The 115,343-nt window shown below is 73.5% G+C and carries 81 protein-coding genes, 4 pseudogenes and 1 riboswitch (2 of these 86 running past the window's edge); of the genes and pseudogenes, 43 read left to right on the plus strand and 42 right to left on the minus strand.

Going from position 1 to position 115,343, the window contains the following annotated elements; genetic code table 11:
* The 13 genes from ABD981_RS00875 to ABD981_RS00935 form a co-directional block, all read left to right on the plus strand.
* Nucleotides 1–648, plus strand: the 3' portion of a protein-coding gene (locus ABD981_RS00875; RefSeq protein ID WP_240495104.1) for an ATP-binding protein. 1,416 nt of this gene lie to the left of the window's left edge; 648 of the gene's 2,064 nt are visible here — the last part of the coding sequence; its start codon lies off the left edge, out of view; the stop codon is at nucleotides 646–648.
* 303 nt (nucleotides 649–951) lie between these two features.
* Nucleotides 952–1,269, plus strand: a complete 318-nt coding sequence (locus tag ABD981_RS00880) for a hydroxyisourate hydrolase (RefSeq protein WP_131723817.1) — start codon at nucleotides 952–954, stop codon at nucleotides 1,267–1,269.
* Nucleotides 1,270–1,615: 346 nt separating this feature from the next.
* A complete protein-coding gene (locus ABD981_RS00885; RefSeq protein ID WP_046906006.1) occupies nucleotides 1,616–1,978 on the plus strand; it encodes a hydroxyisourate hydrolase in 363 nt (120 codons plus the stop codon).
* Nucleotides 1,979–2,072: 94 nt separating this feature from the next.
* Nucleotides 2,073–3,071, plus strand: coding sequence for a helix-turn-helix domain-containing protein (locus tag ABD981_RS00890; protein WP_205628110.1), 999 nt, complete (start codon nucleotides 2,073–2,075; stop codon nucleotides 3,069–3,071).
* Between the two features lie 304 nt (nucleotides 3,072–3,375).
* Entirely contained in the window at nucleotides 3,376–4,158 is a 783-nt protein-coding gene (locus ABD981_RS00895) for a 2-keto-4-pentenoate hydratase (RefSeq protein ID WP_240495098.1), read from the plus strand.
* Nucleotides 4,159–4,210: 52 nt separating this feature from the next.
* Nucleotides 4,211–5,104: an acetaldehyde dehydrogenase (acetylating) gene (locus ABD981_RS00900; RefSeq protein WP_046906008.1), complete on the plus strand. Its 894-nt coding sequence runs from the start codon at nucleotides 4,211–4,213 to the stop codon at nucleotides 5,102–5,104.
* Nucleotides 5,101–6,138 carry a 4-hydroxy-2-oxovalerate aldolase gene (gene dmpG, locus ABD981_RS00905; protein ID WP_046906009.1) on the plus strand — a complete coding sequence of 346 codons (1,038 nt, stop codon included), beginning with the start codon at nucleotides 5,101–5,103 and terminating at the stop codon, nucleotides 6,136–6,138. The genes ABD981_RS00900 and dmpG overlap by 4 nt, the downstream gene beginning before the upstream one ends.
* Before the next feature lie 55 nt (nucleotides 6,139–6,193).
* The gene (locus ABD981_RS00910) at nucleotides 6,194–6,424 is read left to right on the plus strand and encodes an acyl carrier protein (protein WP_046906010.1); all 231 of its coding nucleotides are present in this window, start codon (nucleotides 6,194–6,196) and stop codon (nucleotides 6,422–6,424) included.
* 68 nt (nucleotides 6,425–6,492) lie between these two features.
* On the plus strand, nucleotides 6,493–7,578 hold the full coding sequence (locus ABD981_RS00915; protein WP_046906011.1) for a histidinol-phosphate transaminase: 1,086 nt from the start codon (nucleotides 6,493–6,495) through the stop codon (nucleotides 7,576–7,578).
* Nucleotides 7,575–8,543, plus strand: a complete 969-nt coding sequence (locus tag ABD981_RS00920) for a biosynthesis cluster domain-containing protein (RefSeq protein WP_046906012.1) — start codon at nucleotides 7,575–7,577, stop codon at nucleotides 8,541–8,543. The genes ABD981_RS00915 and ABD981_RS00920 overlap by 4 nt, the downstream gene beginning before the upstream one ends.
* On the plus strand, nucleotides 8,540–9,085 hold the full coding sequence (cysC, locus tag ABD981_RS00925) for an adenylyl-sulfate kinase (RefSeq protein ID WP_046906013.1): 546 nt from the start codon (nucleotides 8,540–8,542) through the stop codon (nucleotides 9,083–9,085). Before ABD981_RS00920 ends, cysC begins: the two co-directional genes overlap by 4 nt.
* Complete coding sequence (gene cysD / locus ABD981_RS00930) at nucleotides 9,082–10,062, plus strand: sulfate adenylyltransferase subunit CysD (RefSeq protein ID WP_046906014.1); 981 nt, start codon at nucleotides 9,082–9,084, stop codon at nucleotides 10,060–10,062. Before cysC ends, cysD begins: the two co-directional genes overlap by 4 nt.
* Before the next feature lie 2 nt (nucleotides 10,063–10,064).
* Nucleotides 10,065–11,402, plus strand: a complete 1,338-nt coding sequence (locus tag ABD981_RS00935) for a sulfate adenylyltransferase subunit 1 (protein ID WP_046906015.1) — start codon at nucleotides 10,065–10,067, stop codon at nucleotides 11,400–11,402.
* A gap of 49 nt (nucleotides 11,403–11,451) precedes the next feature.
* On the opposite strand, the gene ABD981_RS00940 is transcribed toward ABD981_RS00935, so the two are convergent.
* From ABD981_RS00940 to ABD981_RS38735, 6 genes and pseudogenes are all read right to left on the minus strand, one after another.
* Nucleotides 11,452–15,360 (minus strand): non-ribosomal peptide synthetase, encoded by a 3,909-nt coding sequence (locus ABD981_RS00940; RefSeq protein ID WP_131723818.1) that lies wholly within the window; start codon nucleotides 15,358–15,360, stop codon nucleotides 11,452–11,454.
* Nucleotides 15,357–23,201, minus strand: coding sequence for a non-ribosomal peptide synthetase (locus ABD981_RS00945; protein ID WP_165590894.1), 7,845 nt, complete (start codon nucleotides 23,199–23,201; stop codon nucleotides 15,357–15,359). The genes ABD981_RS00940 and ABD981_RS00945 overlap by 4 nt, the downstream gene beginning before the upstream one ends.
* A 38-nt stretch (nucleotides 23,202–23,239) precedes the next feature.
* Nucleotides 23,240–24,289 (minus strand): MupA/Atu3671 family FMN-dependent luciferase-like monooxygenase, encoded by a 1,050-nt coding sequence (locus tag ABD981_RS00950; protein WP_046906016.1) that lies wholly within the window; start codon nucleotides 24,287–24,289, stop codon nucleotides 23,240–23,242.
* A 171-nt stretch (nucleotides 24,290–24,460) separates the two neighbouring features.
* Nucleotides 24,461–24,856: pseudogene (locus ABD981_RS38725) on the minus strand (phosphopantetheine-binding protein); the annotation flags it as partial.
* A gap of 793 nt (nucleotides 24,857–25,649) precedes the next feature.
* Nucleotides 25,650–27,515, minus strand: a pseudogene (locus tag ABD981_RS38730) (amino acid adenylation domain-containing protein); the annotation flags it as partial.
* 318 nt (nucleotides 27,516–27,833) lie between these two features.
* Nucleotides 27,834–28,175, minus strand: a pseudogene (locus tag ABD981_RS38735) (AMP-binding protein); the annotation flags it as partial.
* Between the two features lie 262 nt (nucleotides 28,176–28,437).
* Here ABD981_RS38735 and ABD981_RS00965 point away from each other — a divergent pair.
* The 4 genes from ABD981_RS00965 (at nucleotide 28,438) to ABD981_RS00980 (ending at nucleotide 34,124) form a co-directional block, all read left to right on the plus strand.
* Nucleotides 28,438–29,712, plus strand: a complete 1,275-nt coding sequence (locus ABD981_RS00965; protein ID WP_046906082.1) for an MFS transporter — start codon at nucleotides 28,438–28,440, stop codon at nucleotides 29,710–29,712.
* Between the two features lie 154 nt (nucleotides 29,713–29,866).
* Nucleotides 29,867–30,100, plus strand: a complete 234-nt coding sequence (locus tag ABD981_RS00970) for a hypothetical protein (RefSeq protein WP_131723819.1) — start codon at nucleotides 29,867–29,869, stop codon at nucleotides 30,098–30,100.
* A gap of 615 nt (nucleotides 30,101–30,715) precedes the next feature.
* Nucleotides 30,716–33,004 carry a M9 family metallopeptidase gene (locus ABD981_RS00975; protein WP_240495099.1) on the plus strand — a complete coding sequence of 763 codons (2,289 nt, stop codon included), beginning with the start codon at nucleotides 30,716–30,718 and terminating at the stop codon, nucleotides 33,002–33,004.
* 457 nt (nucleotides 33,005–33,461) lie between these two features.
* A complete protein-coding gene (locus ABD981_RS00980; protein ID WP_046906019.1) occupies nucleotides 33,462–34,124 on the plus strand; it encodes a deoxynucleoside kinase in 663 nt (220 codons plus the stop codon).
* Nucleotides 34,125–34,152: 28 nt separating this feature from the next.
* On the opposite strand, the gene ABD981_RS00985 is transcribed toward ABD981_RS00980, so the two are convergent.
* The 8 genes from ABD981_RS00985 to ABD981_RS01020 all read right to left on the minus strand — a co-directional run bounded on the left by ABD981_RS00985 (nucleotide 34,153) and on the right by ABD981_RS01020 (nucleotide 46,076).
* The gene (locus tag ABD981_RS00985) at nucleotides 34,153–35,556 is read right to left on the minus strand and encodes a GH1 family beta-glucosidase (RefSeq protein ID WP_046906020.1); all 1,404 of its coding nucleotides are present in this window, start codon (nucleotides 35,554–35,556) and stop codon (nucleotides 34,153–34,155) included.
* Between the two features lie 84 nt (nucleotides 35,557–35,640).
* On the minus strand, nucleotides 35,641–36,720 hold the full coding sequence (locus ABD981_RS00990; protein WP_046906021.1) for a DUF1996 domain-containing protein: 1,080 nt from the start codon (nucleotides 36,718–36,720) through the stop codon (nucleotides 35,641–35,643).
* A 20-nt stretch (nucleotides 36,721–36,740) separates the two neighbouring features.
* Entirely contained in the window at nucleotides 36,741–38,927 is a 2,187-nt protein-coding gene (locus ABD981_RS00995) for a discoidin domain-containing protein (protein ID WP_046906022.1), read from the minus strand.
* Nucleotides 38,928–39,003: 76 nt separating this feature from the next.
* Nucleotides 39,004–41,190 carry a discoidin domain-containing protein gene (locus ABD981_RS01000; protein ID WP_046906023.1) on the minus strand — a complete coding sequence of 729 codons (2,187 nt, stop codon included), beginning with the start codon at nucleotides 41,188–41,190 and terminating at the stop codon, nucleotides 39,004–39,006.
* 255 nt (nucleotides 41,191–41,445) lie between these two features.
* On the minus strand, nucleotides 41,446–42,816 hold the full coding sequence (locus tag ABD981_RS01005; protein ID WP_046906024.1) for a GH1 family beta-glucosidase: 1,371 nt from the start codon (nucleotides 42,814–42,816) through the stop codon (nucleotides 41,446–41,448).
* A gap of 71 nt (nucleotides 42,817–42,887) precedes the next feature.
* Entirely contained in the window at nucleotides 42,888–43,727 is an 840-nt protein-coding gene (locus ABD981_RS01010; RefSeq protein WP_046906083.1) for a carbohydrate ABC transporter permease, read from the minus strand.
* 25 nt (nucleotides 43,728–43,752) lie between these two features.
* On the minus strand, nucleotides 43,753–44,745 hold the full coding sequence (locus ABD981_RS01015) for a carbohydrate ABC transporter permease (RefSeq protein WP_046906025.1): 993 nt from the start codon (nucleotides 44,743–44,745) through the stop codon (nucleotides 43,753–43,755).
* Between the two features lie 11 nt (nucleotides 44,746–44,756).
* The gene (locus ABD981_RS01020; RefSeq protein WP_046906026.1) at nucleotides 44,757–46,076 is read right to left on the minus strand and encodes an ABC transporter substrate-binding protein; all 1,320 of its coding nucleotides are present in this window, start codon (nucleotides 46,074–46,076) and stop codon (nucleotides 44,757–44,759) included.
* 133 nt (nucleotides 46,077–46,209) lie between these two features.
* Here ABD981_RS01020 and ABD981_RS01025 point away from each other — a divergent pair, with 133 nt between their 5' ends.
* Nucleotides 46,210–47,556, plus strand: a complete 1,347-nt coding sequence (locus tag ABD981_RS01025; protein ID WP_046906027.1) for an ROK family transcriptional regulator — start codon at nucleotides 46,210–46,212, stop codon at nucleotides 47,554–47,556.
* Between the two features lie 78 nt (nucleotides 47,557–47,634).
* Here the strand turns inward: ABD981_RS01025 and ABD981_RS01030 are convergent, their stop codons facing one another.
* The 4 genes from ABD981_RS01030 to lanKC all read right to left on the minus strand — a co-directional run bounded on the left by ABD981_RS01030 (nucleotide 47,635) and on the right by lanKC (nucleotide 53,274).
* Nucleotides 47,635–48,057, minus strand: coding sequence for a universal stress protein (locus tag ABD981_RS01030; RefSeq protein WP_046906028.1), 423 nt, complete (start codon nucleotides 48,055–48,057; stop codon nucleotides 47,635–47,637).
* Between the two features lies 1 nt (nucleotide 48,058).
* Nucleotides 48,059–49,567 (minus strand): APC family permease, encoded by a 1,509-nt coding sequence (locus ABD981_RS01035; RefSeq protein WP_046906029.1) that lies wholly within the window; start codon nucleotides 49,565–49,567, stop codon nucleotides 48,059–48,061.
* 142 nt (nucleotides 49,568–49,709) lie between these two features.
* Nucleotides 49,710–50,234, minus strand: a complete 525-nt coding sequence (locus ABD981_RS01040; RefSeq protein WP_131723820.1) for a hypothetical protein — start codon at nucleotides 50,232–50,234, stop codon at nucleotides 49,710–49,712.
* A gap of 403 nt (nucleotides 50,235–50,637) precedes the next feature.
* Entirely contained in the window at nucleotides 50,638–53,274 is a 2,637-nt protein-coding gene (gene lanKC, locus ABD981_RS01045) for a class III lanthionine synthetase LanKC (protein ID WP_046906031.1), read from the minus strand.
* A 372-nt stretch (nucleotides 53,275–53,646) separates the two neighbouring features.
* On the opposite strand from lanKC, the gene ABD981_RS01050 reads away from it, so the two are divergent.
* Entirely contained in the window at nucleotides 53,647–55,548 is a 1,902-nt protein-coding gene (locus ABD981_RS01050; RefSeq protein WP_123954178.1) for an AfsR/SARP family transcriptional regulator, read from the plus strand.
* Between the two features lie 48 nt (nucleotides 55,549–55,596).
* On the opposite strand, the gene ABD981_RS01055 is transcribed toward ABD981_RS01050, so the two are convergent.
* On the minus strand, nucleotides 55,597–56,271 hold the full coding sequence (locus ABD981_RS01055) for a hypothetical protein (RefSeq protein WP_046906032.1): 675 nt from the start codon (nucleotides 56,269–56,271) through the stop codon (nucleotides 55,597–55,599).
* A 66-nt stretch (nucleotides 56,272–56,337) separates the two neighbouring features.
* Here ABD981_RS01055 and ABD981_RS01060 point away from each other — a divergent pair, with 66 nt between their 5' ends.
* The 3 genes from ABD981_RS01060 (at nucleotide 56,338) to ABD981_RS01070 (ending at nucleotide 59,995) form a co-directional block, all read left to right on the plus strand.
* Complete coding sequence (locus ABD981_RS01060; protein WP_123954179.1) at nucleotides 56,338–57,390, plus strand: 5'-methylthioadenosine/S-adenosylhomocysteine nucleosidase; 1,053 nt, start codon at nucleotides 56,338–56,340, stop codon at nucleotides 57,388–57,390.
* Complete coding sequence (locus tag ABD981_RS01065; protein WP_046906033.1) at nucleotides 57,387–58,835, plus strand: hypothetical protein; 1,449 nt, start codon at nucleotides 57,387–57,389, stop codon at nucleotides 58,833–58,835. Before ABD981_RS01060 ends, ABD981_RS01065 begins: the two co-directional genes overlap by 4 nt.
* 218 nt (nucleotides 58,836–59,053) lie before the next feature.
* Nucleotides 59,054–59,995 (plus strand): DMT family protein, encoded by a 942-nt coding sequence (locus ABD981_RS01070; RefSeq protein ID WP_046906034.1) that lies wholly within the window; start codon nucleotides 59,054–59,056, stop codon nucleotides 59,993–59,995.
* A 78-nt stretch (nucleotides 59,996–60,073) separates the two neighbouring features.
* Here the strand turns inward: ABD981_RS01070 and ABD981_RS01075 are convergent, their stop codons facing one another.
* A complete protein-coding gene (locus ABD981_RS01075) occupies nucleotides 60,074–60,760 on the minus strand; it encodes a DUF1345 domain-containing protein (protein WP_123954180.1) in 687 nt (228 codons plus the stop codon).
* A gap of 224 nt (nucleotides 60,761–60,984) precedes the next feature.
* Nucleotides 60,985–61,710: a YhjD/YihY/BrkB family envelope integrity protein gene (locus ABD981_RS01080; protein WP_338058624.1), complete on the minus strand. Its 726-nt coding sequence runs from the start codon at nucleotides 61,708–61,710 to the stop codon at nucleotides 60,985–60,987.
* A 421-nt stretch (nucleotides 61,711–62,131) separates the two neighbouring features.
* Here ABD981_RS01080 and ABD981_RS01085 point away from each other — a divergent pair, with 421 nt between their 5' ends.
* Complete coding sequence (locus ABD981_RS01085; protein WP_046906036.1) at nucleotides 62,132–62,314, plus strand: CsbD family protein; 183 nt, start codon at nucleotides 62,132–62,134, stop codon at nucleotides 62,312–62,314.
* Nucleotides 62,315–62,424: 110 nt separating this feature from the next.
* A complete protein-coding gene (locus ABD981_RS01090) occupies nucleotides 62,425–64,839 on the plus strand; it encodes a PP2C family protein-serine/threonine phosphatase (RefSeq protein ID WP_046906087.1) in 2,415 nt (804 codons plus the stop codon).
* A gap of 166 nt (nucleotides 64,840–65,005) precedes the next feature.
* Here the strand turns inward: ABD981_RS01090 and ABD981_RS01095 are convergent, their stop codons facing one another.
* Nucleotides 65,006–65,596 (minus strand): SRPBCC family protein, encoded by a 591-nt coding sequence (locus tag ABD981_RS01095; RefSeq protein ID WP_046906088.1) that lies wholly within the window; start codon nucleotides 65,594–65,596, stop codon nucleotides 65,006–65,008.
* A gap of 115 nt (nucleotides 65,597–65,711) precedes the next feature.
* The gene (locus ABD981_RS01100) at nucleotides 65,712–66,146 is read right to left on the minus strand and encodes a hypothetical protein (RefSeq protein WP_123954182.1); all 435 of its coding nucleotides are present in this window, start codon (nucleotides 66,144–66,146) and stop codon (nucleotides 65,712–65,714) included.
* 212 nt (nucleotides 66,147–66,358) lie between these two features.
* On the opposite strand from ABD981_RS01100, the gene ABD981_RS01105 reads away from it, so the two are divergent.
* The gene (locus tag ABD981_RS01105) at nucleotides 66,359–66,514 is read left to right on the plus strand and encodes a hypothetical protein (RefSeq protein ID WP_046906037.1); all 156 of its coding nucleotides are present in this window, start codon (nucleotides 66,359–66,361) and stop codon (nucleotides 66,512–66,514) included.
* A gap of 78 nt (nucleotides 66,515–66,592) precedes the next feature.
* On the opposite strand, the gene ABD981_RS01110 is transcribed toward ABD981_RS01105, so the two are convergent.
* The 5 genes from ABD981_RS01110 to ABD981_RS01130 all read right to left on the minus strand — a co-directional run bounded on the left by ABD981_RS01110 (nucleotide 66,593) and on the right by ABD981_RS01130 (nucleotide 73,171).
* Nucleotides 66,593–66,916: a hypothetical protein gene (locus ABD981_RS01110; protein ID WP_046906038.1), complete on the minus strand. Its 324-nt coding sequence runs from the start codon at nucleotides 66,914–66,916 to the stop codon at nucleotides 66,593–66,595.
* 97 nt (nucleotides 66,917–67,013) lie between these two features.
* Complete coding sequence (locus ABD981_RS01115; RefSeq protein WP_046906039.1) at nucleotides 67,014–67,457, minus strand: ATP-binding protein; 444 nt, start codon at nucleotides 67,455–67,457, stop codon at nucleotides 67,014–67,016.
* Between the two features lie 3,620 nt (nucleotides 67,458–71,077).
* A complete protein-coding gene (locus ABD981_RS01120; protein WP_345527421.1) occupies nucleotides 71,078–71,473 on the minus strand; it encodes a hypothetical protein in 396 nt (131 codons plus the stop codon).
* Nucleotides 71,470–72,699 carry a 2-isopropylmalate synthase gene (locus tag ABD981_RS01125; RefSeq protein WP_046906044.1) on the minus strand — a complete coding sequence of 410 codons (1,230 nt, stop codon included), beginning with the start codon at nucleotides 72,697–72,699 and terminating at the stop codon, nucleotides 71,470–71,472. The genes ABD981_RS01120 and ABD981_RS01125 overlap by 4 nt, the downstream gene beginning before the upstream one ends.
* 322 nt (nucleotides 72,700–73,021) lie before the next feature.
* Nucleotides 73,022–73,171 (minus strand): hypothetical protein, encoded by a 150-nt coding sequence (locus tag ABD981_RS01130; protein ID WP_165590895.1) that lies wholly within the window; start codon nucleotides 73,169–73,171, stop codon nucleotides 73,022–73,024.
* Between ABD981_RS01130 and ABD981_RS01135 the strand changes: the two genes are divergently transcribed.
* From ABD981_RS01135 to ABD981_RS01160, 6 genes are all read left to right on the plus strand, one after another.
* On the plus strand, nucleotides 73,170–73,952 hold the full coding sequence (locus tag ABD981_RS01135) for a DUF4389 domain-containing protein (RefSeq protein ID WP_046906090.1): 783 nt from the start codon (nucleotides 73,170–73,172) through the stop codon (nucleotides 73,950–73,952). The genes ABD981_RS01130 and ABD981_RS01135 overlap by 2 nt on opposite strands.
* Nucleotides 73,953–74,257: 305 nt before the next feature.
* Nucleotides 74,258–75,565: a YhgE/Pip domain-containing protein gene (locus tag ABD981_RS01140; protein WP_046906045.1), complete on the plus strand. Its 1,308-nt coding sequence runs from the start codon at nucleotides 74,258–74,260 to the stop codon at nucleotides 75,563–75,565.
* A 391-nt stretch (nucleotides 75,566–75,956) separates the two neighbouring features.
* Complete coding sequence (locus ABD981_RS01145) at nucleotides 75,957–77,945, plus strand: RICIN domain-containing protein (protein ID WP_240495100.1); 1,989 nt, start codon at nucleotides 75,957–75,959, stop codon at nucleotides 77,943–77,945.
* A gap of 126 nt (nucleotides 77,946–78,071) precedes the next feature.
* Entirely contained in the window at nucleotides 78,072–78,701 is a 630-nt protein-coding gene (locus ABD981_RS01150) for a hypothetical protein (protein ID WP_046906046.1), read from the plus strand.
* Nucleotides 78,702–78,798: 97 nt separating this feature from the next.
* On the plus strand, nucleotides 78,799–80,022 hold the full coding sequence (locus tag ABD981_RS01155) for a glycosyltransferase (RefSeq protein ID WP_240495101.1): 1,224 nt from the start codon (nucleotides 78,799–78,801) through the stop codon (nucleotides 80,020–80,022).
* Between the two features lie 109 nt (nucleotides 80,023–80,131).
* A complete protein-coding gene (locus ABD981_RS01160; protein WP_046906047.1) occupies nucleotides 80,132–81,190 on the plus strand; it encodes a hypothetical protein in 1,059 nt (352 codons plus the stop codon).
* A gap of 104 nt (nucleotides 81,191–81,294) precedes the next feature.
* Here the strand turns inward: ABD981_RS01160 and ABD981_RS01165 are convergent, their stop codons facing one another.
* The 4 genes from ABD981_RS01165 to ABD981_RS01180 are packed head-to-tail and all read right to left on the minus strand — an operon-like array spanning nucleotide 81,295 to nucleotide 86,739.
* Nucleotides 81,295–82,974, minus strand: a complete 1,680-nt coding sequence (locus tag ABD981_RS01165) for a dipeptide ABC transporter ATP-binding protein (protein WP_046906048.1) — start codon at nucleotides 82,972–82,974, stop codon at nucleotides 81,295–81,297.
* The gene (locus ABD981_RS01170) at nucleotides 82,971–83,963 is read right to left on the minus strand and encodes an ABC transporter permease (RefSeq protein WP_046906049.1); all 993 of its coding nucleotides are present in this window, start codon (nucleotides 83,961–83,963) and stop codon (nucleotides 82,971–82,973) included. The genes ABD981_RS01165 and ABD981_RS01170 overlap by 4 nt, the downstream gene beginning before the upstream one ends.
* A 12-nt stretch (nucleotides 83,964–83,975) precedes the next feature.
* Entirely contained in the window at nucleotides 83,976–85,754 is a 1,779-nt protein-coding gene (locus ABD981_RS01175) for an ABC transporter substrate-binding protein (protein ID WP_123954184.1), read from the minus strand.
* 58 nt (nucleotides 85,755–85,812) lie between these two features.
* Nucleotides 85,813–86,739, minus strand: coding sequence for an ABC transporter permease (locus ABD981_RS01180; protein ID WP_046906050.1), 927 nt, complete (start codon nucleotides 86,737–86,739; stop codon nucleotides 85,813–85,815).
* 374 nt (nucleotides 86,740–87,113) lie between these two features.
* Here ABD981_RS01180 and ABD981_RS01185 point away from each other — a divergent pair, with 374 nt between their 5' ends.
* Entirely contained in the window at nucleotides 87,114–89,534 is a 2,421-nt protein-coding gene (locus ABD981_RS01185) for a SpoIIE family protein phosphatase (RefSeq protein ID WP_046906051.1), read from the plus strand.
* A 58-nt stretch (nucleotides 89,535–89,592) separates the two neighbouring features.
* Here the strand turns inward: ABD981_RS01185 and ABD981_RS01190 are convergent, their stop codons facing one another.
* Nucleotides 89,593–90,684, minus strand: a complete 1,092-nt coding sequence (locus ABD981_RS01190) for a PP2C family protein-serine/threonine phosphatase (protein WP_046906052.1) — start codon at nucleotides 90,682–90,684, stop codon at nucleotides 89,593–89,595.
* 222 nt (nucleotides 90,685–90,906) lie between these two features.
* Nucleotides 90,907–92,247, minus strand: coding sequence for a helix-turn-helix domain-containing protein (locus ABD981_RS01195; protein ID WP_046906094.1), 1,341 nt, complete (start codon nucleotides 92,245–92,247; stop codon nucleotides 90,907–90,909).
* Between the two features lie 162 nt (nucleotides 92,248–92,409).
* Between ABD981_RS01195 and ABD981_RS01200 the strand changes: the two genes are divergently transcribed.
* On the plus strand, nucleotides 92,410–93,765 hold the full coding sequence (locus ABD981_RS01200) for a M64 family metallopeptidase (protein WP_240495102.1): 1,356 nt from the start codon (nucleotides 92,410–92,412) through the stop codon (nucleotides 93,763–93,765).
* Nucleotides 93,766–93,879: 114 nt separating this feature from the next.
* On the opposite strand, the gene ABD981_RS01205 is transcribed toward ABD981_RS01200, so the two are convergent.
* The gene (locus ABD981_RS01205) at nucleotides 93,880–94,485 is read right to left on the minus strand and encodes a dihydrofolate reductase family protein (RefSeq protein ID WP_046906053.1); all 606 of its coding nucleotides are present in this window, start codon (nucleotides 94,483–94,485) and stop codon (nucleotides 93,880–93,882) included.
* Nucleotides 94,486–94,762: 277 nt separating this feature from the next.
* Here ABD981_RS01205 and ABD981_RS01210 point away from each other — a divergent pair, with 277 nt between their 5' ends.
* Nucleotides 94,763–95,488, plus strand: coding sequence for a peptidylprolyl isomerase (locus ABD981_RS01210; protein WP_046906054.1), 726 nt, complete (start codon nucleotides 94,763–94,765; stop codon nucleotides 95,486–95,488).
* A gap of 154 nt (nucleotides 95,489–95,642) precedes the next feature.
* On the opposite strand, the gene ABD981_RS01215 is transcribed toward ABD981_RS01210, so the two are convergent.
* Both ABD981_RS01215 and ABD981_RS01220 read right to left on the minus strand, forming a co-directional pair.
* Entirely contained in the window at nucleotides 95,643–96,608 is a 966-nt protein-coding gene (locus tag ABD981_RS01215) for an MASE1 domain-containing protein (RefSeq protein ID WP_046906055.1), read from the minus strand.
* A gap of 290 nt (nucleotides 96,609–96,898) precedes the next feature.
* The gene (locus ABD981_RS01220) at nucleotides 96,899–97,741 is read right to left on the minus strand and encodes a PP2C family protein-serine/threonine phosphatase (protein ID WP_046906056.1); all 843 of its coding nucleotides are present in this window, start codon (nucleotides 97,739–97,741) and stop codon (nucleotides 96,899–96,901) included.
* Nucleotides 97,742–98,073: 332 nt separating this feature from the next.
* On the opposite strand from ABD981_RS01220, the gene ABD981_RS01225 reads away from it, so the two are divergent.
* Nucleotides 98,074–98,997 carry a YihY/virulence factor BrkB family protein gene (locus ABD981_RS01225; RefSeq protein WP_240495103.1) on the plus strand — a complete coding sequence of 308 codons (924 nt, stop codon included), beginning with the start codon at nucleotides 98,074–98,076 and terminating at the stop codon, nucleotides 98,995–98,997.
* Here the strand turns inward: ABD981_RS01225 and ABD981_RS01230 are convergent.
* Entirely contained in the window at nucleotides 98,988–100,205 is a 1,218-nt protein-coding gene (locus ABD981_RS01230; protein WP_046906057.1) for a phospholipase D-like domain-containing protein, read from the minus strand. The two genes, ABD981_RS01225 and ABD981_RS01230, sit on opposite strands and share 10 nt — an antisense overlap.
* Nucleotides 100,206–100,520: 315 nt before the next feature.
* Between ABD981_RS01230 and ABD981_RS01235 the strand changes: the two genes are divergently transcribed.
* The 3 genes and pseudogenes from ABD981_RS01235 to ABD981_RS01245 all read left to right on the plus strand — a co-directional run.
* The gene (locus tag ABD981_RS01235) at nucleotides 100,521–100,835 is read left to right on the plus strand and encodes a TraR/DksA family transcriptional regulator (RefSeq protein ID WP_046906097.1); all 315 of its coding nucleotides are present in this window, start codon (nucleotides 100,521–100,523) and stop codon (nucleotides 100,833–100,835) included.
* Between the two features lie 168 nt (nucleotides 100,836–101,003).
* Complete coding sequence (locus tag ABD981_RS01240) at nucleotides 101,004–102,146, plus strand: mechanosensitive ion channel family protein (RefSeq protein WP_046906058.1); 1,143 nt, start codon at nucleotides 101,004–101,006, stop codon at nucleotides 102,144–102,146.
* Nucleotides 102,147–102,372: 226 nt separating this feature from the next.
* Nucleotides 102,373–102,600, plus strand: a pseudogene (locus tag ABD981_RS01245) (hemerythrin domain-containing protein); the annotation flags it as partial.
* 205 nt (nucleotides 102,601–102,805) lie between these two features.
* Here ABD981_RS01245 and exaC read toward each other — a convergent pair.
* Together exaC and ABD981_RS01255 are read right to left on the minus strand one after the other, a co-directional pair.
* Nucleotides 102,806–104,329, minus strand: coding sequence for an acetaldehyde dehydrogenase ExaC (exaC, locus tag ABD981_RS01250; protein WP_046906059.1), 1,524 nt, complete (start codon nucleotides 104,327–104,329; stop codon nucleotides 102,806–102,808).
* A 47-nt stretch (nucleotides 104,330–104,376) separates the two neighbouring features.
* Nucleotides 104,377–105,615: a GAF domain-containing protein gene (locus ABD981_RS01255; protein ID WP_046906099.1), complete on the minus strand. Its 1,239-nt coding sequence runs from the start codon at nucleotides 105,613–105,615 to the stop codon at nucleotides 104,377–104,379.
* 314 nt (nucleotides 105,616–105,929) lie between these two features.
* Nucleotides 105,930–106,032: riboswitch (ZMP/ZTP riboswitch) on the plus strand.
* 28 nt (nucleotides 106,033–106,060) lie between these two features.
* Between ABD981_RS01255 and ABD981_RS01260 the strand changes: the two genes are divergently transcribed.
* Both ABD981_RS01260 and ABD981_RS01265 read left to right on the plus strand, forming a co-directional pair.
* Nucleotides 106,061–106,915, plus strand: coding sequence for a bifunctional 5,10-methylenetetrahydrofolate dehydrogenase/5,10-methenyltetrahydrofolate cyclohydrolase (locus tag ABD981_RS01260; RefSeq protein ID WP_046906060.1), 855 nt, complete (start codon nucleotides 106,061–106,063; stop codon nucleotides 106,913–106,915).
* A 187-nt stretch (nucleotides 106,916–107,102) separates the two neighbouring features.
* Entirely contained in the window at nucleotides 107,103–107,888 is a 786-nt protein-coding gene (locus tag ABD981_RS01265) for a hypothetical protein (RefSeq protein ID WP_123954188.1), read from the plus strand.
* Here the strand turns inward: ABD981_RS01265 and ABD981_RS01270 are convergent.
* Together ABD981_RS01270 and ABD981_RS01275 are read right to left on the minus strand one after the other, a co-directional pair.
* Complete coding sequence (locus ABD981_RS01270; RefSeq protein ID WP_425586391.1) at nucleotides 107,869–109,251, minus strand: SWIM zinc finger family protein; 1,383 nt, start codon at nucleotides 109,249–109,251, stop codon at nucleotides 107,869–107,871. The two genes, ABD981_RS01265 and ABD981_RS01270, sit on opposite strands and share 20 nt — an antisense overlap.
* Complete coding sequence (locus tag ABD981_RS01275; RefSeq protein ID WP_382748152.1) at nucleotides 109,248–112,391, minus strand: DEAD/DEAH box helicase; 3,144 nt, start codon at nucleotides 112,389–112,391, stop codon at nucleotides 109,248–109,250. Before ABD981_RS01275 ends, ABD981_RS01270 begins: the two co-directional genes overlap by 4 nt.
* Nucleotides 112,392–112,649: 258 nt before the next feature.
* Here ABD981_RS01275 and ABD981_RS01280 point away from each other — a divergent pair, with 258 nt between their 5' ends.
* The 3 genes from ABD981_RS01280 to ABD981_RS01290 form a co-directional block, all read left to right on the plus strand.
* A complete protein-coding gene (locus ABD981_RS01280) occupies nucleotides 112,650–113,756 on the plus strand; it encodes a fatty acid desaturase family protein (protein ID WP_345527438.1) in 1,107 nt (368 codons plus the stop codon).
* Between the two features lie 41 nt (nucleotides 113,757–113,797).
* Complete coding sequence (locus ABD981_RS01285; RefSeq protein WP_345527440.1) at nucleotides 113,798–114,454, plus strand: MOSC domain-containing protein; 657 nt, start codon at nucleotides 113,798–113,800, stop codon at nucleotides 114,452–114,454.
* Between the two features lie 268 nt (nucleotides 114,455–114,722).
* A protein-coding gene (locus ABD981_RS01290) for a phospholipase D-like domain-containing protein (protein ID WP_345527442.1) crosses the window boundary here: on the plus strand, nucleotides 114,723–115,343 show its 5' end (the start). 972 nt of this gene lie beyond the right edge of the window; 621 of the gene's 1,593 nt are visible here — the first part of the coding sequence; it begins with the start codon at nucleotides 114,723–114,725; the stop codon falls past the right edge of the window.

Here is a 115,343-nt window from a genome sequence, read left to right on the forward strand (position 1 = left end):
GTCGACCGGATCCAGGGCCGCCTCGACGAGGCGATGGCCGGGTACGAGAAGGCCCTGGTCATGCTCTCCCAGGTGAACGACTCGACCGCCGAGGCGCACGTCCTCAGCAACATGGCGCAGATCCACCTGGACCGCGGGCTGATCGCGGAGGGCAAGGAGACCATGGCGGCCGGTCTGGCGGCCGTGGAACGCTCGGGCAACCGGCGGGTCCGCGCGCAGATCCTGTGCCGCCTCGGCGAGGCGCATCTGCAGATCGACGAGGTGACCGAGGCCGAGTACGTGTTCACCCAGGCGCTGGAGACCGTCCGCTCGGTCGGCGACCCGGTGGGCGAGTGCTACGCGCTGCGCGGCCTCGCCATGGTCCGGTCCCGCCAGGGGAGTCACGACGCGGCGTACGAGATGCTGGAGGAGGCCGTCGGGATCGCCTCCCAGGCCCGCGAGTACCTCGCCATCGGCCGTATCCAGCTCTCGCTCGGCGAGGTGGCCGCGGACAAGGGCAGCTACGAACGCGCCAAGGAACACATCGACGCGGCCCTGGACGTCTTCGGGCGGATGCAGGCGACCCGCTGGCAGAAACAGGCCTCGCGCCTCATGAGCGAGGTCTGCGCGGCCTCCGACGCCGCCTACGCCCCGGCGAGCACGGGCTGACGCCGGGCCCCCGGAGCCGGCGGCCGGGGACGGCGCCTCCGCCGTCCCGGTACCCGGCCGAAGGGCCCGGGGGCCCGGCACCGGAACCGGCCAGCGAGGTGCGAAAACTCCCCCGTCCGCCGCGCCCGCGTGGCAGGATGCCCGCCTCGGCGGCAAGCCCCGTCCCGGCGGCGGACGGCGGACGGTGGGAGGAAGGAAGGACGCCGCGGCGGCGGCGGGGCTGACGTTCGCAGACGGGGCGCATCCGGTGTCCCGTCCCACAAAGGATGCAATCGATGAGGCCGGTGTCACGTGAAGCTCGGAGTGAGTGTCTCTGATGGAACCAATGGGCGGCCCGTCGACGGGCTGATGATCCGCATCGAACGACCCAGCCCGGACGAATGGCGGACCGTGTGGCACGGGCTGACCGGGCAGGACGGGCGGCTGGACCGTCCCTCCCTGCCGGAGGACGAGCCCGGGCCGTTCCGGCTGGTCCTGGAGACCGACCGGTATTTCACGACGCTCGGGATGCGGCCGTTCTACAGTCACATCGCGGTCGCGTTCGCGGAGTGGGAGGCGGACCAGGAGATCCCGATCGTGATCGCCCCCCATGGATACGCGGTGTGCGCCGTCGGCCAGTAGCCGCGGCCCACGGAAGACGCCCGGCGGCAGCGTGGAAGACGCACGTCCGAGGCGCTGAGGACGGACGGACACAGGCGACCCCACCCCGGTCGCCCCCTGCGGTGGCGCGGCCGCGGGCGAAGGCGATCCCTTCCCCGGGCACCCCGCCGAGGGCGCTTAGCGAGGACTTAGCGTTCCAGTAGGAGGACGAAAACGGAGCTCACTTAACTGGAGGCATCCACCCGGGCCTCCGGGTCACGAGTTTCCGTAGGGGAGATCGACATGCTGGCACTGCTCAACACCCTGGCCGGTTTCGGATTCGCGGGCTTCTTCACCACGGACGACACGATCTGGGGCTGACGCGGACATGAGCATCTCGGTTCGGGTCATCGACTCCACCAACGGCTGCCCGGTCGCCGACCTGGCCGTCGCCCTGCACACCAGGGACCACGGCGCATGGCCCGTGGTGGCCAGGTCGAGGACCGACAGCGCCGGCAACGCCGGCTCGTGGAACGGCCAGGCCCTCCCGCTCGGCTCCTACCGACTGGTCCTGGAGACCGGCGACTACTTCGCCGACCGGGCCGTCGACAGCATGTACGCCGAGGTCATCGTCTCGCTCCACTACCAGGGCGACCCGAGCGACCTGCACATCCAGGTGCTGTTGAGCCCCTTCTCGTACACCACCTACCGGGGGCACGTCCCCTGGACGGTGCCGGCCGAGAAGGTCTGAGGCGGGGCGGGCGGCGCGCGGGCACGGCGCAGGGGCACCGCAAGCGGAAGGGGTGGAACAGTTGTTGGACACATCGGAGTCGCCGATTCACACCGTGCCGGTCGAATCCCTGCTGCCGGCGGACTCGCCGCGGCTGGAGGGCCTGAACGAGGACCACGCGCGGGCCCTGGCGGAGAGCGGGACGGAGTTCGAACCGATCCTCGTGCACCGGGACACGGGCCGGGTGATCGACGGCATGCACCGGCTGCGGGCCGTGGTCCTGCGCGGGGAACACCGCATCGCCGTCCGGCACGTCGACGGGGCCTCGGCCGATCTCTTCATCCGGTCGGTGCAGGCCAACATCCGGCACGGCCTCCCGCTGACGCTGGGGGACCGCAAGGCGGCGGTCCTGCGCATCCTCACGACCCACCCGCACTGGTCGGACCGGGCCATCGCCGCCGTCACAGGGGTGTCGCCCAAGACGGTAGGGGTCGTACGGGGCAAACGTTCGACTGAGGAATCTCCTCAGTCGAACCCCTCGCTCCCGCGCGTCGGCAGGGACGGCCGGGCCCGCCCGGCGGACATGCCGGAGCGGCGGGAGAAGGCCCGCTCCCTGCTCACGGAGCGGCCCCGCGCGACCCTGCGCGAGGTGGCCCAGGAAGCCGGGGTCTCCGTCAGCACGGCCCACCGCCTGCGGCAGGAACTGCGCTCCGGCGCCCCGGACCCCGACGAGCGGGCACCGGGGGCGCGCGGGGACTCCCCGTACCTCGCCGCACTCGTGGCGGCGCCCCCGCGCTACACGGGCCTGGCCGCCCTGCCGTCCCCGGCGGACCGCTCCCCGCGCGGGGTCCCGGGCATCCGGGTGCGGGCCCTGGACGTCCTGTCCAACGACCCCTCGATCCGCTTCACGGACAGCGGCCGGGCCCTGCTGCGCTGGCTCAACGGCCAAGCGCAGGGGCTGGCGGCCGGCGAGCAGCTGCTGGCCGCCGTCCCCCCGCACTGCGCCCGCGCCCTCACCGAGGTGATGAGCCACTACGCCCGGGAATGGGAACGGCTGGCCGCCGGGATGCAGCGCACCGACCCCGTGAACGGGGCCTGGCGGGCCGTCCGTTGAGACCGCCGCCGACCGGGCCCCGCGCCGTTCCACGGACCGGCGGCGGGCCCGGGGAAAACCTTCTGCGCGGCTCACTTCGTCGTTACGGTGAGACGCGAAACGAGGGGGCGGGCATCGGGCCCGCGGGCTCTCCGGCCGCCCTCCCCTCGCCCGGATCCGTTCTGCCGATCCGAGTGATCCGGTCCGCACGGCACGCCCCGGACCGCGCCGACGCGTCGGCGCGCGAGACCGTCCGCGTACAGGAGACCGGCGGGACCGTGCGGCAGGCGCGATGTGTTCTGACAGGAGCAGAGTGAACATCTCGGTGGACGACGCCAGAGTCAAGGCCAAGGCACTGTACGAGGCCCGTGCGACGGGCCGCCCCATCCCTCCCTTCACCGACGAGCAGCCCGCGCTGGACATGCACGACGGGTACGCCATCCAGCGCGAACTGGTCGCCCTGCTGACCGCGGCCGGCGACACCGTCGTCGGCTACAAGGCGGGGCTCACCTCCGTCCCGATGCAGCAGATGCTCGGCGTCGGCACCCCGGACTACGGACCGGTGCTGGCCTCGACCGTGTACGAGAACGGGGCCACCACGCCGGGCGGGGCGTTCATCGCGCCCAAGGTCGAGGCGGAGATCGTGTTCCGGCTCGGCACGCCCCTGCGGGGCCCCGGCGTCACCGTGGCCGCGGCCCGCGAGGCGATCTCCGAGGTGATGGCCGGACTGGAGATCGTCGACTCGCGGATCGAGGACTGGCGGATCCGGCTCGCGGACACGGTCGCCGACCTCGCCTCGAACGGCGCGGTGGTGCTCGGCCCCCCGGTCGAGCTGCCCGACGACTGCGACGTACGCCTGATCGGGATGGCCTTCTCCCGCAACGGCGAGCTCGTGGCGACCGGAGCCGGTGCGGCCGCCCTCGGGGATCCGGCCGCGGTGGTCGCCTGGCTGGCGAACGTGCTCGGCGAACACGGCGTGACCCTCGAAGCCGGCCAGCTGATCATGACGGGCGCCCTCCACGCGGCCGTCCCGATGACCCCCGGCGACACCTTCGTGGCCGAGTTCGACCGGCTGGGCACCGTCACGCTCCACATGGGCGACTCGTAGACCACCGTCGCGCCCCCAGGCGCACCTCTAGACAGGGAAGGGCGAAGCAGCCATGAAGCGAAACGGGCGCCTGCCCGTGGCCGTCCTCGGCGCCGGGCTCATCGGCGTCGATCTGGCCGAGAAGATCATGCGTTCGGAGTTCCTCGAGTGCGGCATGGTCGTGGGACGCGACGAGAGGACACCGGGCCTGCGGCAGGCGGCCGACCTCGGTCTTCCCATCGGCACGCGCGGCATCGAGTCCCTCCTGGAGGCACCGGAGCCGTTCGGCATCGTGTTCGACGCGACCAACGCCATGGCGCACGCCGAGCACGCGGACCGCCTGCGGCGGACCGGCGCGCGGCTCGTGGACCTGACGCCCAGCAAGGTCGGCCGGATGGTGATCCCCAGCGTGAACGGGGAGGAGGTCCTGCACTGCGACGACATCAACATGATCAGCTGTGGCGGCCAGGCCTCGATCCCGATCCTGCACGCGATCACCCAGGCGCACCGGGTCGAGTACGTCGAGGTCGTCACGACCGCCGCCAGCCCGAGCGTCGGCCGCTCCACCCGGCTCAACCTCGACGAGTACATCGAGACCACCCAGGACGCCGTACGCGACTTCACCGGCGTCAAGGACGTCAAGGCCATCCTCAACATCAGCCCGGCCAGACCGCCGGCCACCTTCCGGGTCGCCATGTCGGTCCTCGGCGAGGGCTTCGGCACGGCCTCGGTGAACGCCGCCGTGACGACCGCGGCCGAGCAGGTCCGCTCCTTCGTCAAGGGCTACCGGATCACCGCCCGCGTCGTGGACGAGAACAAGGTGTTCGTCGCCGCGGAGGTCACCTCCAGCGGCGGACGCATCCCCCGGTACGCCGGCAACCTCGACATCATCAACTCCGCAGCGGTTCACGTCGCCGAACGAAGTGCGGCGGCCGGCCTGGCGGGCATCGGTACGGAGACGTCATGAGCGCAGCACCCCCTCCCGGCGGAGCCGGCAAGCAGGTCCTCATCCACGACGCGTCCCTGCGCGACGGCCACCACGCCGTCCGCCACCAGCTGGGCCGCGACCAACTGCGGGCCTACGCGCGGGCGGCGGACACCGCCGGCGTCCCGGTGGTCGAGGTGGGGCACGGCAACGGCCTCGGCGCCTCCTCCCTCCAGGTCGGGCAGGCCCGGCTCGACGACGACGAGATGCTGTCGATCGTGCGGGAGGCCCTGCAGAACAGCACGATGGCCGTCTTCATGCTGCCGGGCTGGGGCACCACCGCCGACCTGGAACGGGCCATCGCCCACCAGGTGGACGTGGTCCGGATCGGCACCCACTGCACCGAGGGGGACCTCGCCGAACGGCACCTGGGCTTCCTCCGCGAGCAGGGTGTCCAGGCCCAGGCCGTCCTGCTGATGAGCCACATGGCGAGCCCCGACCGGCTGGCCCGGGAATGCGCCCGGCTGGTCGAGTTCGGCGCCACCGCCGTCGGCATCATGGACTCCTCCGGCCACTACCTTCCGGCCGACGTCACCGAACGCGTCGGCGCCATGCGCGAAGCCGTCGACGTGCCGGTCATGTTCCACGCCCACAACAACCTCGGGATGGCGGTCGCGAACTCGGTCGCCGCCGTGGAGGCCGGGGCGGACATCCTGGACGCCTGCGCCCGGGGCTTCGGCGCCGGAGCCGGGAACACCCAGCTCGAAGTCCTGGTGCCGGTGCTGGAACGGATGGGCTTCCCGACCGGGATCGACCTCTACGGTCTGCTGGACGCGGCCGACCTCGCCGAGCGCGAGCTCATGCCGGCCCCGCCCACCATCGACTCGGTGAGCGTCGTCAGCGGCCTGGCCGGAGTGTTCTCCGGATTCAAGACCCGGGTCCTGGACGTCTCCCGGCGCGAGGGCGTCGATCCGCGCGACGTCTTCTTCGAACTGGGCAGGAGACAGGCCGTGGCGGGCCAGGAGGACCTCATCATCGAGGTGGCCCTCGCCCTGAAGGCGGCCCGTGGTGCGTGAACGCCGCAATCCCGCGGCTTCCGTTCGGGCGAGGACAACGAGGGAAGAGCCGGCCGTGTACGAGGTACTCAAGGACATCCTGGTCAGCGAACTGCAGGTGCGCGAGGAGGACGTCCTGCCCACGGCCACCCGCGAAGAGGTCGGGCTGGACTCCCTGGCGGTGCTGGAACTCGCCACCGCGCTCCACGAGCGGCTCGGCATCGAGGTCCAGGACTACGAACTGCTCGACGCCGGCACCCTCGCCGACGTGGCCCGCCTGATCGCGGAACGGCAGCCGGGAGGCTGAGCCCCACAGTCGATCCGGGCGCCGCCCGCACGACCGGGCGCGGCGGCGCCCTCTCCACCGGGAGTCCCATGTCTTACCCACGCCTGCGCGCGGTCCTGGAGACCGTCGCCGCCTACAAGCCGTCCGACGGCCTCCACGGCCCGGCCGAGCGCCCCCGCCCGCTGTCGGCGAACGAGTCGCCGCACACCCCCCTCCCCGGCATCGTCGAGGCGATCGCCCGGGCCGGCGCCACGGTGAACCGCTACCCGGACCCCGGCTGCGGAGCGCTGGTCCGGGCCATCGCCCGGGCCCACGGGATCGCCGAGGACCGGGTCGCCGTCGGCGCCGGCTCCGTGGCCCTCCTGCAGACCCTGTTCCAGTCCGTCGCCGACCCCGGCGCCGAAGCCGTCTACGCCTGGCCGTCGTTCGAGGTCTACCCCACGCTCGCCGCCCTGGCCGGTGTGACCGCCGTGCCGGTGCCGCTGGCCGACGAGGCCCACGACCTGCCGGCCATGGCCGAGCGGATCACCCCGCGGACCCGGCTCGTGATCGTCTGCGACCCGAACAACCCGACCGGCACGGTCGTCGACCCGGACGAGCTCCGGAAGTTCGTCGCGTCCGTGCCCCCGACCTGCCTGGTCGCCGTGGACGAGGCCTACCACGAGTACGTCCGCGGCCCGGCGGCCCCCGGTGCCCTGGCGCTGTGCGCCGACCACCCCAACCTGGTCGTGCTGCGCACCTTCTCCAAGGCCTACGGACTGGCCGGCCTGCGCACCGGATACCTGGTGGGCCACCCCCACGTCGTCGAACGGCTCCGCAAGGCGAGCCCGCCTTACGCCGTGAGCACCGTGGCCCAGGAGGCGGCCGTCGCGGCCCTCGGACTCGAGGAGCGGCTGCTGCGCCGCGTCGACGAGACGGTCGCGGAACGCACCCGGGTACGGGACGCCCTGGTGGGGGCCGGCTGGGAGGTCCCGGAGAGCCAGGCCAACTTCGTCTGGCTGCGGCTGGGCCCGGACGCCGCCGAGTTCGGCGCGTGGTGCGCCGAGAGGGGCGTCGCGGTACGGGCGTTCGCCGGCGTGGGCGTGCGCGTGTCGATCGGCTCCGCCGAGGACGACGACCGGTTCCTCGCCGTGGCGGACGCCTGGCGCACCTCGAGAAAGGCGGCGGAGGCATGACCACGTTCCACCCGGCCCCCGAGGCCCTGCTGCCGGCCGCGGCCGCCGGGGTCTCCCGGCACGTCGTCGTCGCGCCGGGCATGTGCAGCGGCGGCTCCCTGGTGTTCGGCCGCATCGGCGACTGGACCTGGGAGGTGGTCGCCGAGTCGTGCCGGATCAACGTGCACGCGGCCAGGACCGCCGCGGGGGACCCCGCCTACCTGTCCTTCTACTACTTCCACGTGCGCGGCGGCGACGTCGTCCACCCGCACGGGCTCACCTTCGGCGACGAACTCCGGGTCGATTCCCGGTCCTTCCGCTTCGGCAGCCAGTCGGTCATCACCCTGCACCGGCTGGCCCCGGCCGGCCTGGAGCTGCCGGCCGGACCGCTGGACCCGGCGGAGGTGTACGAGAACCCGCACCCGCACTGCCTCTACGCCGAGAACTTCAACCGCTGGATCGCCCGCACCACCGCGGGCAGCAACCGGGACCTCGCCCAGGTGACCCCGCCGGACTTCGCGTACCAGGAGCTGGCACCGCTGCCGAACGCCTACTCCCCGCGCTCCCTCGTGGGCAGGGCCCGGGCCACCGGAAGCTTCCACCCCGAGGGCCCGCCCGGATTCCACGAGGCGGGGCAGCCCGTCACCTTCCCGTACACCCTGGACGTCGTGCGCGACCTCAACGGCGCCGGACTCATGTACTTCGCCTCGTACTTCGCCGTCTTCGACACGATGCTGCTGCGGCTGTGGCGCTCGCTGGGGCGCACGGACGAGCAGTTCCTGCGGCGCAAGGTGACCGACCAGAAGATCGGCTACTTCGGCAACGCCGACCCCGGCACGGGCTTCACGGTCACGGTCCGCAGGTGGCGGAGCACCGCGTCCCCGGACGTCGAGGTGGCCGACATGGCCCTGCGCGACAGCGCGACCGGCCGGCTGATCGCCGTCACCGCCATCGAGACCGAGACCGAGGCGGCGGGTGCGTCATGAGCGGGGACACCACCGGCGCGACGGTATGGCTGACCGGCCTGCCCAGCGCCGGCAAGACCACGATCGCGCGCAGCGCGGCCGGCGCCCTGCGGTCCGCCGGACGCCGGGCGCACATCCTGGACGGCGACGAGCTGCGCGCCCACCTGACCGCCGACCTCGGCTTCTCCCGCGAGGACCGGGACGCGAACGTGCGACGCGTCGGCTACGTCGCGGAGCTGCTCGCCTCCCACGGCGTCACCGTGCTGGTCCCGGTCATCGCCCCGTACGCGGACGCCCGCGCCGCGGTGCGCGCGCGGCACGAGGCCGCCGGCCTCCGGTACGTCGAAGTGCACGTGGCGACCCCGGTCGAGGTGTGCGCCGGGCGGGACGTGAAGGGCCTCTACGCCCGCCAGGCGAGGGGCGAGCTGACCGGACTGACCGGGGTGGACGACCCGTACGAGCCGCCGGCCGCACCGGACCTGAGGATCCCGGCGCACGAGCAGAGCCGGGCGGAGTCGGCGGAGGCGCTGGTCGCACTGCTGCGGGAGAAGGGGCTGGCATGACGACTGCGACGACTGCGACGACGGCGACCGCTCCGCCGACCGCGACGCCGACGACGGCCGAGACCGGGAGCACCGACGACCCGGGCGCGCGGACCCACGCGGACGTGCTGGAGGCGGAGGCGGTGCACATCATCCGCGAGGTGGCGGGCGAGTTCGAGCGGCCGGTGATCCTGTTCTCCGGCGGCAAGGACTCCGTCGTCCTGCTGCACCTCGCGCTGAAGGCCTTCGCGCCCGCCCCCGTGCCCTTCGCCCTGCTCCACGTGGACACCGGACACAACTTCCCGGAGGTCCTGGCGTACCGGGACCGTGTGGTGGCGGCACACGGGCTGCGCCTCCACGTGGCCTCCGTACAGGACTACCTCGACCGCGGTGTGCTCAAGGAACGCGCCGACGGGACCCGCAACCCGCTGCAGACGCTGCCCCTGACGGACCGGATCCGCTCGGAGGGCTTCGACGCCGTCTTCGGCGGCGCCCGGCGCGACGAGGAGAAGGCCCGGGCCAAGGAACGGGTGTTCAGCCTCCGGGACCGGTTCTCGCAGTGGGACCCGCGCCGCCAGCGCCCTGAGCTCTGGCAGCTCTACAACGGCCGGCACGCACCCGGCGAGCACGTACGGGTCTTCCCGCTGTCCGACTGGACCGAGCTCGACGTGTGGGAGTACGTCGCCCGCGAGGGCATCGAACTCCCGGAGATCTACTTCGCCCACGAGCGCGAGGTCTTCCGGCGCTCCGGGATGTGGCTCCCGGTCGGCGACTGGGGCGGCCCCGAGGAGGGCGAGCGGGTCGAGAAGCGGCGCGTCCGCTACCGCACCGTCGGGGACATGTCCTGCACCGGCGCCGTCGACTCCGAGGCGGTGACCCTGGACCAGGTGATCGCGGAGATCTCCGCGTCCCGGCTGTCCGAGCGGGGCGCGACCCGCGCCGACGACAAGCTCTCCGAGGCCTCCATGGAGGACCGCAAACGCGAGGGGTACTTCTGAGCATGACCAGGACCACGGAACTCCCCACCGGCGGCCTGCTGCGGTTCGCCACCGCCGGCTCCGTCGACGACGGCAAGTCCACCCTGGTGGGCCGGCTCCTGCACGACTCCAAGTCGGTCCTGGCCGACCAGCTGGAGGCCGTGGAGCGCGCCTCGGCCGGCCGCGGCCAGGAGGCGCCCGACCTCGCCCTGCTCACCGACGGCCTGCGCGCCGAACGGGAACAGGGCATCACGATCGACGTCGCCTACCGCTACTTCGCCACCCCGAGGCGGCGGTTCATCCTGGCCGACACCCCCGGGCACGTGCAGTACACCCGCAACATGGTCACCGGTGCCTCCACCGCCGACCTGACGGTGATCCTCGTCGACGCCCGCCACGGCGTCGTCGAGCAGACCCGTCGGCACGCCGCCATCGCCGCCCTCCTGCGCGTCCCGCAGGTCGTGCTCGCGGTCAACAAGATGGACCTGGTCGGCTACCGCGAGCCGGTCTTCGCCACGATCGTCGCCGAGTTCACCGCGTACGCGGCCGAGCTCGGCATCCCCGCGGTCACCGCGATCCCCATTTCGGCCCTCGCCGGGGACAACGTGGTGGAGCCCTCGGCGGTCATGGACTGGTACGGCGGCTCGACCGTCCTGGAACACCTGGAGACCGTCCCGGTCGGCCAGGGCCCCGCGCACCGCCGGGCCCGGCTGCCCGTCCAGTACGTCATCCGCCCCCGGACCGCCGCGCACCCCGACTACCGCGGCTACGCCGGCCAGGTCGCGGCCGGCGCCTTCCGCGTGGGCGAGCCGGTCACGGTCCTGCCGTCCGGCCGGACGACCAGGATCTCCGCCATCGACCTGCTCGGCCGCCGGGTCGCCGTCGCCGGGGCCGGGCAGTCGGTGACGGTCCTGCTGGAGGACGACATCGACGTCTCCCGGGGCGACCTCATCGTGCCGACGGCCGACGCCCCGCCGACCACCCAGGAGATCGAGGCCACCGTCTGCCACGTCGCCGACGAGGCCCTGACCGTCGGCCACCGGGTGCTGCTCAAGCACGGCACCCGCACGGTCAAGGCCATCGTCGAGGACATCCCCTCCCGGCTCACCCTCGACGACCTGACCCTGCACCCGCACTCCGGCCGGCTGGTGGCCAACGACATCGGCCGCGTCAGGATCCGCACCGCCGAACCGCTGCCCGTCGACTCCTACGCCGACTCGCGCCGCACCGGCTCGTTCATCCTGATCGACCCCGGCGACGGCACCACCCTGACCGCGGGCATGGTCGGCGCGTCCTTCGCCGACCCCGGACCGGCCGACGGCGCCGCCGACCCCGCCGAGGACGCGGGCTGGGACTTCTGACGGACCCGGCGCCCGGCGGGGCCGGGTACCGCCCGGCCCCGCGCCCCGCTCAGCTCCCGGCACGCCCTTCCGCCGCCCGCTCGGACAGCACCGCCCCGATCCGGGCGAGCGGAACGGGATCCAGCATCTCGTAGTGGCCGCAGGCGAGGTCGACGGCGGTGAGGCGCCCGCCGCCGTACGCCCGCCAGGCCTCCGGATCCGCGACCGGAACGCCGGCCCCCTCGGTACCCTCCGCGGCGGCCCGGAAGTGCAGCACGTCGACCCCGCGCGTCCGCACCGGTGCGGTCCGCAGGGCGTCCACCGCCGACCGCACCGCGAGCCGCGCCCCCGCCACCGCCCGCTCCCCGAGCAGCGCGATCTGCTCCGGCGGCGTCCCGTCGGCGGCGAACCCGGCCGACCCGGCCACGTGCCGGTGCGTCTCCTCCCAGCCCGGCAGACCCTCCTCGGGAGCCGGATACGAGTCGAGCAGGGCCACGAACTCCACGGCGTGCCCCGACTCCACCAGCTCCGCGGCCACCCCGTAGGCGAGGGTGCCGCCGACCGACCAGCCGAGCAGCCGGTACGGCCCCTCCGGCCGCAGCTCCCGGATCCGCCGCGCGTACTCCCGCACCAGCTCCTCCGGCTTGCGCGCACCGCCCTCCGGATCGGCGAGGCTCGGCGCCTGCAGCCCGTACAGCGGCACGTCCGGGTCCAGGTGCGGCAGCAGCCGGGCGTACGGCCAGGCGAGACCGCTCGCCGCGTGCACCGCGAACAGCGGCCGCAGCCGCCCGCCGGTCCGCAGCGGCAGCAGCACGTCCAGGCCGGAACCGCCGCCCTCGCCGTCCAGCCGCCGGGCCAGGGCCGCCGGGGTCGGCGCCTCGAACAGGGCCCGCACCGACAGCTCGGTGCCCAGGACCGCCCGCACCCGGCTCACCAGCTGGGTCGCCAGCAGCGAATGCCCGCCCAGGTCGAAGAAGCCGTCGTCCGGACCGACCCGGTCCACCCCGAGCACCTCGGCGAACAGCGCGCACAGCGGCTCCTCGTGGGCGCGGGCCGCCCCGCGCCGGGCGGCGGTGCGGTACGTGGGGGCCGGCAGCGCCGACCGGTCCAGCTTGCCGTTCGGCATCAGCGGCAGCCGCTCCAGCGACACCACCGCCGACGGCACCATGTGGTCCGGCAGCACGTCACGGGCGAAGCGCCGCAGCTCCGCACCGTCGAGCGGCGTCCCGGACGCACCCGGCACGGCGTACGCGACCAGCCGGCGGTCGCCCGGCCGGTCCTCCCGCACCACCGCCACGGCCTGCGCCACGTCCTCGTGCCGCAGCAGGGCGGCCGCCACGTCACCGAGCTCGATCCGGAAACCGCGCACCTTCACCTGGCCGTCCAGCCGGCCCAGGTACTCCAGCTGCCCGTCGGCCCGCCACCGCACCCGGTCGCCCGTGCGGTACATGCGGCCGCCGGGCTCGCCGAACGGGCAGGCCACGAAGCGCTCCGAGGTGAGCGCCGGCCGGTTCAGATAGCCGCGGGTGACACCCGCCCCGGCGATGTACAGCTCTCCCGGCCGCCCCACCGGGACCGGCCGCAGCCACGGATCCAGCACGTACACCCGGGCGTTGGGCACCGGCCGGCCGATCGGCGGATCGCCGTCGGCGTCCTCGGGCCCGCCGCGCCACCAGGTCGAGTAGGTGGTCGCCTCGGTGGGCCCGTAGATGTTGGTCACGGCGCAGCCCGGCACCCGCTCCCGCAGCTCCCGCAGCAGGCCGTGCGGCACCGCCTCCCCGCCGAGCACCACGTGCGGTGCCGACACCGCGAAGGCCCCGCCGGCCAGCAGGCTCGCCACCGCCGAGGGGACGCCGCTGACCAGGCTCCCCTCCCAGCCGTCCCGGTCGAGCAGCGCGAACAGGTCGTCGACCAGTTCCAGACGCCCGCCGAGGGCCAGCGTCGCGACGATCTCGAAGACCGACACGTCGAAGCTGAGCGAGGTGGACGCCAGCACCCGCGCCATGCCCTCGGCGCCGAAGTGGTCCTCCACGGTCGCCACGAAGTTGACGGCGTTCGCGTGCTCGACGACCACGCCCTTGGGCACGCCGGTGGTGCCCGAGGTGTAGATCACGTACGCCGGGTGCCGGGGGAGCAGCGGCTCCGGCCGGTCCGCGTCCACGAGGTCCGCGTCCCCCTGCTCCACGACGCGCCGCACCACGGCCGGATCGTCCAGGACGAGCGCGGCCGTCCCCTCCGGCAGCACGTCCCGGGTCGCCCCGGTGACCACCGCCAGCCGCGGCCGGGCGTCGCCGAGCATCCGCGCCACCCGGTCGGCCGGGTAGCGCACGTCGACCGGCACGTAGGCGGCCCCGGCCTTGAGCACGGCCAGCAGGGCGACCACCAGGTCCGCCGTCCTCGGCAGCGCCAGGGCCACCAGGGTGCCCGGCCCCGCGCCCTCGGCGAGCAGCACGCGCGCCAGCCGGTTGGCCCGGCGGCCGAGCTCCCCGTAGCCGAGCTCCCGCCCCCGGTGGGAGACGGCGGGCCGGTCCGGGATCCCGGCGGACCGCGCCTCGATCAGGGCGGGCAGGGTGACCGGCGCCACCGGGCGGGCGGTGGCGTTCCACTCCTCCAGGACCCGCCGGCGCTCGTCGTCCGAGAGGGCCGGCAGGCCGGCGACGGGCTGGTGCGGGTCGTCGGCGATCGCCTCCAGGATCCGGACCAGCCGCTCGGCGATCCCCTCCACCGTCGCCCGCCCGAGCAGATCGGGCCGGAAGTCGAGCCGAACGCCCAGTTCCTCGGCCGGGGTGCAGATCAGGGAGAGCGGATAGTGGGTGGCGTCGAACCCCGTGACGTCGACCAGCAGGGCCGCGCCGAGCCGGCGCCGGCCCGAGCCCATCGGGTAGTTGTCGAACACGGCCGTGGTGTCGAACAGGGCCCCGAAGCCCGCCTGCTGCTGGATCTCCGTCAGCCCGACGTGGTGGTGCTCCATCAGGTCGAGCTGCTCGTCCTGGACCCGTTCGAGGAGATCGAGCAGGGTGTCCCGGGGGTCCGTCCGCACCCGCGCCGGAACGGTGTTGATGAGCAGGCCGACCATCGACTCGACGCCGTCCACGTCGGCGGCCCGGCCCGACACCGTCATCCCGAACAGCACGTCGCCCTGCCCGGTCAGCTGCCGCAGCACCAGTCCCCAGGCCACCTGCATCACCGTGCCGAGGGTGACCCCCGCCTCCCGCGCCCGCTCCGTCAGCGCCGCGGTGTGCCCGGCCGGCAGCGCGCGCACCACCCGCTCCGGGACCACCGTGCCCGCGCCCCGCGCCCGGGGCGCCACCAGCGTCGGCCCCTCGATCCCGGACAGCGCCTCCGCCCAGGCCTCCAGGGACCACTCCGGATCCACCTCGCCGAGCCACTCCAGATAGGAGCCGTACGAGGGGGCGGCCGGCAGCACGCGCTCCGCCGCCGCCCCCGCCCCGGCGTCGTACAGCCGGAACAGCTCGTCCAGCAGGATCGAGGTGGACCAGCCGTCCAGGATGATGTGGTGGTTCGTCAGCGCGAACCGCCACCGGGTGCCGCCCAGCCTGATCAGCAGGAAGCGGACCAGCGGCGGCCGCGCGGTGTCGAAGCGCCTCCGCCGCTCCTCGTCGAGCAGCCGCGCGGCCTCGGCCTCCCGCCCCTCGGGGGCCGTCCCCCCGAGGTCCGCCGTCCGCCACTCCAGCGGGACCCGGGACGGCACGAACCGCACGGGCGCGCCCGAGGCGTCGGTACGGAACCCCGAACGCAGGCTGTCGTGCCGGTCCAGGAGCGCCTGGCAGACCTCGCGCAGCAGCACGGGGTCGAGCGGGCCCACGAAGTCCAGCGCCAGCTGCGTGGTGTAGACGTCCTGGCCGTCCGAGTCGAACGCCGTGTGGAAGAACAGCCCTTGCTGGAGCGGCGCGGGCCTCGACACCGGCCCGCCGGCGTACGCGTCCGTGTGCTCGTGGGTGCGGTCAGGTGCGGTCACGCCGTCTCTCCCGGTTCGCCGGTGTGTGCGGTCAGGGTGTCCAGGGCCTCGAACCACGCGTCGGCCAGGGCCTCCACCCGGGGCCGGTCCAGCAGGCCCTCCGGATACGCCCAGGTGACGTGGAGCTCCGGCCGGTCCCCGCGGTCGTGGACGACCGCGGACAGCTCCAGGAGGTGCGTCAGGGGCATCTCCGGGTCGCCGCCGCTGGAGACCGCCCCCGCCTCCGGAGCCAGGCCCCAGTCGGAGCCGTCCGGCCGGTCGAACCGGCCCAGGTAGTTGAACAGGATCTGCGCCCGGGGCCGCGCCGCGAGCACGGTCGCGCTCTCCGCACGCAGGTACCGCAGCAGTCCGAAGCCGAGCCCCTTGTCCGGCATGCCGCCGAGCTGCTCGTCCACGGCCCGTACGACGCCGTCCGGATCGCCCGGCCGCCCCGGCAGCCGCACCGGGAACATGCTGGTGAACCAGCCCACGGTCGCCGACAGGTCGAGGCCGTCGGCGATCTCCTCCCGGCCGTGCCCCTCCACGTCCACCAGGAACGGCGCCGCGCCGCCGGAGGCCCCGGCGGGCGGTGTGCGCCAGTGCCCCGCGGCCGTGCTCAGCGCCCCCAGCAGCACCGCGTTCACCCCGACGCCCAGCCGGGCGGGCACGCGGGTCAGCAGCGCCTCCGTGCGGTCGGCGGGCAGCACCCGGGTGACGGTGCGCTTCGCGCCCTCCACGTCACGGGCGGGCAGCAGCTCCGCGCCGTGCACCAGATCGTCCGCCCCCTCGACGACACCGAGCCAGAAGGGGAGTTCGGCGGCCCGCGCCGGCGCCTCGCGCTCCAGCAGGCGCCCCCACTCGGCGTACGACACGGGCACGACGTCCGGGCCCGCCGCGCGAGGGGCCGCGCCGGAGCCCAGGTCCTCCAGGAGGATCCGCCACGAGACGCCGTCCACGACCAGGTGGTTGACCATCAGGAGCAGCCGGCCGGGCCGGCCGGGACCCGCGTCGCCCCACACCGCCTGGAGCATGGTCCCCGCCTCGGGCGCCAGCCGCCGCCGCGCCGCGTCCGCCTCGGCGCGCACCAGCTCCGCGAGCTCCCCGTCGGCCCGGCCGGCCGCGTCGATCCGTACGAGGCACCCGGCCGCGTCGACCGCGCCGCGCGGCAGCACGTCGAGGCGCCACGCGGGGGTGCGCGTCAGCCGCGTCCGCAGCCCGTCGTGCCGGTCCAGCAGCGACTGGAGCAGCGCCCGCAGGCGCTGTGGCGACAGGTCGGCCGGGGTACGGACCAGCACGGACTGGTGGAACCCGTCGACGGGCCCGCCCCGTTCGCGCTGCCAGTGGACGATCGGGGTGAGCGGCACCGCCCCGGACGGCTCCGCCGGGGCGGTGCCCTTCGCCGCGCCCGCCTTGGGCGGTCGCACCTTCGCGTGGGCGGCCAGCTCGGCGACGGTCCGGTGGCGGAAGACGTCCCGCGTGGAGAGGGACAGACCGCGGGAGCGGGCGCGGGACACCAGCCGGATCGACACGATGCTGTCGCCTCCGAGCGCGAAGAAGTCGTCCTCCACGCCGACGGAGGCCCGGCCGAGGACGGCGGCGAACAGCTCGCAGAGCAGCTTCTCGGCGGGGGTCTCCGGCTCCCGGGCCGGCCCGGCGGCGGGAGCCTCCGGGGCGGGCAGCGCCGAGCGGTCGAGCTTCCCGTTGGGCGTGAGCGGCAGCCCCTCGGGCAGGACGACGACGGCGGGGACCATGTACGGCGGCAACGCCCGCCGCGCCCACCCGTCGAGTTCGGAGACGAGCGCGTCGGCGGATGCAGAGCCGGTGCCGGTGCCGGTAGCCGTGCCCGGGCCGGTGGCCCGGGCGGGCGCGACGTACGCGACGAGCCGGCGCTCGCCCGGCCGGTCCTCGCGCACCACCACGGCGCTGCGGGTGACGTGGGGGTGCCGGTCCAGGACCGCCTCGATCTCGCCGGGCTCGACCCGGAATCCGCGCAGCTTCACCTGGTCGTCGCCGCGCCCGAGGAACACGAGCTCGCCGTCGCCGGTCCACCGGACCAGGTCGCCGGTGCGGTACAGGCGGCTGCCGGGCGGACCGTACGGAGCGGCGACGAAGCGCTCGGCGGTCAGCCCCGGCCGGCCGAGGTACCCCCGCGCCACGCCCTGGCCGCCGATGTACAGCTCGCCCGGCACGCCGACGGGCACCGGCCGCAGCGCCGCGTCCAGGACGTACACCCGGGTCTCGCCCAGCGGAGACCCGAGCGGCGGGCGCTCCGCGTCCTCCGGGCCGAGGGGAGCCGCCAGGGACCAGATGGTCGTCTCGGTGGGCCCGTACACGTTGGTGACCTCCGCGGCCAGGCCGACCAGTCCGGCGGCCAGGGCGGGCGGCAGCGCCTCCCCGCCGACCAGGACCCGCAGTCCGCGGACGGCGTCGGGGACCTCGGCCACGAGGCCGGACCACAGGGAGGGCGTCGCCTGGACGGCGGTGACCCGGTGCCGTCCGATCAGACGGCCGAGGGCGTGCGGATCGCGCACCTCGTCGGGCGCGGCGAGGACGACGGCGGCCCCGCCCAGCAGGGGCAGCAGGAGCTCCAGATGGGCGATGTCGAAGGCGACGGTCGTCACCGCGAGCAGGCGGTCGGCGGGGCCCAGCGGCAGCCGGCCCCCCACGGCGGCGAGCAGATGGGCCAGATTGCGGTGGGTGACCGCGACCCCCTTCGGCCGGCCCGTCGACCCCGAGGTGTAGAGGACGTACGCCGTGCCGTCGGCCGGGACCGCCTCCTCCGCGCCCGGGGCGCCGACGGCGTCGAGCCGGGGGTCGTCCACGGTGAGCCAGTCGGCCGTGCCGAGCGCGTCGCGGGTGGCGCGGTCCGTGAGCACGAGCAGCGGCGCGGCCTCGGACAGCACCGACGCCACCCGGTCCCTGGGGTGCTGCGGATCGACCGGCAGGTACCCGGCCCCGGTCCGGTGCACGGCGAGGAGCGCGACCAGGAGGTCGGGGGTGCGGTCCATCGCCACGGCGACCAGCCGCTCCGGCCCGGCACCGAGCCCGCGCAGCCGTCCGGCCAGTCGCCCGACCCGCGCGTCGAGCTCGCCGTACGTGATCCGGCGGGCCCCGTGGAGCACGGCCGGTGCGTCGGGCGTCCGGGCGGCCTGCTCCCGGAACCGGTCCGACACCGTACCGGTCAGCGGCTCCGCACCGGCCGCCGGTCCGCTCCACTCGGTGAGGAGGGTGTCCCGCTCGGCGGGGGACAACAGGTCCAGCCGGCGCACCGGAAGCGCGGGGCGGGCGGTCGCGTCGGTGAGGAAGGCGGTGAACCAGCCGGCGAGCCGCTCGGCGGTGGCGTGGTCGAAGAGGTCCTGGGCGTAGACGAGGGTGCCGTCGAGGCCCCCGCGGGACTCGGTGAGGTCGAAGAGCAGGTCGAAGGGGACGGAGCGGTACCGGCCGTGGCGCAGCACGTCGACGCGGAGGCCGGACAGTTCCGCCGCACCGGCCGCGTTGTTCTGCAGGCTCAGCATGACCTGGAAGAGCGGGTGCCGGGCCGCCGACCGCTCCGGGGCGACGGCTTCCACGACCCGCTCGAAGGGCACGTCCTGGTTCTCCAGCGCGGCCAGGACGCCGGGGCGGACGCGGTCGAGCAGCTCGCCGAAGTCCGGATCGCCGGAGACGTCGGTGCGCACCACCACGGTGTTCACGAAGCAGCCGACCAGCTCGTCCAGGCCGCTGTCGGTGCGGCCGGCGACGGGACTGCCGACAAGGACGTCCGTCCCGCCGCCGAGCCGTCGCAACAGCCCCGCCAGAGCGGCGTGGAGCACCATGAACACGCTCGCGCCGTGCTTCCGCGCCAGGGCCGTCAGCCGCGCGTGCTCCTCGGGACCGAGCCGGAACGGCACCGTGCCCACGCGCTGGGTGCCGGCGGCGGGGCGCGGCCGGTCGGCGGGCAGCGGGATCTCCCCGGGGGCGCCGGCCAGCGCGCCGGTCCAGTGGGCGAGCTGCTCGGCGAAGGCGCTGCCCGGGTCCTCGGGCGCACCGAGCGCGGCCCGCTGCCACAGGGCGAAGTCGGCGTACTGGAGGGGGAGTTCGGGGAATTCGGGGATGCGGCCCCGCAGTCGGGCGGCATAGGCCGCGGAGAGGTCGCGGAGGAACGGGGCGGCGGACCAGCCGTCGAAGGCGATGTGGTGGACCGTGACCGCGAGGACGTGTTCCTCGGGGGCGCAGACGAGGAGCTCGGCCCGCAGCGGGACCTCCCGCGCCAGGTCGACGTCCCGCTCGGCCGCGCTCGCCAGCGCCGCCTCGACGTCCCGACGGGACACCTCGCGCAACGGGAGCTCGAACTCCGCCGGAGCGAGGACCAGTTGGCGGGGCATGCCGTCGGTCACCGGGAACACGGTGCGCAGGCTCTCGTGCCGGGCCACCACGTCCCCGAGGGCCGCCGACAGCGCCCCGGCGTCCAGCGGTCCGGTCAGCCGCAGGGCGGTCGTGACCGTCTGCGAGCCGGCCCCCTCCGCCAGCTCGCCCTGCAGCCAGAACCGCAGCTGGGAGAAGGACGGCGGCAGCACCTCCCCGCGCGGCGGGAGCCGCAGCGGTCCGCGCCCGGCGCCCGCGGACCCGAACCGCCCGGCGAGCCCCGCGGGCGTCGGCGACTCGAAGACCGCCCGCGTGCCGATCCCCTCGTCCAGCACCTCGCGCAGCCGGTTCACCAGCCGTACGGCCAGCAGGGAATGGCCGCCGAGCGCGAAGAAGTCGTCGTCCGCGCCGACCTCCGGGACCCCGAGCACCTCGGCGAAGAGCCCGCACAGCAGCCGTTCGGCGGGGGTGCGGGGCGGACGGCTGACGGGGTGCGCCGCCGGGGCGGGCAGCGCCGCCCTGTCCAGCTTGCCGTTGGGGGTGAGCGGCAGCCCCTCGGGCAGCACGACCACGACCGGCACCATGTAGTCGGGCAGGGCCCGCCGGGCGTGCCCGTCGAGCTCCGCCGCGAGACCGGCACCGGCGTGCGGGGCGGGGACCACGTAGGCGACCAGGCCGCGCTCCCCGGGCCGGTCCTCCCGTACGAGGACGGCGGCCCGGCCGACGGCCGGGTGGCGCTCCAGGACGGCCTCCACCTCGCGGGGCTCGATGCGGAAGCCGCGTATCTTCACCTGGTCGTCGGTGCGGGCGAGGAAGTCGAGCTCGCCGTCCGCGGTCCACCGCACGAGGTCCCCGGTGCGGTACATGCGGGTGCCGGGCGCGCCGTGCGGATCCGCGACGAAGAGCCCCGCGGTGAGACCGGGGCGCCCGAGATAGCCGCGGGCGAGACCGGCGCCCGCGAGGTACAGCTCGCCGGGCACCCCGACCGGCACCGGCCGGAGCCGCTCGTCCAGCACGTACGCCCGGGTGTTCGCCATGGGCCGGCCGATCGGCGGCTTCCCGCCGGCCGCGTCCCGCGCCGGGTCAAGACGCCTGAAGGTGGTGAACGTCGTGTTCTCGGTGGGCCCGTAGACATGGGTCAGCGCCGTGCCGGGGAAGTCCGTCAGCATCCGCCGCAGCGCCCCGGCCGACGGCTGCTCGCCGCCCGTCCAGACCTGCCCGAGCCGGCCGAACACCGGACTCCCCTCCGCGACCAACAGGTTGAACAGCGAGGTGGTGAGGAACGCGCTCGTCGCGCCGCCCTCGGCCACGGCCCGCTCCAGCGCCCGCGGCGAGGAGTCGCCGGCCGGCACCATGACGACCGTCCCGCCGCCGAGCAGAGGGACCCACAGCTCGTACGTCGAGGCGTCGAAGGAGTGCGGCGAGTGGGCGAGCACCCGCCGGTGGCCGCCGTCCGCCGCCCAGCAGGGGTCGGAGGCGAGGGCCACGATGTTCCGGTGGGTCACCAGGACGCCCTTGGGGCGGCCGGTGGAGCCGGACGTGTACATCACGTACGCGGCCTGCCCGGCGTCCACGGCGTCCACGGCGACGTCGGAGCTTTCGCTTTCAGTGGTGTGAGTGGTGTGAGTGGTGTGAGTGGTGTGAGTGGTGTGAGTGGTGTGAGTGGCGTCCGTGGCGTCCGTGGTGCCCTTGGCATCCGCGGCGGCCTGGTCGTCCCCGGCGTCCCCGGTGTCCCCGGTGTCCCCGGTGTCCCCGGCCTCGACGACCACCAGCGGCAGCCCGGGCCCCGTCCCCGCGAGCGCCTCGGCCCGCTCCCTCGTGGCCGCGTCCGTCAGGAGCAGGCAGGGCCGGGCCTCGTCCAGGACCGCGCGCTGCCGCTCCTCCGGATTGCGCGGGTCCAGGGGCAGGTAGGCGGCCCCCGCCTTCAGGACGGCGAGCAGGGCGACGACCAGCTCGGCCGAGCGGCCCATGGCCACGGCGACCAGCCGCTCCGGACCCGCGCCCGCCCGGCGCAGGCGGCGGGCGAGGCGCTCGGCGCGGGCCTCCAGCCCGGCGTAGTCGAGCCGGGTCGCGCCGCACACCACCGCGAGGTCGTCGGGGGCGGCGGCGGCGCGTCGCCGGAACAGCTCCGGCACCGAGCCGGCCGGGAGCGTCGTCTCGCGCCCGTTCCACGTCTCCAGGACCGTCCGGCGCTCGGCGGGCGCGAGGAGCTCCAGGGCGCCGATCCGCCGCTCCGGGGCGGCGACCGCCTCGGTCAGGAAGGCGGTGAAGCCGCGGACCAGACGCTCGGCGGTCGCGTGGTCGAAGAGGTCCCGGGCGTAGACCAGGGTGCCGTCGAGCGCCCCGTCGGTCTCGGTGAGGTCGAGGAGCAGGTCGAAGGCGACGGTCCGGTGGGGGACGGGGGCGAGCAGGCGGCATTCGAGACCGGGCAGGCGCACGGCGGCGCCCGCGTTGTTCTGCAGGCTCAGCATGACCTGGAACAGCGGGTGACGGGCCGCCGACCGGGGCGGGTTGACGGCCTCCACGACCTGCTCGAAGGGCACGTCCTGATGGTCGAGCGCCGCCATGACACCGGTTCGGGCCCGGCGGACCAGCTCGTGGAAGTCGGGGTCGCCGGAGGTGTCGGTCCGGACGACGACGGTGTTGACGAAGCAGCCGGCGAGCTCGTCGAGGCCGACGTCGGTGCGGCCGGCGACCGGGCTGCCCACCAGGACGTCCGAGCCGCCGCCGAGCCGCCCCAACAGGCCCGCGAGCGCCGCGTGGAGCACCATGAACGTGCTGGCGCCGTGCCGGCGGGCGAGGGGCGCCAGGTCCCGGACGAGCTCGGGCGGCAGGTGGAAGGGGACTGTGCCGGCCCGGTGGGTGGCCGTGGCCGGGCGCGGCCGGTCGGCGGGCAGCGGGAGCTCGGCCGGAGCGCCGGAGAGCACGCCGGTCCAGTGCGCCAGCTGCTCGGCGAAGACGCTGCCCGGGTCGTCGGGCGCGCCGAGCTCCTTGCGCTGCCACAGGGTGAAGTCCGCGTATTGGAAGGGGAGTTCCTCCCAGGCCGGAGGCCTTCCGTCGGCGCGCGCGGCGTAGGCCCGCGCGAGGTCGCGGAGGAACGGGGCGACCGACCAGCCGTCGAAGGCGATGTGGTGCACGGTGACCGCCAGCACGTGCAGGTCCGGGGAGTCGAGGGCCAGCAGGACGGCCCGCAGCGGGAGTTCCCGCTCCAGATCGAAGAGGTGCCCGGCCTCCTCGGCCACGGCGGCCTCGGCCTCCCGCTCCGTGACCCCCCGCCGTACCGGCAGACCGACCGTCGCGGACTCCAGGATCCGCTGCCCGGGCACCCCGTCGGTGACCGGGAAGACCGTGCGCAGGCTCTCGTGCCGGGCCACCACGTCCCGCAGTGCGTCGCCCAGCGCCGCCACGTCGAGCGGGCCGGACAGCCGGAGCGCCATCGAAGCGTGCGGCGATGCGCCCGCGCGGTCCAGCTCTTCCTGGAACCAGAACCGCAGCTGCGAAAACGACAGAGGGATCACGGTGGTCTCGGCCTCTCGGGTCTCTCGGGGCTCTCGGGTCAGTTCGCTTCGCAGGCCGCGCGCACCGCGTCCAGGTGGCGCAGCCCGTCCAGGACGGTCTTGGTGTCGATGCCGAAGTCGATCAGGCAGGCGATCTCGTCCACGCCGATGCCGCGCAGCCGCTCGACCGTCTCCTTCGCGTCCGCCACCGTCCCGAACAGCCCCCGCTGCTCGAAGTAGGTGTCGAAGGACCGGGCGACGAGGAAGTCGAGGTCCTCGTCCTCCAGCGCGTCGACGTCGAAGTCCGGGTCGAGGGCGCCGAACGAGCGGGCGATGAGCCGGACCGAGCTCCTGAGGTAGGCGCTCAGCGGCCCCTCGACGGTGGCGCGCACCTCGTCCCGGCCGGTGCCGAGGAAGGTGTGCAGCATCAGGACGACATGCCCCTCCCAGCCGTCGTGCGCCTCCCGCGCCGCCCGCCGGTAGTCGGCGATCTTCACCGCGAGTTCGTCGACGTCCTGGTGCAGCAGATGGGTGAGGACCCCGGCGCGCGCCGCCGCCGCCGTACGGAAGGTCTCCGCGTCGCCCGCGCTGGTCACCCAGAGCGGCAGCTCCCGCTGCACCGGCGGCGGGAAGATCCGTACGCGCGCGGGGGCGCCGTTGCCGTCCAGGACCTCCAGCTCCTCCCCCCGCCACAGCCCGCGGAGCCCCTCGATGCCGTCGGCCAGGGCGCGCTTGCGGTCCTCGTACGGGACCCGGCCCAGCGCGAAGTCCACCGGGTGCCAGCCGGAGGCGAGGGACACCCCGGCCCGTCCGCCCGAGAGGTTGTCGACGACCGACCACTCCTCGGCGATCCGCAGCGGATGGTGGAGGGGCGCGACGACGCTCCCGGCGCGGATGGCGACGCTGCTCGTGACCATGGCCAGGGCGGCGCCCACGACGGAGGGGTTCGGGTAGAGCCCGCCGAAGGGGTGGAAGTGCCGTTCCGGCGTCCACACGGCGCGGAAGCCGTGGCGGTCGGCGAAGCGGGCGCCCTCCAGCAGCAGTTCGTACCGTCCGGCGGCCCCGTCCGGTGTGCTGTCGTCGGCGAAGTAGAAGAGGCTGAAGTCCATCGGGGATCCCTCGATAGCCCTGGTCGTGGTCCGATCGGTCCTGATCCGTGCCGTGTGCGGGTGCGGGTGCGGGTGCGGGTGCGGTGTGCCGTGTGCCGTGTGCCGTGTGCCGTGTGCCGTGTGCCGTGTGTCCGTGCCGGGGCCTGCCACGGCCCCGTGCCGCCGTCAGTCGGGCCGCGGCATCCTGCGCAGAGCCGGTCTCGCCTTGCGGGCGCCCGTCAGCCGGGCCGCGAGCCCGGCCACCGTGGGCGCCTCGAAGACCGTGCCCACCTGGAGCTCCACCCCCAGGTCGGCGCGGACCCGGCTCACCAGCCGGGTGACGAGCAGGGAATGGCCGCCGAGCTCGAAGAAGTCGTCGTCGATGCCCACCGCGAACGCCGCGTCGAGCCCGAGGACCTCCGCGAACATCCGGCACAGCGCCGTCTCCCGCGCGGACCGCGGCCGGCGCCCGGCCCCGCCCCGGGGGCCGCGCGGGGCGGGCAGGGCGGCCCGGTCGAGCTTGCCGTGCGGGGTGAGCGGGAACGCGTCGAGCACGACCACCGCGGACGGAACCATGTACCCGGGCAGGAACGCGGCCGCCCACGCGGTGAGTTCGCGCACCAGCTCCGCGTCGCCGGACGCGGCGAAGGGCACGTTGACGTGGCGTTCCGGGTCCGCCGCGGGCTCGGCCGCGGCCTCCGGGGGGACGTCGTGCTCCCCGGAGGAGAACTCGACGTCGACGTGGTCGGGGCCCGCCTTCGCGGACCAGCGCAGCACGGCGCGGTACCCCAGCCGCTCGCCGAGCCGCGCGAGCTCCTCCGGGTCCTGGCCGGGGGCCGGGGTGCCGCCCGACGCGAGCAGGTCCTCGGCGAGGCGCGCGTTCGGCACCCCGGCCACCCGGACGGGCGTGGTGTCCCCGGCGCGGTCCCGCAGGTGGTCGGAGAGCCCGTCGAGCGTACGGACGTCCGCGCCCCACAGCAGCTCCGCCACCGCGCCGGCGCGCGAGCCCGTACCCCCGCGGGAATTCGTACCCCCGCGGGAACCCGTCCCCCCGGCCGGGCGCAGGACGACGTCGTAGCGGTAGCGGTTCAGCTCGTTGGGACGGGTGCCGCGCTTCAGGCGTACGTCGCAGCTCGCGAAGGTCGGCGCGGACCCCCCCGGCCTCCATCGTCAGGGACCGGAAGAACTCCGGGTCCACCAGCAGCTCCGGTTCCGTGGCCAGACCGCGCGCCACCGCCCGGCGGTGCTCAGCGCTCCCCGGTGCGGCGGCGCCCGGCCGGCGGGCCGCGACCGCCCCGTGGAAGGTCTCGGCGAGCCCCAGGTGCCGGACGTCGCCGACGAACACCGAGCCGCCGGGGGCCAGCGCGGCCGCCGCGAGCCCGAGGACGCGGGCGAGATGGCGCCCGCTGGGGAAGTACTGGGCGACGGAGTTGATGACGACCACGTCGAAGGAGCCGCGCGGGACGCCCTCGTGGTCGTCGGCCGGCCGGCTGTGCAGGACGACCCGGCCGGCGAGTTCCGGCCGCGCGGCCACCTGTTCCCGCAGCCGTCCGATCACCCGGGGCGAGAGGTCGAGCCCCCAGTACGCCTCCGCCTCGGGGGCGAGATGCGCCAGCAACAGGCCGCTGCCCACGCCGAGTTCGAGGATCCGTCGGGGCCGCAGGGCGCGGATGCTCCGTACGGTCTCGTCCCGCCACTCCCGCAGCTCCTCCAGCGGCAGCGCGCTCCCGTCGTAGGCGCTGTTCCATCCGGTGAAGTCCTCGCCGAAGACGGTCGGCCCGTCGGCCGGCACGGCGTCGTGGACGCGCCGCCAGTCGGCCACACGGCCCGCGTCCTCCCGGGCGGCCCCGTCGGCCCCGTGGGTCCTGTCGGCCCCGTGGGTCCTGTCGGCTCCGTCGGTCCCGTCGACCGGGCGGGACGCGCGACGGACGTAGGCGACGAGCCGCCGGTCGCCGTCCCGGTCCTCGTGAACGGTCACCGCGGCCGCGGCCACCCGGGGGTGCCCCGCGAGCCGCGCCTCGACCTCGCCCGGCTCGATCCGGTGCCCGCGCACCTTGACCTGGTCGTCCGCTCGACCGGCGAACTCCAGTTCTCCCGCGGTCGTCCGGCGGACCAGGTCGCCCGTGCGGTACATCCGCGTCCCGGCCGGGCCGTACGGGTCCGCGACGAAGCGCTGCGCCGTGAGTCCGGGCCGGCCGAGGTACCCGCGGGCCAGGCCCGCCCCGGCGACGTACAGTTCGCCCACCGCTCCGACGGGCACCGGCCGCAGGGCGGCGTCCAGCACGTGCACCCGGGTCCCCCGGACGGCCTCGCCGATCGGCGGCGTCCCGGTGCCCTCGCCGAGCGGCCGGCTCATGGTGGCGCAGACCGTGGTCTCCGTCGGCCCGTACGCGTTGATCAGGGTCCGGCCGGGCGCCCAGCGCCGCCGCTGCTCCGCGTCCAGGGCCTCGCCGGCGGCGACCAGGACCCGCACGTGGGGGAGGGCGTCGGAGGGCAGGGCGCGCAGCACCGAAGGGGGCAGGGTCGCGTGGGTGATCCGCCGCTCGTCGACGAGCGTGCGCAGGCCGGGCCCTGGCAGCAGACTGCGGGCGGGCGCCAGGACGAGCGCGGCCCCCGCGGAGAGGGCCATCGCCAGCTCCCAGAAGAAGGCGTCGAAGCCGGGCGAGGCGAACTGCAGCACCCGGCTCCCGGCGTCCACCGCGAGCGTGTCGCGCTGGTGGGCGGTCAGGTGGGCGAGGCCGGAGCGGGTGACGACCACGCCCTTGGGCAGGCCGGTCGACCCGGAGGTGTGGACGACGTACGCGGGCAGACCGCCCTCCTCGCGCCGGGCGCCTGCCGGCGGGTGGGACGCCGGGGCCCGCAGCAGCGCCGCGGCGGTCTCCGGATCGTCCAGGTCGGTACGGGGCGCGGCGACGTCGGCGGGGAGGACCGTGCCGGAGTGGGCGAGGAGCAGCGCGGGGGCCGCGTCGCCGACGACGTGGGCGATGCGCCGCTCCGGGTAGCCGGGGTCCACCGGGAGGTGGGCGGCCCCGGACTTCAGCACCGCGAGGACCGCGACGACGAGCTCCACCGAGCGGTCCAGCGCCGAGGCGACCACCCGCTCCGGCCCGGCGCCCCGCGCGGCGAGCACATGGGCCAGCCGGTTCGCGTGCCCGTCGAGCTCCGCGTAGGAGACCTCGTCCGCGCCGAAGACCAGGGCGACGGCGTCCGGGGCGGTCCGGGCGCGCTCCTCGAAGAGGTCGAGCAGCGGGCGCGGCGGGGCGTCCCCGCGGGATAAGAGGCGGGAGGGAGCGCTGTCCGGGTCCTCGGACACCTTTCCGTGCTCCGGGGCGATGTGTACGTCGTCGTCGGCGGCGGGGAGGACCAAGGTGTCGCCCTGGCAGACGCGGACCCACTGCAAGGCCGAGGCGTCGGCGTCGAGGGCCGCGTCCCACACCACCCGCGCCGGAGCCGGGTCCGGGTCGCCGAACTCCGCCTGGGCGTGGGCGGGAAGCGCGGTGCCGGAGCCCGACGGGGCGGGCGCGGGCGGGAGATCGATCCGGCGCACGTCCTCCGGCCACGCGCCGTCCTCCGGCCCCGACGTGACCACGAGGCGCGGCCCGTCGTCCCCGCCGGGCGCGCGCCGCCCCCGCGCCGGGCGGGCCGGGTCGAGGGGTACGTACGCGGCGCCGGTCCGCCACACCGCGAGCATCGCCGCCACCAGGTCCGCGCCGCGCGGGAGCCGCAGGCCGACGGCCGTGCCGGGTCCCGCCCCGGCGGCGCCCAGAGCCCGGGCCGTCCGCTCCACCCGCTCGGCCAGCTCGCCGAAGGTCACCGACTGCGACGGGGTGACCACGGCGGGGCGCCCGGGATGCCGGACCGACTCCCGCAGGAAGCCTGTGAGGAGGTCGAGCGCGCTGGTCACCACGGACTGCTCCTTGCACGGGGAACGGGAAAGGGGGCGGTGCCGGTCTGGGTGGTGCCGGAGGGCCGGGGTGGGGTCAATCCTCCGCGTGGCCTGGTGCGTTGGTCGTCGACGCGGTCGAGCCTAAGCGGCACCGGCGGGAAATGGCCACCCTGGTTTCCAGGGCGATGAACTTGTACGATCCAGCACGAACTCAGGGCCGCCGCACGTACTCTGTGGCGCGTTCGGATATCCGTCGCGCTATCGAGTTCCGGAGGCCGTGCTGGTGTCCGCCCCGCCCACCGCCGCACGGTCCGAGCAGGGCCACGGCCACCGTCCGCACCGGAACTTCCGGCTGTTGCTCGTCGGCGAGACCACCAGCAAGCTGGGCACCAGCGTGACCTCCGTCCTGCTGCCGCTCGTGGCCGTCACCACCCTCCACGCCTCGCCGTTCATGATGGGCGTCCTCACCGCCGCGCCGTGGCTGCCCTGGCTGGTGATCGGACTGCCGGCCGGGGCCTGGGTCGACCGGCTCGCGCCGCGGCCGGTGATGCTCGTGTGCAACGCCGTCTCCGCGGCGGTGTTCGTGAGCGTGCCGGTCACCTGGTGGCTGGGGGCGCTGACCATGGGGCACGTCCTCGCGGCCGCGCTGGTCTCCGGTGCCGCCTCGGTCTTCTTCTCCACCGCGTACTCGGCGTATCTGCCCCGGCTGGTCCCCGCGGACGCCCTGATGGGACGCAACGCGCAGTTACAGGCGGGGGACCAGGCCGCGAGGGTGGCGGGCCCCGGGCTCGGCGGGCTGATCGCCCAGACCGTGGGCAGCGTTCCGGGGCTGCTGCTCGACGCCGCCTCCTTCGTGGTGTCCTCGCTCTGCCTCACGCTCATCCGCTCCGACGGGCCGCGCCCCGCCCCGGCGCCCCGGCGCCGGCTGGGCCGCGAGATCGCGGACGGCCTGCGCTTCGTCGTCGGCGATCCCTGGGTCCGGGCCGTCACCGGCTTCGGCGCGGCGGTCAACCTGGCGATGGCGGGCTTCCAGGCCGTCCAGATCGTCTTCCTCGTACGGACCGTCGGCGTCGGTTCCGACACCCTCGGCTGGCTCGTCTCCTGCGGCGGTCTCGGCGGAGTGCTCGGCGGCCTCGCGGCCGGGAGGCTCGCCCGGCGCCTGGGCACGGCACGCGCCCTGCTGGTCGTCCAGTGCGCCGCAGCGCCCTTCGGCCTGCTCGCCGCACTCGCCGCTCCCGGGCCGAGGCTGGCGTTCTTCGTGCTCGGCACCGTCGTCATGTTCGCCGGGGTGGTGGCCTGCAACGTCGTCATCGTCAGCTTCCGCCAGGCCTACTGCCCGCCGGAGCTGCTGGGACGGGTCACCGCCACCACCCTGTTCCTGAACTACAGCACCATCCCGCTGGGCGCCCTCCTGGGCGGCTCCCTCGCCTCGCTCCTGGGCGCCCGCGTCACGATGGGGGTGGTCGCCGTCGCGCTGCTGGCCGCCGTCGGCTTCCTGGTGGCGGGTCCGCTGCGTGGCCTCCGCGACCTCCCGGGCCCGCCCGCCGCCGACGGCTGACGTCGCGCCCCTCGACCACCCCCGGCCCCCCTGCCACCCCCGGCCGACGGCCGACGTCCTGGCCGATCCGCCGCCGGCCGACGCCCCGGCCCCGCCCGCCCGGTCCGCGAGCGCGGCCCGGAGCCCGGCCAGGGACAGGCAGGACGCGACGGCCGTGGCCGTGATCCGCGCCGGCACGGCGGGCAGTTCCGCCGGGCTGCCGCCCGAGGTGTCCGTCGACCACCTCGACCCGGCCGGCCGCCGTGCCGCCGCCCGCCGTGCGGACGGGCACCTCGACCGTGAAGTCACCGCTGAACATCGGATACTTGGGGTCGTCCCGCGTCAGCCGGTGCACGCTGACCACGCTTCCGGTGACCACCTCGGCCCCGGCCTCCTGTATCGCCCGTAGCCGGCGCAGGTCGTCGCCGTCCGGCCGGATCGCCGGCTCCGTCACGACCGACAAGGACGGCAGGACGAGTCCCACGCCCAGCGGGAACGGCATCACCCGGTGGAAGCGGTTCCACGGCAGCCGGCCGGGCGGCGCCGGAACCGGCCCGGCCTCCCGGGGAGGCGTCGTCCGCAGCGGGCGGGACGCGATCCACACCCACGCCGCGGCTGGCACCAGGGCGAGTCCGCCGAGGACCACCACGTCCGTCCGGTACACCGACATCCCCGCGCGGAACAGCAGCAGCCACAGCGCCAGCACCGCGCTCAGAAGGGCGCCCCCGCCCACGTAATACCTGGTCATCCAGGTGATTCTCCCCATGATCGCGGACGATGCCAGGCCGGCCTGCGGACCGTTCCCCGTGCCTGCGGCGGCAGTTGGGGCGGACGGCGCCGACGGCCTCTCCGAACTCACGGACGAAGAATCCGTCCCGAGGTCTTCCAGAACAATGCGACATGTGAAATTTTACAGACCACGTGTCAGCCGCCCGTGTTTCCCAGCATGTGGCCACAACGGCCCCGGAGGCCCCCACCGATGCATCCCTCCCGGATATCGAAGACCCGCGCGCGAAGACTTCCCGTGCTCGGCGCGGCCGTCTTCCTCTCGCTCGGCCTGCTCGCTCCGCAGAGCCAGGCCGCCCCCGTCGGCGCCACGGCGCAGGCCGGCCCGAACGCGGCGGGCGCCGCGGCCCCGGCGCCCCGGGCGATCCCGGTCCCCAAGTCGCCGCACGCGATCAGCGACAACCCCCGCTTCCGGCTCTCCTCGCAGGACGGCACGGAGGAGACCGCCCCGCGGCCCGCCCCGGCCGTGAGGCCGAGCAAGACGAGCAAGCTCTCCTCGGCCGCCGCCGCGGACGCCTGCGGAGACCTGTCCGGCGTCGTCAACGCCACCGGCGCCGCCCTGGTCCAGCAGCTCAAGGCCCTCCCGCAGATCACCTGTACCTACCCGCTGTTCAACCTCACCGGGGACGACGCGCGCAAGGCCTTCCGCGAGGCCCAGATGGTGACCGTCGCCAACGCCCTGCGCGACGACGCCGCCACGTACGCGGGCGACAACCGCACCTCCACCGGGCAGCTGGTGATGTTCCTGCGCGCCGGCTACTACGTGCAGGACAACAACGCGGACGTCGTCGGCGCCTACGGCCCGGCGCTGCAGGGCGCGGCCCGCGGCGCGCTCGACGCCTTCTTCGCCGCCCCGCGCAGCAAGGACGTCACCGACGCCAACGGCCAGATCCTCAACGAGGTCGTCACCCTCATCGACAGCACCCACGAGGCGGGCCGCTACGCCCCCGTCGTGAAGTGGATGCTCGCCGGCTACACCGGCAGCTGGCCGGGCCAGATGAACCTCGCCATGCAGCACGTCGAGTGGGTCGTCGAGAACGGCTTCAAGGCCAAGAACGACGCCCGCGGCTGGCGGGCCGCCCTCAAGGCCGACCCCGCCATCCTCGACACCTGGGCCGGCTTCATCACGCGCAACGGCGCCGAGCTCAACCGCCTGGACGTCGTCAGCAACGTCGGCCGCCACCTCGGCTACGCTCTCGACGTCCCCGAGCTCAAGGACCGGGTCCGGCCGCTCCTCAAGGACCTGATCAACCGGTACCCGAACGTCGGCCCCACCGCGCCGATCACCATGAACCTGGGCTGGGCCACCCGCCAGTTCGACAAGGGCAACTGCGCGGCCTACGCCATCTGCGACCTGGGCCAGCGCGTGCTGCCCTCCGTCCTGCCGATCCAGCACACCTGCACCCCGGGCCTCAAGATCCGTGCCCAGGACATGTCGCCCGGCCAGCTGGCGAGCACCTGCACGAGCCTCGTCGAGCAGGACGCCTACTTCCACCGGATCATCGGCGACAAGGGCGCCATCCCCGGTGACGTCAACACCAACCTGGAGGTCGTCGCCTTCGACGACTACACCCAGTACGCGCTGTACGCCTGGGCGATCTACGACATCGACGTCGACAACGGCGGCATGTACGAGGAGGGCAACCCGGCCGTCCCCGGCAACCAGGCCCGCTTCATCGCCCACGAGGCCAGCTGGCTGCGCCCGGCCTTCCAGATCTGGAACCTGAACCACGAGTACACCCACTACCTCGACGGCCGCTTCAACATGTACGGCGACTTCGAGGCCGGCATGACCACGCCGACCATCTGGTGGGTCGAGGGCATCGCCGAGAACATCTCGTACGGCTACCGCAACGAGCGCAACGCCGACGCGATCGCCGAGGCCGCCAAGAAGACGTACAAGCTCAGCGACCTGTTCGACACCGTCTACGGCCAGGAGGAGGACCCCGAGGTCAACTCGAACCGGGTCTACCGCTGGGGCTGGCTCGCGGTCCGCTACATGCTGCAGAAGCACCCCGCGGACGTCCAGACCGTGCTCGGCGCGTACCGCACCGGTGACTGGACCGGCGCCCGCACCTTCCTGAAGCAGACCGTCGGCACCCGCTACGACGCGGACTTCGCGACCTGGCTGACGACCGACTGCGCCACCAACGACTGCGGAACGCTGCCGGACGCCCCGTCGGCCGCCACCGTCCCGCTCTGCACCCTCGGCGACCCCCGCCAGTTCGACCAGAACTGCCGCCGGGACAACCTCGCCGCCGCCACCGGCAACTACAGCTACCACTTCGTGTACCTGCCGGCCGGCGTCAAGCAGCTGACGATCACCAGCAGCGGGGGCACCGGCAACGCCGACCTCTACTACGGCGGCGGCAGCTGGGCCACCACCACCGCCTACCAGGCGAAGTCCGCCAACGCCGGCAACGGGGAGACCCTGACGATCGACAACCCGCCCGCCGGGTGGGTCTACTTCAGCCTCGCCGCCGCCCAGGGCTTCAGCGGCGTGACCCTCTCCACGCAGTCCAAGTGACCCGCTTCGCCGGGGCCTCCCGGGCCCCGGCGAACATCACGGTCACCCCCGCCGGGCGTCGGCGGACGTCCCGCACGTACCGCCTCCCGGCGGCCATCCGTTCCCCGAAGGCCGCCGCCTCCCCGTCGTCCGCCCGGCCGTGCCGCGCGACGGTTTCCGGACGATCGCGCCGCCCGCACACGGAGGGTCACACCACCCGCACCGCGCCGCGGGCGGAACGGTGAGCAGCGCCTCCGTGGCCGACCGTGGCGGGGCCGTCGCCGGGCGGACCCGGGACCCCGGCGTCATCTATGCTTCAGGGCGGCCGCGAGGCGAGGGGCGGGCCTCTCGGGCGGGGGCCACGTGACACCGATCATGAAGATCCCGGGGAATCGGGCGACCGCCGCCCTCCGCACCCATGGTGGGGGGCAGCCCGGCAGCCGCCCGTGCACAGAAGTCCCCAGGGGAGAAGTGAGGTATGTCGGTGATCTGCGTCGGAGGCATGATCGGGATCGGCAAGACGAGCGTGGCCGAGCTGCTCGCCAAGGAGCTCGGCAGCGAGGTCTTCTACGAGAGCGTGGACGACAACCCGATCCTGCCGCTCTTCTACACGGCGAGCCCCGAGGAGATCCAGGCCAAGCGCTACCCCTTCCTGCTCCAGCTCTACTTCCTGCAGACGCGGTTCGCCTCGATCAAGGAGGCGTACCGGCAGGGCGACAACGTCCTCGACCGCTCGATCTACGAGGACTGGTACTTCGCCAAGGTCAACCACGACCTGGGCCGCATCAGCTCCCTCGAGATGCAGGTGTACGAGGGCCTGCTGAACGAGATGATGCGGGAGATCGACGGCCTGCCGTACCGCAAGGCTCCCGACCTGATGGTCTACCTCAAGGCGGACTTCGAGACGGTGCTCAAGCGCATCGGGCTGCGCGGCCGCGACTTCGAGCAGGACGAGGCCCTCGTCGAGTACTACCGCACGCTGTGGTCCGGCTACGACGAGTGGGTCCACCGGCACTACGCGGCCAGCGAGGTCCTCGTGATCGACATGAACCGCACCGACGTGGTCAACGACGCCGCGGACGCGGCCCGCGTGGTGCGCGAGGTCAAGGACGCCCTGGCCGCCGCCAGGAACCGCGGCTGATCCGCACGCCGCCCCGCCGCGGGGCCGGCTACCCGGCCCCGCCCGCCCGGCGGGCGCGCAGCCTGAGCGCCGTGTCACGCAGCCACAGCGCGCTGCGCTTGGGGGTGCGGAGCTGGGTCGAGCGGTCGACGCGGACGATCCCGAAGCGCCCCGCGTAGCCCTCCGCCCACTCGAAGTTGTCGAGCAGGGACCAGACGAAGTACCCCCGGACGTCGGCTCCGGAGGCACGGGCCCGGGAGACGGCCGCCAGGTGCGCGGCGAGGTAGGCGGTGCGCTCCGTGTCCTCGACGAAACCGTCCGCGTCCGGACGGTCCTCGTAGGCGGCGCCGCTCTCCGTGACGACCATCGGGGTGCCCGGATAGTCGCGCGCGACGCGCAGCAGGAGCGCGGTGAGGTCGTGGGGCATGACCTCCCAGCCGAGGCCGGTGACCGGGAGGCCGCCGTGCGGGACGCCCCGCGTGACGGGGAGGCCGCGGGAGTCGGTCGGGGAGCCGTGCTCGTCCACGCCCGAGCTGCGCAGGGAGCGGTAGTAGTTCACGCCCAGGGTGTCGAAGGGCGCGGAGATGGTCTCCAGGTCGCCGTCGCGGACGGGGATCTCGACCCGGTGGGCCGCGAGGTCGTCGATCAGGTCCCGCGGGTAGCGGCCGCGCAGGATCGGGTCGAGGTAGAAGCGGAAGCCGAAGGCGTCGGCCCGGCGGGCCGCCTCCCGGTCGGCGGCGGAGTCCGTGGCGGGGCCGCTGGTGCCCAGCAGGTGGGTGACGGCGAGGTCGAGGGGGCGGCGGGCGGCGGAGCGCAGCCGCCGGACGGCGAGGCCGTGTCCGAGGTGCAGGTGGTGGACGGCCCGGACGCCGTCGGCGAGCGAGCGGCCGCCGGGCGCGTGGACGCCCTCGACATGGCCGAGGACCGCCGAGCAGAAGGGCTCGTTGAGCGTGGTCCAGTGGGTCACGCGGTCGCCGAGCCGGTCGTACACGAGCTCGGCGTAGTCGGCGAACCGGAAGGCGGTGTCCCGGGCCGGCCAGCCGCCGGCGTCCTGGAGCTCCTGCGGCAGGTCCCAGTGGTAGAGGGTGAGCCAGGGGGTGACCCCGCGGCCGAGGAGCTCGTCGACGAGCCGGTCGTAGAAGCCGAGCCCGGCCGGGTTGACCGGGCCCCGGCCGCCGGGCTGGACCCGGGGCCAGGAGACGGAGAAGCGGTAGCCGTCCAGTCCGAGCGAGGCGAGCAGCGCCACGTCCTCGGGCATCCGGTGGTAGTGGTCGCAGGCCACGTCGCCGGTGTCGCCGCCCGCGACCGCTCCCGGCACCCGGCAGAAGGTGTCCCAGATGGAGGGGGTCCGGCCGTCCTCGGAGGCGGCGCCCTCGATCTGGAAGGCGGAGGTGGCGGCGCCGAGCCGGAAGTCCGGCGGCAGCAGGTCGATCACGGACGCGTCGTCGGTCATGGCGTGCGGGCTCCTCGGAAGGCGTGGGTACGGCCCGGGCGCCGCCGGGCGTCCGGGCCGTACCCGGTCGGGGGAGGGAAGGGGTCAGGGCAGGCGGTGGTCGGCGTTCAGGACGGCACCGCGTTCGGGGTGGTTCTGGTCGTAGCCGCGCGTGTCGCACTGGAGCCCGCCCACCACGCAGTGGTCGACGAGCGCCTTCAGGGTGCGGTCCTCCCAGGCGTTGAAGAAGTCGTAGTGGAAGGAGTGGCCGGGGCCGCTGGAGAGCCTCACCCGCGCCATGTCGCCGGAGACGGGGAAGGCCATCTTGAACTCGATCATGGGCACGGCCACGGGGTGCGAGGGCGGGCAGACGTCGTCGTTGGTGCCGGGCTTGACGACGGGGTACGCCATGTGGCTCCTGTGGTCGGGGGTGTCGAGGTACAGCCCGTTCCAGCAGCTCGGCGCCTGCATGCGGAGGTTGAGCTGGGTCCCGGCCGGACAGCGGGCCGGGAAGTCGACGTTCTTGTAGCTGTCCCCGCACTCCCAGCCCTCGACCCAGCCTTCATGGGCGCGGAACTCCTCGGCGGACTGGGTCGGGCTGCCGACGACGAACCGCAGCCCCCGGGGGAAGGGGCGGACGCTCCGGTAGTCGGTGACCCCCGCCTTGTAGTAGATGACCTGCGGGCCGACGGGGAGGACCTTGCGGTCGCCGTCGAACAGCGAGGGCATCCAGTACGCGGAGGCGTCGGCCGGCGCGTTGCAGGTGGTCGGGCGGTCGACGAGCGTCGCGGTGACGGAGTGGGCGTTCGTCGTGGTGTTGCCCAGGAAGGTGTGGTCGTGCGAGGCGCCGGGCTGCCCGGGGTAGACGATCGGGTCGTCCGGGGCGGTGTGGCCGGCGGCGCAGTTGGCCTGGAACTCGTGGAAGTAGGCCGGCGGCGGCACGGCCTGGGACGGGGTGACCCCGGTGACGGGCGGGTCCGCGGGGATGTAGCCGTCGCCGTCGGGGTCGTCCCCGGAGGGCAGGGCGGAGGCCGCCATGACGTGCCCCAGGTGCGGGGCGGCGGCCGCCGGGACGCCGCCGGCCACGGGACCGGGGGCGGCGGTGACGGCGTCGACGGCGAGGGTGGACACGCCGAGGGCGGTGGCGAGCAGTAAGGCGGACAGGGTCCGGCCGCGGATTCTCATCGGCTTCTCCTCAGGTCGGGTCAGGCGTAGATGCCGAGCTCGTACAGCGAGTAGCCCCAGCCGGTGCCGCGGGCGGTGAGCTGGAGCCGTACGTACCGGGCGGTCGCGGCGGCGTCGATCGTGTCGACGTCGCCGTTCCCGTCGGACGTGGTGTGGACGGTGCGCCAGTTCGCGCCGTCGTCGGACACCTGGACCTCGTAGGCGCGGGCGTAGGCCGGGTCCCAGACCAGCTGGAGCCGCCGGAAGGAGCGCACGGAGCCGAGGTCGACCCGGATCCACTGCGGGTCGCTCCAGTCGCTGGCCCAGCGGGTGCCGGCGTTCCCGTCGGTGGCCCGCTCGGGCGGGCAGGGGCAGTCGCCGTACGAGGCCTGCGAGGAGGAGGCGGTGGTGGGCCGGCCCAGGGCGAGGTTCGTGCCGGTGACGGGCGGGGCGACGACCCGGACCGACCGGGCCTCGATGCCGGCGTTGCCGTGCCCGTCCTCGGCCTGGACGTACACCTTCCACACGCCCAGCTTCTCCGGCGCGGTCACGGCGAACGAGCCGTCCGGGAGGGCGCGCCGGGCGGCCTCGACGAGCCGCTTGTCGCCGTTGGCGTAGTTCCCGCTGAGGAAGATCCGGGTGGAGACCGGATCGCCGTCCGGGTCGCGGACGTCGGCGCGGACCGTGAACTCGCCGCCCGCCGGGGCGGAGCCGGAGGGCGTGACGCTCATGCCGGAGATCACCGGAGGGGTGTTGTCGCCGGACGTGGAGCCGGTGTACGCCTTCTTCACCGCGTAGTACGAGAGCCGCTTGAGCCCGTCGGGCACGAGGTTGAACCAGACGCCGCCGAAGTCGTGCTCCGTCCCGTAGTGGAAGACCGTGGCGCCCAGGGCGACGCCCCGGTGCCCGGTGACGCAGTTCCAGGCGCGGGTGTACCCCTCCGCCTTCTGGACGTCCGTGGGCTCCTCGGCGACGCCGTTGGCGTCCTTCGGGGTCTCCCATTCACCGGCGGGGCCGGTCTCGGTGATGAGGTACGGCTTGGTGTAGCCGCCGTCGGTCCAGTCCTGCCGCACGCGGCAGACGTCGCCGTAGGCGTTCATCGAGTACAGGTCCAGGTCGGGCGCGTTGCGCCGGTAGTACGGCCAGGCCCCCGTCCAGGCGTCCGTGGAGGTCACGGGGTGGTCGGGATCGATCGCGTGGATCCGCCGGGCGACCTCGTTGACGAACGAGGTGTACGCGTCGCGCTGGGCCTCCAGCTCGGCGCCGCCGAAACAGTTCTGGAGGCCGAGGACGGACTCGTTGCCCACGTTCCACATCAGCGTCGCGGGGTGGGACCGGTAGGTCTCGACCCAGCGGGCGAACTCCGCGAGCATGGCGCTCTTGTACGCGGTGTCGGTCACGTAGTTCACGCAGCCGCCGGAGCCCGGGCCGCCGCCCGGCTGGAGCCAGAAGCCGTTGATCACGCGGATGCCGTGGGCGGCCGCCGTGTCCAGCAGGGGCTTGGTGGTGCCGTCGGTGCCCCAGGTGCGGATGGTGTTGACGCCCATGGCCTTCACGTCGGGCATGTGGCGGGCCGCGTCGGCGACGGACGGGCCCCAGGTGACGCCCTTGACGGTGTACGGCTGGCCGCCGGCCGTGAGCTGCCAGTCGCCCTGGCCGCCGGTGACGCGGACGGCGCCGCCGGGTGCGGGCGGCCCGCCGACAGGGGTGCCGTAGACCTGGAACTCCCAGAGGGAGTAGCCGTATCCGGTGCCCCGGGTGTGCCCGTTCATCCGGACGTAGCGGCCGGTTCCGGAGAGCGCGAGGTCGTCGGTGCCGCCGTCGCCGGCGGTCACGGAGCCCGCCGTGCGCCAGTCCGCGCCGTCGTCGGAGACCTGGATGTCGTACGCCTTGCCGTAGGCGGCCTCCCAGGTCAGGACGGCCCTGCTGAGGTCGGCACGGACGCCGAGGTCGACCTGGATCCACTGGGCGTCGCTCCACTGGCTGGCCCAGCGGGTGCCGGTGAGGTCGCCGTCCACGGCGGCGCCCGCGGCGAAGGGGCCCTCCGCGGAGGAGGCGGTGACGCTCTTTCCCTGGGAGAGGAGGGCGGGGGCCGCGGCGGCGGGGGCGGCGGTGAGCGCGGTGAGGGAGGCGGCGAGCAGGGTGCCGAGGGCACCGAGGGAGAGGAGGGAGGCGGTCGTGCGGGAGTGCCGGTGACGACGTGGTGCCGTCGGAGGGTGCGCGGACATGGCGTCTCCTGGACGGACGAGGGGGTGGGGGAGGTGCCGGGCCGCGCCGCCGGGCGGGGGCGCGGCCCGGCGGCCGTCAGGGGAAGCTGACGACGGTCGAGGGGACGGTCGCGGTGCCCTCGGTGGGGGCGCCGGTGTCGTTGATGACGTGGTTGAACTGGCCGTTGCCGCCCAGCGAGACGGTGAGCAGGCCGTGGAACCTGACGCCCGGCTTCACCGGGGCCTTGAAGCCGTGGTCCTGGCGGATCGTCGGGTCGACGTTGTAGTAGCAGTAGCTGCCGAGGCCCCAGCCCTCGTGGGTGGTCACCGAGTCGTCGACCCGGTAGGCGGCGTAGCCCTTGGTGGCGCCGTTCTGGACGGCGGCCTGGTTCGGGGCGTCGTAGGCCTTCTCGTTCTGGAAGAAGATCGTGCGCCCGCGCTCGCCGTACCACTCGACGTCGTACTTGTTGAAGTGCTCGACGAACAGGCCGGTGGCGAGCACGTCGTCGCCGTTGACGCGGACGCCGTAGTCGGCTCGGTTGGTCTCCCAGCCGACGCCCTCGCCGTGGTCGGCGCGCCAGACCCAGGTGTGGTCCACGATCGTGTCGTCGTTGTTGACGGCGATCCCGAGGGTGGCCTTGCCCGCCCCGGCGCCGCCGACCCGGACGTAGACGTCCTGCACGGTGGTGGGGTCGGCGCTGTGGTCGGCGGAGGCGTTCTGCGGGCCGACCTCCAGGAGGGTCGGGGAGTTGACCGGGCCGGCGTCGAGCAGGAAGCCGGCGAGCCGGACGCCGTCGACGTCGGCGACGCGCATCGCGGTGACGCCGTTGTCCGGGACGAGGGTGGCCAGGCCGAGGCCGAGGACGATCGTGCCGGGCCGGTTCACCTCGACGGTGCGGTCGACGTGGTAGACGCCGGGCGTGAGCAGCAGGTGCAGGCCCTGGTCGAGCGCCTGGTTCATGGTGGCGGCGGTGGTGCCGGGCCTGACCACGTAGAAGCGGCTCAGCGGGATCCTCTCGCCCTGCGGGGCGCCGTTGGCCCAGGTGGTGCCGCGGGCGTTGGTCCGCTTGGCCGGGGAGAAGACCTTGTACTGGTTGTCCTCCCAGATCAGGTACGGCTTCTCGCGGGAGACCGGGGTGGTGTCGAGGGTGGTGTACCTCGGCTCGGGGAAGGACTGGGCCGGCGCGCCCTCGGTGCCGGAGAAGACCTGGTTCCAGACGGAGTTGGACCAGCCGCCGATCGAGTTGTCCCGCGTGTACCACTGCTGTTGCGAGTAGTTGCCGATCTGGCCGTCGATCTTCGAGTCGGCGATGTAACCGCCGCTGGCCCAGCCGTAGCCGTTGGGGGCGAGGTTGAGGCCGCCCTTGACGTGCATGCGGCGGAAGGAGGAGGCCTGGGCGACGGCCCAGCGGTCGGTGCCGTTCACCGGGTTGAGGGCGAGGCCCTCGGCGCCGCGCCAGAAGTTCTGGGTGGCGTTGCCGTTGAACCAGCCGGCGTCGACGGTGACGTCGCCGTTGATGGTGGTGTCGTCGGGCCGGACGCCGAGGCCCGCGATCTGGGTGTAGAAGCCGAGCTGGGCGTTGAGGCCGTTGTACGTGCCCGGCTTGAAGAGGAAGGCGTGCCGGCCGTTGCCGAACTGGGCGGACTCCTGCTGCCGGAACACCTCGTCCAGCCTGGCCTGGATGTCCGGGGTGGAGGGGTCGACGACGTGCACGTTGGGCCCGAGGTCGCCGCCGCCCGGCAGCGGCGTGCCGCCGCCGGAGGAGGTGCCGTAGACCTGGAACTCCCAGAGGGAGTAGCCCCAGGCGGTGCCCCGGGCCAGGCCGTTCATCCGGACGTAGCGGCCGGTCCCGGAGAGGGCGACGTCGTCGGTACCGCCGTCGCCGCCGGTCACCGTGGTGACGGTCCGCCAGTCCGTGCCGTTGTCGGAGGCCTGGATCTGGTAGCTCCTGCCGTAGGCGGCCTCCCAGGTCAGGACGGCGCTGCTGAGCGTGGCGCTCCGGCCGAGGTCGACCTGGAACCACTGGGCGTCGGTCCAGTCGCTGGCCCAGCGGGTGCCGGTGAGGTCGCCGTCGACGGCGCCGCCGGCGGCGAAGGGGCCTTCGGTGGAGGAGGCGGTGGCCGTCTTCCCCTGGGAGAGCAGGGCGGGGGCGGCGGAGGCCGTCGTGGCGGGGGCCACGGCGAGGAGGCCGCCGGCGAGCGAGGCGACGAGGGCGCCGACGGCGGTCCGCCGGAGGGCTGGGGCGGGGCGCCGGAAGGCCGGCGGGGACCCGACGGAAGACATGGGGGCTCCTGGGATACGTGGGGGAAACGGGGGAGAGCGCTCCCCGAAACCTTGCCCGGCACGGGAGTTGACGGTCAAGACACACGACAAGGCTTTTCTTTTGGCTTTCATTAAGTGTCGATCTGCTTCGGTCCCGTGGTGCTCGGGGGCCTCCGGCGCTCCGCCTCCGTGCCCCCGGACGCGACGGACCCGCTGCCGTCGACGCAGGTGGCAGCGGGTCTCGTCCGGGGAGGTGCCGGGGGCGTGCGGGTGCGATCAGTCGCGGTCCGCCCGGTGGGCGCGGATGATCTCCGCGTACCGCCGGCCGCTCGACTTGACCGTCCGGCGCTGGGTCGCGTAGTCCACGTGCACCAGGCCGAAGCGCTTGTCGTAGCCGTACGCCCACTCGAAGTTGTCCAGCAGCGACCAGGCGTAGTAGCCGGCCAGCGGGGCGCCCTTGCGCACGGCGCGGGCGCAGGCCGCGAGGTGCTGCTCCAGGTAGCGGACGCGGTCCGGGTCGTGCACCGCGCCGTCGGGGCCGACGGCGTCCGGGAAGGCGCAGCCGTTCTCGGTGACGTACAGCTTGCGCACCCCGTACTCCTCGGTGAGGCGGAGCAGCAGGGCCTCCAGGCCGCCGGCGTCGATCTGCCAGTCCATTCCGGTGCGCGGCACGTCGGGGAGCCGGACCGCGCGGGCGTGCGGGACGGGTCCCGCCGGGTCGTCGGCGACGGTCTCCGGGAAGTAGTAGTTGAGGCCGTGCCAGTCGAGCGGGGCCGAGATCAGCTCCAGGTCGCCGGGCCGCTCGGGGAGTTCGACGCCGTACAGCTCGCGCATGTCCGTGGGGAAGCCGCGGCCGTAGACCGGGTCGAGCCACCAGCGGTTGGTGTGCCCGTCGGCGCGGCGGGCCGCGGCGACGTCCTCGGGGCGGCTGGAGGCGGGGGCGATGGTGGAGTGGTTGGTGACGAGCCCGATCTCGGCGCCCGGGACCGCGGCGCGCACGGCGGCGGTGGCGAGCCCGTGGCCCAGCAGCAGGTGGTAGGAGGCGCGGACGGCGGCGGTGAGGTCGGTCAGGCCCGGGGCCATCCGGCCCTCCAGGTGTCCGATCCAGGCCGAGCAGAGCGGCTCGTTGAGGGTGGCCCACCGGGTGACGCGGTCGCCGAGGCGGGTGGCGACGGCGGAGGCGTACGCGGCGAAGTGCTCGGCCGTGGCGCGCTCCGTCCAGCCGCCGCGGTCCTGGAGGACCTGTGGCAGGTCCCAGTGGTAGAGGGTGACGTTGGGGGTGATGCCGGCGGCGAGGAGGGCGTCGACGAGCCGGTCGTAGAAGTCGAGCCCGGCCCGGTTGACGGGGCCGTCACCACCGGGCACGACCCGGGGCCAGGCGACGGACATCCGGTAGGCGTCGGTGCCGAGCTCCTTCATGAGCGCGACGTCCTCGGGCCAGCGGTGGTAGTGGTCGCAGGCCGTGTCGCCGTGGTCGGCGTTGTCGATCGTGCCGGGGGTGTGGCTGAAGGTGTCCCAAATGGAGGGGGTCCGGCCGTCCTCGGCGACGGCGCCCTCGATCTGGTAGGCGGAGGTGGCCGTGCCCCAGGCGAAGTCGGCCGGGAAGGCCGCGAGGTCGAGCGTGCGGGGGTCGGTGGATTCGGACACGGAGAGCCTTTTCGTGACGGGCCGGCGGGCGGCGGAGGGGGCGACTCGGGCGGCGGGCGCGGTGGGGCGGGTCACTTGACCGCGCCCGCCGTGAGCCCGGCGACGAGGTAGCGCTGCAGGAGGAGGAAGCCGGCCACGACGGGCACGCTCACCACGAGGGAGGCGGCCATGACCTGGTTCCAGTAGACGTCGTTCTGGGTGGCGTAGCCCTGGAGGCCGACGGCGAGGGTACGGGTGGTGTCGTTCGTCATGACGGAGGCGAAGAGGACCTCGCCCCAGGCGGTCATGAAGGCGTAGACGGCGACCGCGACGATGCCGGGCAGGGCGGCCGGGACGATCACCCGGAACAGGGCGCCGACCGGGCCGCAGCCGTCCACCTTGGCGGCCTCGTCGAGCTCGCGGGGGATCGAGTCGAAGTAGCCGGTGAGCATCCAGATGGCGAAGGGCAGCGAGAAGGTCAGATAGGTGAGGATCAGCCCCTCGCGCGAGCCGAAGAGCGCGATGCCGGTGGCGTTGCCGATGTTGACGTAGATGAGGAAGAGCGGCAGCAGGAAGAGGATGCCGGGAAACATCTGGGTCGAGAGCACGGTGACCGCGAAGACCCGCCTGCCGCGGAAGTCGTAGCGGCTGATCGCGTACGCGGCGAAGACCGCCACGGCCACGGAGCACACGGTGGCCGCGCTCGCCACGGCCAGCGAGTTGAGGAAGTAGTCGGCGAGCGGGACGGTGTCCCAGATGTCGACGTACGGGCGGAGCGTGAGCCCGGAGGGGATCCAGTGGAACTCGCCCGAGACGTCCGCGAGGGGCTTCAGGGAGCTGGAGACCATCACGTACACCGGCAGCAGCACGAAGCCGGTCAGCAGGGTGAGGAAGATCCGCCGGGTCCAGAGGAAGGAGCGCGGGGCGGCCATGGGGGAGCGGCGGTGGGCGCGGGACTCAGCCATCGGAGGCCTTCCTTCCCCTGGTGGTGAGCAGCAGGTACCCGCCGGTGACGAGGAGGAGGAAGAGCAGCAGCAGGACGGACATCGCCGATCCGGTGCCGAAGTTCCACGTCTGGAAGGACGACTGGTAGATGTGCAGGGAGATCAGGTCGGCCGCTTCCGGCGCCGCCTTGCCGAAGAGCACGAACGGCGTGTTGAAGTCGTTGAAGGTCCACAGGAAGAGGACCAGGACGAGGACCTGGTTGACCTGCCGCAGGGACGGCAGGGTGATGTGGCGGATCTGCTTCCAGACCCCGGCGCCGTCGAGGGCGGCCGCCTCGTACATGTCCCGGGGGACGTTCTGCAGGCCGGCCATGACGGTGAGGAAGGCGAACGGCCAGCCCTTCCAGACGGAGACGGTGAGCAGGGCCCAGAAGCTGTTGTCGCCGATGAGCCAGAAGAGCGGGGTGTCGCCCAGGCCCAGCTGGTCGTGGAGCACGTGGTTGATCAGCCCGTTGTCCCGCTGGAACATGAACGCCCAGGTGATGACCGCCGCGTAGACCGGCAGGGCGTACGGGACGAGGAAGAGGGTCCGCAGGATGCCCCGGCCCCGGAAGTTCTCCTGGAGGAACACGGCGGCGGCCGTGCCGAGGAGCCAGCACAGGGCGACCGACGCCAGGGTGAACAGGCAGGTGGTGACGAAGGACGTCAGGAGCGCCCGGCCGACCGGCGCGTCGAAGTCGACCGAGACGGTGTAGTTGTCGAGGCCGGCCCAGGGCGCGGCCGACCAGTCCCGGATGAAGAACTGGGTGAGCTCCTTGAAGCTCATCCCGATGCCCATGAGCATCGGTACGAGGTGGACGAGGAGTTCGAGGACGAGTGCGGGGAAGAGCAGCAGGTACGGGAGGGCGATGCGGCGGCGCCCGGAGCGGCGGGGCGCGGGCGCCCCGCCGGGGACGGCCTCGCGCACCGCGCGCTCGCTTCGCCGCGGGACGGCGGTCTGGGTCATGGAGGCGCTGCCTACTTCTTCGGCATCTGCTGCTGGGCCTTGTCCAGCTTGGCCCGCACGGACTCGGCGGTGACCGGGCGTCCGGCGGCGGCGTCGGCGAAGAGCTCCTTCACCGCGGTGCCGACGACGGTCTCGAACTGGGACTCCTCCGGGACCTGCGGCAGGGCGGAGGCGCTGGTGGCGAGGGTGTCGCGGATGACGGCGAGCGAGTCCGTGGCGAAGGCGGGGTCGGCCTGCGCGGTCTTGACGGGCGGGACGGAGCCGTACGTCTTGTTGAGGAGGATCTGCTCCTCGTCGCCGGTCATGAACTTCACGAACTTCAGGGCTCCGTCGAGGTTCCTGGTGTTCTTGAAGACGGAGATGTTGATGCCGGCGACCATGGAGTTGGTCTGCGCGCCCTGACCGGGCGTGCCGGAGGCGACGGGGGCGGGGACGACGCCCCACTCCTCGGGCTTCATGCCCTGCGCGGCGAAGGTCTGGGAGGGCGTCTGCCACAGGACCATGCCGGTGCGGTTCTTCGCGAAGTCGGAGAGGGACTGGTTCTGCGCGTACTCGGCGTTGCCGGGCGCGACGATCTTCGAGGCGGCCATGAGGTCGACGTACTGCTTGACCGCGGCGACGGCGCCCTCGGAGGTGAAGTCGGGCTTGCCGTCGGGGGTGAAGAAGTCGGCGCCGTGCTGCTTGCCGAGGACGAAGACCTGGTGGATGTTGTTGGAGAGGTTGGAGCCCTCGACCCCGATGCCCCACTTGCCGTCCCTGCTCAGCTTCCTGCCCGCGGCGTCGACCTCGGCCCAGGTGGTCGGCGGCTTCGCTATGCCCGCCTCGGCGAACATCTTCTTGTTGTAGTAGAGCGCGTACGCCATGGAGTACAGCGGCACGGCGGCCGGGTCCTTGCCGGGGGCGCCGGTGGAGCCGAGCGCCGAGCCGACGAAGCGGTCCTTGCCGCCGATCGCGCCGAAGTTCTTCTCGTCCCAGGGCAGCAGGGCGCCGGTCGACTGGAGCGAGGCGCTCCAGGTGTTGCCGATGTTGAGGACGTCGGGGCCCTGGCCGGAGGTGGTGGCGGTGAGGATGCGGTTGAGCAGGTCGGACCAGGGGATGACCTCCAGCTTGACCTTGATGCCGGTCTGCTTCTCGAACTTCTCGAGTTCGGGCTGGAGGACCTTCTTGTCCGCCTCCAGGCTGGGTCCCTGGTTGGTGGCCCAGTAAGTGAGCGTCTTCGGCTGGGAGTCGGACCCGCCCGAACCGCCTGCGGTTCCGCCGCCGCAGGCGGTGGCGGCGAAGACGACGGAGAGGGTGACGGCACCGGTGACGGCGGCTCTGCGTGTGCGCATGGCTCCAGGGCCCTTTCGGGGACGACGGGAGGACCGAAACGGTGAGCGGGCCCGGCCGCCTCCGTGTCGGGGCTTAATTTAGGATGTGAGTTAAACCTCACGAGAAGGTCGCGTCAAGGGTTGGAATCCGGGTATGTTGCACCCAAGGACTTCAGAGACGGGAACCCACGTGCACGCGACACATGGCCGTACGGTGCGTGACCTGCGGCGCGAGAACCGCACCGCGGTACTGCGAAGGCTGTACTTCGACGGACCGATGAGCCGTCTGATGCTCGGCCCCGCGATCGGGCTGAGCTCCGGATCGGTCAGCAACGTGGTGGCCGAGCTCGTGGCGGAGGGCCTGGTCGAGGAGGCCGGCAGCGTCGACTCGGCCGGCGGGCGCCCCCAGACCCTGCTGCGGATCAGCCCCGGCAGCGGCTGCATGATCGGCGTCGACGTCGGCGAAACCCGCGTCAGGGTCGAGCTGTTCGACCTCACCCTCAACGAACTCGCCCGCACCGAGCGCCCGTTGCCCAGCACCGGACCCCGAACCGCCCGCTACGACGTGGACCTGGTGGTCCGTCACGTCCGGGACGGCGTCGCCGAGGTCCTGCGGACGGCGGGCGTCGACCCCGAACGGCTCCTCGGCGTGGGCGTCGGCGTCCCCGGCATCATCGCCTACACCCCCGAGGACGGCGCCGTCGTCCACGGGCAGACCGTCGGCTGGGACGCCGTCCCCTTCGAACGCCTGCTGCGCGAGGCCGGCGACCTCCCCGACACCGTCCCCTACTGGATCGACAACGGCGCCAAGACCCTCGGCCAGGCCGAGATGTGGTTCGGCGCCGGACGCGGCGCCCGCAGCGCCGTCACCGTCCTCTTCGGCTCCGGCGTCGGAGCCTGCGTCGTCACCGACCCGCTCGGCTCCGGCCGCGCCCTCGAATGGGGCCACCTCACCGTCAGCGTCCGCGGCCGCCGCTGCCGTTGCGGCTCCCGCGGCTGCCTGGAGGCGTACGCGGGCGCCGAGGCCCTCCTGGAGCGCTGGGCCGAAGCGGGCGGCCAGCCCCCCGCCGGCGCCGACGAGGAGACCGCGCTCACCGCGATGCTCGCGGCCGCCTACCCGGCCGAGGGCTCCGCAGCCGCCCCCGACTCCACGGCCCTGGCCGTCCTGGAGGAGACCGCCGAGTACCTGGGCGCCGGCTTCTCCGACCTCATCAACCTCTTCCAGCCCGAACGCGTCCTCGTCGGCGGCTGGGCCGGCCTCCAGCTCGGCACCCGCTTCCTCGACACCGTCACCCGCTACGCCACCCAGTACGCGCTGCGCTACCCGGCGAGCCGCACCACCGTCACCCTGGGCACCCTCGGACCCGAGGCGGTCACGGTCGGCGCGGCCCTCCTCCCGCTCGCGGACTTCTTCACCCGCGGCGGCCGCCGCCCCGAGACCACACCGAGCGCGCCGACCCCGGCCTGGCAGACGGCCCTGGCGGACCGCGTCACGCCCTGAGACCCCGCGCCGCGCGGGTCGACCGCCACCAGCTGCTCCCCGTGGCCGAGCGGGGGCGCGGAGGCGCGGGCGGAGGGCTCAGGCCCGCTCCTCCGGAGGGACGCACAGCACGGGGACGGTGGACATGTGCAGCAGCTTGTGCGGGGTCGAGCCCAGCAGCGCTCCGCGCATCGGGCTCTCGCCCCAGCTGCCGACCACGATGACGCGCGCGGCGTGCCGGGCCGCCGCGTCGACGAGTGCCTGGGCCGGCTTCTCGTCGATGACCTCGACGACGGTCGGCACGCCCGCCCGGTCGGCCTCGGTGACCGCGTGCTCCAGACCGGTGCGGCCCGCCTGGCGGATCGCCTCGTAGTGGGACGCGTACTCCTCGCCGACCGGACCGGGGGCCGCCGCCCCGTAGACGAGCACGAGCCGCTCGTCGAAGGCCGCCGCCACCTCGACCGCGATGCGCAGCGCCCGGGCGGCGCCGGGGGATTCGTCGTAGCCGAGGACGACCGACATCTCAGGACTCCTTGTGCAGGCCGTGGGAGCGGACCAGCTCGGGGTCGGCCACGCTCGGGCGCTCCCGCCAGAACGCGGGGGACCGCAGCCGCCACGCGATCATGATCACCACTCCGGCGAGGGCGATGCCGATGCCGATCACGAGCGGGGGGCCGAGGCCGAACCACGAGGTGCCGCTGTACGAGTTCGCCGGGTCGGACATGTCGCCGACCGACCGCACCAGGAGCCAGGCGAGCAGTCCGGCACCGATGAGCGGGCCCAGCCCGATGAACAGCAGGTTGTGGACGCTCGCGAAGAGGTGGCGCCGGTAGTAGACCACGCAGGCGAGCCCGGTGAGCGCGTAGTAGAAGGCGATGAGCAGCGAGAGCGCGGTGAGCGAGTCGAAGAGGGCGTTGTCGCTGATCCGGCTCACCACGAGGTACCAGCCGATGGCGATCCCGGCGACCCACCACGTACTCACGTCGGGCGTCCGGAAGCGCGGACTGATGTGGCCGTACGAGGCGGGCAGCGCGCGGCGGCGGGCCATGGAGAGCGCCGTGCGCGAGGCCGGGATGATCGTCGTCTGGGTGGAGGCGATCGCGGAGGTGGAGACGGCCAGCAGGAGGATCCAGTCCCAGCCGCCGAGGACGTCCGTGGCGAGCTGGGCGAAGACGAACTCCTCCTCGCCCGCGTTCTCGGCCAGGAACGCCGGGCCCGCGTACGCGACGACGGCGAACCCCACGGACACGTAGGTCACCAGCAGGATGACGGTCGACCAGAGCCCGGCCTTGCCCGGGGCGGTCGCGGAGTCCTCGACCTCCTCGGTCAGGTTGACCGCCGACTCCCAGCCCCAGTAGATGAACACGCCGAGCAGCAGACCGCCCGTCAGCGCGGCCCCGCCGGCGCCGAAGGGGTTGAGCCAGCCGAGGGCGGGCTCCACGCTGTCGTACGCGCTCGTGCCGTTGTAGACGGCGTACAGCGCCACGCCGACGAAGACCAGCAGACAGGCGACCTGGGCCAGGATGAGGACGTTCTGCACCTTGGCCGACAGTTCGGTGCCGATCACGCACACGGCCGTCATGACGAGGATGAGCAGCACGGTGAGCGACTGCCGGGCGAAGGTGTTGTCCACCCACCCGTCCAGACCGAACGCGAGCAGGCCGAAACTCACGGCCACGTCGGCGAGCGAACCGACCACCAGGACCCCGGTCATGGTGATGGCCCACCCGCCGAGCCAGCCGGCCCACGGGCCCATGGCGCGGGTGACCCAGGAGAAGGTGGTGCCGCAGTCCTGGTCGACCTTGTTCAGGTAGTAGAACGCCGACGCGATCATCAGCATCGGCACGAAGGACGCGACCATGACGCCGGGCGCGTAGACCCCGACCAGGGCGACGATGGGGCCGATCACGGCCGCCAGGGAGTACGCGGGGGAGGTGGCGTTGAGCCCGATGACGAGGGCGTCGACGAACCCGATGGCATTGGCCTTCAACCCCACGGGTCGCCCGACGGGCGCGGCGTCCTCTGCGGCCATGGTCCCTCGCTCCCGTCGAGCCGGACAGAACAGCGAGACCTACGCCTTCATCGTAGGGAGGCTCCATCGGGCGTGCACGCGCAGGAGCCCCCGACGGCCGGGCGATTCACCCGGGTGCCGGGCACGAACGGGTCCGGCGAGCTCACGGAAGTCCGGCGGCCTGCCGGAGCGTCCGAGCGTCACTGCCGTCCAGCAGGTCCGCCAGCGTCCCCACGACGCTCGCGTGCTCGGCGAACACGGCCCGGCACTGCGCACGCTCAGGACGGTCGCCGTCACTGCCGAACCAGAAGACCGTCGCCTCGCTCTGCCCGTCGACCGGCTCGGAGAAGTCGGCGAGGACGACCAGAAGGCGCAGCAGTTCGGACCGGGCGGGAACCCTCGGGTCGCTCGCCAGGCGGAGCAGGAACGGCAGCACCGTCGGCACGGCCGGATTCATCGCGGAGATGTTCAGCAGGGAATTGCCGAGCACGCGCCGGGCCTCGGGCGCGGCGGTCTCGTCGAGAAGTCCGTGCAGCAGGACCGGGATCGCGCCGGGGCACTCCGGGAAGTCGGACCAGCGGACCCGCTCGCACCCCTGGAGGGCGGGATGGCCGTGGCCGGCGGCGACCGCCTGCGGATACTCCTCGAGGAACCGGACGATCGCCGTCTCCTTGGCTGCCACGTCCACCCCGCACATCCGACCGCCCCCGTCCTGCCCTCCCGGGCCATGAGTCCCGAGTTCTGCCTCTGCGGCACACTCTCGCGACCGGAGATCCGTGCGCAACCCGCACCGGCCGGACCGGCCGGACCGCACCGGGCCGGGACCGGTGGCAGGGCATCGGTCCCGGGCCTCGTGGGCGGCGGCTCGTTACATCGGCTCGGGGAAGACGTCGCTGATGCTCCAGGCGACGCTGAAGCACGGGGGGAAGGCGTTGGTCTCCGGCTCGGTGTCCAGGGACTGGAGCGCGAGGATCTGGGGCATGGTGTTCTCCGTTTCCTTGAAGGGTGTCGCTGTCGGTCACTGCATACCTGGGCGCGGGGTGTGTGCCGCCGTGCCCAGGGGGTCATGGGGCCCGTCCGGTGAGGCGTGGTCAGACGGTGGCCGGGAGCCGGGGGCGGGTGTGGTGGGGTTCCGTCAGGAGCGGGCCGGCCAGCAGGCGGTGCAGGGCCAGCAGGACGCCGGCCCCGCCGCTGGACAGGTCGGCGGTGAAGCGCTGCGAACCCGCGCCGAGGAAGCGGACCCCGCGCCGGTACGGGACGGCGTACTTCAGCAGGCCGGTCGCGGCGCGCACGGCGTCCTCGCGGGCGGCGTCCGTGCCGGTGAGCTCGGCGTGCCCGGCCAGGAACCAGACCAGTCCGGCCAGCCCCCGGTACAGGCCCGCCTCCTTCGTGGCGCAGGAGACCCGGATGCCGGCGACCAGCCTCGGCAGCGCCTCGGCGCAGCGCTCGTCCGGCGCGGTGGCCACGTAGCGGGTGAGCACCGCCGCCACCCCCGCCGCGCCCGTCGCCAGGTACGGCATGGCACGGGTCGTCCGCGCGTCGTCGGACACGGACAGGGCGCCGTCGTCCAGCGGGAAGGTCCGGTCCAGCTCCTGGTGGAGCAGCAGCCGGCCCGCCTCCAGGAACCGGGCCTCGCCGGTGTCGCGGGCCAGCCGGTGGAGGAAGAGGGCGAGCCCCGAGCGGCCGTGCAGCAGCCCGCGGGCGTCGTGCTCGCCGAGCGTGGCCGCCGGGTCGGGGGTGCGCAGCAGGGCCTCACCCGCCGCGGCGGCCCGTTCCAGGTGGCCGGCGTCGCCGGTCAGCCGGTGCAGGGCGAGCCAGCCCAGGCCGACCCCGGCCCGCCCGCCGGCCAGCGTCCCGCAGGAGGAGGTGAGCGGGTGCCCGTCGGCGTCCCGGAGCAGGTCGACGGCCTCGTCCAGCAGGCCGAGCGGGGCCAGTACCCGGGCGACACCGGCCGCGCCGACGAGCAGCCCGGGGGGCAGCGCGCCGCGCAGCGCCAGCGTGTCGCGGCGCAGCCGTGCGACGATCTCCTCCGGCACGGAGGCGCCGGCGCGGTGCAGGGCGTGCACCACCCCGGCCGTGCCGTAGGCCAGGCACACGGTGTTGGTCCGGAACGCCTCGGGCGAGGGCGGGAAGGCCCACTCCGGCCGCTCGGCGTCGGCCGTCTCCAGCAGCCCCGCGGCCACCTCCTCGGCCAGCCGGGTGAGGCAGCCGTGCGGGTCGGCGTCCAGCTCCGCGGGGGAGGGCAGCCGGTCGGGACCGCCAGGGTCCTGCGTCCGGCTCCCCTCCCGGCTCTCCGCCCGGCTCCCCGTCCGGTCCTCCGGCAGGTGGAAGGCGGTCGCCCGCCGCCACAGGTCGGGCGGCGGAGCCACGTCCGCCAGATCACGCCGCAGGAGCGCGAGGTTGCCCGGCGCGTGTTCGGCGATCTCGTGGAACGGCGCCAGGAAGGCGAGCGCGACAGCCGACGCCCCGTACCGGTCCTGTAGCAGCGGATCGGCGTCGGACCGGCGCAGGCGGGACGGCGGCGTGAACCCCGGCGTGCCCATCCCGGAGGGGGCCGCGGACAGCTCCGAGGCCGCCTCGAAGTCCACCAGACGGACCCCGCCCGCAGGCGTGACCAGGACGTTGCCCAGGCTGAGGTCCCCGAACCGGTAGCCGGCGGCGTGCACCCGGCCGAGCGAGTCGTCCAGCCCGGCCAGCAGGCGCCGGCAGGCCGCGTAGTACGCGTCGACGGACTCCGCCGTGCGGTCGGCGCGGGCCAGCGGGGAGGACCGGCTCAGCCAGCCCACCAGCGGCTGCCCCTCGACGTACTCGGTGACGACGAACTCGTGCTCCCACTCCGTGAAGTGGTCCAGCGGCTCCGGGGCCACCCCGGGCGCGGCCGCGTGCAGCGCGCGCAGCACCTCGTACTCGTGCCGCAGCCGCTGCCGCGCGTCGGTCCCGTCGAAGACCAGGCCGTTGTGGGCACGGGCCTCCTTCAGGAAGACGGCGCGGCCGGTCCGCCGGTCGCGGGCCCGGTAGGCGCCGCCCGCGTTGCTGAGGCGCACCGCGCCGGTCACCTCGTAGTCGCGGATCAGGATCGGGCCCGTGTGCGGCGGCTCCTCCCGCTCGACGAAGGGGTCCACGATCCCCGCGGGCAACCGGAAGGCGGGCAGCCGCGCGTCCACGACCTCGCGGCCGGAGCCGTCACGGACCAGCCCCTCCCGGGTGCCGTCGGCCCGCAGCCGGCTGAGGGCGCCGTCGAAGGCCCCGTAGCGGTAGTGGACCGTCCGCGAGTCGCGGAAGCGCCGGTCGGTGAGGACGTACGGCCCCTCCTCCCCGTCGAGCGCGTCGCGCAGGCGTTCCAGCAGCCGGCGCGCGGTCGCCGGGTCCGGCGGATAGACGGCGCAGAACTTGCCCGACTGGGCCCGCGCGGCGTGCTTGTGATGGAGGAACAGGAAGAAGAGCCGGGCGCTCAGGTGCTTGAACGGCACGCCCTCGGCGAAGCAGATCCCGGCGACCGTGTCGAGCACGTGCTGCGCCCGGTCCAGCCGCGCCGACACGTGGATCTTCCAGCCCTGCCCGGGGCTCCCGCTCCGCGGACCGCCCCACACCGTCCAGATGCCCCGGGCGGCGCCGCGCAGTCCCGGCGGCACCGCCCGGGGGACGAAGCGCGGTCCGGGGTCGGCCACGCTGGGCAGCGGCAGGTAGTACTCCCGGTCCGCGAGCGCCTCGCCGAAGCCTTCGAGCACGGGAACTCCTCACAGGGGGTGGTGGGCCGCCACAAAGGTCTCGCGCGTCGGAGGCTAGGACCGGCAGGTATGGAGGCGGTTCGGCGGCGGTTCGGTGGCGGTATGGCGACCGCCGCCGGGCGGAGCACCCCCGTGCCGCCGTCGGCCCGGAGCACCCCCGTGCCGCCGCCGGGCCGGAGCACCCTGAGGCACCCGACGGGCCCGGGCACCCTCGTGGCACCCCCGTGCCACCCCCCGTCGCACCCGCGGGGCCTTCCGCGGGCCCCGTGGAACATGGGTGCCCCTTCCCCATGCGGAAGATCCGCCCCGCGTACCAGCATCGGGCGTGGCCGGGCGCTGAACGGCGGGCCGGGGGCGGGACGGGGGAGGACCATGGTGGCGGGGCAGGGGCGGGCGGGGGCGTCGCCGTCGGCGTTCGTCACCGGGCGGGGCCGGGACGCGGCCACGGGAGGACCGGACCCCGGAGCGCTCGCACGGCACCCGGCGCCACCCGGCACGCTCGGCTTCTCCGTCCTCGGCCCGCTCACGGTCCACCGGGACGGCAGGGCGCTGCCCCTCGGCCCGTTCAAGCAGCGGATCGTGCTGGCGACCCTGCTCGGCTCCGCCAACGCCCCGGTGTCCGTCGACGCGCTGACCGACGCGGTCTGGCAGGGGGAGCCCCCGCGCACCGCCCGTAAGAACCTCCAGGTGTACGTGAGCGCCGTGCGCGCGCTCCTCGCCGAGGACGACCCGGACGGGCCGCGGCTCACCCACACGGGCGGCGGCTACGCGCTGCGCGTGGCGGAGGACGAGCTGGACCTCCTCCGGTTCCGCTCCCTCGTCCGGGCGGCCGAGGGACAGGAGCCCCGCCGGGCCGCCCGACTCCTGTGCCGGGCCCTCGACCTGTGGCAGGGGCCGCCGCTGGGCGGCGACCTCCGGCGGTCGCCGCGGCTGGCCGAGGAGGCCGAGCGGCTGGAGCTGAGCCGTCTCGCGGCCTGCGAGAGCTGGGCGGAGGCGGAGCTGGAGCGGGGCGGCGGGCCCGCGGTGGTCGACGGACTGCGCGGCCTGATCGAGCGGCACCCGCTCCGGGAACGGCTCCGGTCCGCCTGGATGCGCGCGCTGAGCGCGTCCGGCCGGCGGGCCGAGGCGCTCGCGGCGTACGACGACTACCGGCAGCTCCTCGCCCGGGAGCTGGGCCTGGAACCCGGTGGCGCCATGGCGGCCCGCTACCGGACGATCCTGGCCGGCGACGGCCGCACCCGGGCGGTCGCGGCGGCCCGGCCGCCGGTCGTCCTGCCGCCCGACCTCGCCGACTTCACCGGGCACGGCGGGGAACTGGGCTCCCTCGTAAGCCTGTTGCGGAGCGACGGCCGCGAGGATGCCGCCGCCCCCGCCGTCCTGCTCTCCGGTCCCGCCGGATCCGGGAAGACCGCGCTGGCGGTACGGGCCGCCCATCTGCTCGGCGACCGGTTCGCCGACGGGCGGCTCTTCGTCCCGCTGCGGGACGCGGACGGCCGCCCCCGCCCGCTGCCGGCGGTCCTCGCGGAGCTCGCCGAACGCACCGGCCGGGTCGGCCCTTCCGGTCCCGGGGCCTGGCGCGAGTGGCTCGCGGCGCACCGGGCGCTGGTGATCCTGGACGACGCTCCCGACGAAGCCGCCGTACGACCGCTGCTCCCGTGCGGCGGACGCGGCAGGGTCCTGCTCACCGCCCGCGGCCAACTGGGCGGCCTGGGGCCCCTGCACCGGGTCGCCGCTCCGCCACCGCTCGGCGCCGCCGACTCCCTGCGACTCCTCGCAGGGCTCGCCGGTGAGGACCGCGTACGGGCCGACCGGGACGCCGCCCTGCGCATCGTGCGCGCCTGCGGCGGGTCGCCGCTGGCGGTCCGGGTGAGCGGGATGCGGCTCGCGGTGCTCCGGCGCGTGCCGCTGCGGGAGTTCGCGGACCGGCTCGCCGATCCCGCGGGGGTGCTGGACGAACTGGTCTCCGGGGACGTGTCCGTCCGGCTGCTGCTGGCCCGCGGCTGGGAGGAGCTGCCGAAGGAGCGGGGCAGGGACGCGGCGCGGCTGGCCGCGGGCACCGACGAGGGACCCTTCGGGCTGGCCGACGCGTCCGCGGCCCTCGGCTGCGACGAGCGGCACGCCGTACGGGTGGTGGAGGCGCTGATCGACGCCGGAATGGTGACGTCACCCCGCGGCGAGGTCACCGCGCAGGCGGCACGGTACGAACTGCCCCACCTGATCAGGCTGTACGCGCGCGACCGGGAGGTCCTGACCCCCGTGCCGGCCTCGGGCTGAGGGGTGGCGGCGGGCCGGGGGCGCACGCGGTTCCGCGCGGCGCTCGGTTCACGTACCGGGGCCGGCCGGGTCCCCGCCGTCCCCTCCCGGGCCGTCGCCCGCCCCGCCGTCGCCTCCCGGGCCGTCGCCCGCGCCGAACGGGATCGCGTACACGAGGATCTGCCAGCCCAGAACACCTATGGCCAGGGCTTCGGCGACGGAGGCGGCCAGCATCGCGGACCCCCGGTCGTCGCCCAGCCAGAAGAGCACGAGTCCCGCCAGCGGGACCAGGCAGAAGGTGCTCAGGTCGACCAGGCACTGGATCAGCTTGCGGGAGCCGCGGCGCGCGTCCGCGCGGTGGGCCGTCTCCCACCCGAACAGTTCCCGGCCCGTCCGCGCCGTCCGCGCGGTCCCGTTCGCGGCCTCCGCGTCGAGCGCCGTGACCAGGCGCGGCCCCAGATCGGTGCGGACGTAGCGCCCTATCGCGGAGATCTTCTCGTCGTTGACGAGGTAGGTCCACCCGAGGATCACGCACACCGGCGGCAGGGCGAGCAGCAGCAGCGGCGCCTTCGCCTGGGCCGCGGCCACGATGACCGCCGTGACCGCGGCCAGGGTCACGTACAGCAGGTTGTCGCGGAAACCGATCCGGACCTTCTGCTCCTCCTTGATCACCTGGTACTCGGTGACCAGAAGGTTCAGCCACGCCGGACCGTCGCCGGCCTGCTCCGGCCGCTCTGCTTGCATCGTTCCCCCCGATGGTTGTCCCTCAACTCCCTCCTCCCACAAAACAGTTCGCCCTACACTAGGTATATGTCGGATGTGCCGCTGGCTGTCGTCCTGACAGCACTGCCCGTTGAGTACATGTCGGTCCGAGAGCACGCAGCAGTCGACGAGACCCGGGTCCACCGCCATGGCACCCGGGTCGAATGCGCTCGTCTGCTGGGCACGTCCTGGCGCGTCGGGCTGGTCGAGGCGGGCGTGGGATCCCGCACGACGGCCGTGCTGACCGAACGGCTCATCGAGTGGCTCGCCCCCCAGATGGTGATCTTCGTGGGCGTGGCGGGCGGCCTCAAGGACGACATCGACGTCGGCGACGTCGTCTTCGGCAACAAGGTGTACGGGATCCACGGCGGCAAGAGCACCCCCGAGGGCTTCCTGGTGCGTCCGCAGGCGTGGCACCTCTCGCACCCGCTGGACCAGGCGGTCCGTGCCGTCGTGCGCGAACGGCCGGGATCGCACCTCGGCGCGATCGCCTCCGGTGACGTGGTCCTGGCCGACGAGAGGTCGGCCGTCGCCGCGCACCTGCGAGCGCACTACAACGACGCCCTGGCCCTGGAGATGGAGGGCGTCGGCCTGGCGGAGGCCGCCCATCTGGCAGGCGGGCTGGACGCGGTCGTCGTACGCGGCATCAGCGACAAGGCGAACGCCGGGAAGACGGCCGCGGACGCCTCCGGGTCCCAGAAGACCGCCTCCGGCAGGGCCGCGGCGGCGATGGTGGCCCTCCTCGCCCTGCTCGAACCCCCGGCACCGCGGGGGGAGGCGTCGAGGCCCCCCGGCGAGGAGGCGCCGGACGCCCTCTCGCCGCTCGTGACCGACACCCTCGACTGGACCCTGCCCAAGCCGGAGCACGACCTGCTCCGTGCCATGGCGGCCCTCGCCCACCGGAACGGCGACGGCCGGCTCACGGCGGCGGCGGTCGCGTCGCTCGCCTCCGGGACGGTTCCCCGGCTCACCCGCGGAGAGGCGGAAGGGATTCTCCGCTCGCTCATCGGCCGCCGCTACGTGCGCAGGAGCCCCGGCGGCCGGCTGGAAGTCACGCAAGAAGGGCTCCAGGCCCTGGTTCGTAGGAGAGGGAACGAATGACCTACAAGCCCCGTACCTTCAGCATCTCCAACGTGTCCCGTTCGGCGGGCGAGGGTGTACTCGACATCCCCAGCCTCTCCGTTCTCCGCTACAAGAGTCCCGCCGTGCTGCTCAAGGAGTTCAAGGACACCTGGGGAGTGGACGCCAAGACCATCGCGCTGCCCGTCTCGGAGGCCGACGGCCTGCTGTACGAGATCGACGGCCTGCGGGGCGTGCCGCTGTCGAGCCACGCCCAGCCGTCCCGCACGCTCAAGGGCTTCGAGGACGTGGTCGAGGAGTTCCTCAGGGCGAAGAAGGACATCATCCTGACCCTGTGCCCCACCATGGGCTACATCCCGGGCGAGGGCCTGAACATCTGCGACATCAGCGGCGTCATGTCCCCGCAGCCCTGCATCGCGAACCCGCGCTCCACGGAGGTGCTGGGCGCGATCCTGGGCACCGGCATCGACATCGTCCAGCAGGTCGCCTCCCGGAAGCCGGGCTACGGGCTCAAGGGGATCGCCATCGACGTCACCGACCTCTGGGGCATGAGCGGCCAGCTCGGCAGGGTCGAGGCGACCTGCTTCTGCACCGCGTGCGCGAACCACTTCGCCGTGACCACCCCCGACCTGCTGAAGCACTTCAAGAACTTCCCGAATCCCTGGAGCCTCCTCCTGCGGCCCACGCCGACCGGGATCGACTTCTCCAGCGAGGTCCCCCCGGGCATCACCCCGGAGGAGATCGTCGGAATCGCCCGGCAGCGCAACTACATCGAGCAGTTCCCGAACTCGGAGCAGAACGAACTGCTCGGATACGCGAACCTCCTGCTGCGCTACATGCGCAGCAGGCAGTCCCTCACCCTCGGCGCGATCGGCGCCCTGTTCGACTACGCGACCCAGGGCCTGGACGAGAAGTTCACCCGCATCCTCATCATGGAGGGCGAGACCTACGGCTGGACCTCCGGGATCTGGCTGGAGGACCTCGACAACGAGTTCCAGGACGAGGAGAACCGGAGCTTCGACGAGCTCTGGGTCAACATCACCACGGGGTACCTCCCGCAGAGCGTCCCCTACCGCGCGTACATGTGGCGTCGCAGCCGGTACACCATCAACAACTTCTTCGACCTGGCGGGAAGCCTGTCCAGCGCCTCGATGCGCGCCAACACGATGCTCAGCCAGATGAGCACCGAGGAGTGCCGGCGGCTGGTCGCCGACCGCTGGCAGCGCGTCCACGGCAGCGCCCTCAGTTCGCAGGCGGCCCTGGTCTCGCTCCCGGACCGGTCCGGCGACGGGGAGGCCGAGGCCGACGTCCGCCGCGGCTTCGTCGGCGTCGGACTGGACCGGGAGTTCGGCGACTGGTTCAGCGACCAGATGGTGATCCTGCCCAGCCGGGCGGACATCGCGCGCCCGACCGACTACGACTTCTCGTCGATCCTGCGCAACATGCAGGGGAACAGCGGCAACTAGCCCCGCCCCCCCGCAGACACACCGACCTCGCCGGTCCGCGGACCGGCGAGGTCGGTGTGTGTCGTGCCCCGGCGCGGATCGCAGGGACCGGGCACGGCGGCGACCTCCGCCGTGAGCGGCGGTCGGGGGCCGGAGGCAACGCGGACGCCCGATCCGACGTCTGCCTAGCGGAGAACGAACCGGGCGGACCGATCCCCCGGCATGAAAGGAGCCCACCGGTGCTCATAGGACTGCTGACCGCCGTCGCCGCCTCGATCTGTTACGGCACGGGATCCGTGCTGCAGGCGGTCGGCTCCCGCAAGTCCGCCCGGCGCGAGGCGGCCGCGGCGGGGCAGCTCACCCAGCACGGCGGGCCCAGCCTGTCGTCGACCGCGAAAGCCGCGATGACCTGGGAGTTCATCGTCGGCACGATCCTGGACTTCGTCGGCTTCGGGCTCGGCGCGCTCGCCGCCCGCATGCTCCCGCTGTTCCTCTCGCAGACCGTGATCAGCGCCAACCTGGTGATCACGGCGGTGCTCAGCGTGAAGCTGCTCGGCATCCGGCTGACCCGTGCGGAATGGACCTCGATCGGCGTGGTCTGCTCGGCTCTGGTGCTGCTCGCGACCGCGGCCGGCCCGGAGGGCAGCGGGCACACCCCGATCGCGACGCACTGGTGGCTGCTGGCGGTCTCGCTGCTGCTGATGGCCGGCGGCACCGTGCTCGTCCGGGTGCTCGGCGCCCGGGCGGCGATCCTCGCCGGCCTCCTGTCGGGTCTCGGCTTCGGCGCGCTCGGGGTCGGCGTGCGGATCCTGAACGGCATCGACCCCTTCGACCCGGCCGCGCTCCTGACGGACCCGGCGCTGTACGCGATCCTGGTGGCCGGCGTCGGCGGCATGTACCTGCACACCGTCGCCCTGCAGATCGGCTCGGTGAACGGGGCGACGGCCGCGCTCGTGGTCGGCGAGACCGTGCTGCCCGGGATGATCGGCGTGTGGTGGCTCGGCGACACCTCCCGCCCCGGCTTCGCCTGGCTGGCCGTCCTCGGCTTCGTGCTGGCGGTCGCGGGCGCCGTGGCGGTGGCCTGGTTCGGCGCCCCGGAGAGCCACGGCGCGGAACCCGGGCACCAGCCCGATCCCGCCCGCGCCCCGGAACCCGCGCACGCGACGACCGGCGGCCGCTGAGCCCGGCCGGCCGGCTGCGTGCGGTGCGGCCGGCCGAGGACGCTCTCCGGCCGGACGCGCGTCCGTCCCGGCGGCTCGTCAGGTGAGGACGTTGACGGCACGGGCGACCACGAGGCCGAGGATGAGCAGGGAGACGAGGGACTGGACGCCCATGGTGATCTTGGCCCAGGGTGCCAGGGGCATGACGTCGGTGGGGCTGAAGGCGGTGGCGTTGGTGAGCGCGAGGTAGAGGTAGTCGATGTAGCGGGGCCGCCAGTCGGCGCGGCTCAGCCGGGGGTCGAGCTGTTGGGGGAAGGCGAGCGCGGGGGCGGAGGGCATGCGGTGGAGCCGGGAGGCGGGTCCGCCGCTGTCGAGTTCGAAGTACAGCAGGGAGAAGGCGAGGACCGTGCCGGCCCACACCGTGCCGCCGGTCTGCAGCAGGCTGGTGGCGGAGCTGGTCTCCTTCCCGGCGTGGAGGATGTCGTCGACCAGTCGCACGGTCGACCAGACGGCGCTGAGGGCCAGCACGCCGACCAGGGCGATCGACAGGCTCCGCAGGGCGGCCGTACGCCGGTCGATGCGCCCCGGATCGCCGGCGATGAGCGCGAGCAGGAGCAGCCCCTCGATGGCGGGGAGCACCCATCGGGGTGCCAGTCGGAGGTCGTCGGGGAGCAGCACGGTCAGCACCATGGCGGCGACGACGGCCGCCGCCATCGGCCATCGAGGCTCGCCCAGGGACTCGTCCGGTGCCGGGCTCTCGGTCGTCTGGGGGGTGCGTCCGGTCACGGTGGCGGGCCCTAACGGTCGAAGGCGGAGTGATGGCGCTGTCCTGCCCTCGGAAGGTATAGCCGCCGGGCGGGCGGGCGCCGGATCCCACGCGTGGTCCGCGGTGTCGCCGGGCCGCGTCGCGGTCGACGGTGGGGGAGGCCGGCAGCCGCGCGACGGGGCCGGGGACGGAACGCACCCCCCCCGCGGTCCACGTGTCCGCGGGGCGAGGAGGCAGCCGGAGGTCACGCGTGCCGCCGCAGCGCGCGGGCGACGCGGGCGAGGTCGTCGTGGAGCAAGGGGCCGGCCAGAGCGCCGCCGAACACGACGACGCCCACGCCCACCAGCCAGGACTGGATCACGAGGACGGTCCCGAACGCTCCGTAGGCGACCGTGCCCGAGGCGATCAACGGGGAGAAGACGAGCCGGGAGAACCACCTGAGGCCGGTCAGCCCCACCATGGTCGCCACGGCTCCGGGCAGCAGGTCGCCCCAGGCGACCCGGCCGCCGAGCAGCATGCGCTGGGACCACCAGAAGAACAGGGTGCCCGCCACGGTGGTGACCGCGCCACGGGCCGGGGAGTCCCGCCACACGGGGGAGTTCGCGGACAGGAGGAGGAGTCCGGTGAGGGCGGCCAGCCACACCACGTGGCGCCATCGGGCCCACCAGTGGTCCGGGGGGAGGCTCCAGATCCGTTCGTAGCCGGACTGCACGACCGTCGCGAAGGAGACGCCGAACACCGCGAGCACGGCGAGGCCGAACGCCGTGGTGGCGTGCCATGCCCGGTCCGGTCGAGCGAACAGGTGCTCTATGTCGCCCTGAGCGGCCGCCGAGACACCGAGCCCGTCGCCCAGCCACTGGGCGAATCCGCGCCCGCTCGCCGGATTCGCCGCCGACACGACGATCAGCAGCGGCACCAGGGTCAGGAACCCCAGCGCGGCGAACGCGAGGGACCGCTCCCAGATGCCCACGGCACGGATCAGTGTCCACCGGTTGCCCGCGCGGACGCGGCGGATCGCACGGCCCGCCCTCCGGAAAGGCGACCGACGCTCCGCACCACCGTGCGGGGGTCGCGGGTCAGGGCACACGGCGCTCCGTCCTCCGCCGGTGCGGCGTGGCCCGGACCCTTCCGTTCCCGCGTGTCATGTCAGGCACCTCCGCCCGCCGGACCGCCGCACCGTCCGGTCCTCCTCCACGGTAGGTCGGCCGCCGCTCACGGAGCCAAGGTCCGGGGGTTCCGGGCCGCCCGTGCGCTGACGCCGGGGCGCTGACGCCGGGGCGTCGGGCGTCGGGCCGGCGGGCCGGAGCATGACCTTCCGCTCAGGGGGTACGCGCCGCAACAGCGGTCGGTATCCGCACCGGTCGGTACCCGTCATCCGGGAGGCGAGCACCATGGGAAAGCTGAAGGGCAAGGCCGAGCAGGTCAAGGGCAAGACGAAGGAAGAGATCGGCTCGATGACCGACGACAGGACCCTGGAGATGAAGGGCAAGGCGCAGAAGGCCGAGGGACGGATCGAGGAGTCGGCGGCGGACGCCGCCGCGCGGATGCGGAGGATCGCCGAGAAGAAGCGGTGACCGCCGCCCGGCGGGAGCGGGCACGGCTCACGGCCGTGCCCGCTCCCGCCGGCTCGCCCGCCCCGACCACAGGAGGCACCGCCCCGCCCCGCCGTGCCATGCTCATGTGTATGGAGGGCGACTCCGTACGTCCCGAGACCGGCGACGGCGCGACCGCCGAGGTGCTGGCCCTGGCCAAGGTCGTGACGAGACTGCGCGCCGAGATCGCCGACCTGGAGGGCGTGGCCTCGGTGGCGGCCGTCGTGGAACGGGCCAAGGGCGTGCTGATGGCCGAGGCGGCCGTATCGGCGGATGCCGCGTACCGGATCCTGTCCGACCGTGCCGAGCGGCGGCGCAGGACCCTCCTGGAGGAGTGCTGGATCACCCTGAGCCGTGCGGGCTCGCGCGAGGCCCGGCCGGAACGCCGGGAAGCGGCGTCCGAGGCGGCGGTGCGGCCGCCGCCGTACCCGTCGCCGTCCGGCACGGGCCGCCACCTCGGCGGGGACGTCCGGGAGGCGGGGCCGAGGGTGCACCTGGCACGCCTCGCCGACGGCCTCGCCGACGCCCGTACCGCGGACGACGTCGCGGAACTGCTGCGGGCCGTGCTGGGTGATGCGGAGGACGTGGATGCCGTCATGATCTACCGGTCCGCGGCCAACGGAAGCCTCGAACTGGCCGGGCACGCCGGCATCGAGGCGACCCTGGCCGCCCAGTGGAGCCACATCCCGCCGCTCGGCGGCGTCGCGGCACTGGAGGCGACCGCCACCCGCGAGGGCGTCTGGCTCGAGGACCTGAAGGCGGACGACCACCTCCTGATCGGGGACCCGCCCGAGCGTTGGCCCACGCGCGCGTGGCTCCCCGTACCCGGGCCGGCGGCGCCGGTCGTCGTGGGGTTCTTCCGCTCCCGGGCGGGACCCTTCGACCCCGCCACCCGAGCCCTGCTGCGGCGGTCCGTCAGACTCTGCGGCGGCCGCCTCCGCGCGGGACCGGACGCCGACCGCCCCGGCGGGCCCCAGGAGGACGCCGAGGCGGTCCAGAGGGTCCTCGACACCCTGCCGGGGCCGGCGGTCCTGCTCACCCCCCTGCGGTCGGCGGCGGGCGAGGTGGAGGACTACCGCATCGACGCGGCGGCGCCGGAGTCCGTCGACGTGGCCGGCCGACGCGGCCGCGAGCTGGTCGGGCGGCGCGTCCTGGAGACGTACCCCACCGTGGCGGGAACGGCCCTGTGGGACGCCTACCGGGACACGCTGAGTACCGGGACGGCGTACGAGAGCGAGCCCTTCACCCACGAAGAGGTGACCGCGGGAGTCCCGGAACGGTCGGTGTACTCGGTGCGGGTGTCCCCGCTGGAAGACCGCCTGGTGGTCTCCTGGATCCGCCACGACGGCGGCGAGCACGAGACGCGCCGGCTCGCCGAGTTGCAGCGGCTGGGCAACCTGGGCTGGGTGGGCTGGGACCTGACCACGGACGAGGTCACCTGGTCCGACCAGGTCTACACCGTCTTCGACCGCGCGCCCGAACGCGGCCCGATACGGATGGAGGACCTGCCCGGGCACCTGGCGGCCGCCGACGCGCCGAGGGTGGGCGCGGCCGTCCGGCGGCTCCTCGCCGGCGGCCCGGCCGTCGACGAGCCGTTCCGCATCCCCACCGCGAGCGGGGTGCGCCACCTGCGGATCGTCGCGGAGGCCCACGCCGACGCGGACGGCGCCCCGGTCGAGGTGCACGGCTTCTTCCAGGACCTCACCGCCCTGCGCGACGCCGAACTCGCCCTGGTCGAGAGCGAACGCGCCAACCTCGTCCAGCGCGGCATGCTGAAGGCCGAACGGGCGGTGGGCGCCCGGCTCCAGGACACGCTGCTGCCGGTCCCCGAGCAGTCGCTCGAACTCGCGGGTCTGTGCGTCGACGTCGCCTACGTCGCGGCCGACAGCGGGCTGAACGTCGGGGGTGACTGGTACTCCGCCATCGAACTCCCCGACGAGAGCGCGCTGTTCGTCGTCGGAGACGTCGCCGGCCACGGGCTGCCCGCGGTCGGCACGATGGCCCAGCTGCGGTTCTACACGAAGGGCATGACCGTCACGGGTTCCGCGCTGCCCGTCGTCCTCGGCAGGCTCAACCGACTGCTCCTCCACACGGCGGCGGAACCGGACGGCGCCACCGCCACCATGGTCATGGGGCGCTACCAGCCCTGGGACCGACGCCTGACCTGGGTGCGTGCCGGGCACCTGCCGCCGCTGCTGGTCCGCGACGGCGCGGCGGAGTTCCTGTCGCAGCCCGAGGGCTGCCTGCTCGGTGCCACGTTCGACTCCCAGTACGGGCAGGCGACGCTCGACCTGCTGCCCGGGGACCACCTGCTCTTCTACACGGACGGGCTCGTGGAGGTGCCCGGCGAGGACATCCTGGTGGGCCTGGAACGCCTGGCCGGGACCGTGGTGCGGCTCCTGCGGGAGGGCGGGGGCGACACGCTGGCCCGGACCCTGGCCGCGCTCCGGCCGGGAAACCGCGACGACATCTGCGTCCTGGACATCCACATCCCCGACGACTCCTGAAGCGGCGGCCGACTCGCGAAGCGGCGCGGCGTCCCGCTCCCGGCCCCCTGGGAGGGCGGAGGTCCCGCTCCCGGCCCCCTGGGAGGGCGGAGGTCCCGCTCCCGGCCCCCCGGGAGGGCGGAGAGCGGGACGTCCGCCGTCGGCCGGGGGAGGCGGCACAGAGGGGTCACATGTGCGGGTCGTCGGGCAGCGGGCCGGGGTACGGACCGGGCCGCCCGGGCGGAGCGGGGGTCTCGCCGACCGGCGCGCCGTCCGTGCCCGGGCCCGCCCTCAGCTCGCTCGCCCGGGCGCTCGGGGCCTCCGCGGGACGCAGCCGGCCGCGCCAGGCGCCGGTGGCGGCGTCGCGCTCCTCGATGAAGTGCTTGAAGCGCTCCAGATCGCCCTGGACCCGGCTCTCGACGATGCCGAGGGCGGTGCCGGCCTTCTCGACGACGCCCTGCGGTTCGATCTCCATCGCCAGGCTCACGCGGGTGTGGGAGTCGTCGACGCGCTGGAAGGTGACGACACCCTTCTGTCGGACGTCGCCGTCGACCGTGCGCCAGGAGATCCGCTCGTCGGCGAGCTGGTCGACGATCTCGGTGTCGAACTCCCGGGTGACGCCGGCGAAGCGGGTGCGCCAGTGGCAGAGGCGGTCGTCGACCTGGTGGACCTCCTCGACGCCTTCCATGAAGACCGGGAACTCCTCGAACTGGGTCCACTGGTCGTAGACCTCGCGCAGCGGGGCGTCCACCTTGATCGTTTCCTGCACCATGGTCATGGTCTCCTCCTCGGACGGGTCCGTGGTGACCGCGGGGTGCGGCTCCCTGCGGCTACCCGGGATCACCGCCCTCACGCGTGCTCCGGCCGCCCGGCATGCCGGCCCCGGAACGGGCTCAGCCGGATGACCGTGTCCCGGCGGGGATCTCGGCCGCGCCGTCCGGTCGCCGGTGGACCACCGTGAACCGGTGCTTCACCTCGGCGTGTTCGCGCCCCGCGGCGTCCCTCATGCATCCCGTCAACCGGTACGTCCCGCAGTGGGCGCGCCCCACGGGCAGCCGCTCCGGAGGCAGCAGGACCTCGTAGGGGCCTCCGGCCCGGAAGCTGCCCAGAACGGTCCGCCGGGTCACCGGAGGCTCACCCTCCCGGGTCCTGAGGGTCTCGAAGACCAGACCGTCGGTGTCCGCCCCGATCCGGAAGGTCAGCGCGATGCTGACCACCGTGCCCTCCGGCAGTTCGTACGGGACGGCGGCACCCGGTCCGTCGAGGGGCACCGTGAACGTCCCCAGCGTGTCGGAGACCAGGGCCAGCTCCATCAGTTCGACTCGCATGGAGAGTTCACCTCCGCCTGTTCGCGCGGGTGCAGGGGCGCCGCGTCTCCCGGCCCCTGCCCGGCCCTCGGTGGGGCAATCCTCCGGACCGCCGCGGATCCTCCCGGGCACGCGGCGCGCATGATTGCGCGATGAAGGGGCAACCGCCGTAGAGCCGGAGGCCACGTACGGAGCGTGGCCCGGCGGGCCACGGACACATCGGAGGTGGCGTCATGGTTCCCCTGCTCCTCGTTCTGCTGGTGATTCTGATTCTCTTCGGCGCGGGATTCGCGGTCGAGGTGCTCTGGTACGTCGCGATCGCCGTGCTCGTGCTGTGGCTGCTGGGCTTCCTGATGCGGAGCGGCAGCGGTCGTTGGTACCGGTGGTGACGAGACCGAGACCCGACGGACTCGTTCGTGCGCCGCGCCCCCGGATTCCGGGGGCGCGGCGCGTCGACGGCCGAGGGCTCAGTGGCCCAGGGCGCGCTTGAGCTCCGCCTTGTCCATCGAGGAGCGGCCGTGCAGACCGCGGCGCCGGGCCTCGGCGTAGAGCTGGTCGTACGTCGGGCCCTGGGCGCCGCTGTGCGAGCGCAGGCCGCCCCGCCGGGAGGAGGACATGTCGTCCGTCGAGCTCTTGCTCGCCGTCTTCGACTCGCCCGCCCGGGCCCGTTCCTTGTTCACGGTCCGTGCGGCGATCTCCTCGGCACGCTTCCGGCTCTCACCCCGGTCCAGCGCGCTCTCCTTGATGTGCTCGTACTGCCGTTCCCGCTTGGGACTCGATCCACGGGGCATGGTGTCCGCTCCTTCCGGTCGGCCGATGCGGCGGCGAAGCCGTCGCCACCTGTGCGGCTGCCCCGGTCGGCCGTGCGCAACCGCCGTTGGGCGGCCGTCAGCGCCGCGGGGCCGCAGCCGTCGGAACGGTCACCTCGAACCAGACCGCCTTGCCCTCCCCCCGGGGCACCCAGCCCCAGGCCTCCGAGAGGCGTTCCAGCAGGTACAGCCCGTGTCCGGAGGCGCGGCCCGCCCGGTGCGGCCCGTGCGGGCGGGGCCGTACCGGGCTCGTGTCGCTGACCTGGACCCAGAGGCGCCCGGCGCTGTGGTCGAGACGGAGTTCGTACGGGGTGCCGCCGTGCGCGAGGGCGTTGGTGACGACCTCGGACACCAGCAGGAGGGCGTCTTCGACGGCGATCGCCCCGGCGCCCTCCGGCGCTCCGAACCATGCGCCGATGGCCTGTCGCGTGAGGTCACGGCACTCCCGCACCGCCTCGGTGTGCCCCGTCAGCTCATGGTGGCGGGTGTGTGGGGTCGCATGCTCCGAGCTCCGGCTGGTCATGCCCGGCCGCTACCCGGCTTCCGTGCCCCGAACCGTTGACCGGCTCGCGACTCGTGCGCGATATAGCTTGCAAAGCGGGTAAACAGTAGGAAAGAGGCGGTGGTCAGATGGCGGGGAAGAGGGACTGGTGACGGGCGGGGGCAGGGCCCCCGCGAAGCCGGTTCACCGTGGAGTCCGGTCGGTGCCGGGCGCGGACACCGACGTCGTACGGGTCGGCGGGGAACTCGACCATGACACGGTGGCCCCGCTGAGGGACGCCATGGCGGAGCGCGTCGGGCGGGGCGGATCGTCGTCGACTGCTCGGCCCTGGACTTCTGCGACTCGTACGGGCTGACACGCGCTGCTGAAGGGCGCGGCTGCGGGCGACCGAGGCCGGACGGAGACTGGAGCTCGCGGGGCTGCGCCCGCACGGTGGACAGGCTCTTCGAGATCACCGGCGCCCCAGGCGGTCTTCCGGGTGTACGCGACGCTGGGCGAGGCGCTCGCCGAGAGCGGCCGGGAAAGCGGCGGGGGCGATGCCGAGACGATTGGACGGCGACCGGGGTCAGGTGCGCCGGCTCGTACTGCAGGCGACGGAGTCGCGCGGCGTGGTGGCCCGCTGCCGGGACTTCACCGCCCGAGGCGCTGGCCGACATGGGGCTGGATCCCCACCCGGAGACCGAGGAGGCGGGGGAGCGGGTCGAGGACGTCCTGCTCCTGTGTCGGAGGTCGTCACCAACGCCTGCCTGCACGCCGGTGGCCGGAGGAACCTGGTCCTGCGCCACGGGCAGAGGCGGCTGCGGGTGGAGGTGGCCGACGGGAGCCCGAACATCCGCGAGAGCCAGGTGCCCCCGGTCTCCCGGACGCCCGGCGGGCACGGTCTGATGGTGCTCGACCGGCTGCCGGGGACTGGGGAACCGTGGACAAGGAGCCGGAGGCCGTGGGCAGGTGGTTCTGGCTGGAGGTCAGCCGGCCGTCTCGGCCGCCGTGGCGCCGTCCTGGAGGAGGCCCTGCCTGAGCTCGCCGAGGATCCGGGTGAGCAGGCGGGAGACGTGCATTCTGGGACAGCCCGACCCGCTCGCCTATCTCCGCCCTGGGTGAGTTCCTCGCCGAAGCGGAGTTCGAGGATGAGCCGGTCCAGCGGTCGTCCAGCTCGGCGATCATCGGCCGCAGGGACGTCAGCGAGTCGATCAGTTCGTACGAAGGCTCCGAGACCGCCAGGTGCCGTTCCCCGCTCCCGGGCGTGGAGTCGTCGTCACGCTGGGGAGGGTGACGTCCAGGACGCGCGCGGTATAGCCGTGCGTCGCGAGCTGGCCCTCGGCGACGTCCTCCTCCGTGAGTCCAGCCGTCGGGCCAGCTCGGCCCGCGTCGGGCGGCGCCCAGTTCCTGTTCCAGGGCGTCCGCCGCCCTTCGCCAGGTCGATGCGCAGCTCCTGGAGGCGGCGCGGCACCCGTACGGCCCAGCTGGTGTCGCGGACGAAGCGCTTCATCTCGCGACGACCGTGGGGAGGGCGAAGGTCAATAGAAGCAGGACCAGATCGAATGCCGGGTGGGCGGTCGCGGGGTCGGTGAACGTGGTTTTGGAATATCGCCTGATCACGGCCGACCCTCGTCCCGCCCTAGGCGTACATGATGTACGCATACCGAGGGTCAAGGCTCCCAGCGCCCGGTTACCTGAAACAGCAGCACGTGTAGGGCAAGGGTGAACCTGTGTCACATGACTTGCTGAGTTGAACCTGCATGGAGTGCTTAGAGCTCGTGCATCAACATTGTGTGATATGGCCTGAGACCAGTAGTGCGTCAACAGTACCCGCAGAGTTTATCCCTCGTTCGAGTGACGCTACATGCGTACTGCACAGGCCTGCCGGAGAGCAAGCGACCAAACAACGATCACAGGAGTATGGTCGTCGTAGCTGCGTCAGACGTGTGGAGATGAAGCTTCTTAGGTGGCAACCGGCCGTTGTGGCGTCGCACGGGAGACTTGGGACACACACCGAGGTGTGTGGAAGCTTCGGGCTACTAGAATCCACGTACCTCGTCGTACGAAGCGTAAATCCAGTGAGATAAGGAGAGTCAACAGACCACCGGAGTAAGATACCCGCATTTAAGCGTGCCAGGAGGTTCGTAGACCCGCGGTCCCCACGCGCTGCTCACGCTGAGCCGTGAAACCATCTTTAAACAGCTACGTTCTCTGAAACCTGCGTGTGGGACGATGCATCGTAGTCCTGCCCCCTTAACGAAATCGTCGTATGAGGTGTGGTGTGCGATGGACGTGCCCAAGTGGCCGAGCGAGCGCCTCGGTGTGGCTGAGGTGATGAAGCGTTGTGACCAAGCGCAAACCCGATGGCATGGGCGGTCGGGGAAGTACGGAAGATAGGATGGGCTGGTCTTCGAGCTTGCACAACGATGATGGGGACGTGCTTTGGAAGTGCGTCGTGGAGCGCCAATGGAGGGATAGGAGACGGGGTTCGCGTCTCTGGAGATAAAGGTTGCGACTGTGCGATGAAGATACGTCACAGGTATTAGGGTGGTAGTTGAGGGGACCAAGGGCGGTGGATACTAGAGGATGCTGCGCTGCTGAGCAAGAGGGAGTAGAAAGGGCGTAAGAGAGGAGACTCGAGGGGGAGCTGAGCGAGCGCGCAAATAGAGTACATTAGGAGGCGTAGGGGATAAGAAGGAAAGGGGAGCAGCTGAGGCTGGACTGAGCAGAGAGGGAGATAAATCTCTGTATGGGATGATGTGACCTCGGGAGGGAAGCCAGTGACGCGCGCGTGAGCACTGAGGAGACACAGCTGCGAGACACATGAGACGCTTGAGGAGCATGATTTAATGTCAAACAGGTCGTTGCACTGGCGCGCGTAAGAAAAGCGCTACCAAACGAACAAGTGAAAGTGTGATGCTAGGGATATAGGTGGTGATGAGGAGTGGAGCGTGGGTGTGAAAGAGAGGCGGAGAGAGGAGAAAAGAGAAGTAGGGATAGAGTAGAGCATGGGAAGAGCGGTGAGGAGAGGCAGTGGGGGTGGGGAAGGGAGGCACGTGGACAGGAGACAGGAGTCAGAGGAGCCTTATCGTTGTGAAGTAGATGGGGGGTCTGGAGTTGTGTTTGAGTGTGTCGTAGTTGTTAGGGGGTAATGGAGTGACGTGGGCTTGTTGAAGATTATTAGGTGTGGTGTTAGGGGGTTGGGTTGCTGAGAGGTAGTATGGGAGGGATGTGTCATTAAGTAGGACAAAAGAGACCAGTGATGTGTTAGTTGGGTCGGGCGGCGTTACGTGTGACTCGGGCGTGCCGGGGGTGCGCAGGCCCGGGAGTGTCGGTGAGGGAATTCCATAGGCCTCTGTGGCCGTCCGTCTATCGTGTGCTTGGGTGTGTGCGGTGCCTCGCTACCGTGGCGGATTGCAACATGGCGAGAAACGATGGGAATCTCTTCATCTGTGTGGCTTGATTCGTAGCGTGCGCCGTGGGTACATAGCCATTTCGCAGAGAGGCAGTATGCTCATGGGGATTGGAGAAGAGTTGGTCTGCGAGGAGAAGGGGTCTGGCGGGTAGGAGAGAAGTAGAACTGCGCGTCGTAGCCTTACGAGGGGTGGGGGGTGCGACCCGTCCTCGAAGCTAGGGTCGTGGGAGGTGGACCATCAGGGTGGTCAGCGGTTGCCCAGCGTTGCACCGAACAGCAGCATCCAGCCGTCCTTCACCGCCGGTTCCAGCCAGGAGGGGAGCGTGCCGGGGGAACGCACCGGCAGAAGGACGGTGAGGTGTTCCTCGGCCAGGAGGCGCAGGACCGTCGTGCGGTGGCGGGAGGCGAGGTCCCACAGGCCGGTGAGGGCGTCGAGGGTGTCGCGGTGGTGGGCCCACAGGGCGACGGGCTGGCCGGACGGCCGACGCTTGGCCTCGTTGACGGCGATCGGGGTGGTCGCGGTGACGACGTGGGTGAGGGGCGGGGGGTTGGGGAGCACCACCGCCGTGCCGCGGCGGAGGGCCCGGCGGGCCTGGGGCAGGGTCGCCGGTGCGCGGGACGGTGCCTCTTCGGACGGGTTCACGGCGTGCCCCCGGCAGAGGTCCCGGTGAGGCCTTCGAGAAAGCCGGCGAACGCGGTGTCGTCGGTGACGGACCGGCCGGTGCGATAGGCACGGGTCTTCGCCCAGTTCATGGCGGTGCGGGTCTGGTCCGCGTCGAGGGTGTGGCCGAGTCGGGTGGCGACGGCGGTGACGACGCGCGCACTGGCGAGCTGGGTGAGGACGACGTGCGGTTCGATCCCCAGCACCTCGCGCGGGTCGTACGGCTGGAACAACTCGGGGTGCACGAAGGGCGTGCCGGTGGAGATGGTGCCGACGCCGGTGCCGACGATCGGAGTGGTGACGCCCAGGGGTGCGCCCGTCTCCTCCGCCACCATGCGCGCGATGCCTGGCAGCCGGGTCAGCGACGGGGGCGTCCACCACAGTGCCGCGTCCGCTCCGAGCAGCTCCCCGCCGTGGCGTGCGAGGAGGAAGGCCAGCTGCTCCGTGGCGACCATGCCGGCCCGCTCCGCGATGCCGAGCCAGGAGCTGGAGACCACCCGGACCCCGGCCGCCAGCGCCTGCAGGGTGTTGGCCAGTCCGAGACCGAGGTCGTTGTGCAGGTGGGAGGCGAACACGACCTCGGAGCCGCATGCGGCCCGGACGCGGGTGAACATGTCGTGGCAGGCGTGCGGCAGCTGGGATCCCACGGTGTCGGCCAGGACGACCAGTCCGGCACCGGCGTCTGTGACGGCCTGGGCGTGATGCGCCATCAGCGAGGTGTCGGCGCGGGAGGCGTCCGCCAGACAGACGTCGACGGCGACGGAATCGTCCCGGTCGCGGGCGCGCTTGACCAGGTCGACAGCGTCTTCGAGGGCGTGGACGGCGGTGCGGTGGACCATGACCCGCGCCATCGCGTCCGAGGCGGGCACCACCACCATCACCCGCGCGTGCCGGCTGCCGCGCACCGAGGCGACGGCCTGTTCCACGTCGCGGTCCACGCCCCGGCACACCGCCGCCACGCTCACCGCGCCCTCGGCCTCCACCGCGACCCGGCGTACGGCCTCGAACTCCTCGGCGCACACCGCGGGGAAACCGGCGGCGAACACCACGTGCCGTGGGCCGTCGGGCCCGAAGATCCGCCCCGTCTCGCGGGCCAGGCGCACCCGGAACCCCGCCCCCATGAGGGTCTTGGCCTGCGCGCCGTCCCGTGCGGACTCCTCCCAGAACACGACCCGTCCGGCCCCGGCCGACTCCCGTACGACATCCACCCCGCACCACACCCTCTCAGGGCACCCGACCGCCCGACGGGGAAACGTTCTCCTGCGCTCGGGTCCGGGCAAGTGTTCAACGGCCGCAATCACCCGATCGAGCGACCGGAACGGCCGGGAACGCGACGCCGCTCGTCGACGTGGTGGGTGGTGCGGTCCTGCTGCTGGAGGACCGCCGCCCCCGGCGACTTCCGATCTGCGGCGACCTGGAATGCGCGCGATGGCCGGGCGTCTGGACCGCATCGGCGCATCGGCGCATCGTCCGAGTCGCGACGCTGCGTTCTCGGTTCGGTGGCCACGAGTCCCTACGACAGGACCTCGCCTACGCCGACAACTGGGTCCGCCGCCCTCGGGCGGTCTCCCGCGTAGTCCCGGTGGCCCCCGTGGCGGTGCGCCGGCCGGGCGGCTGCGGCAGCATCGACGTGACCCGGGAGAGCGGGAAGCGGGGAGCGGGAGAGGCGGAGGCGGTCATGACAGCAGCTTGGGAGCCCCGGCCCCCGGCGGACGCCGAAGGAACCGAATGGCGGCCTGCTCTGGACGTGCCCCCGCCGGGGCAGCAGCGCCGCTGGACGGTACTCCTGCGCTGGCTGCTGCTCCTGCCGCAGTTCGTCGTCGTCGCCGTGCTCTCGTTCGCCGCGTTCTTCGTCACGATCGCGGCCTGGTTCAGCGCCCTGGTCCTGGGCCGCCTGCCCGACTCGATCGCGTCCTTCCTCGGCTCGGTCCTCGCCTACCAGACCCGGGTCTCGGCCAGTGCGGCCCTGCTCGTCGACCGCTACCCGCCGTTCTCCTTCGACGCCCCCGACTACCCGGTGCGCATCGAATTGCGCGCCACCCCGCTCAACCGGCTGGCCGTGCTGTTCCGACTGATCCTGATGATCCCGGCGGCGATCATCAGCAGCCTCGCGCAGGCCGGCTGGTTCACGATCAGCTGGGTGTTCTGGCTGATCGGCATCATCCTGGGCCGCCTGCCCGAGCCGGTCTTCGGCGCCACCGCGGCCGTCGTCCGGTACCGGATGCGACTGACGGCCTACGCGACGATGCTGACGCCGGTGTACCCCAAGGGACTCCTGGGCGACGCCCCCGAGGCCGCATCGCAGCCCGCGCATTCCGCGACGCGCCCGCTGCGCCTGAGCACCGCCGCGCAGGTACTGGTCTGGCTCTTCCTGCTCCTCGGGCTCGCGGGGCACCTGACCTCCGGCACGATCGACTACGACGAAGCAGGCGCGGGCGCCGCACAAGGGGCCGAGGTCTGAGCCTGCGGCGGTGCCCCCGACCGCAGCACACGGCGATCGTCGCCCCCGCGGGACCCGCCGGGGGAGGGGCCTGTCGTGATGCGGGTCCGGGACGACCGGTGTGACGGTGTTCTCGCCGACGGGCGACCGGTTCTGCCGTTCGGACGGACCGGGAACCGGCGCCCCACGCCTGCGTCCCGGACGGACCGGGAACCGGCGCCCCACGCCTCCGTCCCGGGCGGACCGCTCCCGGCCGCGACGCGCCCAAGATATGGCGTTGCGTCGGATTTGCCCGTTCCTTGGGGGTGGGCGGAGATGATGGGCGCATGAGCTCCCCGGCTTCCCGTCCCCCTCGGCAGCGTGCCCTGGCCCTGGCGCGGCACGCGAATCTGTGGCTGGCACCGGCTGTGCTCGCCTCCCTGGTCACCCTGCTGCTGTCCCTGCTCTACATGGGCGGCACCGTCGACCCCGTGGGCAGCCTGCACCGGCTGCCGATCGCGCTCGTCGACGAGGACCAGGGCAACCCGCTGCCCGGGCAGCGAGAAACCCTGGGCAAGCAGTTCACCGACGCCGTCGCCGCCTCGAAGGAGAACGGCGACACCGTCGACTGGCGCCGGCTCGACCGCGCCGGGGCGGACGACGCGCTCTCCACCGGCGCCGTGTACGGCGCGCTGGTCGTGCCGAAGGAGTTCACCGCGTCCGTCGCCGCCCTGGCCGCCGAACAGGCCCGGTCCCGGCCGGTGATCAGCGTGCTCACCAACCCCGCCGCCGGCAGCCTGGGCTCCAGCCTGGCCGCGCAGTTCAACGAGCGGGCGGCCCGGGAGGCGTCGCGGCACATCGGCGAGCAGCTCCTGGCCGGCGCGTCCGGAGCCGACTCCACCACGCGCCTGCTCCTGGCCGACCCGGTGGACGTGGCGACCGCGGTCGGCCACCCCATCGGCGCGCACAGCGGTCTGGGCCTCACTGCCTTCTACTACACGCTGCTCCTGGTCCTGGCAGGCTTCATCGGCGCCACCATCGTCCACACCCTCACCGACACCTCGCTGGGATACGCGGACGTCGAGCTCGGCCCCCTGCACACCCGCCGCCCCACCGTGCCCGTCGACCGGAGCCAGACGCTCGCCCTGAAGATGCTGATCACTGCCGGCGTCTCCGTCGTGACCACGACGCTCCTCATGGTGGCGACGGTCGCGATCATCGGTATGGACGCCTCGCACCTGCCCATGCTCTGGCTCTTCTCCTATTGCGCGACCCTCTCCGTCGGCCTCGGCGTTCAGGCCATCAACGCCGCCTTCGGCAGCATCGGCCAGCTGGTCTCCATGTTCGTGTTCATCGCCCTGGCCCTGCCCTCCTCCGGCGCCACCGTGCCGCTCCAGGCCACTCCCGGCTTCTACCGCTTCCTCGGGGCCTTCTCGCCCATGCGCCAGCTCAGTTCCGGGGTGCGCTCCATCCTCTACTTCGACGCACAGGCCGACGCCGGCCTGGCGCGCGGCTGGACGATGATCGCGATCGGCACCGTCGCGGCGCTGGTGTTCGGCTTCGCCATGACCCGCTACTACGACAGCCGGGGCCTGCACCGCATGACCCCCCAGCCCGAGGACACCGGCGGCCCCCGCCCCGCCCCCACCGCCTGACGTGCCGGCCCGACGGCTCCACGGGGGGCCGGGATCCCTCACGGCTGGTGACGAAGGGAATTCGCGAGGTAGCAATTAGATGAATCCCAAACTGAATTACCGTCAATAGGTTCTCTCTGTATATCTCGATTCGATAACAAGATTGCCGAAAAGGTCTGGACTTTTAGCGTTCCGGCTCTCAACTAGGTTTTTCTACAACGGAATTGAGTGTTCATCAGATCCCTTGTCGAGGTAACGGTCTGATATCTCGAAGGCCATTCCCGTTTGCCCGAATTCTCCACCGGGCTCGTCTGGCAGGCTTCCGCGCACCCACTCCTCCGACCAAGGACTTGAGGTGCACATGACTAGACATCGCAGGAAGCGTGACCACAGGCGCAAGCCCAGGGGGTTGATGTTCGCCACCGTCGCCGTGGCATCGGCGGCGGTGATCGCGGCAGGTGCCGCCTACGCCGGCATAGGGGGTGACGCCCGCGCGGGAACGCCCCCACGCGGCATACCCGCGCAGGCCGGTGCGGCGACCGCACCCCTCGTGCCCGCCGCCGCGCCCGCCAGGGACGAGGAACCGGAGCCCATCGTCGGCAAGCCCGCCAACGACACCCGGCGAGGGATGGTCTACGACGGGCTCAAGGCGGCAGCCGAGGGCGACCGTTGTACGGGTGTCTACCGCACCGACTCCGGACTGTGCACCCATGGACCCGACGCGCCCCCCAAGGGGGTGGACATCAAGGCGGACGTGGCTCCGGCCGTCGTCGCCAAGGCACCCGCGGCCGGACGTCCGCAGGACGCACCCGTCGCCGACGCCGCCGGGGCCAGGGCGGCCGCCGCCGCGGCCCCGGAGCCCGCCGAGGCGTCCGGAAGCCAGGCCGTGGCCGCGGGCCCCGCGGGGCAGACCGTCCAGTGCGACGGTGACGGCAGCACCGGCAACCGCGTACAGGTCGCATACGTGCACGGCCCCGACCGTGACCGGTACGCCGAGTACGTCGCCTCGTTCCGCAAGTGGGCGGCCGACGCCGACCTCATCTACGCGACGAGCGCCAAGGAGACCGGCGGTGTACGGCACATCCGCTACGTGACCGCGGCCGACTGCACGCCCACCGTCCTCGACATCGAGCTTCCCGCGTCCGCGCTCGCCGAGTTCAGCGCGACGAACAACGCGCTCGCCGCCAAGGGCCTCGACCGGCGTGACCGCAAGTACATGATCTTCGCGGACACCAACGTCTACTGCGGCATCGGCACCTTCGCCGGCGACGAACGACCGGGGCAGAACAACCAGAGCAACTTCGGCCCCTCCTACGGACGCACGGACGCCGGCTGCTGGGGCGGCCACACCGCCGCGCACGAACTCGGACACAACCTCGGCGCGGTCAACAACAGCGCGCCCAACACCAGTCGCGGCGCACACTGCACGGACGAGTACGACGTCATGTGCTACTCGGACACCCCGTACTACCCCCAGATGCGGTACGTGTGCTCCAACCAGGCGGCCGAGAACATCCTTGACTGCAATCACGACGACTACTTCCACACCAACCCCAGGGCCGGCAGCTATCTGGCCACGCACTGGAACATCGCCGACAACCAGTTCCTGATGCGGTCCGGCGGCGGCACCGGCCCCGACCCGAACCCCAGCCCGACCCCGACCCCGACCCGGACCCCGACCCCGACCCCGACACCCACCAGGCAGCCCACCGGCGGCCCGGAGGTGACGGTCGGCCAGGTCCAGTCCACGGCCGCCGTCGCGAGCTGGTCCCGGGTCGACGGCGCCGCCTGGTACCAGGTCCTGCTGAACGGCAGGCACCTGACCTGGGTGCAGTCGCAGGCGCTGCGCATCTACAACCTTCAGCCCGGCACCCAGTACACGGTCGCCGTCTCGGTCCGCGACCGGTCCGGCCGGGACAGCGGCGCCGGACGCACGACCACCTTCCGTACCCCCGCGACGGGCGGTGGCACGACCAGGCCCGGCACCCGCTACACCCTCGGCAACGCGGGCACCGGCATGGCCGCCGAGGTCTGGGGCGGGCGCTCCGCCGACGGCACGGTGCTCGTCGGAGCGCGCGCCACCGGCTACGCCCAGCAGCAGTGGCTGTTCGACGACGCGGGCAGTGGCCTCGTCCGCATCCGCTCCGCCGCCTCCGGCAGGTGCCTGCAGACGGGCGGAGCCCCGGCCCAGGGCATGTGGGTCGCCCAGCAGGCGTGCGGCAACGCCGCCACGCAGCGGTGGAAGCTGTCCGACCGCAACGGAGCGATCACCGTGACCGACCCGAGCGGCGGCTACGCCCTGACGGTGAGCAACCGCCCGTACTACGGGAGCTGGCTCCTCGACCTGCAGCGCGCCAACGGCGGTGCGACACAGGCATGGACGGTCCAGAAGGTCTCCTGACCTCGACCTGTCCTCCGGCCCGCACCTCGACGGCGACCTCCGGGCCGCCCCGGCGCCGGTGGACGGCCACCACGGCCGTTCACCGGCGCCACCGCACCACACCCACGTACCAGGAGCACCGCAACGATGCGTACACACCGCACCTTCCGCGCCGGCACGGGCCTCGGCCTTCTGCTCGTGCTCGTCGCCCAGGTCCTGGCCCTGCCGACCACCGCCCAGGCCCACGGCGACACCGTCAAGGTGGTGGTGACCGGCCAGCGAGAGGGGCACGTCACGACCGAGATCACCTGGGAGAACGACGGGGACGCCGTCGACGAGGCCGTCGCCGCCACGGTGAACGCGACCAGCCCCGACGGAACTCGTTCCATGGGCCCGTGGCCGCTGGTCCGCGACCCCGGGACCCGCACGGGCTGGAGCACGGCCGAGGTCCTCACGCCCGGCACGTGGAAGGTCTCCGTCGACGTGGGCTTCCCCTCCCTCGGCCATGGGGAAGGGGAGATCTCGATCCCCGTGGTCGACCCGTCACCGACCGGGCCCCGGCCGACTCCCACCACGTTCGCTCCGGTCCCCACGACGCCCGCCGCTCCGGCCCCGTCCGCGCCGCCCTCTCCCTCGGCGGGCCCGGCGGGCGACCGGGGATCGGGCGACCGGGGATACCGTACGGTCGGCTGGACGGTGGCGGGTCTGGCCGGATTCGGGCTCGTCGGCGCCGCAGCAGGCGTGCTCGTACGGCGGGCCCGCGCCCGCAGACGTTGAGGACCGGCCCCGCCTGCCCCGGACTCGCGCGCCATGAACGCGGACGACGGCCGCGCTCCGCCCACGGCGTGGCGTCCGGGTGCGGCACACTGGCGGCGTGCGCATCGTGATGATGACGGCAGGGTCGCGGGGCGACGTCGCGCCGTACACGGGTCTGGGTGCCGGTCTCGTACGGGCCGGGCACGAGGTGACGCTGGCCGCGCACGGGATGTTCGAGCCGCTGGTGGAGGGGTCCGGGGTGCGGTTCCGGCCGTTGCCGGTGGACCCCCGTGCCGAACTGCACTCCGCGCGGGGCCGGCGGCTGCACGACGCGCGGACCGGCGCCGGGAAGCTCGTACGGCTGGCCTCCATGGCCCGGGGTGCGGTCGACGAGATGACGGCGGCTCTGGTCGAGGCGGCGCGGGAGGGCGACGCCCTGCTGGTCGGCGGGTCGCTGGGGCCGCTCGGGTACGCCCTCGCCGACGGCCTGTCGGTGCCCGCCCTGGGGCTGCACCTCCAGCCGCTGCATCCCACGGGGGAGTTTCCCCCTCCGGTCCTCGGGACGCGGTCCCTGGGCGCGGTGGGGAACCGTCTGAGCGGACGGGCCGTCATGACGTCGGTGGACCTGCTCTTCTCCGACGCCGTGCGGTCGCTGCGGCGGCACGGGCTCGGGACGGCGGGCCGCTCCCCGAGGCGGCGGGCGCGACCGGTGCTGCACGGGTACAGCGAACTCGTCGTCCCCCGGCCCCGCGACTGGCCGGCCGCGCTGGAGGTGGCCGGGTACTGGTGGCCGCACGAGACCGGGCGGTTGTCCCGGGAGGTGGAGGACTTCCTCGCGGCCGGGCCCCCACCGGTCTTCGTCGGCCTGGGCAGCGCCACCGTTCCCGATCCCGAGCGGGTGAGCCGCGCGCTCGTCACCGCGCTGCGCGCGGCCGGGGTCCGCGGGATCGTCCAGCGGGGCTGGGCGGGACTGGGCGCCCGGGGCGACGACATCCTGACCGTCGACGAAGTGCCGCACGCCTCGCTGTTCCCCCGGACGGCCGCCGTCGTCCACCACGCGGGAGCGGGCACGACCGGCGCCGTCCTGCGGGCCGGGGTGCCCTCCGTCCCGGTGCCGGTCCAGTTCGACGCGGCGTTCTGGTCGTCCCGGCTGACCGCGCTGGGCACGGCTCCCGGGGCGGTGCCGCTGCGCCGCCTGACCTCCGGGGCCCTGGCCACGGCCCTGCGCCGGGCGACGGAGGAGGGCTCCTACCGCGCCCGTGCCCGCACCCTGGCCGACCGCCTGGCCATGGAGGACGGCGTCGCGCCGGTGCTCGCGGCGCTCGACCGCCTGGCGACCTGAACCTCCCGCCGACGGCCGCCCGCACGGCCTGGACCTGGATGCCGCTCCCGTCGCCGATCCCGATGCGTACCCGCCGGGAAGCCGGCCCGGGACACGGCACGATGGCCCGATGAACGAACAACAGGGAAACACGGCACAGGAATCGATCGGGGACATCGCCCGACGGCTCGTCGCGGCGGACAGCGGCGGCTGGACGCCGGAGGGCGTGAGGGCTCTGGCGGCCGGTCTGGGGTGGGCCTGGGCCGGTACGGCGGACGCTCCCGTACTGATCACCGGCCGGTCCTCGGGCGATGCCCGGCTGCGCCCGGTCGGCGACTACGAGAAGCGCTACACCGACGGCGAGTCGTACGTGGAGCTCGCGGTACCCGTGGCGGACCCCGCCCCGGACGCCGCGGCGCAGGCGGCGGCCTTCCGCGCCGCTAAGGAGGAGGTGACCGCCGCACTCGGCAAGCCGTCCGTCATGGGCTCGCACGGTGACATGGGCCCGTTCTACGACAGCGAGCCCCTCTGGGGCGCCCCGTTCCTCCGCTGGCGCGGCAGGCCGGACACGCTCGAACTGCGTGCCGGGAAGTCCGGGCCGGAGCTGGTCCTGCAGCCCACCGACCCCGCGGAGAACTGGTTCTGGCGGCAGGGCGTCGGCGAGGAGCACGCGATCAGCGGTTTCTTCGGCAGCAACCGCGATCAGGCCAACGTCGGCCTCGGATTCCCGGGCGGGTGGACCGCCCGCAGCTGGGAGACCGTCACCCGGTCGCTGGGGGACTTCCTGGGAGCGCTGCCCGCGGAGACCACCGCCCTGGGGATCCGGATCGGGATGCCGTTGTACGGGCGCGACGGTCGCAGCGCGCCCCTCCTCTTCGACGTGGTGTGCGGCGACCGGCTCTCGATCGCCTGCTTCGCCCCGGACGAGGTCGACCCGGCGGCCCTCGGCTGGGGCACGGTCGCCGAGTTCCCGCACACGGCGTCGGTCTTCGGCGACGACGGTCCGGTGTGGCGCGTGGACGCGGGCGGCCCCGGCGAGCCGAAGGGCAGGGCGCTGGCCGAGATGCTCGTGGCCACCGCCAGGGCGGCGGGCGCGAACGATCCCACCGACGTGATCATCGGCGGTGAGGCGGGCTACGTGGACGACTACCACGTCACCTACTACGGGCTGGGCCTGCCGACCGGCTGACCGCCTTCCGAAGGCGACCGGGTGGGTGCCCGGCGGGGAGGGGGCGGGCCCTTCCCACCGGGCCCTCCCTCCCCGCCGGGCACCCCCACCTCACGCCGCCGCGGTCACAGGACCGCCGCGAGCAGCTCCTTGGTGTACGGCGCGCTCGGTGTGTCGAAGACCGCGTCCCGTGGGCCCGTCTCCACCAGCTCGCCCGCTCGCAGGACCGCGATCCGGTCGCAGAAGTGCCGTACCACCGCCAGGTCGTGGGAGATGAAGAGGAGCGACAGGCCGAGTTCCTCGCGCAGGTCCATGAGGAGGTTCAGGACCTGGGCCTGGACGGAGACGTCCAGCGCGGAGACCGGTTCGTCGGCGATGATCAGGCGGGGCCGTACGGCCAGCGCCCGGGCGATGCCGATGCGTTGACGCTGGCCGCCGGAGAACTCGTGCGGATGGCGGGACAGGTGCGACGCGGAAAGTCCCACCTGTTCGAGGAGCTCCGCCGCGCGCTTCCTGCGCCCCGCCGCGTCCAGGTCGGTGTGGACGCGCAGCGGCGTCGTGACGATCTGCTCCACCGTGCGGCGCGGGTTCAGCGAGGCGTACGGGTCCTGGAAGACCAGCTGGACGTCCCGGCTCAGCTCGCGCCGCAGGCGCGTGCTCGTCGCCGCCCCCGAGATGTCCCTGCCGTCGAAGCGGACCTGCCCCCTCGTCGGGCGACGCAGGCCGGCCAGGACCCGGGCGATCGTGGACTTTCCCGAACCGGACTCGCCGACCAGGCCCAGGGCCTCGCCGCGCGCCACGTGCAGGCTCACGCCCCGGACGGCGGGATGGGGGCGGGCGCGACGGCGGCCCGGGTAGTCCACGCGGAGGTCGCGCACTTCGGCCAGGACGCCGCGGTCGCGGTCGCGGCCGGGGTCGGAGCCAGGGCCGGGGGCCGCAGGGAGGCGGCCCGCCGGCCGTGACCGCGGCCCCGGGTCGTCGAGCGTGGGGAGGCGGGTGCCGGGCGGGGTGCTCAGGGTGGGGGCCGCTCCGATCAGCGCTCGGGTGTAGGGGTGGGCGGGAGAGGACAGGAGGCGCTGCGTGAGCCCCTCCTCCAGGGCTTCGCCGTCCCTCAGCACCATGGTGCGATGGCACGTCGCCGCCACCACGCCCACGTCGTGGGTGATCAGGAGCATGGCGGTGCCGGTCTCCGACTGGAGGGCGCGGATCAGGTCGAGAACCTGGTGCTGGACCCGGGCGTCCAGTGCCGTGGTCGGTTCGTCGGCGATCAGGACGTCCGGATGGTTGATCAGCGCCATGGCGATGACCGCCCGCTGCCGCATGCCGCCCGAGAGCTGATGGGGGTGGTCCGAGGCCCGCGCGGCCGGGATGCCCACCCGTTCCAGCATGGCCGCCGCCCGCTCCCGCGCCTCCCTCCGGTTCGCCTTCGGGTGGTGGACGCGGTGCGCCTCCGCGATCTGCGCGCCGATGCCGTGGAAGGGCGACAGCGCGTCCAGGGCGTCCTGGAAGACCATGGCGACGCGGGATCCCCTGATCCTCCTGAGGACCGATTCCGGCGCGCCCACCGTCTCGGTCCCGGGGTGGCCCACCTGGACGCTCCCCTCGACACGGGTGCGCGCCGGGTCGTGGAGGCCCAGGGCCGCCAGGCCGATCGTCGACTTGCCCGAGCCCGACTCCCCGACCAGGCCCAGGACCTCACCCGGCGCCAGGTCGAAGGAGACGCCCCGGACCGCCGTAACCGGCCCGTGGGCCGTGCCGAAGGTGACCGTCAGGTCGCGGACGCGCAAGGCGTGTGGGGTACTCATGCCAACCTCACCCGAGGATCCAGCCAGGCCACCACCAGGTCGGCCACGGCCACGAACACGACGACGAAGAACGCGGCGAGGAGCACGGTGCCGACGACCGTGGGCAGGTCGTTGCCGTTCACCGCGTCGACGGCCAGCTTGCCGACGCCGCCGAGCCCGAACACGGTCTCCGTGATGAACGCGCCGCCCAGCAGCGCCCCGACCTCCAGGCCGAGCAGCTGCACCAGCGGGCCGGCCGCTCCCCGGGCGGTGTACCTCAGATGGGTGCGCAGGGTGCCCAGACCCTTCGCGCGGGCCGTGCGCACGTACCCGTGGTGCATGGTCTCCAGCATCTGCGAGCGCGTCAGGCGGGCGTACACGGCCGCGTTGACGAAGCCCAGCACCAGCCACGGGAGGACCAGTCCCAGGGCCCACTGGGCCGGCTGGGCGGCGAAGGGAACGTACCGCGGCGGCGCGAACAGTCCCGTGGAGTAGACGAGCAGGAACTGGAGCACGTATCCGAGGAAGTAGATCTGGACGCTGGCGCCCAGCAGGTTGAAGCCGGACAGCAGGCGGTCGGACGGCCGGCCCCGGCGCAGCGCCGCCGTCAGGCCCGAGCCGACGCCCAGGACGAGGATCACCCCGAGGGCGCCGACCGCGAGGGAGACGGTCACCGGGAGCCGGTCCTCGATGGCGGTGAGGACGGGCTGGTGGAGGGCGTAGGAGTAGCCGAGGCAGGGGGAGGGGCAGGGGATCGGGGTGCCGTCGACGTCCGCGATGGTGCGGCCGGTGACGATGCCGCCGACGTAGTCGGTGAACTGGGCGAGGATCGGCTGGTCGAACCCCATGCTCGTGCGCACGGCCGCGAGCTGCGCGGAGTCGCACCTGGGGCCGCAGGCGATCCGAGCCGGGTCGGAGGGGGCGGCGTGGAAGAGCCCGAAGGCCGTGGCGGTGATCGCGACGAGCACCGCCACGGCCTGCGCGACCCTCTTGAGGAGGTATCGGGTCATGGTCGCAGGAGGTCAGGAGTTCTCGACGTACACGTTGGCCAGGGCCGGGACGCCGTAGATCGGGTGGGTGGCGGCGCCGCCGATCTTCTCGCCGCGGAACTGGGAGATGCTCTTGTAGAGGAAGGGCACCAGCGGGACGTCCTTCATGACCGTCTCCTCCAGGTCGATCAGCTCCTCGGCCTTCTTCTGCGCGTCACCGATCCGCGCGATGCGGGCCAGCTCCCCGTCCACCCGCGGGTTGCCGTAGCGGATGGGGTTGGACACCGCGTCGAGGTGGCTCTCGTAGCCGAGGGGGAGCAGGGTCGACGGGGTGGGCCAGTCCACGGAGTTGGTGGACAGGAACAGGTCGTACGGGTTGTCGCCGCCGCCGAAGACCACGTCGCTGAAGGCGGCCGGCGTGAGGCCCTTCGCGACGAGCTTGATCCCGGCCTTGGCGAAGGCGTCGACGAGGACCTGGGCGACCTGGTCGTCCTGCGGGCTCTCCGTGGGGTACGCGTACGTCAGCTTGGTGACCTTCCGCTCCGCCTTGGCCAGGTGTTCCCTGGCCTTGGCGACATCGCCGGCGGGGGCGACGGGGTAGAGGTCGTACTTCTTCCAGCCGACGACGGCGGGAGAGGAGAGGGTGGTCGCGAAGTCGCCGGCGTAACGGCCGCCGAGGACCTGGCGGGCCTGTTCGCGTGGGAAGAGGTAGTGGATGGCCTTGCGGACCTCGGGGTCGGTGACCCGGTCGTTCCTGATGTAGAGGTCCTGGGTGTAGGCGCCCTGACTGCCCGAGACGACGAGCCTGCGCTTGGCGGGGTCGCGTTCGACCGTGGCGATCAGCTCCGGCGGCAGCGTGTCCTTGGTGGTGAGCGTGGTCGCGCCGGCGCCCTGCCCGTTGAACACCTCCTGCGCGGTGTTGAGGGCCGCCTTGCCGAAGGTGAACTCGAAGCGGTCCGGATAGGCGTGGCGGATCGAGTCGGTCTCCGGCTTCCAGTGCGGATTGCGCTCCAGGGTGAGGCTCTGGTTCTGCCGGTGCTCGACGATCCGGTACGGCCCGGTGGCGAAGGGCTTCAGGTCGTAGCCGGTGCCGGTGTCCTTGTCCTCGCGGACCGGCGAGGAGGAGGACTGGGCGGCCATGTACGGCACGTCGGACTGCGGCTCGGGGAAGTGGAAGACGAGGGTCTTGTCGTCGGGCGTCTCGATGGCCCTGAGGTCGCCGTCCTTCTTGGGGCCGCCGTACTTCTTCACGGCCTCGGTCCGGTCCTTGGATCCGGTGAGCCACTGCGGCCAGTACGTGGGGCCGATCTCGAAGCCGGGGGCGAAGGTGCGCTCGATGCCGTACTTGACCTGCTGCGCGGTGACGGGCTTGCCGTCCTCCCAGGCGATGCCGTCCTTCAGCCGGTAGGTCCAGGTGCGACCGCCGTCGGAGGACGTGCCGGTGTCGGTGGCGAGGTCGCCGACCAGCCTGGGCCTGCCGTCGACGATCTGGTACTGCGTCAACTGCCGGCCCCACAGCAGGGAGGTGCTGTATCTCTCGCCGGCGTAGATCTTCTGCGGGTCGAGGTGGGAGAAGTCGGCCTCGTTGGCGACGGTGACGGTGCCGCCCTTGCGGGCTCCGGTGATCTCGGGGGCGGGTCCCCGGCTGTCCTTCGCGGTGCCGAGGGTGGTGGTCAGCAGCCGGCCGCTCTTGGCCGCGGTGCTGTTCTGCGCCGTGCCGGCGCCCGCGCCTGCGGAGCAGGAGCACAGCAGCACGGCGGCGGCGGTGGCCAGAACGGGGACGGCTGCGGCGCGGGTGGTGAATGCGGGCATGACGAACTCCGATGCGTGGTGCAGGTGTTGAGGGTGAGGGTGGGTGAAGGGGAGGGGTTCAGCGGACGGTGTGCGGGTCGAGCGCGTCCCGGACGGCGTCGCCGAGGAGGTTGAAGGCGAGGACGAAGACGAGGAGCGAGACGCCGGGGAACACCAGGTAGGTGGGGTCGTCGTAGAAGACCTCGGAGCCCCGGGAGATCATGCGGCCCCAGTCGGGGATGGGCTCGCTGATGCCGACGCCCAGGAAGGACAGCGCGGCCTCGGTGGTGACGAACGCCGGCACCGTGAGGGTGATGTGCACCAGGACCGGTGCCCAGACGTTCGGCAGCAGTTCACGGAAGACGATGTGCCGTCGGCTCGCGCCGACGGCCCGGGCCGCCTCGACGAACTCCCGCTCGCGCAGGGACCGTACGAGGGTGCGCAGCACCATCGCGAGCGGTACCCAGCCGAAGGCGGAGAAGACGAGGACGAGGACGGTGAACTGCATCCAGGCGGGTTCGTCCTCGCCCGGACCGACGAAGCGGGTCTGGACGACGGGGCCGAGCGTGAGCAGGAGCAGCAGCGCCGGGAAGGCCAGCAGCACGTTGCAGACGAAGGTGAACGCCCTGTCGACGAGGCCGCTGAGATAGCCGACGGTGACGCCGACGACCACGCCGATGACGGCGACGACGGCGGCCGAGGCGAGGGCGATCAGCAGCGAGGTGCGTATGCCGTAGAGGAGCTGGGCGAGGACGTCCCGCCCGAGGCCGGGTTCGATGCCGAACCAGTGCTGGGCGGAGACACCGCCGTTGGGCAGCATGGGCAGGCCTTCGGGGCTCAGCAGGCCGGCCTGGTTCTGACCGTAGTGCTCGGTGGGGTTCTTGCCGTAGAGGGCGGCGAGGAGGGGTGCGGCGGCGGCGAGGAGCAGGAAGAACCCGACGACGCCCAGCGAGACGATTCCGACCCGGTCGCGCCGGAACGCCTGTGCCACCGATACCGCTGCCATGCTGCCGTACTCCCGACTCGCTCGGCCGCTCCCGTAGTGGGGGAGGGCCCTGGATCACGCCGGAGACGGGGTCCCCGCTCCGCACAGGGGGGATTAGATCAGAAGGTCAACAGGCCTGCAATGTGCCTAATTCGAAGGGTGAATGGCTTGAGGGCCTTGGATGTCAAGAATGTTTCCCCGTTCACGGTGCCGAAACAGGAATGCGCCCACATCGGCATGAAACGCCTGAACCGGAGAGACCGGCGTCACAGGCTCCACCCGGGTCCCCGTCGTACGGCGGGGACAGCCGGCCGCGCCCCGTCCGACCCGCGCGTCGCGTCCGGAACCAGACCGAGCGCACTGCGGTCACGACCGCTCGGAAGGATGATGGGACCATGGAAGGGCTGCCTTTCACTCCCGGAGCGGATGAAGGCGGGCACCTCGGTCCGCCCCCGGCCGCTTTCGCCCTGCTCGACGCGGACGGAGTGCTCGTCGGCTGGAGCCCCGAGGCCGAGGCCCTCGTGGGCTATCCCGCCGCGCAGGTGCTGGGACGCCACGCGGCGGACCTGCTCGTGATGTCGCACGCCGATCGCGACGGACCGGGAGGGCCGCACGCCGCTCGCGACGGGCCGGAAGGGCGGCGGACGCACCCGCGGCCGCGGTTCGGCGGGACCCGCAGTGCCGTCGTGGACGTGCGCCACCGCAGCGGACACACCGTGCGCGTGGCGGTGACTCTGCGTCCCCTGACCCCCGCTCCCGACGGGAGCCCCACCGGCCGGGCCCCCTCCGCCGTCCTCATGGCGACCGAGCTGGAGGGGCTTCGCTGGTGGGAGACCCGGCAGGCGATGCTGCAGGGGCTCGTGACCCAGTCGCCGGTCACGCTGACCATCTACGGACCCGGCGCGCGCCTCCTGTGGGCCAACGCGTCCAGTGTCCGGGAGCTCGGCGGCGACCTGGAGGCGTCCCTGGGCCGCTCCATGACCGAACTCTTTCCCGGCGACGTCCTCACCACCCAGCACATGGCGCCGCCCGAGGAGTTCGTCCGGCAGATCCTCGAGTCCGGCGAACCGGTCATCGACGTGCACTTCCGAGGGCGCGCCCCGGCCGACCCGCGGCGTGAGCGCGTCTGGTCCTCGTCCTACTTCCGGCTCCTGGACGGCCGGGGGGAGCCGGTGGGCGTGTGCGAACAGTCCATCGACGTCACCGACCACTACCGTGCCCAGCAGCGCCTGGAGCTGCTGGCGGAGGCCGGCGCGCGGATCGGGGCGACGCTCGACCCGTCCGGAACGGCAGCGGAGCTCGCCAAGGTCGCCGTGCCGCACTACGCCGACGCCGTGCTGGTCGACGTGGCGGCGGAGGTGCTCGAAGGGGAGGAGCCGCAGCCCGTCACGGCAGGGGGCCTGGTGCGCGTGGCCGATACCGACGGAGAGCCCTCCGCGGTGGGCGAGCGGGTCGCGTACGCCGCCGGATCGCCGCAGGCCGAGGGCCTGGCCGCGGGACGTACGACCGCGGACGCCGTGGGCGCCCCGCGACGGCTCCACGTCCCGCTGATCGTCCGGGGGACGCCCTTGGGCCTGGTCACCTTCGTGCGGGGCGACGACTCGGAAGCCTTCGACGACGGCGATCGGGCGGTGGCGGAGGAGCTGGCCTCACGGACCGCCGTGTGCATCGACAACGCCCGGAGGTACCTCCGGGAGCGCAGCGCGGCGTTCCTGCTCCAGCGCAGCCTGCTGCCACGATCGCTGCCCGAGCTGAGCGCGGTCGAGGCGGCGAGCCGCTACCTTCCCGCCGACAGCCACCTCGGCGCCGGCGGTGACTGGTTCGACGTCATCCCGCTGTCCGGCGCACGGGTCGGACTGGTCGTGGGGGACGTCGTCGGCCACGGGCTGGGAGCCGCTGCCGCCATGGGGCGCCTGCGCGCGATGGTGCGCACCCTGGCCGAGCTGGACCTCACGCCCGACGAACTCCTGGCCCGGCTGAACGACCAGGTCGGCAAGGACGCGACGGACCGGAACGCGAAGGGCCCGGACGGCGGCGGCGCCGTCGGGGCGACCTGCGTCTACGGGATCTACGATCCGGCTTCCGGGACGAGCACCTGGGCGGCGGCGGGACACCCGCCACCGGCCGTCGTTCCGCCGGAGGGCCCCGTCGGCTTCCTCCGCCTGCCGCCGGGGCCCCCGCTGGGCGTGGGGCGGCTTCCGTACGAGGGCGCGGAAGTGGAGCTCGGGGCGGGAAGCCTGGTCGTCCTGTTCACCGACGGCCTCGTGGAGGCCCGGGGGCAGGGCGCCGAGGTGGGGACGGCCCGCCTGGCGGCGGTGCTCGGGGAGCAGCGGGGGTCGTCCGCCGACCTGGTGTGCGCCCATGTCGTCGCGGAGCTGGCGTCGGACCGCGTGCGGGACGACGCGACGCTCCTCGTCGTGCGGACCCGCGCGCTGGACGCACGCCAGGTAGCGGCCTGGGAGCTGCCCCCGGACCCCTCGCTCGTCGCCCGCGCGCGGTCGATGGCCGCGGAACAGCTCGGGCGGTGGGGACTGGACGACCTGGCCTTCACCACGGAACTGGTGGTCAGCGAACTGGTCACCAACGCGATCCGTCACGCCTCGGGACCGATCGGTCTGCGCCTCATCCGGGACCGTTCCCTCATCTGCGAGGTCTCCGACGCGCAGCACACCTCACCGCATGCCCGTTACGCCGGCAACGACGAGGAGGGCGGACGCGGGTTGTTCATGGTCTCCCAGCTCACCGAGCACTGGGGCACGCGCTACATGCCGACAGGCAAGACGATCTGGGCGGAACAGGCCTTGCCCGTGCCCTGACGGCCACGCGCCGCGACGAGGCGGACCTGGCCCGCGGGACCCGGCCGCCGGGGGCGGCTCATGGCGTGTGCATGCGTACGGCCAGGGCGGCGATGTCGTCGTCGAGGCTGCCCCTGCTGTGGCGCAGGAGGTCGTGGTGCAGGGCCGTGAGTAGATCACGGGGAGGCGTGGGGGGCTGCCGGCGCATCCACGCCGTCAACGGGAAGAACTCGCCGTCCCGGGCCCGGGTTTCCGCGATCCCGTCCGTGTAGAGGAGGAGGACCTCCCCGGGAGCGAAGTCGAAGGCGTCCATGCCGTAGTGGTCGCCGATCAGCTCCGCGAGACTGAGCAGGGGCGAGGGGTCGGACGGCTCCAGGACGCGCACGCTCTTCAGGCCGTGGACCAGGGGCGGGGGGTGTCCGCAGTTGACGATGGTGATGCGGCCGCCCTCGTGCGGGATCTCGACGAGCAGCGCGGTGGCGAAGCGTTCCATCGGCGCCTCGGGCGGATGGGCGGCGTTGTGCCGGGCGCAGCTGGCGTCCAGCCGGCGGGCGACGTCGGCCATGGAGGCTTCGCCGTGTGCCCCCTCCCGGAAGGCGTTGACGATCGCAGCGGCGGCTCCCACCGCCGGCAGCCCTTTGCCCCGTACGTCTCCGATGAGGAGCCGTACGCCGTACGGGGTGTCGACCACCTCGTAGAAGTCCCCGCCGATGCGGGCCTCCGCGGCGGCCGCGAGGTACAGCGACTCGATCTCGATGTTCCGGAAACGGTGCGGCAGGGGCCGCAGCACCACCTGCTGGGCGGCGTCGGCGACCAGCCGCACCTGGAACAGCGTGCGCTCCCGCTGGAGCCGGACATGGCTTCCGTACGCGGCGGCCACGGTGACCGCGACGATCCCCCCGCAGGTCCACCACGTCCCCAGGTCGGGGAAGACGAAGCTGAGGCCGATCATCAGAAGGAGGCAGACGGTCCCGAGAAGGACGGTCGGGAGGACCGGCCACATGGAGGCGGCCAGGGCCGGCGCCGCGGGCAGGAGCCGGCTGAAGGCCATCTCCGGCGGGGTGGCGTAGGCCAGGCTGGCGATCACGACGGTCAGAATCACCGGCGACAGCCGCACGAGCCTGCCGTAGCCGTTGCTCCGACGGAGCCGCGGCCGTCCGGACTCGATCATGAATCCCAGCGTATCCGCGAGGGGCCCGCTCAGCGACGTGACGAAGGGGGCCCCATGGCACGGGGCGGCCCTGCCGGCCGGCGCGGGTGGGACCCCGCGAGCCGGCTGCCGGGCAGGAGCCCGGCTCAGGCGCCTCTTCCCGTGCCCCAGGAGGCAGCGGGCCATGCTGTCGGTCGTGGCCGGGGTCCCGTCGCCGCCGGACGCGCCGGGCCCGGTGCCGCCCTACAGGAGCGGCTGGGCGGGTGCCGGACCGAGCGTGGTGGTGCCGGCGGTGCGGTGGCCGAGGCCCGTGCGGTACGCGTCGAGGGCCGCCTCCACCCGGCCGGTGCGGCGCAGCAGGTCGCCGAGGAGCCGGCACAGGTCGGCGAGGTCGCCCGCGGCGCCGGCCCGTTCCAGGAGGCCCAGTGCGCGGAGGTAGTGCTGCTCGGCCGCCTCGGTGTCGTGGGCGTCCTCGGCGATGATGCCGAGCAGCCGGTGCGCGGCGGCCGAGTGCACCGCGCCGCGCTCAGGGGAGAGGCCGCCGAGCACTCCCCGGAGGAGCTTCGACGCCTCCTCGGACGCGCCGCGCCGGTGGAGCACGTCGGCGAGTTCGACGGCGACCTGACTGCTGTAGAGGGTGGCGCGCCGGGAGTCGAGCATGGCCAGGGCGGCGCGCAACTCCTCCTCCGCGCGGGAGAGTTCGCCTTTCTGCGCGTACACGTACCCGCGCATCCAGCGGCAGTTGGCCAGCTCCGTACGGATCTTCAGCTGGTGGTACATCTCGGCGGCCTTGGCGAGTGAGGCGTCCGCCTCGGCGATCCTGCCCTCGGCGAGCAGGGTGCGCGCGACCGAGCGGTGCATCCGGGCGATCAGCGCCGGGTCGCCGGCCTGGGGGGCGAGGGCGAGGGCCAGTTCCGCCGCCTGCGCGGCGCGGGCCTGCGCGCCCATGTCCATGTAGGGACTGATCAGGGCGGTGTGGAGCAGGAGCAGGGCGTCGGGGTCGTGCAGTCCGGCGAGGTTGATCTCGTCGAGCGTGGACTCCAGGAGGTAGACGGCGTAGCGGAGTTCACCGGCCAGGTAGTGGGCGACGGCGCGGCCGCGCCGGGCCGGGACGCGGGCGGGCAGCGAGGCTGTGGCCAGGGTGTTCTCGGCGTGCTCGAAGTGTTCGCGGGCAGCCGTGAGGTCGCCGGTGTCGAGACGGCATTCGCCGAGCCCGAGCAGCGCGGTGGCCTGTTCGTCGACGAGCCCGTGCGTCACGGCCTCCGCGAGCAGCTCGGCGTACTGGAGAGCGGCCTGTTCGGCCTCGCCGTCGGTGAGGACGCGTTGCGCCTCGGTGAGCCGGAGCCGCAGGCCGGAGGCGAGGTGGGCGGGCCGTCCGGTGGCGAGTTCGTCGAAGGCGACGCCGAGCCGGCCGGCGAGATGGTGCAGCGCCTCGTCGGAGGGGCGCACCCGGCCGGCCTCCAGGGTGGAGACGTAGGCGGGCGTGTAGGAGGGCTCGGCCAGCTGTCTCTGTGTCAGTCCCCTTTCGCGCCGCAGCCGTTGCACTCTGCGGCCGATGATCTCGGGGTCGTCCCGCTTCGCCATGCGCTCCATCATGCCAGTGCCCCTCGCTGTCCTCGCCGGTGAGAGCGCTGCCGTGACGGTTCCGGGCCGTCGGCCCGCCTTGCCCGTCCCGTCCCGGGCCTTGTGTCCCCGACTCCCAACCCCCTAGCTTAAGCCGCTGGTTAAGCAGATTTACATCACGGCTTGAGAGAGGTCGTCGTGCTCAGACACGGATCTACCCGCACCCGCTGGATCGTCTCCGTCGGCGCCGCTGCCACGGCCGCCGCCCTGCTCGCCGGCGCGAGCGCGTCCGCCGCGGAGCCCGTCCCCGTCACCGGCACCGTCCCGGTGGCGACGCACGAGGTCGAGTACTTCGACGGCCCCCGGGCCGAACCCCGGCACAAGAGGGTTCCGGCCCAGGCCCCGGCGAGGATCACCGGCCAGCGGCGGGCGACCGCGACCACGCCCGCCCCGGCCACAGCCGCGGTGACCCCCGTCCAGGAGACCGGACCGGTCTCGGGGCGGCTCGACCTGGTCGTCATGGGCGACGGCTACACCGCCGGGCAGCAGGCCGACTTCCACGCGGACGCGCAGGCCACGCTCGACGCGGTCTTCGCCATCGAGCCGTACGCCAGCTACCGCGGCCTGTTCAACATCTGGCTGGTGGACGCCGCCTCCGCCGAGTCCGGCGTCTCCGGCGACCCGACCGCAGCGGTCGTGAGGGACACGGCCCTCAGCTCCTACTTCTTCTGCGAGGACACCGAGCGGCTGCTCTGCCTCGACACGTCCAAGGTGACCGCGTACGCCGACCAGGCGCCCGCCTCCGACATCGTCTTCGTCATCGCCAACTCCACCAAGTACGGCGGCGCGGGCTACAGCTTCCCCACCCCGCCGGACGGGGCCTCGTACCGCGGCATCGCCACCATGTCCTCCGACAACCCGCAGTCGTACCTCATAGGCGCCCACGAGCTCGGCCACTCGATAGGCCTGCTGGCCGACGAGTACCAGTACGCCGGCTACGGCGCCTACCCGTACCCCTCGTCCGACAGCGCCAACATCTCCGTCACCGCCGACCTCGGCACGAGCAAGTGGTACCGCTGGCTGGGCGAGCAGGACCCGACCGGCTCCGTGATCGGCACCTACGAGGGCGGCGACTACTACGAGACGGGCGTCTACCGCCCGACCGGCACCTCCCTCATGCGCACCCTGGCCTCCACGCAGTTCAACCACGTCGGACGCGAGGCGATGATCAAGGGCTTCTACACCTACGCGGACGCCGTGACCTCGACCGTGCCGACCGGGACCCGGGTGCGCGCGACCCAGGCCCTCACCGTCCGGCTCGCCCCGGTGTCCGGCCTCGCGCGTCCGGTCCTGACCTGGTACGTCGACGGGAAGCCGGTCACCCGGGCCACGGGCGACCCGTCGGTGACCCCCGCCGAACTCGGCGCGGTCCGCAGCGGCCAGCGGGTCACGGCCACGGTCACCGACACCACGCGGGCCGTCCGCGACCCCGCGGTCCGCGCGGCGACGAGCAACTCGCTGACCTGGCGCGTGCGCTGACGCTCCCCGACGACGACGGCCGGGCGCGAGAGCCCGGCCGCCCTCACGCGCGTCGGCCCGGGCCGGAGCGGCCGGTGGCCGCCCGCCGGGTGGGAGGAACCGCGGCAACCACCGTCAGTAGCTGTCGTACCTGGGTCGGCCGGCCGGCCGGTAGACACCGACCACGGTGCCGCCCTTCGTCGTCGAGACGCTGACCGGCTCCAGCGCCGTGGGGATCGCACCCTCGGCGAACAGCCGCTTGCCCGTGCCGATGATCACCGGGTGGATGGTCAGCCTGTACTCGTCGACCAGATCGTGCCGCATGAGGGTCTGGGCGAGGTCGCCGCTGCCGACGACGTTGACGGAGCCGCCGTCGGAGGCCTTCAGCGCCCGTACGGCATCGACGGTGTCACCCTCCAGGAGCGTGGAGTTCTGCCACTGGACGGACGTCAGCGTCCGAGACGCCACGTACTTGTGCATGCCGTTCATGCGCGCGGTGAACGGGTTGCCGGGATCGGCCGTCGGCCAGTACGACGCGAAGATCTCGTACGTCTTGCGCCCGAGCAACATCGCGTCGGAGCGCTCGTACCACTCGGCGACGGCCGCGCCGACCTCGTCGTCGTCCACCGGCTTCTGCCAGCCGCCGTGCCGGAAGCCGCTCTCCGGGTCCTCGTCCGGCCCGCCCGGTGCCTGCATGACGCCGTCGAGCGTCAGGAACGTACAGACGATGATCTTGCGCATGGTGTGCTCCCTTCGTCTACGGGTAGACCACACGACCGCCGGAAACTCATCGCGCCCCGTCCGCGGCACCGCACGACGGGGTCGCACCGCGACATCGGATCCGGTATCCGTGCGACATCGACCGTGACATTCGGACACGACATTCGGACACGACATTCGGGACCCCGCAACTCGAAGGCGTCACGCCGATCGGCCGGAAATCCCGCTCCCGCGGGCCACACCGCGCCCTAGACTGCGACCGCTCCAAGACCTGGAGATCATCGGGAGGGCGTGCAGGATGAGACGAGCACTGATCAGTGCGTTCGCGGCCGCGGCGTTGGTGGTGTCCGGGGGGAGTGTCGCCACCGCCTCCGACAGCGCTCCGCCGCGCACCACGCACGGTCCCTGCCAGTACACCCAGACCCCGGACGAGCCGCCGGCGCGCCGTGTTCCGCTGCCGCCCGACCCACGGCGCACCCCTGACCGTGGCACGGTCGACGTGGCCGTTCCGACCAGTCAGGGCCCGCTTCCGCTGCGCTTGGACCGGGCCAAGGCGCCGTGCACGGTCCAGAGTTTCCTGCACCTGGCACGGCACGGTTTCTACGACCGTACGGTGTGCCACCGCCTGACGGCGTACCCGACGCTGAAGGTCCTGCAGTGCGGCGACCCGACCGGCACCGGTGAGGGCGGGCCCGGGTACAAGTACAAGGACGAACTTCCGGTGGACCTGCCGCCCGCGGCCACCGATCCCACGGGCGCCCGTCGGCTCTACGGTCGCGGCCTGCTGGCGATGGCCAACGCCGGCCCGAACACGAACGGCTCACAGTTCTTCGTCGTCTACGGCGACTCCGCACTGCGACCGAACTACACGGTGTTCGGCACGGTCGGTCCCGCCGGTCTGACGACACTCGACAAGGTCGCCGCCGGAGGCATCGAGCCGACCGCGGAGAACCCGGCACCGGTCGACGGCACACCCGCACTGCGGACCGAGCTGCTCCACGTCCGGCTGTCCTGCCGGCACTGACACACCGCGATGTCGCCGCGTCCACGACGAACGTGGCCGGCGGGGGAGCGGCAGGCCGCTGCCGCCTGGGAGGCCGGCCGACGACAGGCGGCCGCCGCCCGGGGCGCGGGTCGGCTCCAGGCCGCGGACCAGCGCGAGGTGCCCCGCCGGACGCTCACGGATTCCGGTGCCCGCCGGGTGGGGCCGCCCGGCTCTCGGCGGCGCCGGGCGGTCCCGGTGAGGGCTCGCCCGCCGCGAGGTGCTCCAGGACCTCCGCCAGTTCCTGGCAGGCGCGGCGCACCGACCGGCGGGTCGCACGCTGCTCGGTGATGACGGAGGCGAGAAGCAGGGCGGTCAGGGCGGCGGAACCGTTGAACGCCTGCAGCTTGGCCATGATCTCGACGTCCGTGAGGTGGAGGAACGCGCCCCGCCCGGAGGTCGCCTCGAAGGTGGCGAGCACGGAGGCGAAGAGCGCGCACAGCATGCCTCCGGCGAGCTGGAAGCGGAGCGCAGCCCAGATCAGCAGGGGGAAGACGAGGAACAGCATGCTCATCGGGCTGAGCACGATCATGGGCATGAGGACCAGGGTCGTCAGTCCCAGAAGGGCCGCCTCCTTCCAGCGCCGCATCCGGAGCCGTCCGGCCGGCCCCGCGAGGACGAGCAGGAGCGGGGCGACGAGCAGCACCCCCATCGTGTCGCCCACCCACCAGGCCAGCCAGACGGGCCAGAACTCGCTCTTGTCCAGGGAGCCCTTCGCCACCTGCAGCCCGACCCCCGCGGTCGCGCTGATCATCATGGCGCCGCACCCGCCGAGGAAGACCAGGGAGAGTCCGTCCCGCAGCCGCGCCATGTCGCGACGGAAACCGGAGCGTCTCAGCAACAGGAAGGCGCAGAGCGGCGCGACGGTGTTGCTGACCACGGTGACCACCGTGGTGGGCCCCGGAGTGGTGAGGGAGGCGATGACGAGGAAGGAGCCGAGGGCGATCCCGGGCCAGACCCGCGCGCCGAGCAGCAGCAGGGCGGCGACGGCGACGCCGGTGGGAGGCCAGATGGGGGTGACCACCGCGCCTTCGACGACGAGGCGTCCCAACAGGCCGAGTCGTCCGGCCGCGTAGTAGCAAACCGCCACGGCGAGCGACATCAGAGCCGCCTCCGCGGAGGACCGGAACTGCCGAGTATCCAACACGTCAGCCATCAGACACCGGCCGGGCCGCCACGGCCGGGCAAGGCCCCTGCGTGTCGGGAGCCGCCGTCCGGTTCGGGCCCCGCCGGGCCGGAGGTCCGCTCCGGCCCGAGGTCCGCCCCGGCCTGAGGACCGCTCCGGCCTGAGGTCCGCTCCGGCCGGAGGTCCGCTCCGGCCCGAGGTCCGCCCGGCCCGAGGTCCGCCCAGGCCCGAGGATCGACCCGGCCCGAGGCGGCGGGCCCCTCCCCTCACTCCGTGGCCGGCGACCGGGCGGGACCGCCGTCATGGCCGACGACCAGGACGGCCGCGTCGTCCTCGTGCCCCACCGTGGCCGCCAGCTTCATGACGGCGGTGGCGAGCGCGTCGACGTCCAGTCCGGCGACGGCGGTGATCCCGGCGAGCCTCGTCACCCGGTCCAGACCCTCGTCGATGTGGAGCGAGGGCCCCTCCACCACCCCGTCGGTCAGGAGGACGAAGACACCGTCGGAGGTGAGGAGGTGGCGCGTGGCCGGGTAGTCGACGCCGCGCAGCACACCGAGAGGGGGCCCGCCCTCGCTGTCGTCGATGCCGGAGCGGCCGTCGCTGGTGGCCCAGATGTGGGGGATGTGACCGGCCCGGGCGCACTCCAGGGTGCCGGCAGCGGGGTCGAGCCGCAGGAAGGTGCAGGTGGCGAAGAGGTCGGCGCCCAGAGAGACGAGCAGGTCGTTGGTGCGCCCGAGCAGCTCTCCCGGGTCTCCGGTGACGGACGCCAGCGCGCGCAGTGCGACGCGGACCTGTCCCATGTAGGCGGCGGCCTCGATGTTGTGTCCCTGCACGTCACCGATGGACATGCCGATCCGCCCGCCGGGCAGGGAGAAGGCGTCGTACCAGTCACCGCCGACGTTGAGCCCGTGGTTGGCGGGCTCGTAGCGGACGGCCAGCCGGGCGCCCGGAAGACTGGGCAGGTCCGAGGGCAGCATGCCGCGCTGCAGGGCCACGGCGAGCTCGACACGGGAACGCTGCGTCTCGGCCAACTCCCGCGCTCTGGCGGTCAGCGATCCCAGCCGGACCAGAAGGTCCTCGCTGTTGTCGGCCGGCCGTCTGCGGAACATGTATCACTCCGACGTCACGACGATCCTCGCATCCACTTCGTCCCGGTCTCCAGCACGCCGGACCCCGGGGGGCCGGCTCGGTACGGACAGGCCCCTCCCACTCTGCCCGGAGGGGACGGCGTCCGCATCTCATCGGCGGAGAAGGCGGCGGATCCCTCGGGGCACGAGCCACAGCGCACTCCTCGCGCCGTATCCGGGTGGAGCAGGGCATCGCCCGCCTCGAGAACCGGCGGGCACTGGCCCACCCCGTTCCCCGGTCCTCACTCCTCGGCCGGCCGTGATCGACCACGTGGAAGATGGGTGGGACCGATCATGCAGGGCAGGAGAGCTGCGTGACGTCGAACAGTCTCCGCACCTGTCGGAGCACGCCCGGGAACCGGTCCTTCGAGCTGCTCGCACGCATCCGCACGCGCCTGTGGAGCACCGCCGTGCGGCTGTGGGAGGACAACGTCGCCGACTACGCGGCGGCCCTCACCTACTACGCGGTACTGGCACTGGTGCCCGCCCTGCTGGTCTCCGTCTCCCTGGTGGGACTGGCCGGGGCCGATACGCGCGAGCATCTGATCCGCGACCTCACCTCGTACGCTCCGCCCCAGTCGGCCCAGGTGCTCAGGCAGGCCCTGGAGGGCATCACCTCCTCGCCCTCCTCGCTGTGGCCGCTGCTCGTCAGCGGCGTCCTGAGCGCCCTGTGGTCCGCCTCCAGCTACCTGTCGGTCTTCCGGCGCGCCCTGCACGCGATGCACCGTCTGCCCGACACGCGCCGGCCACTGCGTGCCGCCCACGTCCTCCTCCTCACCTCGGGCGCGCTGCTGGCCCTGCTCGTCATGGGCGCCGCGAGCCTCGTCGCGACCGGCCCGGTGGTCCGGCGGCTCGCGGCGGCCGCCGGCCGCTCGGGCGCGGACGCCATGACCCTGCTGCGCTGGCCGGTGCTGCTGGTGATCGTCACGGCACTGATCCTGATCCTCTACCGGACGGGGCCCGTCCAGGGCCGGGGCCTGCGCCGGGGGTTCGCGGGCGGAGCCCTCGCGGCCTTCCTGTGGCTCGGGGCCTCGGCGCTCTTCACCCTCTACACGCAGTTCGGGACCTACAGCCGCCTCTACGGTTCGCTGGCGGGAATCATCGTCTTCCTCGTGTGGCTGTGGTTCGGCAATCTGTCCCTGCTCGCCGGCGCGCAGTTCAACGCGGTGCGCGCGCGGCAGGCAGAAGGGTCCGACGACGAGCCGCGGGAAGCCGAGGCCGCCGCCTCCTACAGGTAGCGGCGGATGGGCAGTACCGCCGTCTCCCGGGCCCGCTGCAGAAGCGACCGCCGCTTCCAGCGGCCCGGGCGGATCAGCTCGCTCACCCGGAGGTCCTCGTCGTAGTGCGCGTCGAGGGCGGCGGTGAACTCGGAGTCCATGACGGCGAGCATGACCTCTTCGTCGTGGTCGAGGGAGCGGCGGTTGAAGTTCGTGGAGCCGATCAGGGACACGACGCCGTCCATGGTGATGACCTTCGCGTGCATCATGGTCGGCTGGTACTGGTGGATGCGCACCCCGTCGGCGGTCAGCGCCTCGTAGTGGTGCTGCCCCGCCAGCTGGCACACCCGCTTGTCCGTGTGGGGGCCGGGCAGCAGGATCTCGACTTCCACGCCGCGGCGGGCCGTGGCGCGGAGCAGGTCGATGAAGTAGTCGTCCGGGGCGAAGTAGGCGGTCGCCAGACGGATCCGTTCCTCCGCCGATTCGAGGATCACCCGAATCAGGGTCTGCATGTCCTGCCAGCCGACGCTGGCCGACCCGCGGACCACCTGCACGATGGCGCTCCCGCTCGGGGGGTGGCCGACGAACCGGTCACGCTCGTCGAAGAGCTCCGTGTGGCATTCGGCCCAGTTCTGGGCGAAGGCGGCGGCGATGCCGTCCACGGCCGGGCCCCGGACCTCGACGTGGGTGTCCCGCCACTCGTCGGGATTGCGGGCGTCGCCACACCATTCCTCGGCGATCCCGACGCCTCCGGTGAAGGCGGTCAGCTCGTCGACCACGAGGGCCTTGCGGTGGCAGCGGTGGTTCTGCTTGAGCGGCGAGAGGTAGAGGGGCTTGCGGAACCACGCGACCTCGACTCCGGCCCCGCTCATCCGTTCCAGCAGGTCCTTCTCGATCAGGCGGCTGCCGAAGCCGTCGAGAAGCAGCCGCACCCGCACCCCCGCACGTGCCCGGTCGGTCAGGGCTTCGGCGAAACGCCGCGCGATGTCGCCCCGCCAGTAGACGAAGGTCATCATGTCGACGGTGTGACGCGCGTTGCCGATCGCGTCCAGCATCGCGGCGAAGATCTCGTCGCCGTTGCGCAGGGGGCGTACGGCGTTGCCCTCGGTCGCCGCGATGCCGATGAGCCGCTCCAGCCGCCGGCGTATGCGGTGGATCCGCTCGTCCACGGCGCCGCTGTCGGCGGAGGCGCTGGTCGCGCCGGCCTGCGGTTGCTCTCTGTCAGACATCCCAGTCCCCCTCGGTCGGGCCATCGACGACCAGGACCTTATCCGACGGCATCCAGGACGGGGCCGGGGGAGGGCGAAGGAGCGCGAAGGGGAGGGGGCGTCGGCGCCGGGGCTGGTGGCCGGCACTCGGACGACGTGAGGGGCCGGAGTCCCATCCGCCGGAGTGCAGCGGGAATGACCGGCCCGGGCGATGCAGTTGCCGTACACATGAGCGTTCCCGAGCGTGACGGCCCTGTTCCCGCCGGGCACGGCCGCTCCGGTCCGGCGACCGCGCGCGAACGCCTGGCGGCCGACCGTGCCGACACGCTGGCGCGGATGGCGGCTCTGGGCCGGGACTTCGACGGGATCGTCGCGGCGAACGCCCTGGTCGCGGTCGACGACGAGCACGACCCCGAGGGAGGGACCACCGCCTTCGAGCGCGCCCATGTGGCCTTCCTCATGGAGCAGGCACGCGGACACCTCGCCGAGCTGGACGGAGCCCTCCAGCGGCTTGAACGCGGCACCTACGGGGAGTGCGAGGGCTGCGGCAGCAGGATCCCGCCCGAGCGCCTGGAGATTCGACCGGCGGCGACGACGTGCGTGTCGTGTGCCGAGCCCGGCCGCCACCGGCCTCGGCGGCCCGCGCACTGATCGCCGCCGTCCCCCGCTCGCCGACGGCCCCGGGCGGCAGAGACCGGGGAGACGCCCGTTCGGCGACGGGACCCCGCCGCCGCCGGACTCCTCCGGCGGATGTTTGGCGTGCTCGCCTGCGGTGAGGCGTGCGGGACGAACCTGTTCGACTCATCGACTGGGGGGCACATGGAGAGCGTGATCCGACTGGCGATCTCCGTCGGCGGCTCGGCGCTGGCGGCCTTGGCCGTCTGCCGTGCGGCGGACCTGCTGGCACGGTTCGCCGACGCGAGGCATCCGGAGACCCCGCTGTGGGGGCTGCTGCGCCGCTGCCGTACGCCGCTGTACGTCGTCGTGCTGGCCGCCCTGCTCAGATGGACCTACCCGATGGCGTCGCCCGGACGGGGGCCGCTCGAAGAGCACGCGGGGGCGGTGAGCCGCGTCCTGCTGCTGTGCCTGATCGGCGGAGGCGCCTGGCTCGCGGTACGGACGGTCGCCGCCGTCGTCGAGTCCTCGTACGCGCGCTACGCCGGGCGTTCGCGCGACGCCGCCCGGCTGCGCCGGGTCCGTACCCAGGTCACCCTGATCATGCGGGTGGTGTCCGTCGCCGTCGGGGTGCTCGCCGCCGCCGCGGCCCTCGTCACCTTCCCCTCGTTCCGCACCCTCGGCACGTCCCTGCTCGCCTCGGCCGGCATCATCGGCATCGTGGCTGGTGTGGCGGCCCAGTCGACGCTGAGCAACCTCTTCGCCGGCTTCCAGATCGCCTTCGGTGACATGGTCCGGATCGGTGACACCGTCGTCGTGGACGGCGAGTGGGGTGTCGTGGAGGAGGTGACGCTCACCTTCCTCACGGTCCGGACCTGGGACGAACGTCGCGTCACGCTCCCCGTCTCGTACTTCACCTCGCGGCCGTTCGAGAACTGGTCCCGCGGCGGCGCGGAGATGACGGGGTCGGTGTTCGTCCACTGCGACCACTCGACACCGGTCGCGCTCGTCCGGGCGCACCTCCGGGAGTTCCTCACCACGTGCGACACCTGGGACGGGCGAGGCTGGGACCTCGCCGTCACCGACACCTCACCGACCGGCATCACGATGCGGGCGATCGTGACCGCCAAGGACGCCGACGACCTGTGGACGACCCGTTGTGCCGTACGGGAGGAGCTCGTCGGCTGGCTCGTGCGGGAGCATCCGGGCGCCCTCCCCAAGGTCGTCACCGCTCCCGCGGCGGACGCCTTCGACCGACCGTGGGAGAACGCCCGGGCGCCGCGGCAGCGACGCCCCCGTCAGCCTGCCCGGAACCCCACCCGGCCGGGGGACGCGCCTTCGGACTGAAGGCCGACCTCAACGGGGCGTCGCCCCTCCGTGGCCGACCCCGCGGTGATTGCGCCGCCCATGGAGGGGCAGCCGGGGATTTCAGACGCGTTCCGACCGTGTTCGCATGAGCGAGGAGGACGACGGTGAACACCCGTACGGCAGAACAGGAAGACTTCGTGGCGGCCATCCTCGAGGATCACCGCACCATGGAGGACCTTCCGGCGCATGCGCAGCGTCGAGGCAGGTGGAGGACGTCGGGTCCGAGGAGTGGGACAGCCGCCTGGAGGAACTGGTGAAGGCGGTCGATCACCACCTGGACGAGGAAGAGCGGACGATCCTCAACGGTGCCAGGGAGAGCGTCCCCGACGAGCGCCGGGCCGAGCTGGGCAGGGCGTTCCTGGAAGAGCGCGCGAAGCGACTGGCCTCGGACTGCGGCAGCCTGGAGAACGTGCGCGCGATCGTCCACGGATGACGGCGCTCCCGAAGCCGGGGCGGTGCGGGCGCGGGGCCCGCGTGGCCCTGTCGATCAGCGCCTGCGGTTCGCGCGTTCTCACCGTGCCCGAGCCGGCGCAGCGAGGACAGCCGTTTCGGCGCCGCCTCCCTCATGGGAGGGGACGTGCACTCCAAGAGGGCGCCTGCCCCGGGAAACCCCGGGGCAGGCGCCCTCTTCCGTGCCTCTAGAAGAAGCCGAGCTTCTTCGGCGAGTACGACACGAGAAGATTCTTGGTCTGCTGGTAGTGGTCCAGCATCATCTTGTGGGTCTCGCGGCCCACGCCGGACTGCTTGTAGCCGCCGAAGGCCGCGTGCGCCGGGTACGCGTGGTAGCAGTTGGTCCAGACGCGGCCCGCCTGGATGGCGCGGCCCGCGCGGTAGGCGGTGGTGGTGTCGCGGGTCCAGACGCCGGCGCCGAGGCCGTACAGGGTGTCGTTGGCCGTGCGGACGGCGTCGTCGAAGTCGGTGAAGGACGTGACGGCGACGACCGGGCCGAAGATCTCCTCCTGGAAGACCCGCATCCGGTTGTCGCCCTCGAAGATGGTCGGCTGCACGTAGTAGCCGCCCGCCAGCTCGCCGTCGTACTCGATCCGCTGACCGCCCGTCAGGATCTTCGCGCCCTCCTGCTGGCCGATCTCCAGGTACGAGAGGATCTTCCCCAGCTGGTCGTCGGAGGCCTGCGCGCCGATCATGGTGGCCGTGTCGAGGGGGTGGCCCGGGAGGATCAGCTCCGTGCGGGCGATCGCCGCCTCCAGGAACTCGCGGTAGTGACCGCCCTGGATCAGCGCCCGTGAGGGACAGGTGCACACCTCGCCCTGGTTGAGGGCGAACATGGTGAAGCCCTCCAGCGCCTTGTCGCGGAAGTCGTCGTCCGCCGCCCACACGTCGTCGAAGAAGATGTTCGGCGACTTGCCGCCCAGCTCCAGGGTGACCGGCTTCAGGTTCTCCGCGGCGTACTGCATGATCAGCCGGCCCGTCGACGTCTCGCCGGTGAAGGCGATCTTCGCGATCCGGGGCGAGGACGCCAGCGGCTTGCCCGCCTCCTCGCCGAAGCCGTTGACGATGTTCACCACGCCCGGCGGCAGCAGGTCGGCGACCAGGCTCAGCCAGTAGTGGACCGAGACCGGCGTCTGCTCGGCCGGCTTGAGGACGACCGCGTTGCCCGCCGCGAGCGCGGGGGCCAGCTTCCACACCGCCATGAGGATCGGGAAGTTCCACGGGATGATCTGGGCGACCACCCCCAGCGGCTCGTGGTAGTGGTACGCCACGGTGTCCTCGTCGATCTCGCTCAGCGAGCCCTCCTGGGCCCGCAGCGCGCCCGCGAAGTAGCGGAAGTGGTCGATGGCCAGGGGGATGTCGGCGGCCAGGGTCTCGCGGACCGGCTTGCCGTTCTCCCAGCTCTCGGCGACCGCCAGCGCCTCCAGGTTCGCCTCCATCCGGTCCGCGATCCGCAGCAGGACCTGGGCCCGCTCCGCCGGCGCCGTGCGGCCCCAGCCCGGCGCCGCCGCGTGCGCCGCGTCCAGTGCCCGCTCCACGTCCTCGGCCGTGCCGCGGGCCACCTCCGTGAACGCCCGGCCGTCGACCGGGCTCGGGTTCTCGAAGTACCGCCCGCGCGCCGGGGCGACGTACTCACCGCCGATCCAGTGGTCGTAGCGGGGCGCGTACGACATGATCGAACCCTCGGTGCCGGGTGCGGCGTAACGGGTCATGGGCATGGCCTCCTCGTACCGCGCCGGCCGTCCCTGGCCGGCTGTGCTCAGCGGCGAGTCTGCGCGGTCCGACGTTGCAACCCCGTTGCACCCGAAGCCAGTTCGGCGTCCAGCGCGCTGAGCCGTGCCCGTACGGCCGGGGCCTGCGCCGCCGGTACGGCCGAGGCGAGCGCCCGCCACACCGCCAGGTCGTCCTCGCCCCACGCGCTGTACGCCCAGTCGGCCAGCAGCCCCGGATCGGCCCGGTCCACCAGCGCGGCCCGCAGCCGCCCGGCCAGCCGCTCCCGGAGACGTACCACCGCCGGCGCCCGCGAGCCCGGCAGCAGCGGCCCCGCGTACTCGCCGAGCGCCGTCGCCACCGCACCCGAGGCGAGCCGCCGGTCCACCGTCAGGAAGTCCGCGTCGACCTCCCCGGCCAGCCGGTACGGGCGCGAGGCGAGCAGCTCCGCTCCGAGCAGCCCCCGCAGCCGGGACATCTCCGCCCGCAGCGTCACCGGGGTCACCGACTCGTCCTCGTAGAGCAGGGTCAGCAGCTCGTCACCGCCCACGCCCTCCGGCCGGTGCGCCAGGACCACCAGGATCTCGCTGTGCCGACGGCTCAGCCGCAGCCGCCGCCCCGCCAGCTGCAGCAGCGCCTCGTCCCGGCCCAGCGCCGAGAGCCGCGGGCGGGCGGCGGCCGGGGCCGGGGAGAGCAGCGCCAGCTGCGACTCCGCCGCCCGCGCCACCGCTTGCACGAACGCCAGGCTGTGCGGGTGCGCGAGCCCGTCCCCGCCCGTGATGTCGACCGCGCCGAGCAGCCGCCCGCTGCGCGGGTCGTGCACCGGCGCCGCCGCGCAGGTCCACGCCTGCGCCGGGCGCTGGAAGTGCTCGGCGGCGCACACCTGCACCGGCCGGTCCACGGCGAGCGCGGTGCCCGGGGCGTTCGTGCCCGCCGCCGTCTCCGACCAGCGGGCCCCGGGCACGAAGTTCATCCGGCGCGCGCTGCGGAGCGTCCCCGGGTGGCCCTCCACCCACAGCATCCGCCCCGCCGCGTCGCAGACCGCGATCAGATGCTCGCCGTCCCGCGCGTACGCCCCCATCAGCTCCCGGATCACCGGCATCGCCGCCGCCAACGGGTGCTCCTCCCGGTGCCCCGCCAGCTCCTCCTCGTCGAGCTCGACCCGCGCCGCGCCGTCCGGACTCACCCGCGCCCGCACCGAGCGCCGCCAGGACTCGGCGACCAGCGCCCGCACCGGAGGGACGCCGAGCGGACCCCCGGCCGTGAACGCCTCGTGCGCCCGGCGCACCGCACCGGACCCGCCCGTCGCACACCCCCCGGCCGCCCCGCCCGCCCCGGACCCGCCCGCCCCGGCCGCCTCGGCCGTCCTGTCCGCCCCGTCGGTCCCGTCGGTCCCGTCCGTCGTGCTCGTCGTGCTCGCGGTGCTCGTCGTACCGGTCCGCGCAACGCTCAACTCGGCCTCCCCGGCGAGGTCGTCCGCCTCGTGGACGCCATCGTCGTGCGCGCGGGGGGCGCCGACAAGCGTCCGGGCGGCCTCGCATATGCCCCCTGTCCTGTATGCCCCCTGTCCGGTACCCGTCACGAGGACCGTCACGTACAGTGGTTCCGGGCCGTGACTGGCGCTTGAGGTGGATCACCACCGGGGAGCGGCCCGGCGGACGCGCCCCGCGCGTCCGTGTCGCGGTCGCGCGCCTGGGCATCCACCGGTCATCGTCGACGCCCAGGAGTGGCCCATGTCCACCAGCACCGCCCGCCTCATGGACGGCACCGCGCTCGCTCGCCGCACGGTCGAGGAGACCGCCGCCCGCGCCGCCGAGATCACCCGCCGCACCGGCACCACCCCCTGTCTGGCGACCGTCCTCGTCGGCGCCGACCCGGCCTCCGTCACGTACGTGAAGATGAAGCAGAACCGCTGCGCGAAGGCCGGAATCCGCTCCCAGCACGTCGAGCTGCCCGCCTCCACGACCACCGAGGAGCTCGTCGCGGCGATCACCGCGCTCTCCGAGGACCCCGAGGTCCACGGCATCCTGCTCCAGCACCCGGTCGGCCCGCACATCGACGAGCGCGCCGCGTTCGAGGCCATCGCCCCGGAGAAGGACGTCGACGGCGTCACCATGGCCTCCTTCGCCGCCATGGGCTTCGGCCTGCCCGGCTTCGTCTCCTGCACCCCCGGCGGCATCATGCGGCTGCTCGACGCGTACGACGTCGAGCTCAGCGGCAAGCGGGCCGTGGTCGTCGGCCGCAGCGCGATCCTCGGCAAGCCGGCCGGTCTGCTGCTCCTCGGCCGCGACGCCACCGTCACCTACTGCCACTCCCGCACCACCGACCTCTCCGCCGCCGTCCGCGAGGCCGACATCCTCGTCGCCGCCGTCGGCAAGCCCCACTTCATCAAGGGCGAGGACATCAAGCCGGGCGCCGTCGTGATCGACGCCGGCTACAACCCGGGCAACGTCGGCGACGTCGACTTCGCGAGCGCCGCCGAGCGGGCCTCCCTCATCACCCCCGTCCCCGGCGGCGTCGGCCCCATGACGATCGCCGTCCTGCTCGCCCAGACCGTCGAGGGGGCCGAGCGCCAGCTCGGGCTGTGACCCGGTCACGGCCCTGGCCGCCCACCGGGGACGCCGGTCCGGTACGTCCCTTCCTGACCGGTCCGTGCTCACCCCGCGGTGATCAGGGTCTCGCCCCAGCAGCGGGATTGTCACGGTTCTGTACGAGCGGCGCCCAAGTCGCGGATATCGCTCGCCACATGGGCGACGCCGGGTGAACCTGTTCCCTATGCTCCACCCGCCGACGGCATCCCCGTCCCGCGGCGCCCGGCCCCCTCGACGGCCGGGCGCCGTCGCCCTGCTCGCCGCGGCGCTCGCCGCGGTCCTGCTCCTCTCGGGCGTCCTCACCGCGCGCGGCGGCACCGACGCCCGTGCCCCGCGCGCCGTGGGCCCCGCGCCCGCCGGGGCCGCCACGGCTCCGCCGCCGGACGCGGGACCCGCCGGAGGGCGGGCCGACACGCCGTACGACACGCCCGGCCAGCACCCCTCTGCCCAGGGCGAGAGCCCCTCGCCCCTGCCGACCCGTACCGCGGACCCGACCAGGACGGCGAAGCCCCGCCACACCCGCAAGGCCACCACGACGCCCACCGCACCCGCCACCACCCCGGCGACCGGCGGCCCGAGCCGGCGCCCCCGGCCCGGCGCGAGCCGCTCGACCGCGCCGGCGGGCACGACGTACGACCGGCTGCGCGTCGGCGACTGCTTCGACATCGACCGCGACGCGCCGGGCACCGTCGTCCACCGCCCCTGCGACAGGCGGCACGACGCCGAGGTCGTGGCCCGGCTGCGGCTCACCGGCAGGTACGCCGACGACGCGGCGGTCCGGGACGCGGCCGCCGACCTGTGCCGCGGGCTGCTCCGCCGCAAGGCGGCGGAACAGCCGCTCGGCACCCGCTGGACCACCTTCGTCCAGTACCCGTACCGCACCAGCTACCTGCTCGGCGAGGACACCGCCGTCTGCAGTCTGGCCGCTCCCTCCGGTACGGGCCGGAAGCTCACCGCTCCGCTGCAGTGACACCGCCCGGCGGCCCCGTCAGGGCGCCGCCACCGCCGCGAGCGCCGCCGCCGGGTCCTGTTCCGCCGGGCCCGCCGGGGTCCAGTGGCCGTGCTCCTTGCGGTACGGCCACCAGCGGCCGTCCTCGCCGAGGCGGAGCTGGGCGTCCGTGCCGGCCACCGTCCAGCGGGTGGCGCCCGCCGGCCGCAGCTCGGGCCGCTCCCCGTCCTCCCAGGCCTCCGCGAGCTGCGCCCGCGCCCGCACCAGCGCCTCGGGGGCCGGCACCCCCCTCCTCCTCCAGGACCGCCAGCGCGGCCACGCCGCCGAACCGCCATGCCCGCACGCCCCGTTCGAGCTCGGCCGGGCCGCGCCCGGACCCCTCGGCGAGCCGCGCCGCGATCCACGACACGGGCGCGCCCGCGGCGAGCCGCACCGCGTCCTGGGACGGCGTCAGCGGAGCGGCGTCGAAGGCCCCGGCGAGCATCCGGTGCGCCCGGGCCGCCGCGTCCGCCGCCAGGAACTCCAGCGCCGCCGGATCGATCCCGGGCTCCGGACCCTGCTCGGTGTCGAGCGACGGCGGCTCACCCGGTACCGCGGGCGGCCCCGGCGGGACGGGCAGCGGCGGCAGGATGCCACCCACCGCGAACGCCTCCTCCGCCGACACGCCCGACGGACGCCGCCCACCCGGCCGGCCGGACGCACCGGCCGCGCCGGACACACCCGAGGCGCCCGGCGCGCCGAGGCCACCGGGCCCGCCCGACCCGCCCGCCCCGGCACCCTCCGCCGCGCCCTCGGCCCCGGCCGCCCGCGCCGCGCTGCGCTCCTGCAGCGCGTCGAGCAGCGCCCGCTCCCCACGCCCCCGCATCAGCAGCAGCACGAACGGATCCTCGTCGAGCAGCCGCGCCACCTGGTAGCACAGCGCCGCCGTGTGCGGGCAGTGGTCCCAGGCCTCGCAGCCGCACCGCGGCTCCAGATCGCCGACGCCCGGCAGCAGTTCGAGCCCGGCCGCCGACGCGTCCTCCACCAGGTGCGGCGGCATCTCGCGGTCGAGCAGGGCCGCGATGTGCCCCGCACTGTCCACCGCCAGGTCGACCAGCCGGTCCCACTCCGCCCCGGACAGCTCCTGGAGCAGCACGTCGCTGCGGTACGCCGTGCCGTCGGGGTCCTGCACCACGGCCGTGATCCGGCCCGGCCGCACCGACACCGCGCCGACCGCGCCGGCCCGCGCGTGTCGCCGCCCCTGCTTGAGCTGCTGCCCGTCGAGCGCCGTGTCCTCCAGCGCCTGCAGCCACGCCCGGCCCCACCAGCTCCGGGCGAACACCGAGCCCCGCACCGGCGGCAGCGGCGCGAAGGTCCGCTCGTCCTCGGTCCCGTACCCGCTCATCGTCCGTCCTCCCCGCGCAGCCGCACCAGCTCCGCCAGCTCCGCGTCGGTCAGTTCCGTCAGTGCCGCCTCGCCGCCGCCGAGCACGGCGTCGGCCAGCTCGCGCTTGCGCTCCAGCATGGCCGCGATCCGGTCCTCGATCGTGCCCTCGGCGATCAGCCGGTGCACCTGCACCGGCTGGGTCTGGCCGATGCGGTACGCGCGGTCGGTGGCCTGCGCCTCCACCGCCGGGTTCCACCAGCGGTCGTAGTGCACGACGTGCCCGGCCCGGGTCAGGTTGAGCCCGGTGCCCGCCGCCTTCAGCGACAGCAGGAAGACCGGCACCTCGCCGGCCTGGAAGCGGGCGACCATCGCCTCCCGCTCGGCGACCGGCGTGCCGCCGTGCAGGAACTGGGTGGGCACGCCGCGCCCGGCCAGGTGCGCCTCGAGGAGCCGGGCCATCTGCACGTACTGCGTGAAGACGAGGACGCTCGCGTCCTCCGCCAGGATCGTGTCGAGCAGCTCGTCGAGCAGCTCCAGCTTCCCCGAGCGGCCCTCCACCCGGGGGCGCTCCTCCTTGAGGTACTGCGCCGGGTGGTTGCAGATCTGCTTGAGGCCGGTGAGCAGCTTGACCACCAGACCGCGCCGCTCCATCCCGTCGGCCTCGGCGATCGCGGCCAGCGTCTCGCGGACGACGGCCTCGTAGAGACCCGCCTGCTCCTTCGTCAGGGCCACCGCACGGTCGGTCTCCGTCTTCGGCGGCAGTTCCGGAGCGATCCCCGGGTCCGACTTGCGGCGCCGCAGCAGGAACGGGCGCACCAGCGCGGAGAGCCGCTCGGCCGCCGCCGGATCGCGACCGCCCTCGACCGCCGAGGCGTAGCGGGCCCGGAACGCGCCGAGCCCGCCGAGCAGCCCCGGCGTCGTCCAGTCGAGGATCGCCCACAGCTCGGAGAGGTTGTTCTCCACCGGCGTGCCCGACAGCGCGACCCGCGCCGCACCCGGGATCGTGCGCAGCGCGCGGGCGGTCGCCGCGTACGGGTTCTTGACGTGCTGCGCCTCGTCCGCGACGACCAGGCCCCAGGAGCGCTCGGCGAGCCGGCGCGCGTCGAGCCGCATCGTGCCGTACGTGGTGAGGACGAACTCGCCGTCGGCGAGGGCGTCCAGGTCCCGCGCCGGGCCGTGGAAGCGGCGCACCGGCGTGCCGGGGGCGAACTTCTCGATCTCGCGCTGCCAGTTGCCCATCAGCGAGGTCGGGCACACCACCAGGGTGGGCCCGGCGGACCGCGGATCGCTCTGCCGGTGCAGATGCAGGGCGATCAGCGTGATCGTCTTGCCCAGGCCCATGTCGTCGGCGAGGCACCCGCCGAGCCCGAGCGAGGTCATCCGGTGCAGCCAGCCGAGACCGCGCAGCTGGTAGTCGCGCAGGGTCGCGGCGAGCGCGGCGGGCTGGGCGACCTCCTCTCCGCCGCCCTCGGGGTCGGCGAGCCGCGCCCGCAGCCGCTCCACCCAGCCGGTCGCCTCGACCTCGACCCGGCGCCCGTCGACCTCGGCGGTGCCGGTGAGGACGGCGCCCAGTGCGTCGACCGGGGTGAGCGTGCGGTCCCGGGAGGCACGGGCCCGCCGCAGCTCCTCGGGGTCGACGAGCACCCACTGGTCCCGGAGGCGGACGAGCGGCCGGCCGGCCTCGGCGATCCGGTCGAGCTCCGCGCGCGTCAGCTCCTCGTCGCCCACCGCGAAGCGCCAGTCGAAGGAGAGCAGGGCGTCGGCGGAGAGGAACGAGGGCAGGGCGTCGCCCCGGTCGCGCGCGGCGCGGCCGCCAGGGCCGTCGGGCTCGTCGTCCGGACCCCCGGCGGCACCGGAGGCGCCGAAGCCACGGAACCCGCCCGACGCGCCGGGCCCTTCGGGCGTGCCCGCCGGGCCGATGACGGCCCGGGCGGTGAGCCGGTTCGCGAGCTCGCGCGGCCAGTGGACGCGGACCCCGGTCGCCGCGAGCGCGCGGGCCGCGGGCCCCAGGAGCTCGGTGATCTCCTCGTCGGCGAGGTCGACGGCGTCGGGGACGGCCGCCGAGAGCAGCGGTGAGAGCGGCGGCCATGCCCTCGCCGCGCGCCGCAGCGCGAGCAGGGCATCCATCCGGGCGCGGGGCCCGAAGGCGGCGCCCGCCGGGGAGGTCCCGGCCCACACCGCGGCCGCGTCCGCGACCAGGGTGGGGTCGGCGACGGCGTGCATCTGCAGGACGGCGCGGAAGGCGGGGCCGGGGACGGTGGCGGCGGACCCGCAGACGCCGTCGGCGAGGTCCGTCCCCGCCGCCGGGCCCGGGCCGTCCGCACCCGTCAGTTCCAGCCGCAACGACAGCCGGACGCCCGCGTCGTGACCCGCCGCCACGTCCGCGGCCCAGCCCCGCTGGTGGGGGAGCTCCTGGGGATCCTGGCGCTCGTCGGCGGCGAAGGCCGGTCCGCCGGCGGCCAGGGGAGCGGCCGGGGTGCGGGGCAGCACGTCGGCGACGGCGTCGGCGAACGCCCGCAGCAGGCCCTCCTGTTCGGGAAGCATCAGCGGCTCGTCCTCCGCCGCGGCCGGCAGGGGGACGGCGTGGGCGGACGGCGGCATGGAGGCGGCGAGGTCACGGAGCGCGGCCAGCTCCTCGGGACCCAGCGGACCGGCCCGCCACGCGTCGCGGTCGGTGGCGGTGAGCCCGGGCAGCAGCAGGCCCCGGGCCACCAGGCCGAGGGAGAACAGCGCCGCCGCGCCCCAGAACGCGGCCGCGGGCGAGGCGCCGTCGGCGGAGCGCGCCCGTACGAGGACCGGCAGGGCCTCCCGTACGGGGAGCAGCAGGGCGGGCACGGTCCGCGGGAGGACGTCGTCGCCGACGACGGTCAGGTCGGTGACGCTGCCGGTGCCGGCCGACGGTCGGAACTCCGGGGCCCAGAAGGCGATGCGGCCCGCGCGCGGCGGATCGGCGGGGAGGAAGACGGCGGAACAGCGAACGAGTTCGTCGTCGGGCGAGCCGGGGGAGCCGGGGGAGCCGGGGGAGCCGGGCGCGTCGGACGGGCCGGGGGCGGCGAGGGCGTCGGGGGAGTCAGAGGAGTCAGAGGAGTCGAGGGAGGGGACTACGGGACTCGGGGAAGACGGAGAGGGAGGGGACGAGGGCGACGGCGACAGCGACAACGCATTCCTCAAATTTGACTACCGTGGGGTCGAGCGGCCGAGGGTACCCGAACGCGGCATCCGCACGCGCCGCGCGACGCCGTGATCCGGGTCACCCCCACCCGTCGGGGTGGGGAAGACCCCACCCCCGCCCGAGGGCCGCCCCCCGAGCGGGCCCGGGTGGTGCCGCCATGGCCCGGTCCGAGTGCTCATCCGTACGTTTCTACAAGCCGCCGCGACCCACGCTGCGGCTCCTTCCACGGACCCCGGAGCCCCGCCATGTCCCAGGCCACCGCGACGCTCGCCGCGCCCCTCGCGGCCCCCGACCCGCGCCCCGCCCGCCGTCACGGCAAGGGCGGCGGCAGCGAGTTCGCCCCGCTGCTGCGCAGCATCAAGGAGCAGGGGCTCCTCGACCGCCGGCCCGGCTGGTACGCCCGGGGCATCCTGGTCAACCTCCTCGGCATCGCCGCCGTGATCGGCGGACTCGTCCTCCTCGGCCCGTCCTGGTGGGCGCTGCTCCTCGCCGTGCCGCTCGCGCTGCTCTCCGCCCGCGTCTCCTTCGTCGGCCACGACGCCGGCCACGCGCAGATCACCGACCGGCGCGGCCTCGGCCGGGCCATCCAGCTCGTCCACGCCAACCTGCTCCTGGGCATGAGCCGCGAGTGGTGGAACGACAAGCACAACCGCCACCACGCCAACCCCAACCACCTCGACAAGGACCCGGACGTGGCCGCCGACGTCCTCGTCTTCGCCGCCCACCAGACCGGCGGACGCACCGGTCTGCGCCGCTGGCTCACCCGCCACCAGGCCTGGCTGTTCTTCCCGCTGACGACCCTGGAGGGCATCGCCCTCAAGGTGTACGGGGTCCAGGCGCTGCTCTCCAAGGAGGGCCCGTACCGCACCCGGCGCGAGCGGCTCGTCGAGGGCGGACTGCTCCTCGCGCACCTCGCCGGGTACGCCACGCTGCTCCTGACCCTGCTGAACCCGCTGCAGGCCCTGGCCTTCGCGCTGATCCACCAGATGCTGCTCGGCGTGCACCTGGGCATGGCCTTCGCCCCCAACCACAAGGGGATGGAGATGCCGGACGCCCACCCGGACGGCGACTCGTGGGGCCATCTGCGCCGCCAGGTGCTGACCTCCCGCAACATTCGCGGCGGGGCGCTCACCGACTGGTTCCTCGGCGGTCTCAACTACCAGATCGAGCACCACCTCTTCCCCAGCATGCCGCGCCCGCACCTGCGCCTCGCCCAGAGCGCGGTCCGCGCGCACTGCGCCGAACTCGGCATCCCGTACACGGAGACCGGCTTCGTCGAGTCGTACCGCCAGGCGCTCGGGCATCTGCACGAGGTCGGAGCACCCCTCCGGGCCGCGGACCGCGTCGCATAGGGTCGAGTGGCGCGGCATCCGAGGAGAGGGGACTCCACGTCATGAGCGATACGAGCACGGCCACGAGCGTCACGAGCGGCACGAACGGCACGAGCGGCACGGACGCCGACGCGCGCACCGGCACCGGCGCGGGCGCGGGCGGCTCGGAGGCCACGGGCCGGGCCACCGTCACGACGGTCAGCAGCAACGGCGTCTACTCGTTCACCAAGCCCAACCGGGAGAGCATCAGGCTCCTCGCCGGCCTGGGCGTGGAGGGGGACGTGCACGCCGGGGTCACCGTCAAGCACCGCTCGCGGGTGGCCAAGGACCCGACCGTGCCCAACCTGCGCCAGGTCCACCTGATCCACGGCGAGCTCTTCGACGACGTGGCCCTCGCCGGCTTCGACGTGGCCCCCGGCGCGCTGGGGGAGAACGTCACCACCCGGGGCATCGACCTGCTCGGCCTGCCGACCGGTACCCGGCTCCACCTGGGTGCCGAGGCCGTCGTGGAGGTCACCGGGCTGCGCAACCCGTGCGCGCAGATCGACGGTTTCCGGCACGGACTGCTGAAGCAGGTCCTCGGCCGGGACGAGGAGGGCCGGATCGTCCGCAAGGCGGGCATCATGTCGGTCGTCCTGGCCGGCGGGGAGGTGCGTCCCGGCGACGCGATCCGCGTCGAGCTGCCGCCGGAGCCGCACCGGCCGCTGGAGCAGGTCTGACCGTCGGGGCGGGCCGGTCGGGGCGGGCCCCTGTCGGGGCGGAACGGCCGGGTCCGGTCGACGTGGGCCAGGGCGAGCCGGCGTGGGTCCGGTCACACCGAGGAGGGTTCGGCCCCCGTCCTTGAGGGGCTTACCGGATGGCCGGATTCCGACCGGTTCGGGTGAACTGAAGGCTACGTGCTGGTAACTTGCGCGAGTTGATCAAGGTCGGGGGCCCGCTCCGCGGTGCCGCCCGGCCTGAGCCACTCCCCATTTCCAAGGAACCACATTGGCACGCACCGTCCGCACGACGGCCCTGGCCCTCACGCTCTCCTTCGCCCTGCTGCCGGCCGCCCCGGCGTCCGCCGCATCGCCCTCCCCGACCCCGCGCCTGGACGCCGTCGAGCAGTCCCTGCGCCAGGTCTCCCCGGGTCTTGAGGGCTCCGTCTGGGAGCGCACCGCCGGGAACCGCCTGGGCGCCTCCGCCCCCGGCGGCTCCGACTGGCTGCTCCAGACCCCCGGTTGCTGGGGCGACCCCTCCTGCGCCGACCGCCCCGGCTCCCGCCGCCTGCTGGAGAAGGTGCGCGAGGACATCGCGCAGGCACGGCAGAGCGTCGACATATCCACCCTGGCCCCGTTCCCGAACGGCGGCTTCCAGGACGCGATCGTGGCGGGCCTGAAGGAGGCGGCGCGGAAGGGCAACCGGCTCCAGGTGCGCGTCCTCGTCGGCGCGGCGCCGGTCTACCACGCCAACGTGATCCCGTCCTCCTACCGCGACGAGCTGGTCGCCAAGCTGGGTCCGGACGCCGCGGACATCACGCTCAACGTGGCCTCCATGACGTCCTCGAAGACCGGCTTCTCCTGGAACCACTCCAAACTGGTGGTCGTGGACGGCGAGTCGGTCATCACC

The organism is Streptomyces showdoensis (genome assembly GCF_039535475.1).
GTDB lineage: Bacteria > Actinomycetota > Actinomycetes > Streptomycetales > Streptomycetaceae > Streptomyces > Streptomyces showdoensis.

Excerpts from the sequence above, each read along its gene's own strand:
- ABD981_RS01230 (WP_046906057.1), bottom strand. The coding sequence starts at position 100,205 with ATGTCTGACAGAGAGCAACCGCAGGCCGGCGCGACCAGCGCCTCCGCC.
- ABD981_RS01130 (WP_165590895.1), bottom strand. The coding sequence starts at position 73,171 with ATGACCGCCTCCGCCTCTCCCGCTCCCCGCTTCCCGCTCTCCCGGGTC.
- ABD981_RS01175 (WP_123954184.1), bottom strand. The coding sequence starts at position 85,754 with ATGCCCGCATTCACCACCCGCGCCGCAGCCGTCCCCGTTCTGGCCACC.
- ABD981_RS01160 (WP_046906047.1), top strand. The coding sequence starts at position 80,132 with ATGAACGAACAACAGGGAAACACGGCACAGGAATCGATCGGGGACATC.
- ABD981_RS00915 (WP_046906011.1), top strand. The coding sequence starts at position 6,493 with ATGTCTTACCCACGCCTGCGCGCGGTCCTGGAGACCGTCGCCGCCTAC.
- ABD981_RS00950 (WP_046906016.1), bottom strand. The coding sequence starts at position 24,289 with ATGGACTTCAGCCTCTTCTACTTCGCCGACGACAGCACACCGGACGGG.
- ABD981_RS01095 (WP_046906088.1), bottom strand. The coding sequence starts at position 65,596 with ATGACCATGGTGCAGGAAACGATCAAGGTGGACGCCCCGCTGCGCGAG.
- ABD981_RS00995 (WP_046906022.1), bottom strand. The coding sequence starts at position 38,927 with ATGTCCGCGCACCCTCCGACGGCACCACGTCGTCACCGGCACTCCCGC.
- ABD981_RS01185 (WP_046906051.1), top strand. The coding sequence starts at position 87,114 with ATGGAAGGGCTGCCTTTCACTCCCGGAGCGGATGAAGGCGGGCACCTC.
- ABD981_RS01140 (WP_046906045.1), top strand. The coding sequence starts at position 74,258 with ATGAGCTCCCCGGCTTCCCGTCCCCCTCGGCAGCGTGCCCTGGCCCTG.
- ABD981_RS01035 (WP_046906029.1), bottom strand. The coding sequence starts at position 49,567 with ATGGCCGCAGAGGACGCCGCGCCCGTCGGGCGACCCGTGGGGTTGAAG.
- ABD981_RS01205 (WP_046906053.1), bottom strand. The coding sequence starts at position 94,485 with ATGCGCAAGATCATCGTCTGTACGTTCCTGACGCTCGACGGCGTCATG.
- ABD981_RS01180 (WP_046906050.1), bottom strand. The coding sequence starts at position 86,739 with ATGGCAGCGGTATCGGTGGCACAGGCGTTCCGGCGCGACCGGGTCGGA.
- ABD981_RS01260 (WP_046906060.1), top strand. The coding sequence starts at position 106,061 with ATGTCCACCAGCACCGCCCGCCTCATGGACGGCACCGCGCTCGCTCGC.
- ABD981_RS01010 (WP_046906083.1), bottom strand. The coding sequence starts at position 43,727 with ATGGCCGCCCCGCGCTCCTTCCTCTGGACCCGGCGGATCTTCCTCACC.
- ABD981_RS01215 (WP_046906055.1), bottom strand. The coding sequence starts at position 96,608 with ATGTCGCTCGCCGTGGCGGTTTGCTACTACGCGGCCGGACGACTCGGC.
- ABD981_RS01135 (WP_046906090.1), top strand. The coding sequence starts at position 73,170 with ATGACAGCAGCTTGGGAGCCCCGGCCCCCGGCGGACGCCGAAGGAACC.
- ABD981_RS01060 (WP_123954179.1), top strand. The coding sequence starts at position 56,338 with ATGTCGGATGTGCCGCTGGCTGTCGTCCTGACAGCACTGCCCGTTGAG.
- ABD981_RS01100 (WP_123954182.1), bottom strand. The coding sequence starts at position 66,146 with ATGCGAGTCGAACTGATGGAGCTGGCCCTGGTCTCCGACACGCTGGGG.
- ABD981_RS01150 (WP_046906046.1), top strand. The coding sequence starts at position 78,072 with ATGCGTACACACCGCACCTTCCGCGCCGGCACGGGCCTCGGCCTTCTG.
- ABD981_RS01020 (WP_046906026.1), bottom strand. The coding sequence starts at position 46,076 with ATGCGCACACGCAGAGCCGCCGTCACCGGTGCCGTCACCCTCTCCGTC.
- exaC (WP_046906059.1), bottom strand. The coding sequence starts at position 104,329 with ATGACCCGTTACGCCGCACCCGGCACCGAGGGTTCGATCATGTCGTAC.
- ABD981_RS00935 (WP_046906015.1), top strand. The coding sequence starts at position 10,065 with ATGACCAGGACCACGGAACTCCCCACCGGCGGCCTGCTGCGGTTCGCC.
- ABD981_RS01015 (WP_046906025.1), bottom strand. The coding sequence starts at position 44,745 with ATGACCCAGACCGCCGTCCCGCGGCGAAGCGAGCGCGCGGTGCGCGAG.
- ABD981_RS00985 (WP_046906020.1), bottom strand. The coding sequence starts at position 35,556 with ATGACCGACGACGCGTCCGTGATCGACCTGCTGCCGCCGGACTTCCGG.
- ABD981_RS01240 (WP_046906058.1), top strand. The coding sequence starts at position 101,004 with ATGGAGAGCGTGATCCGACTGGCGATCTCCGTCGGCGGCTCGGCGCTG.
- ABD981_RS01000 (WP_046906023.1), bottom strand. The coding sequence starts at position 41,190 with ATGTCTTCCGTCGGGTCCCCGCCGGCCTTCCGGCGCCCCGCCCCAGCC.
- ABD981_RS00990 (WP_046906021.1), bottom strand. The coding sequence starts at position 36,720 with ATGAGAATCCGCGGCCGGACCCTGTCCGCCTTACTGCTCGCCACCGCC.
- ABD981_RS01170 (WP_046906049.1), bottom strand. The coding sequence starts at position 83,963 with ATGACCCGATACCTCCTCAAGAGGGTCGCGCAGGCCGTGGCGGTGCTC.
- dmpG (WP_046906009.1), top strand. The coding sequence starts at position 5,101 with ATGAGCGCAGCACCCCCTCCCGGCGGAGCCGGCAAGCAGGTCCTCATC.
- ABD981_RS01235 (WP_046906097.1), top strand. The coding sequence starts at position 100,521 with ATGGCGGCTCTGGGCCGGGACTTCGACGGGATCGTCGCGGCGAACGCC.
- ABD981_RS01105 (WP_046906037.1), top strand. The coding sequence starts at position 66,359 with ATGGTTCCCCTGCTCCTCGTTCTGCTGGTGATTCTGATTCTCTTCGGC.
- ABD981_RS01085 (WP_046906036.1), top strand. The coding sequence starts at position 62,132 with ATGGGAAAGCTGAAGGGCAAGGCCGAGCAGGTCAAGGGCAAGACGAAG.
- ABD981_RS00900 (WP_046906008.1), top strand. The coding sequence starts at position 4,211 with ATGAAGCGAAACGGGCGCCTGCCCGTGGCCGTCCTCGGCGCCGGGCTC.
- ABD981_RS01030 (WP_046906028.1), bottom strand. The coding sequence starts at position 48,057 with ATGTCGGTCGTCCTCGGCTACGACGAATCCCCCGGCGCCGCCCGGGCG.
- cysC (WP_046906013.1), top strand. The coding sequence starts at position 8,540 with ATGAGCGGGGACACCACCGGCGCGACGGTATGGCTGACCGGCCTGCCC.
- ABD981_RS01270 (WP_425586391.1), bottom strand. The coding sequence starts at position 109,251 with ATGAGCGGGTACGGGACCGAGGACGAGCGGACCTTCGCGCCGCTGCCG.
- ABD981_RS01145 (WP_240495100.1), top strand. The coding sequence starts at position 75,957 with ATGTTCGCCACCGTCGCCGTGGCATCGGCGGCGGTGATCGCGGCAGGT.
- ABD981_RS01025 (WP_046906027.1), top strand. The coding sequence starts at position 46,210 with ATGTTGCACCCAAGGACTTCAGAGACGGGAACCCACGTGCACGCGACA.
- ABD981_RS00920 (WP_046906012.1), top strand. The coding sequence starts at position 7,575 with ATGACCACGTTCCACCCGGCCCCCGAGGCCCTGCTGCCGGCCGCGGCC.
- ABD981_RS01195 (WP_046906094.1), bottom strand. The coding sequence starts at position 92,247 with ATGGCGAAGCGGGACGACCCCGAGATCATCGGCCGCAGAGTGCAACGG.
- ABD981_RS01050 (WP_123954178.1), top strand. The coding sequence starts at position 53,647 with ATGGTGGCGGGGCAGGGGCGGGCGGGGGCGTCGCCGTCGGCGTTCGTC.
- ABD981_RS01265 (WP_123954188.1), top strand. The coding sequence starts at position 107,103 with ATGCTCCACCCGCCGACGGCATCCCCGTCCCGCGGCGCCCGGCCCCCT.
- ABD981_RS01220 (WP_046906056.1), bottom strand. The coding sequence starts at position 97,741 with ATGTTCCGCAGACGGCCGGCCGACAACAGCGAGGACCTTCTGGTCCGG.
- ABD981_RS01110 (WP_046906038.1), bottom strand. The coding sequence starts at position 66,916 with ATGCCCCGTGGATCGAGTCCCAAGCGGGAACGGCAGTACGAGCACATC.
- ABD981_RS01055 (WP_046906032.1), bottom strand. The coding sequence starts at position 56,271 with ATGCAAGCAGAGCGGCCGGAGCAGGCCGGCGACGGTCCGGCGTGGCTG.
- cysD (WP_046906014.1), top strand. The coding sequence starts at position 9,082 with ATGACGACTGCGACGACTGCGACGACGGCGACCGCTCCGCCGACCGCG.
- ABD981_RS00885 (WP_046906006.1), top strand. The coding sequence starts at position 1,616 with ATGAGCATCTCGGTTCGGGTCATCGACTCCACCAACGGCTGCCCGGTC.
- ABD981_RS01090 (WP_046906087.1), top strand. The coding sequence starts at position 62,425 with ATGGAGGGCGACTCCGTACGTCCCGAGACCGGCGACGGCGCGACCGCC.
- ABD981_RS00980 (WP_046906019.1), top strand. The coding sequence starts at position 33,462 with ATGTCGGTGATCTGCGTCGGAGGCATGATCGGGATCGGCAAGACGAGC.
- ABD981_RS01165 (WP_046906048.1), bottom strand. The coding sequence starts at position 82,974 with ATGAGTACCCCACACGCCTTGCGCGTCCGCGACCTGACGGTCACCTTC.
- ABD981_RS01285 (WP_345527440.1), top strand. The coding sequence starts at position 113,798 with ATGAGCGATACGAGCACGGCCACGAGCGTCACGAGCGGCACGAACGGC.
- ABD981_RS01115 (WP_046906039.1), bottom strand. The coding sequence starts at position 67,457 with ATGACCAGCCGGAGCTCGGAGCATGCGACCCCACACACCCGCCACCAT.
- ABD981_RS01210 (WP_046906054.1), top strand. The coding sequence starts at position 94,763 with ATGAGACGAGCACTGATCAGTGCGTTCGCGGCCGCGGCGTTGGTGGTG.
- ABD981_RS01280 (WP_345527438.1), top strand. The coding sequence starts at position 112,650 with ATGTCCCAGGCCACCGCGACGCTCGCCGCGCCCCTCGCGGCCCCCGAC.
- ABD981_RS01190 (WP_046906052.1), bottom strand. The coding sequence starts at position 90,684 with ATGATCGAGTCCGGACGGCCGCGGCTCCGTCGGAGCAACGGCTACGGC.
- ABD981_RS01065 (WP_046906033.1), top strand. The coding sequence starts at position 57,387 with ATGACCTACAAGCCCCGTACCTTCAGCATCTCCAACGTGTCCCGTTCG.